At 59.9% G+C, this 81,702-nt stretch carries 70 protein-coding genes, 1 tRNA gene, 1 pseudogene and 1 riboswitch (1 of these 73 cut by a window edge); of the genes and pseudogenes, 39 read left to right on the top strand and 33 right to left on the bottom strand.

The window, feature by feature from the left end; translation table 11 throughout:
- The 10 genes and pseudogenes from HF027_RS08125 to HF027_RS08085 all read left to right on the top strand — a co-directional run.
- On the top strand, positions 1-265 hold a 265-nt coding region (locus HF027_RS08125), incomplete at its 5' end, for a transposase (RefSeq protein WP_168014558.1).
- A 271-nt stretch (positions 266-536) separates the two neighbouring features.
- Positions 537-809 carry an Arm DNA-binding domain-containing protein gene (locus HF027_RS15600; RefSeq protein WP_245184603.1) on the top strand — a complete coding sequence of 91 codons (273 nt, stop codon included), beginning with the start codon at positions 537-539 and terminating at the stop codon, positions 807-809.
- A complete protein-coding gene (locus tag HF027_RS08120; protein WP_245184602.1) occupies positions 773-1,687 on the top strand; it encodes a tyrosine-type recombinase/integrase in 915 nt (304 codons plus the stop codon). Before HF027_RS15600 ends, HF027_RS08120 begins: the two co-directional genes overlap by 37 nt.
- Positions 1,688-2,606: 919 nt before the next feature.
- Positions 2,607-3,755, top strand: a pseudogene (locus tag HF027_RS08115) (IS3 family transposase).
- A 181-nt stretch (positions 3,756-3,936) separates the two neighbouring features.
- Positions 3,937-4,806, top strand: a complete 870-nt coding sequence (locus HF027_RS08110; RefSeq protein ID WP_168014556.1) for a hypothetical protein — start codon at positions 3,937-3,939, stop codon at positions 4,804-4,806.
- Positions 4,790-7,786 (top strand): hypothetical protein, encoded by a 2,997-nt coding sequence (locus HF027_RS08105; protein ID WP_168014554.1) that lies wholly within the window; start codon positions 4,790-4,792, stop codon positions 7,784-7,786. Before HF027_RS08110 ends, HF027_RS08105 begins: the two co-directional genes overlap by 17 nt.
- The gene (locus HF027_RS08100; RefSeq protein WP_168014552.1) at positions 7,783-9,201 is read left to right on the top strand and encodes a coiled-coil domain-containing protein; all 1,419 of its coding nucleotides are present in this window, start codon (positions 7,783-7,785) and stop codon (positions 9,199-9,201) included. The genes HF027_RS08105 and HF027_RS08100 overlap by 4 nt, the downstream gene beginning before the upstream one ends.
- The gene (locus HF027_RS08095; RefSeq protein WP_168014550.1) at positions 9,198-9,812 is read left to right on the top strand and encodes a condensin complex protein MksE; all 615 of its coding nucleotides are present in this window, start codon (positions 9,198-9,200) and stop codon (positions 9,810-9,812) included. Before HF027_RS08100 ends, HF027_RS08095 begins: the two co-directional genes overlap by 4 nt.
- A gap of 678 nt (positions 9,813-10,490) precedes the next feature.
- Positions 10,491-11,783: a site-specific integrase gene (locus tag HF027_RS08090; RefSeq protein ID WP_168014548.1), complete on the top strand. Its 1,293-nt coding sequence runs from the start codon at positions 10,491-10,493 to the stop codon at positions 11,781-11,783.
- Positions 11,784-12,031: 248 nt separating this feature from the next.
- On the top strand, positions 12,032-12,913 hold the full coding sequence (locus tag HF027_RS08085) for a hypothetical protein (RefSeq protein ID WP_168014546.1): 882 nt from the start codon (positions 12,032-12,034) through the stop codon (positions 12,911-12,913).
- A 675-nt stretch (positions 12,914-13,588) separates the two neighbouring features.
- Here the strand turns inward: HF027_RS08085 and HF027_RS08080 are convergent.
- Positions 13,589-13,975: a hypothetical protein gene (locus HF027_RS08080; RefSeq protein WP_168014544.1), complete on the bottom strand. Its 387-nt coding sequence runs from the start codon at positions 13,973-13,975 to the stop codon at positions 13,589-13,591.
- 227 nt (positions 13,976-14,202) lie between these two features.
- On the opposite strand from HF027_RS08080, the gene HF027_RS08075 reads away from it, so the two are divergent.
- The gene (locus tag HF027_RS08075; protein WP_168014542.1) at positions 14,203-14,781 is read left to right on the top strand and encodes a recombinase family protein; all 579 of its coding nucleotides are present in this window, start codon (positions 14,203-14,205) and stop codon (positions 14,779-14,781) included.
- A gap of 145 nt (positions 14,782-14,926) precedes the next feature.
- Here HF027_RS08075 and HF027_RS08070 read toward each other — a convergent pair whose 3' ends face one another.
- The 3 genes from HF027_RS08070 to HF027_RS08060 form a co-directional block, all read right to left on the bottom strand.
- The gene (locus HF027_RS08070; RefSeq protein ID WP_168014540.1) at positions 14,927-15,502 is read right to left on the bottom strand and encodes a hypothetical protein; all 576 of its coding nucleotides are present in this window, start codon (positions 15,500-15,502) and stop codon (positions 14,927-14,929) included.
- 177 nt (positions 15,503-15,679) lie between these two features.
- A tRNA-Ser gene (locus tag HF027_RS08065) sits at positions 15,680-15,769 on the bottom strand.
- 94 nt (positions 15,770-15,863) lie between these two features.
- Complete coding sequence (locus tag HF027_RS08060) at positions 15,864-17,573, bottom strand: potassium/proton antiporter (protein ID WP_168014538.1); 1,710 nt, start codon at positions 17,571-17,573, stop codon at positions 15,864-15,866.
- Positions 17,574-17,864: 291 nt separating this feature from the next.
- On the opposite strand from HF027_RS08060, the gene HF027_RS08055 reads away from it, so the two are divergent.
- Positions 17,865-18,956: an ABC transporter substrate-binding protein gene (locus HF027_RS08055; protein ID WP_168014536.1), complete on the top strand. Its 1,092-nt coding sequence runs from the start codon at positions 17,865-17,867 to the stop codon at positions 18,954-18,956.
- Between the two features lie 97 nt (positions 18,957-19,053).
- Here the strand turns inward: HF027_RS08055 and HF027_RS08050 are convergent, their stop codons facing one another.
- The 3 genes from HF027_RS08050 to HF027_RS08040 all read right to left on the bottom strand — a co-directional run bounded on the left by HF027_RS08050 (position 19,054) and on the right by HF027_RS08040 (position 22,200).
- Positions 19,054-19,845: an alpha/beta fold hydrolase gene (locus HF027_RS08050; protein WP_168014534.1), complete on the bottom strand. Its 792-nt coding sequence runs from the start codon at positions 19,843-19,845 to the stop codon at positions 19,054-19,056.
- A gap of 53 nt (positions 19,846-19,898) precedes the next feature.
- The gene (locus HF027_RS08045) at positions 19,899-20,579 is read right to left on the bottom strand and encodes a 7-cyano-7-deazaguanine/7-aminomethyl-7-deazaguanine transporter (protein ID WP_168014532.1); all 681 of its coding nucleotides are present in this window, start codon (positions 20,577-20,579) and stop codon (positions 19,899-19,901) included.
- A 124-nt stretch (positions 20,580-20,703) separates the two neighbouring features.
- The gene (locus HF027_RS08040) at positions 20,704-22,200 is read right to left on the bottom strand and encodes an alanine/glycine:cation symporter family protein (RefSeq protein WP_168014530.1); all 1,497 of its coding nucleotides are present in this window, start codon (positions 22,198-22,200) and stop codon (positions 20,704-20,706) included.
- A gap of 263 nt (positions 22,201-22,463) precedes the next feature.
- Between HF027_RS08040 and HF027_RS08035 the strand changes: the two genes are divergently transcribed.
- Positions 22,464-24,056 (top strand): Na+/H+ antiporter NhaC family protein, encoded by a 1,593-nt coding sequence (locus tag HF027_RS08035; protein ID WP_168014528.1) that lies wholly within the window; start codon positions 22,464-22,466, stop codon positions 24,054-24,056.
- 204 nt (positions 24,057-24,260) lie between these two features.
- Here HF027_RS08035 and HF027_RS08030 read toward each other — a convergent pair whose 3' ends face one another.
- Complete coding sequence (locus HF027_RS08030; RefSeq protein WP_168014526.1) at positions 24,261-26,174, bottom strand: propionyl-CoA synthetase; 1,914 nt, start codon at positions 26,172-26,174, stop codon at positions 24,261-24,263.
- A 355-nt stretch (positions 26,175-26,529) separates the two neighbouring features.
- On the opposite strand from HF027_RS08030, the gene HF027_RS15760 reads away from it, so the two are divergent.
- Positions 26,530-26,664 (top strand): hypothetical protein, encoded by a 135-nt coding sequence (locus HF027_RS15760; protein WP_280730174.1) that lies wholly within the window; start codon positions 26,530-26,532, stop codon positions 26,662-26,664.
- Positions 26,661-26,987: an ArsR/SmtB family transcription factor gene (locus HF027_RS08025; protein ID WP_168014524.1), complete on the top strand. Its 327-nt coding sequence runs from the start codon at positions 26,661-26,663 to the stop codon at positions 26,985-26,987. The genes HF027_RS15760 and HF027_RS08025 overlap by 4 nt, the downstream gene beginning before the upstream one ends.
- Positions 26,988-27,148: 161 nt before the next feature.
- On the opposite strand, the gene sohB is transcribed toward HF027_RS08025, so the two are convergent.
- Entirely contained in the window at positions 27,149-28,183 is a 1,035-nt protein-coding gene (gene sohB, locus HF027_RS08020; RefSeq protein ID WP_168014522.1) for a protease SohB, read from the bottom strand.
- Between the two features lie 193 nt (positions 28,184-28,376).
- Between sohB and HF027_RS08015 the strand changes: the two genes are divergently transcribed.
- Entirely contained in the window at positions 28,377-28,688 is a 312-nt protein-coding gene (locus HF027_RS08015; RefSeq protein ID WP_168014520.1) for an SCP2 sterol-binding domain-containing protein, read from the top strand.
- 78 nt (positions 28,689-28,766) lie between these two features.
- Here HF027_RS08015 and nudC read toward each other — a convergent pair whose 3' ends face one another.
- The 4 genes from nudC to HF027_RS07995 all read right to left on the bottom strand — a co-directional run bounded on the left by nudC (position 28,767) and on the right by HF027_RS07995 (position 31,588).
- Entirely contained in the window at positions 28,767-29,552 is a 786-nt protein-coding gene (gene nudC / locus HF027_RS08010) for an NAD(+) diphosphatase (RefSeq protein WP_168014518.1), read from the bottom strand.
- Positions 29,552-30,322: a DNA polymerase III subunit epsilon gene (gene dnaQ, locus HF027_RS08005; protein WP_168014516.1), complete on the bottom strand. Its 771-nt coding sequence runs from the start codon at positions 30,320-30,322 to the stop codon at positions 29,552-29,554. Before dnaQ ends, nudC begins: the two co-directional genes overlap by 1 nt.
- A 197-nt stretch (positions 30,323-30,519) precedes the next feature.
- Positions 30,520-30,981 carry a ribonuclease HI gene (rnhA, locus tag HF027_RS08000; RefSeq protein ID WP_168014514.1) on the bottom strand — a complete coding sequence of 154 codons (462 nt, stop codon included), beginning with the start codon at positions 30,979-30,981 and terminating at the stop codon, positions 30,520-30,522.
- Complete coding sequence (locus tag HF027_RS07995; protein WP_245184601.1) at positions 30,974-31,588, bottom strand: class I SAM-dependent methyltransferase; 615 nt, start codon at positions 31,586-31,588, stop codon at positions 30,974-30,976. The genes rnhA and HF027_RS07995 overlap by 8 nt, the downstream gene beginning before the upstream one ends.
- Before the next feature lie 579 nt (positions 31,589-32,167).
- Between HF027_RS07995 and gloB the strand changes: the two genes are divergently transcribed.
- The 9 genes from gloB to HF027_RS07950 all read left to right on the top strand — a co-directional run bounded on the left by gloB (position 32,168) and on the right by HF027_RS07950 (position 42,331).
- Positions 32,168-32,935, top strand: coding sequence for a hydroxyacylglutathione hydrolase (gloB, locus tag HF027_RS07990; RefSeq protein ID WP_168014582.1), 768 nt, complete (start codon positions 32,168-32,170; stop codon positions 32,933-32,935).
- A 139-nt stretch (positions 32,936-33,074) separates the two neighbouring features.
- Positions 33,075-34,214, top strand: a complete 1,140-nt coding sequence (locus HF027_RS07985) for a transglycosylase SLT domain-containing protein (RefSeq protein WP_245184600.1) — start codon at positions 33,075-33,077, stop codon at positions 34,212-34,214.
- Between the two features lie 211 nt (positions 34,215-34,425).
- Complete coding sequence (locus tag HF027_RS07980; protein ID WP_168014580.1) at positions 34,426-36,222, top strand: extracellular solute-binding protein; 1,797 nt, start codon at positions 34,426-34,428, stop codon at positions 36,220-36,222.
- 187 nt (positions 36,223-36,409) lie between these two features.
- Complete coding sequence (locus HF027_RS07975; protein ID WP_168014509.1) at positions 36,410-37,480, top strand: microcin C ABC transporter permease YejB; 1,071 nt, start codon at positions 36,410-36,412, stop codon at positions 37,478-37,480.
- Complete coding sequence (locus tag HF027_RS07970; RefSeq protein ID WP_168014508.1) at positions 37,480-38,580, top strand: ABC transporter permease; 1,101 nt, start codon at positions 37,480-37,482, stop codon at positions 38,578-38,580. Before HF027_RS07975 ends, HF027_RS07970 begins: the two co-directional genes overlap by 1 nt.
- Before the next feature lies 1 nt (position 38,581).
- Entirely contained in the window at positions 38,582-40,186 is a 1,605-nt protein-coding gene (locus HF027_RS07965; protein ID WP_168014507.1) for an ABC transporter ATP-binding protein, read from the top strand.
- 51 nt (positions 40,187-40,237) lie between these two features.
- Positions 40,238-40,333, top strand: a riboswitch (TPP riboswitch).
- A gap of 41 nt (positions 40,334-40,374) precedes the next feature.
- Entirely contained in the window at positions 40,375-41,187 is an 813-nt protein-coding gene (gene thiM, locus HF027_RS07960) for a hydroxyethylthiazole kinase (RefSeq protein WP_245184599.1), read from the top strand.
- Entirely contained in the window at positions 41,180-41,824 is a 645-nt protein-coding gene (thiE, locus tag HF027_RS07955) for a thiamine phosphate synthase (protein WP_168014506.1), read from the top strand. Before thiM ends, thiE begins: the two co-directional genes overlap by 8 nt.
- 93 nt (positions 41,825-41,917) lie before the next feature.
- Entirely contained in the window at positions 41,918-42,331 is a 414-nt protein-coding gene (locus tag HF027_RS07950) for a DUF4399 domain-containing protein (protein ID WP_245184598.1), read from the top strand.
- A gap of 2 nt (positions 42,332-42,333) precedes the next feature.
- On the opposite strand, the gene HF027_RS07945 is transcribed toward HF027_RS07950, so the two are convergent.
- The 5 genes from HF027_RS07945 to HF027_RS07925 all read right to left on the bottom strand — a co-directional run bounded on the left by HF027_RS07945 (position 42,334) and on the right by HF027_RS07925 (position 46,952).
- Positions 42,334-42,636 (bottom strand): hypothetical protein, encoded by a 303-nt coding sequence (locus HF027_RS07945; RefSeq protein ID WP_168014505.1) that lies wholly within the window; start codon positions 42,634-42,636, stop codon positions 42,334-42,336.
- A 267-nt stretch (positions 42,637-42,903) separates the two neighbouring features.
- Positions 42,904-44,049 (bottom strand): glycosyltransferase family 4 protein, encoded by a 1,146-nt coding sequence (locus HF027_RS07940; RefSeq protein ID WP_168014574.1) that lies wholly within the window; start codon positions 44,047-44,049, stop codon positions 42,904-42,906.
- Between the two features lie 2 nt (positions 44,050-44,051).
- Entirely contained in the window at positions 44,052-45,392 is a 1,341-nt protein-coding gene (locus tag HF027_RS07935; protein WP_168014504.1) for a UDP-glucose dehydrogenase family protein, read from the bottom strand.
- 366 nt (positions 45,393-45,758) lie between these two features.
- Positions 45,759-45,962, bottom strand: coding sequence for a cold-shock protein (locus HF027_RS07930; protein WP_092523673.1), 204 nt, complete (start codon positions 45,960-45,962; stop codon positions 45,759-45,761).
- Between the two features lie 198 nt (positions 45,963-46,160).
- Complete coding sequence (locus HF027_RS07925) at positions 46,161-46,952, bottom strand: ZIP family metal transporter (protein ID WP_209316422.1); 792 nt, start codon at positions 46,950-46,952, stop codon at positions 46,161-46,163.
- A 509-nt stretch (positions 46,953-47,461) separates the two neighbouring features.
- Here HF027_RS07925 and HF027_RS07920 point away from each other — a divergent pair.
- Positions 47,462-48,787 (top strand): pyridoxal phosphate-dependent aminotransferase, encoded by a 1,326-nt coding sequence (locus HF027_RS07920; RefSeq protein WP_168014503.1) that lies wholly within the window; start codon positions 47,462-47,464, stop codon positions 48,785-48,787.
- An 8-nt stretch (positions 48,788-48,795) separates the two neighbouring features.
- On the opposite strand, the gene hrpB is transcribed toward HF027_RS07920, so the two are convergent.
- Both hrpB and pyrC read right to left on the bottom strand, forming a co-directional pair.
- Entirely contained in the window at positions 48,796-51,240 is a 2,445-nt protein-coding gene (gene hrpB, locus HF027_RS07915) for an ATP-dependent helicase HrpB (protein ID WP_168014501.1), read from the bottom strand.
- A 32-nt stretch (positions 51,241-51,272) separates the two neighbouring features.
- Positions 51,273-52,313, bottom strand: a complete 1,041-nt coding sequence (gene pyrC, locus HF027_RS07910) for a dihydroorotase (RefSeq protein WP_168014499.1) — start codon at positions 52,311-52,313, stop codon at positions 51,273-51,275.
- 207 nt (positions 52,314-52,520) lie between these two features.
- On the opposite strand from pyrC, the gene HF027_RS07905 reads away from it, so the two are divergent.
- Both HF027_RS07905 and HF027_RS07900 read left to right on the top strand, forming a co-directional pair.
- The gene (locus tag HF027_RS07905; protein ID WP_209316421.1) at positions 52,521-52,997 is read left to right on the top strand and encodes a hypothetical protein; all 477 of its coding nucleotides are present in this window, start codon (positions 52,521-52,523) and stop codon (positions 52,995-52,997) included.
- 92 nt (positions 52,998-53,089) lie between these two features.
- Positions 53,090-53,677, top strand: a complete 588-nt coding sequence (locus HF027_RS07900) for an outer membrane beta-barrel protein (protein ID WP_168014497.1) — start codon at positions 53,090-53,092, stop codon at positions 53,675-53,677.
- Positions 53,678-53,883: 206 nt separating this feature from the next.
- Here HF027_RS07900 and HF027_RS07895 read toward each other — a convergent pair whose 3' ends face one another.
- Positions 53,884-54,585 (bottom strand): pseudouridine synthase, encoded by a 702-nt coding sequence (locus HF027_RS07895; RefSeq protein WP_168014495.1) that lies wholly within the window; start codon positions 54,583-54,585, stop codon positions 53,884-53,886.
- The gene (locus HF027_RS07890) at positions 54,585-55,388 is read right to left on the bottom strand and encodes an amidohydrolase (protein ID WP_168014493.1); all 804 of its coding nucleotides are present in this window, start codon (positions 55,386-55,388) and stop codon (positions 54,585-54,587) included. The genes HF027_RS07895 and HF027_RS07890 overlap by 1 nt, the downstream gene beginning before the upstream one ends.
- Positions 55,389-55,547: 159 nt before the next feature.
- Here HF027_RS07890 and rarD point away from each other — a divergent pair, with 159 nt between their 5' ends.
- Together rarD and HF027_RS07880 are read left to right on the top strand one after the other, a co-directional pair.
- The gene (rarD, locus tag HF027_RS07885; RefSeq protein ID WP_168014491.1) at positions 55,548-56,474 is read left to right on the top strand and encodes an EamA family transporter RarD; all 927 of its coding nucleotides are present in this window, start codon (positions 55,548-55,550) and stop codon (positions 56,472-56,474) included.
- 6 nt (positions 56,475-56,480) lie between these two features.
- Positions 56,481-58,196 (top strand): SulP family inorganic anion transporter, encoded by a 1,716-nt coding sequence (locus HF027_RS07880; RefSeq protein WP_168014489.1) that lies wholly within the window; start codon positions 56,481-56,483, stop codon positions 58,194-58,196.
- A 196-nt stretch (positions 58,197-58,392) separates the two neighbouring features.
- On the opposite strand, the gene lhgO is transcribed toward HF027_RS07880, so the two are convergent.
- Positions 58,393-59,595 carry an L-2-hydroxyglutarate oxidase gene (gene lhgO / locus HF027_RS07875; RefSeq protein ID WP_168014487.1) on the bottom strand — a complete coding sequence of 401 codons (1,203 nt, stop codon included), beginning with the start codon at positions 59,593-59,595 and terminating at the stop codon, positions 58,393-58,395.
- A gap of 207 nt (positions 59,596-59,802) precedes the next feature.
- Between lhgO and csiR the strand changes: the two genes are divergently transcribed.
- Positions 59,803-60,537 carry a DNA-binding transcriptional regulator CsiR gene (csiR, locus tag HF027_RS07870; RefSeq protein ID WP_168014485.1) on the top strand — a complete coding sequence of 245 codons (735 nt, stop codon included), beginning with the start codon at positions 59,803-59,805 and terminating at the stop codon, positions 60,535-60,537.
- A 201-nt stretch (positions 60,538-60,738) separates the two neighbouring features.
- Here csiR and HF027_RS07865 read toward each other — a convergent pair whose 3' ends face one another.
- The 8 genes from HF027_RS07865 to osmF all read right to left on the bottom strand — a co-directional run bounded on the left by HF027_RS07865 (position 60,739) and on the right by osmF (position 71,045).
- The gene (locus HF027_RS07865; RefSeq protein ID WP_168014483.1) at positions 60,739-62,559 is read right to left on the bottom strand and encodes a protein kinase domain-containing protein; all 1,821 of its coding nucleotides are present in this window, start codon (positions 62,557-62,559) and stop codon (positions 60,739-60,741) included.
- 240 nt (positions 62,560-62,799) lie between these two features.
- Entirely contained in the window at positions 62,800-64,506 is a 1,707-nt protein-coding gene (locus tag HF027_RS07860; protein ID WP_168014481.1) for a dihydrolipoyllysine-residue acetyltransferase, read from the bottom strand.
- A 28-nt stretch (positions 64,507-64,534) separates the two neighbouring features.
- Complete coding sequence (locus HF027_RS07855) at positions 64,535-65,512, bottom strand: alpha-ketoacid dehydrogenase subunit beta (protein ID WP_168014480.1); 978 nt, start codon at positions 65,510-65,512, stop codon at positions 64,535-64,537.
- A gap of 1 nt (position 65,513) precedes the next feature.
- A complete protein-coding gene (locus tag HF027_RS07850) occupies positions 65,514-66,752 on the bottom strand; it encodes a thiamine pyrophosphate-dependent dehydrogenase E1 component subunit alpha (protein ID WP_168014479.1) in 1,239 nt (412 codons plus the stop codon).
- Between the two features lie 325 nt (positions 66,753-67,077).
- The gene (locus tag HF027_RS07845) at positions 67,078-67,833 is read right to left on the bottom strand and encodes an ABC transporter permease (protein ID WP_168014478.1); all 756 of its coding nucleotides are present in this window, start codon (positions 67,831-67,833) and stop codon (positions 67,078-67,080) included.
- On the bottom strand, positions 67,823-68,941 hold the full coding sequence (locus tag HF027_RS07840; RefSeq protein ID WP_168014477.1) for an ABC transporter ATP-binding protein: 1,119 nt from the start codon (positions 68,939-68,941) through the stop codon (positions 67,823-67,825). Before HF027_RS07840 ends, HF027_RS07845 begins: the two co-directional genes overlap by 11 nt.
- Positions 68,934-69,866 (bottom strand): ABC transporter permease, encoded by a 933-nt coding sequence (locus HF027_RS07835; protein WP_245184596.1) that lies wholly within the window; start codon positions 69,864-69,866, stop codon positions 68,934-68,936. The genes HF027_RS07840 and HF027_RS07835 overlap by 8 nt, the downstream gene beginning before the upstream one ends.
- A gap of 282 nt (positions 69,867-70,148) precedes the next feature.
- The gene (gene osmF / locus HF027_RS07830) at positions 70,149-71,045 is read right to left on the bottom strand and encodes a glycine betaine ABC transporter substrate-binding protein OsmF (RefSeq protein WP_425338672.1); all 897 of its coding nucleotides are present in this window, start codon (positions 71,043-71,045) and stop codon (positions 70,149-70,151) included.
- A 136-nt stretch (positions 71,046-71,181) separates the two neighbouring features.
- On the opposite strand from osmF, the gene HF027_RS07825 reads away from it, so the two are divergent.
- Positions 71,182-72,243, top strand: coding sequence for a DUF1853 family protein (locus tag HF027_RS07825; protein ID WP_245184594.1), 1,062 nt, complete (start codon positions 71,182-71,184; stop codon positions 72,241-72,243).
- 17 nt (positions 72,244-72,260) lie between these two features.
- Here the strand turns inward: HF027_RS07825 and cysS are convergent, their stop codons facing one another.
- On the bottom strand, positions 72,261-73,646 hold the full coding sequence (cysS, locus tag HF027_RS07820) for a cysteine--tRNA ligase (RefSeq protein ID WP_168014475.1): 1,386 nt from the start codon (positions 73,644-73,646) through the stop codon (positions 72,261-72,263).
- A gap of 1 nt (position 73,647) precedes the next feature.
- On the bottom strand, positions 73,648-75,327 hold the full coding sequence (locus tag HF027_RS07815; protein ID WP_168014474.1) for a glutamine--tRNA ligase/YqeY domain fusion protein: 1,680 nt from the start codon (positions 75,325-75,327) through the stop codon (positions 73,648-73,650).
- Positions 75,328-75,503: 176 nt separating this feature from the next.
- Between HF027_RS07815 and HF027_RS07810 the strand changes: the two genes are divergently transcribed.
- The 7 genes from HF027_RS07810 to HF027_RS07780 form a co-directional block, all read left to right on the top strand.
- The gene (locus tag HF027_RS07810; protein WP_168014473.1) at positions 75,504-76,016 is read left to right on the top strand and encodes a peptidylprolyl isomerase; all 513 of its coding nucleotides are present in this window, start codon (positions 75,504-75,506) and stop codon (positions 76,014-76,016) included.
- A 148-nt stretch (positions 76,017-76,164) separates the two neighbouring features.
- Positions 76,165-76,941 carry a UDP-2,3-diacylglucosamine diphosphatase gene (locus HF027_RS07805; RefSeq protein WP_168014472.1) on the top strand — a complete coding sequence of 259 codons (777 nt, stop codon included), beginning with the start codon at positions 76,165-76,167 and terminating at the stop codon, positions 76,939-76,941.
- A gap of 95 nt (positions 76,942-77,036) precedes the next feature.
- Positions 77,037-77,963: a recombination-associated protein RdgC gene (locus tag HF027_RS07800; protein ID WP_168014471.1), complete on the top strand. Its 927-nt coding sequence runs from the start codon at positions 77,037-77,039 to the stop codon at positions 77,961-77,963.
- A 49-nt stretch (positions 77,964-78,012) separates the two neighbouring features.
- Positions 78,013-79,173, top strand: coding sequence for a 1-acyl-sn-glycerol-3-phosphate acyltransferase (locus tag HF027_RS07795; protein ID WP_245184592.1), 1,161 nt, complete (start codon positions 78,013-78,015; stop codon positions 79,171-79,173).
- 179 nt (positions 79,174-79,352) lie between these two features.
- A complete protein-coding gene (locus HF027_RS07790; RefSeq protein ID WP_245184590.1) occupies positions 79,353-80,537 on the top strand; it encodes a cation diffusion facilitator family transporter in 1,185 nt (394 codons plus the stop codon).
- A 57-nt stretch (positions 80,538-80,594) separates the two neighbouring features.
- Positions 80,595-81,299 (top strand): transglutaminase-like cysteine peptidase, encoded by a 705-nt coding sequence (locus HF027_RS07785; protein WP_168014470.1) that lies wholly within the window; start codon positions 80,595-80,597, stop codon positions 81,297-81,299.
- A gap of 43 nt (positions 81,300-81,342) precedes the next feature.
- Positions 81,343-81,702, top strand: the 5' end (the start) of a protein-coding gene (locus HF027_RS07780; RefSeq protein WP_168014469.1) for a bifunctional diguanylate cyclase/phosphodiesterase. 1,545 nt of this gene lie beyond the right edge of the window; only the first 360 of its 1,905 coding nucleotides appear in the window; the start codon lies at positions 81,343-81,345; its stop codon lies off the right edge, out of view.

Genomic DNA, 81,702 nt, shown 5'->3' with positions numbered 1-81,702 from the left:
CAAGGTGATGCGGGAGGCGGTCACCGATCAGCCACTGCTCAAGCCCATGGCGAAGGCCCTGACGACGCTTGAACGGCATGCCGAGCAGGTAGTGAGGCGCTGGATATCGGGACTGACCAACGCGCGCCTGGAAGGCATGAACGGGCTCTTCCAGGCGGCCAGGTCACGCGCACGCGGCTACCGGAACGAGGCCAACTTCATCGCCATGATCTACCTGATTGGTAGCCCCGTGGGCCGCCTGCTGGATCAGGCCAAATCCACATGAAACGTCGAAGAACCCATTTTGCGCACCTTCTTAGCCGTGTGAGTCTCGAAGGCTAAGGCGTATGGACTAGACGTGCATCTTTTTACGCGCACCGGTACTAATGGCTAACATACTATTATGCTGGAAAAGCCCCGGCGAACCGGGGCGTGGTGGGCTCATACAGCGAAGGAAAGGCGCAGGCGCTGGGCTTCGTAGCGAAGCAGGCAGGAAAAGGCGCCGAGGTGCTCGCGTATATTGGCCGCAGGACTTGATTGAACATGGCGGGCAGCGCATGGGCAAGCTCACCAGCAAGGCGGTTCAGAAGCTCGCAAAGGAAGGCATGACCGGCGATGGCCAGGGGCTATACCTGCAGATCACCACCGGAGGATCTGTAAGCTGGATCTATCGCTTCAAGCTACAGGGCAAGCAGCGCTACATAGGGCTCGGCAGCTATCCGGACGTCACCTGGCTTTGGCACGTGAGCGTGCTGGGGATCACCGCAAACTGGTCAAGAACGGCCAAGACCCCATGGAAGTCAACGTCGAGCCAGAACAAGCAGACGTGACGACTCCCACCTTTACCAGCTGTGCCGCGCGCTACATCAAATCTCACCGCCGTAGCTGGCGGAACGCCAAGCACGCGCGGCAGTGGGTCAGCACGCTCAAGGCGTATGCCCGACCGGTTATTGGTTCCATGCCGGTCGATGAAGTTACCACCCAGGACGTCCTGAAGATCTTGTCGCCGATCTGGACCAGCAAGACCGAGACGGCCAAGCGCGTGCAAGGACGTATTGAGAACGTTCTCGACTACGCCGCAGCGCACAGCTACCGGGACCCCGTAAATCCTGCCCGCTGGCGTGGTCACCTCGACAAGCTGCTGGCCAAGCCGGCAAGGGTCAAGAAGGTGACCCACCACCCCGCCATGCCCTACGACGATGTCGCTGCCTTCATGGCCGAGCTTCAGGGTTATACCAGCATCTCCTCCAAGGCACTGCAGTTCCTGATCTTCACAGCTACGCGCACTTCAGAGGTCCTGCGCGCTGATTGGCTGGAGATCGACCTCGACAATGAAACCTGGACGATCCCAGCTGACCGGATGAAGGCACGCCGCGAACACCGTGTGCCGCTGTCACGGCAAGCGGTAGAGCTCTTGGCCCAGCTGCCGAAGGTACAGGGCAATACACACGTCTTCCCCGGGGCTCGCCAGGGTCGCCCCCTCTCCAACATGGCCATGCTGCAGCTGATGCGGGCATGGGGTACGGCGTCGGAGGCGAACGGGGCGACTACGTCCCCCACGGCTTCCGCTCGAGCTTTCGCGACTGGACGGGCGAAGTCACCAGCTATCCCCGCGACGTCGCGGAGATGGCTCTTGCTCACACCATCGAGAACAAGGTGGAGGCAGCTTACCGCCGTGGCGACCTTTTCGAGAAGCGGAGGGCGATGATGCAGGACTGGGCAGACTATCTTGCGTGAAGCAGCGACCTCAGCATTTCTGCTTTTCCCTCACTGCATAGGCCCATCTGAGTATCAGCAAGGAGCAGAGACTATCTTCTCGGCATACCGGGCCATCGGGAGCTATTCCGTTGGATCGCTCGACTGGATCGAGAAGCTGTTGATCCAGCGTTCCTTCTCGACAATGTGCTCGTGGATGTAAATGTACCGTGCCGCATTGATGCTCAGTACTGACAAGCAGTCGCTGATATAACCTGCGGGAACCTGTATCCTGGCGCTCCAGGCATCGGATCGATGCTCACGTCGCAACCTCGCCACTCCTTTCGGGCACTCAAAGATTGGCACGGGATAGCCACGATAAGTCCGGTATCGTGGCGCCCCATGTGCATCGCGTTGCTGAATGTCGGCCACAGTATGGGAAAAATCAGCTGGACAAGACTCTCCCATTAGCCTGAGCACGAGCTTTTCCCCTTTCCGCTCTCTGGATAAAAGCACTTCCCCCTCACCTCCAGCTCGGTGCGAGCTTCATCACGCGCGTATCGAGATCAATCCATAGAGGATTCATTCTGAGACGATGATGGACTCCTAGCTCTACCTTAATGTCGTGCCCTGTCAGCCACAGATACAAAAAATCGAATGTATCCTGACGCTGACGCCGTACGCTCTTCGGCATGACACCGTCCTCCTCGGCTCCACTGGTGACGCATGTTGATCCGAGCTACCACCTTACCCCAACAGCATAGGCCAGGCGGCCGTGCAAGCATCATGGTCAAGAATGGAGCGGTTAGGAACATAAAGGAGGAAGCATCATGAATACCACCCTCAAGGTGAAGAAGTGAGCTGTGAAGTGGACCCCGAAATTTGGACAGGTGTCTAAGCTCTGATTCATCATCTCCACAAGGAGGAGAATCATGAGCAAGAAACGTAAACAGTACAGCGCATCGTTCAAGTCTAAAGTCGCCTTGGCCGCCCTCAAAGGGGACGAGACCACCTCTGAGATTGCTGCTCGGTTCCAGATTCACCCGACCATGGTCAGCACCTGGAAACGCGAACTGCTGGACAATGCTCCCGACCTCTTCGAGGGCAAGAAGAAGCCTGGCAAGCAGTCCGACGAGCCCAACACTGATGAGCTATACCGCGAGATCGGCCGGCTGACGGTGGAACGCGATTTTTTGTCGCGCAAGCTCGATCAGTAAGCCGTCAACGCCGGTTGGCGATGATCGAGCGTGGTCATCCTCAGGTCAGTCTTTCGCGCCAGTGTGAGCTGCTCAAGTTGAGCCGCTCTTCGGTGTATTACGTCCCTCATGAGCAATGTCAGGAGGATCTGGATCTGATGTATATGATTGATCAGCAGCACCTAGAAACGCCGTACTACGGCTCTCGCAAGATACGGGTCCACTTGCAGCGCCAGGGCTACCGGGTCAACCGGAAGCGGGTACAACGGTTGATGCGCACGATGGGCATCCAGGCCGTGTATCCGCGACCCAGAGCCAGTATTCCGGCCGACGGGCACAAGGTGTATCCGTACCTGCTCAAGGGCCTGGGGATCGATCGCCCCAACCAGGTGTGGTCAACTGACATCAGCTACGTGCCGCTGGCCCGAGGCTTCATGTACCTGGTCGCCATCATCGACTGGTATAGCCGAAAAATGCTGTCTTGGCGGGTCTCCAACACCATGGACACGGACTTCTGCGGACACGGACTTCTGCATTGATGCCCTAGAGGAGGCTCTACAACGCCACGGGACGCCGGAGATATTCAATACCGACCAAGGCGCTCAATTCACTAGCGACGCTTTTACAGCGGTACTGAAAGAGCACAGCATCCGGATCAGCATGGATGGTAAGGGTTGCTACCATGAAAACATCTTTGTGGAACGGCTCTGGCGCAGCGTGAAGCACGAGTGCATCTACCTCACCGCCTTCGAAGACGGACAGCATCTGAAAGAGGGGCTCAACCGGTACTTCCGGCATTACAATCAGACCCGATACCACCAAACCCTTGAGTACCAAACGCCCGATGAGGTGTACTACGGGTACCCCCTATCCTTGGCAGCCTAAGCCAGGGGTACAACCGGATCATAGCTTAAGGACGCCATCAGGTTGTCCAACTGAATGGTTCCACCTCACTGCTCCCCGGTTCTGCACTGCCTGAGCTGCTAGAAGCAACACGTAGAGTCAAACCAGCAGCCGATCACATGCTAATGTGAGGGCACCATCGTTTCGCACCAGGGAAGGCATTTTGGTTTCACATCGCCGAATCAACCGCACGCAGTTCCTCGGGTATCTGACGAAACTGGAACAAGAGCTGCCTGTACCTGAGCCAAAGCTCCGCCAAGCCGCCTATCAATTCGGACTGATGATCGGTGACCTGCTCGACGGCGCCGAGCGCCAGCATGTGAAACGAGACCTCGTCATCTACTCCGGCATAAGCTCCGCTGTCATCGACCAGTGGCGAGCCGCAGTCGGTGTTGAGCACGCTTCACCCCGGATCGATCAAGCCGCGCTGGGCAACAGCCACAACGCGCGGGTCAGCGGCGCAATGCTCACGGTGCGCAACCGGCGCCAGCCTCATCCGCAGGTGGTGCTGGTCGATGCACAGGGCACCATCGACGCCGGCACGGCCGCCCCACCTGCTGAGCGTGCCGTGATCGTGGAGAACCTCGAGAACTTCCTGGATCTCACCGGGACGCTGGCACTGCTCCCCGAGTGTGGGCTCGGCCCAGAATGGCAAGAGGCGGACATCCTCTACGGTAGCGGCAACAGCATCACCAACCACCTGCTGACCCCGGCCTTCCAGCAGTATCGGGAGATCGGCTGCTTGTTCGACCCTGATCCCGGCGGGATACGCATGTGCGATACCCTCTACCAGCGGGGCGACCTCCCGCCGCTACATTTCCTCGCGCCCGCCGACCTTATAGAGCGGCTGGCTGCCTCGACTCGCGTGATCGAGAAGGGCCAGCGCGAGCAGTTGGCCATGCACATGCGCCGCTCACCGCCCTGTGCCCATGTCGGCGGCCTGATCTTCAAGACCGGCAAGCACCTCGAACAGGAAACCTACCTGATCTCGTCACCTTCTACCGCGGAGTCTCCCGATGAATCTGGGCTTTGACACCTTCGACACCTTCCGTTTCAAGCAGCTGATCTTCGTGAACAGCGCTGCCTACGCGTACACCCAGATTCGCATCGACCAGCACACGGCCCTGTTCGGCGAGAACAACCTGGGCAAGACCTCCATGCTCAATGCCCTCAAGCTGTTCCTGCTTCCCGAAGTCAACTTCCGAAACTGCGGCAACAAATTCAACTTCCGAGGCACCAACGGCAAGCTCTATGACGGGATGGCGAGCTTTCGCTACTACTTCCCGGAAGACCGCGCCTTCATCATCCTCGAAGCCGAGAACCCCCACGGTGACTTCTGCATTGTCCTACACCGTGGCGGCGCCACCGACAAGATGGAGTACGCGCGCATGGTGGTGCCCTGCCCTTACGCAGAGCTCGAACCGTTGTTCTGGGATGTAGAGACTGGCGCTGACAGCGGGATCGGGGCCCCGGTCGAGAGCATGACTCTGCAGGGAGTGAAAGCAGCATTGCGGGAGATGGATGGTGAACCGCTGAGTGACTGGAAGACCATTCAGGAGCGCCTGTTCACCAACCAGCCCTACGACAAGAAAGCCGGCCGGTTCAGCCTGCTCCCCCTGCGCAACGGTGCCGGCAAGCGGGAGATGGACGCCTGGCGCAAGCTGGTGCACCTCGCCTTCGACATCTCGGCGTCGGACGACCGCACCCTGCCGGACACCCTAGCCACCATCATCGAAGGCCAGAAAAGCCGCAAGAATGAGGAGCTGAACCTCGACCTCAACGCCATCGTGGAGGAGGCCAACCAGCTCCGCGAGGAAGGCGACCGCATCACGCGCATCCGCAACGCCTCCGGCCACTGGGAGGTGTTCAACGAGCAGTTCCAGTCCGAGCAGCAGCTGCGCGGCCAGGCGGCCAAGGCGTATGCCGAACTCGATGTCAGCGTTGCCGTCGAGGAAGAGCGGCTGACGGAGGCGCTGGAGACTGCCTCCAACACCCTCACTAACGCCGAAAACCGGGCAGACACCCTCGAGCGCATCAAGCGCGACAGCGGCAAAGCGGTCACCACCACGGCGGCGGACGTCAGGGCGAACGGCAAACAGGCAGACGGCCTGCGCAAGGACATCAACGCCGCCAATGCCACCCTGAACGAGTTTCCGTCCGGCACCCACCGCCAGGAAATCATCGAAAGCCTCGAGAAGCATATCGACGAGCAGGTCAAAGATATCGAGGGTTACGACAATAAGGCCGTGGCCCAGCAGGACTACGCCCAGGTGTGCCAGCGCCTGGAGGAGAACACGCGCCAGGCCAAGCATCTGGATGAACGGCTGGCCAATCGCACCCCCACCCTGCTGGACGACCTCACCGTGCGTGACGCCAGCATCCTGTTCTCCTTGAATAACTCACTGGGCACCACCCATGGAGTGCTCACCCCGGAACAGAAGCAAGCATTCATCCAGTTCAGCCAGCAATTCCACTCGGAAGATGGCCACCTGATGCTAGGTCAGCCCCTAGAGCGAATTGTCCTGCGGGACATTCCCCATCAGAGGTATGACGCCGAGCAGACCCGCCAGACCATACAGGACAACCTAGACAAGCTGAAGGAGGCGATCGCCCGCGACAAGAGCCGACGCGACAAGCTCATGGAAGAGGCCTCTCTGGGTCCGGAGGAGATCGCCAGGCGCCGCAAGCAGGCCGAGAAGGCGCTGAGCAAGGCCAAGGAGGACAAGAACGCGCTCAATGCCCTCGATGCCAACAACCATAAGCTGGAGGCCCTGGAGGGCGACCTACGTGAGCTCGAGGCCAAGCTGGAAAAGCAACAGCACGAGCACGAGAAGGCAGAGTCCGACTGGAACGAAGCCGATGGCAAGCGCAAGACTTTGCGGCAGGAGCAGAAGGCCCTCCAGGGCCAGGCACAGCAGATACGCTTGATCCGACAACGGCTCGACCGCATCGGCAGGGATGCAAACAACGTCCTCGAAGGACGCCACAAGGTGCTAGCGCCGACCCCCTGCGAGGTCAGCGAGGCGAACATCGAGACTCTCGAACAGGATGTCGATGAACTGAGCGCCCTGCGCAACAAGGTCCACGAACAACTCCGCAAGCTCCTCGCCATGAGCATCCTGCCCAACGCCGATAGCCAGGCTCACCTGACATCCTTCACCGGCGATCAGGTGGCCGACTTCCACGACCAGCTGAAGGCGGTATTCGACAACCTCGACACCCAGGAGGCCAACTTCCGCCATAAGGTCGATCGCCACAACAAGACGACCCACTCACAGGTTGAAATCCTGCGCACCGCCAAGGAGCAGATCTCTGCCTTCATGAGCCGGATCAATGCGGAGATGGGGCAGTTCTCGATCTCCGACCTCGAGGAAGTGCGGGTGGACTATCGGCTTCACCCGCGCTTCGAGCAGCTGCTGGCTGACCTTGAGAAGGCCGACCTCCTCAGCGACGAACTGCAGGACACCAAGGTCTACGAGCAGCTCAAGGCGTTTCAGGCCGACTTCTTCAACTCCGATGCCCGACGTACCGGCATCCTACTCAGCCTCGACAAGATCCTCGCCGGCGTGCACTACAAGTACCGCAAGTGGGGCGAGGACGGCTGGACTACGAATGCTCAGTCCAACGGCACCACCATGATGATCACCACCAACCTGCTCTCGGTGCTGATGTCGCGACTGATGGACGGCGATGCCCAGGTGACCATGCCGCTGGTCATGGACGAATTCGGCTCCCTGGCCACCCGCAACATGCGCACCGCCCGCCAGATGGCCGAGCAGCACGGCTATTGCCTCTTCGTGGCCAACCCCAACCGGGACTCGAAGATCACTCAGGTACTCAGCAACTACGTCCACCTGGGTCTGTTCCACGCCAGCCGGGCCTATGCCGAGAATCGCACTGTCGTTCACCACGGCCTCTGCGAGTCCCTCACCCGGAAAGGGATGCTCACCGTGCGGACGGCAGATACCGATCGTGAAGGGGAGATCCTCCCTGAAGAGGAGGCCGATCGGTGAACATCAAATCACCCTTTGTGCTCAAGCAGATCATCGAGCACCGACAACTCTTCACCCAGCTGGTGGCCTACATCGAGGAGCACGACGGGGACGTGGAGATCCCCTCCCGGCTCTACCGCTCCATCGTGCGCCAGGCCATCAAGGCGGAAGCCGCCCAGGGCAACGACCGGGAGTGCGAGCGAATTCGCTACACCCTCGCTGAAGAGAACCTGCTGCGTGAACGGCTGATCATCCGCATAGATCCCGCCCGCGGCACGCTGGTGCTCGCGCCCTTCGTCGTGGACATGCTGCGTCACTTCGATGTCGGGCGCATGCGAGGGCTGAGCCAGGCCGAGCTCGAAGATCTGCGCGACGGCCTCAACCAGAGCCTCGCGGCCTTCCAAGAGCTACCAATCGACCTGGAGAACGACAACTTCACCGATGAACTACGCCTACTCCGGCGCCGGATACAAGACACCCTAGGCAAGATGCAGGAGAGCATCGCGGCGCTCGAAGCACAGGGGGATCACTTGGCGGATCTGGTGGAGCAACAGGACGTGGGGAGCCTCGAGGGCGCGGCGGAAACCCGCCGGGCTCTGGAGCATATCAACCACATCTATCAACGCTACATCCTGCCGGCCCTCGAATTTCTCGATCCCAAGACGCGCTTCAAGCAAGGCATCCCGGCGATCACGGCCATACGCCGCATCGCCAAGCTGGCCGCCGAAAGCGACCACCCGGCGCTGAATGAGGAGCTGCAGTTCTCGGCCAATGCCATTCAAAGCTACGTCCAGGATATCGATGCACTACGCCTCTCGCTTGAACGCTACGTCCGCCAGGATCGGCAGCAACGCCGGCAGTACGACGCCATCGAGCGCGCCTTCAATGCCATCCAGCTCGCCACAGAGGAGCGCCACGACGACAGCTTCCGCAACCTCTACATTCCGGTACGGCACCCCGCCATCCAGTCCCCTGGCACCTTCGCGGGAATTAAGCGGGTGCGTTTTGCCCGCCTGGAGTGGCATGACATCGACCACCGGGCAGACATCGAGGAGTTCACCGACAGGCGAATAGAAGAGCTGCGCGCTCAGCTGGACCAGACCGGGACTGTCACCGTGGACCCAGCACGAGCGGGGCTCTCGGAAGCTGAGCTGCGCGAGCAACTCCGCCAGCACGAGATCCAGGAGCTACTCGAAGCGTGGGCGATACCGGACGACTGTCAGGACCTCCACGCCTCCCTACATGATTACCTCAGCAGCCACTTGGAAGGCTACACCCTCAACGATCTTCTCGAAGCCTTGGACTGGGTCATGGCACTCCCAGACTTCCGCTATCACGCCCGCTTCCAACACCACGAGATTCTCCATGGCGAGCTGGCGCTGTCATATCACCCCCTCATCCCACGCGAGGCCCATGCCGAGGAGACCACCCCATGAGCGACATGCCCTTCCCCCACGAGCAGAACACCGGGCAGCCGGTCGTAAATCGGCGCTTGAGCCAAGAGGCCTTTCGTAAGCTGACATCAGGCCAGGTGATTAACCAGTATGAGTATGTGAACGGTGAACTGGCGCCCAACCCCCTGTTCGATGAACTCTACAAGGAGCGCGACCGCTACTACGTCGAGGCTTATGCCAATATGGGCATGGAGCTGGTACAGCGCCCAGGCTTCTTCTACGTCCGCACGCTCACGCAGGCACAGGCCGACGATGAAGGCCGCGACCAGGAAAGCGGCGGGTCTATCCGCCAGATTCAGGGGGTGCTGCTGGTACTGGGTCGTGGCGTACTGGAGAAGGGCTTTATGTTCGATGCGCTGACGCACCCCAACGCCGGCATCTCTCGGGAAATCCTCGAGAGCATCGGCAGCGACCCGACCTTTGGCCAGATCCTCAAGGCGTGCAAGATGGATCAGCCCCTGCCAGAGGCAGTGAAGGTGGCCTTGGTGGATCGCGACATCGCCTACTACAACGCCAAGGGAAACATGGTGCTGGCCGAGGCCGGAAAGGCATTCTTCGATGACCTGTTCAGCCAAAATTCGAACGATCACTGAATAAAGGCGTAGCTATTGCCAGCAGTACGGCAACCACGACGGAATCAGCCCCGTCGTGGGCCAAGGTGCATATCAAAAGACACCCAGGAAACACCTCAAGGACGTGCTGCTGACCAATGGCAACGCCCATTATGCTCGCTTTGCCGAAAAGCAACCTTGAGCATCCACGCGGGTGCTGTTCAGTGCCTCTAGAAGATGGGGGTATATAGCCCAGCGAACTCTGCGGCCTGCGGATTTGCCTGTTGCTGCATGAGCAGCTCTACTCAATCCTGCCATACCAATTCAGCCCCTGTAACAGGTCGGCCGCTAGGTATCGGCCTCCGACTCTACTTCGGTATCGCTGCCACTCTCTGAAGGCGCCTCCGTAACAGCCTTCCTTACCTTTGGCGGCGGAGCCACCCACCCTGTGTATCAACCTGAATCCATACACCGGTCTAAAGGTTCCTGTATAACCTAATATGTTCCCAATCGTTATACAGATCGGCCCATATCGACTTTCTCTAACGCGCAGACACAAAAAAGCCACCCGTAGGTGGCTGATTTGCTAGATGTTGTGGCGGAGGGACAGGGACAATCCGCCATGGGATCATAACTCACTGATAACCAAGTCAGTCAATGCGTTACGTCGATTTCATGTGGTAAATTGGTGTGGTAAAAACACCCTCGGGACGCCACTCTATGAGCCACCTTGAGAGACGTGCCAACCGCTGGTACGCAGTGCTGACCATCCCCAAGGACGCACGCCCCAAGCTGGGCGGCAAGATTCGCTTCGTGAAGAGCACCGGGACCGCTGACAAGCGGGTGGCTCAGTCGCGAGCCTATGCGCTGGTGGCTGAGTGGAAAGACCAGATCGCCAGGGCGCGTGGGAGTGAGCAGGAGGAAGGATCATTCCTCGAAGGAGTGATAGAGCAACGTAATCAGCTCCAACACCTCCTACGTAGCGGCCAACTGCTCCACCATGAGGCTCTGTCGGGTGCCATCCTCGATAAGGCCGAGAAGCTCGATGCCCAAGGTAAGGCTGAAGAGGCCCAGCGGCTTGCCGGTGTAGCGCTCGGCCAGGAGACACCCATCGAGCCCCAGCTTCAGGAATGGCGAGCCGGACTCCACCTCAAGCCCAAGACTGCCGAGCAGATGGAGAAGGACGCCAAGCGGATGGCGGCTCACTTCGAGGTCATCGAGGCCATCGGCCCGGAGAGCGTCAGGGAGTGGGCCAAGGTGCTCATGGCGCCCAAGGATCAGGACGGCTATGGCTATGGCGTGTCCTCGGTCAAACGCTGCTTCTCAGCGGCCCGGAGTGTCTGGCACCACCTCCAAGAGACGGGTAAGGCGCCAGCAGATCGCGAGCCCTTCAAGCTGCCATCCTTCGTCCAGCGTCAGGAGCGGGCAGCCAGCGCCAGCAAGGCCCGCAACGGGGCGAAAGGCTGGATCGCCTTCGAGCCTGTCGATGTGGTCAGGCTACGCCGCGCAGCCATGGATGATGGTGATGATGCCTTGGCGGACTTGATAGACCTCGGGATGTACACCGGGGCGCGGATCGAGGAACTGTGCTCGCTGCGCACGGACGATAGCTCTACGGACAGGCTCAGGATTACCGACAGCAAGACGGACGCGGGGATTCGGGAGATTCCGGTTCACTCCGAGTTGAAGCCCACCGTGGAGCGTCTCTTAGCTGAGTCCAGGGATGGCTATCTGCTCTCCGGGCTCACCTTCAACAAGTACGGGGACAGGTCCAACGCCATCGGGAAACGGTTCGGTCGGCTAAAGGCCCGCCACGGCTTCGGCGCCCCCTACGTCTTCCACTCCATCCGTAAGACGGTGGTGACCCTGCTCGAAGATGCGGGCGTGTCGGAGAACCTGTCGGCGGACATCGTCGGCCACGAGAAGCCACGGGTGACCTACGGGCTGTACTCTGGCGGCCATTCGCTGAAGAGCAAGCGGGAGGCGGTAGAGTTACTCCGATACCCTTGCTGATGCCTGGCCGTTTCCTTCTGAAGTCCCTCATACCTTCCTGTGGGCGCATTCCCAGCCAAGCCCATGGACCATAGTGGGCTGTTGTAGAAGACGCCCACACCTCCGCACACGTTGCTCCTGCTGCATACCAATTACGGCCCTCTACAGGGGAGGGAGCCACTTCCCGCGGTTACCACCCACCTGAAGGGGAATATAGCCCACTAGTGGGGGAAACCCTCCGTCAGAGAACTGGTATAGGAGCACGATCCATGTCTTACAACGACACGATTTCATTCGAGGAAGGCCTCCAGCGGGTCCAGGGCGAGCTAGAGGATGGCACATCCTGCCCCCATGAAGAGCCGAGGGAGCTGCCTCTCGACGACATCAAGATGCGGCACTCGGTATTTCAGCCGCGAGAGTTCGACAACCCCGCACGGTCGGAAGATCACGTTCGCGCATTGAGCGAAGCCATCAAGGCGGAGCCATCGAACCGGCTCGATGCAGTGACGGTCTGGTGGAGCGGTAAGCACTGGACCGTTCTGAACGGCCACCACCGATTGCTGGCCTATGGCCGCGTCAGGAAGACCGGCTTCAAACAGCACCAACCGGACGGCAGCAAGACCAGCCAGTGGATGGTGCCCGTTCGCCGCTTCCGGGGGACTCTGCAAGATGCGCTCATCGAAGCCACGCGGACGAACTCGAAGGACCATCTCTCGATGACCAAGGACGAGAAGATGAATCGGGCGTGGCGGCTTACGGTGCTGTACGACGAACTCTCCAAGCGAGCTGTCGCCGGGGCTTGCAAGATCGGCTCCAGAACAGTCGCCAGGATGCGCTCCCAGCTACGGGAGATTCAGGAAGACGAGCCGGACGGTTGGAAGTCGCTGGCCCTGGGGATGTCCTGGCGTGAGGCGCAGCGATACGGCAAGGGTGAGGGGATGGAGTACGACGATTCATGGCAGGAGCGGCAAGCAGCCGAGTGGAGCCGTCGCCTGGGCAAGGCGTTCGGCACCAAGTTCGCGGAGCAGCCAGAAGTCGCCGCGAGGGCGCTCGAACTGTATTCCGAGCGTCTGGCCAAGGAGCTAGGCCCGATCCTCCACGAACCGGAGGAGTTTGAGGAGTCGGAGGAACTGGAAGCGGTCGACTTCTGAAGTAGCTGAGGGTGAGGTGGATCATGGACGATCTAGACATCCCGGTGGGGCTAGTAGCTGTCCGCCCGATGGACTAGTAGGTGGACGGTCAGGCTATGCCTTCCCTGGCTGGTGTACTTGGCACAATGGAGGGTGTGCCATGGCATAGGCAGCGGGGGCGGCAGGGCTACGCAGAACTTCGGCAGCATGGCCCGCTCTCGAAAAATCTGGCTGACCATCAAGGCATTGGCACTGCCGATTTGCTCACATGACGGCGCTTTCAGGGACGCATCGAGGGACCGCCACGGTGGCGCGGCCAGTAGACGCGCCGGGACGTGATCTACCTGTGTTCGCCTGACTCCGTGTGTCCATCCCTGAGCTGGAGGAACGGGACTCCTACCGGCTCAGCCCCAAGCCATTTTGTGGCGAATATGTGAGCCGCTGATTGAGTGTATAAACGGAACGCGCTTCCCCGTACCCGCCCCGAGCTGGCGCATGGTGGGGCTGGAAGTCGATCTTCGGTGTGCCCGCTGGGGGATGAACAACACCGGCACCCATCCCCCATGGCTGAGCGTCAGGGGTGCTTCCCCTCCTTCTCTTGCAACCAGAACTCTTGCATCGCCTGATAGGCTTCACGCTCTACTTCGATAGCCCTCCCCAAGTCGGCGTCATGCGGCAGCGGCCGGAAGGAGGATGCTACTTGCTCAACCTCTCGGCGGGCAGATAGCCAAGCCTGTAGAAGTGGCTGCCACTGGCGGTCCCAATAGGTGAAGGGGCGAGAATCGGGAGACGACACCTTACGGATGATGGAACCATCGTTTTTGAAGGCAATGGCAGAGTCAGGCCTTTCAGGATCATCCCAACGAACTTGTTTTTGAAGGCAATGGCAGAGTCAGGCCTTTCAGGATCATCCCAACGAACTTGAATGCTCCACTGCTGCTGTTGGGTATCACGCGGTCCTCGCTTATATCTGTAATCCTCGACACTGACTGAGCGAATCGGCTCACCAACAACCGTCCCGAAGCCGAAAAGTCTGTGATCAACTCGATCCCCTTCCTCAATTGGGTATGAATCCTGACTCATAGCAGCTCCCTTGGCTTTTCAGCGATTGGCTATAGATGATCACGGATCAGGGATACAGAGCAACATTCAGTTCTGAGCCCAGCCCAATACCACTTGGATCAAAAGGTGTACCTTGTGGCCCATGCTGTGGGCTGGCGCTCAGAGTGGCTCATAGCTGTTGATTTTCAATGATCCATCTCCTACATTGTGAGCCATACTCAATGAGCCACGGTGAAGGAGCAGCCGACATGTCAGCCACCATCGCTTACGTCCGGGTCAGCACCGAGGACCAGTCCACCGACACGCAGCGAGCCACCATCGAGGAACGCCACAAGGTCGACCGCTGGTTTGTCGATGAGGCGACCTCGGGGGCTATCAAGGCGAAGGACAGGAAGGGGCTCGGTGAGCTACTGAGCTATGTCCGCGAGGGCGACACCGTCATCGTCTATGCCATCGACCGTCTGGGGCGTAACACCATCGACGTGCTGGAGACGGTCGAGGCGCTCAACGCCAAGGGAGTGGCGGTGCTGTCGCTCCGTGAGGGCTTCGACATGAGCACGCCGATGGGCAAGGCAATGCTCACCATGCTGTCGGCGATGGCAGAGCTTGAACGCTCGAACATCAAGGAGCGCCAGTTGGCTGGCATCAAGCGGGCCAAGGCTGAGGGGAAGGCCCTCGGCAGGGAGAAGGTCATCATTGATAAGGAAGTGGCTCAGTGGCGCCAGGAGAACAGCGCCAGCATCAAGGCCACGGCGGAACACTTCGACATCTCACCGGCATCTGTGAAGCGGGCCTGTAGGGCAGCGAAGGTGAGTGCCAGCCTTTAATAATGGTCGGCTATCGAAAACCATGATTCGATGTTCTGAACTTATAGGCTTCACCTTTGCGGTGGGGCTTATTTTTTCCTTATGTCAAGCTGCATCAGGAGTTGAACGAAAAGAGGGCGTTGTAGTTTCTGTTGGCTGCAGGTGCTCAAGGTGTTTTCTTGAGTGCAGACATGAGCTTGTCGAGAAGGCAAGAGTGAGCGTCTCTGAACTTACGAGAAGCATCTTCCATTTTCTTGATCTCGCTTTTTGCGTCTTCCTCGTATTCCGACAACTGGTGTACTACCGATCCAAAATCCATCATGGCATCTCGAATCCTGACTGCGTCGTCGTATCCTTCTTCAAAGTAGATTTCGATTGTTGTCAGAAGGGGGAAATGGAAGCCGAACGAAAGATCTATGCCATTTGCCTTTGCTGCCTCGTATGCAGCGTAAGAGCCTTTCTCGCGAAGAGTAACCACAACCTGCACCATGCGGGGGCTCTCATCTTGACGCATCCGATGAAGTTCGGTGATTGCCTCTTCCAGTTTTTGGCGTTGGACCAGGTCGAACCCTGCCTTTGCTGTCGCCCTATAAGCGCCTCTGGCACCTAGCCAAGCGCCGAGAGCCGCTCCTCCCAACGTGGCACCTGCGGCAATGCCAACTTCCACAAGAGAGGTGCTATTACCGTTCGTAGTAGCGAGAGCAGCCTGGCACTGATGCAGTAGGTAGAAGACTGAATCCATGTGGCCATCCTTGGTGTTGGCATCCTGGCTAGAAAGGGCTGATGCCGAGGCTACAGGATAGCGATGATAAGCGAAGGACTAGAAGGCGGCATGTGGTAAACACATGTGGTAAAAAAGCGAAAGGGCATGTTCTCTAAGCTATTGAAAAGCCTCGAAAACATGCCCTTGAAGTCGGGGTGGCGGAGGGACAGGGATTCGAACCCTGGGTAGGTATTAGCCTACGCCGGTTTTCAAGACCGGTGCATTAAACCGCTCTGCCATCCCTCCGGCTTATGGCTGCGTATATTACCAGCCATGATGGATTCGTCAAGAGGCAGTTTGCGATCAAGACGTTACGCCGCTATCACGAAACGCTTCAACCCTAGTAGTAGAGGCGCAGCCCTACCCGGGTGATCTTGTTGCCGCGCATTTCGTTGACCACCCAGTGAAAACCATGCCAATCCACGTCGTCGCCTACTACCGGGTGCCCACCAACTCTCAGCGAAACGTATTCACCAAGCGTCATCTCCTGTTCTCCCGGGCTCAGGGTCAGGCCGTAGGCCTCGGCTACATCCGACATCAAGGCATCGCCGTCCAGGGTAAAGGTACCGAAGAAGGCACGCACTCGAGCCAGGCGCGCGTCCCCATTGAAGAGACGATTGAGTGCCGGAAGATCGTCGTTGCGCCCGATGACGCAAACCACATCGCCTAGCCGCAATCGGGTGCTGCCCTTGGGATGAAGCATTACGTGCTGTCGAAACATTGCCGAGATAAGGGAACCCGAGGGGAAACGCAACAGCCGAATCGGTATGTCATCCAGAGCCTTATCCTCGACATGATAGACGAACATCTCGTAGTCATTCTCCGGTAACACGCCAAGCGGCCCTCGCCGGTGCGGTGTGGCCGTGGCGGGCACTTCGACCTTCATCAAGCGAGCCATCAACGGCAAGGAGCCACCCTGAATCAGCAGCGACAACAGCACCACTGCGAAGGCGATATTGAAGTACAGAGAGGCGTTCTCGACACCACCGATCACCGGGAAAATGGCCAATACGATCGGAACCGCGCCACGTAACCCCACCCAGGCAATAAAACCGACCTCACGCCAGCGAAATTTGAAGAAGGGTTTGATGGCAATCACTACTGCCAGCGGGCGTGCCACAAAGATCAGTGCCAGCGCAACCAAGAGCGACGGCAAGGCAAAATCGAGCAACTCACTGGGATTAACCAGGAGGCCCAGCACCAGAAAGAGCCCGATCTGACTAAGCCACGCCAGTCCATCGTGAACCGGCAGAATATAATCGAGATGGCGTCCAGGCTGATTGCCTATCATGAGGCCCGTCAGATAGATGGCGAGAAAACCACTGCCCCCCAGCCAACTGGTAGCACCGAAGACACAAAAACCCAGCGCCAGCGCCAGCAATGAGTAGAGTCCCGGTGCCAGATCCAGCCACCGCAGCAAGCGGGCAATGCACCATCCGGCGCCCAACCCGATCGCCAGGCCCAACCCGAACTGAGACAGCAGAAAGATCAGCGTACCTGCTATGCCGCCAAGATCACCGACCAGCAATTCAACCAGGGTCAGCGTCAGAAAGATCGCCATCGGGTCGTTGGTGCCGGACTCAATCTCAAGAGTGGCTCCTACCCTTTCATTCAAGTTGATGCCCTGCCCACCCAGCATCGAGAATACGGCGGCAGCATCGGTGGAACCAACGATAGCGCCGACCAGCAGGCCCTGAACAAGGGTCAGATCGAATACCCACATGGCGAGAAGCCCTACCACACCGCTGGTAATGAAGACGCCCAGGGTGGCAAGTGACAGAGCAGGCTTGAAGCCGACTCGGAAGGTTTTGAGGCGGGTTCGCAGGCCACCATCAAGCAGAATCATGGCCAAGGCCAGGTGGCCGATCAAGAAGGCGAGGGAATAATCATCGAACTCGATACCCAGCACCCCTTCCTCGCCTGCCAGCATGCCCAGGCCAAGAAAGATGACCAGAAGCGGGAGGCCAAACAGGGTGGAAAGTCGGCTTGCGAGGATGCTCAAGGCGATCAGGAAGCCACTAAGCAGAAAGAGAGTATTGATGCTATCCATGGTCATCCGCAGTCGAATCGAGCCAGACCGTAGTATGTCATAGTCGCCGTGTAGCAGCGATGCAGGCCCATGGTGTTGGGTGGCTCATTCATGCTCAAGAGGGATAAACTACTACCGTGTTGGCCGATAAACCCAACGCCCCCTCTTTGCCTTGGGAGTCCCTACAAGATGACAAGATGTTCGATGCCGCCAGCATGGCGCACCGCTCGGCTCACGAGGCTGATAGCCACCAGTTTGCTTCTTTCCCTGTTCGCGGCAGCTCCCGGCTGGGCCGAGTCATCTGAGAACCAGATGCAGGAGCAAGCATCGTCACAGACGGGTGAAGCGCCTGCGGAAGTGCCGGCACCATCCAGTTCCGATGAAACATCCAGTGACACGCCACAGACGGGGCCTGAGGAAAAAGGCTCGGCGGTTGGTAGCGAAGAAGCAGAAGCGTTGATCGTCGAAGTCCCCTCAGTGGCTAAGGGCTCGCCCGAGCCCATCGAGCCTCCCCCCACACGCGAATTGCACCTGGTGCTCGACTGGTATCCGTCTCTCCATCATGCCGCTGTGTTGATTGCGAAAGCACACGGTGAACTCAAGCGGCAAGGGGTGTCGTTGACCATCACCTCTCCCGCCGACCCTCGCGTACCGGCTAAGCTGGTGGCCGCCGAGCGGGCCGATCTGGCGATGGGACGCCAACCACAGTTGCATATGCTGATCGACGAGGGCCTGCCGCTGGTGCGTGTCGCCACACTGATCGACACCCCCTTATCGTCCCTGATCGTACGTGAGGATAGTGATATCACTACCTTCACAGACCTTGCGGGCAAGACACTCGGTTATGCCTTCAAAGACAGCATCACCCCCATTCTGGCGTCGATGCTGAATCATCACGGTATGTCACTGAATGACGTCAAGCTCGAGAAGCTAGACTTTGACATGGTGCGCGCGCTCACCGAAAAACGCGTCGATGCAGTCATTGGTGCGCCCCGCAATGTCATCCCAGCACTGCTCGCCCAGGAAGGGGTGCCCAGCCGCCGCTTCCTGGCTGAAGAGCACGGCCTGCCCCTTCATGATGGCTTGATACTGATCGCCAACCGAGACCGCCTCGATGGCAAACGCGACGACATCAAGCATTTTCTCACCGCCCTAGAAGAGGCGACCAACTGGACACTCAATCACCCGGATAAAGCCTGGGCGCTGCTCGTTCAGGAGGAGCCGAGTCTGGATAGCACTGCCAACCGGCAAGCCTGGGAGGCCACTCTGCGGCGCATGGCACCGAGTCCCGGGACGCTGAATGCCGGCCGCTACGATGACTTCGAGAAGTTCCTGGAAGCACACTCCTTCATCGACAAGTCGGCATCGGTCAAACGCCTTGCCGTGGAACCTGGCGCGACATAAACGCTTAGCCTGGCACCTGGTCGACCACTGGTGCTACCTGGGCAGCGTCAAGGCGTTGGACGCTGCCTCACTGGCAACTCGACACCGACAGTGCCTGTCAGGACGTAGAAGGCTGATCCAGTGACTCGATGAAATCAGTAACCGTTCGCTGGAAAGCGCTAGGCTGCTCGGCGTGCAGCCAATGGCCAGCATCCAGCGTCGCGATCTGTGCAGATGGCAGGATGTCCTTCACGGCCGGCAACATGTCATCGCTCACATAATGCGAGCGACCACCGCGGAGTAACAGGCTTGGTCCCTCATAGGCACCCTCCCCGGCCGGCTCGCCGCGGATGTCTTCATAGCCTGCTTCGATGTGATCGAGACCGATACGCCAGCGCATACCACCTGCCTCGTCACGTTCCAGGTTAGTTGCCAGGAACATGCGAATGGGCTTTTCATCGACATGCTTGGCCATCAGGGCATCAACCTCACGGCGGTTAGCGGGGGCATTGGCCTCCACATGCCGCAATGCCTTGAAGATCTCATCATGACCGTGATCGTAAGTCACCGGGGCTATGTCGGCGATGATCAGAGAGGCCACACGCTCGGGCGCCAGCCGCGCCACCGTCATCGCCACCTTGCCACCCATCGAGTGACCCAGAAGATGACATTGGGCGATTTCAAGCCGGTCCAGCGCGGCTAACACGTCCTCTGCCATGGCCTGGTAGGCCATCCCCTCCAGATGCGGAGAGCGCCCATGATTGCGCAGGTCCAGCACCACGACTCGATGCCGACGCTCCCACTGTTTGGCGAGTGACCGCCAGTTGTCGGCACTGCCCAGCAGGCCATGGATCACCACCAATGGCGTGCCTTCACCACCACTATCGAGGGTATGCAGTTCAGCTGTCATGAGATCTCCTGAAAATGAGTGCCGGTGAACATAGATGAGAACGAGCTAACGACTCAGTAGCCTTCGGCCAGCGCTGGATCACGATCGCTTTGGCCTGTCCATGCCATTAAGCGCCGGCTCAGCCAGGCCAGCAACAGGCCGTAAAGAGGCAAGAAGAAAAGCAGACTGATACCGAGCTTGATGGCGTAATCGACCCAGGCAATCTCCGGCCAGTTGGCGGCCATGAAGGCATCAGGACTGTTGTGAAAGGCGATCGAGAAAAAGGCAAAGGTATCCGCCAGATTGCCAAACAGTGTCGATACGGCTGGTGCTACCCACCAGGCACGCAGTCGACGCAACCGGTCGAAGATCTGAATATCCATTAGCTGGCCCAGCACATAGGCCATGAAACTTGCCAGGGCGATACGCCCCACGAACAGGTTCCATTCAGTCAACGCGCCGAATCCAGCGAAACTGCCCTGCGGAAAGATTACCGAGACGACATAGGACACCAGGAGTGCGGGCAACATCACGCGGGCGATGATCATCCGCGCGGGTCCCTTGCCGAATAGTCGTACGGTCAGATCGGTAGCAAGAAAAATGAACGGAAAGCTGAACGCCCCCCAGGTGGTATGGAAGCCAAACAGCGTAAAGGGGAGCTGAACAAGATAGTTACTGGTGGCGATCACGGTAATGTGAAAAGCCATCAGAATGCCCAGACAGCGACGTGTCTGGGCGGGTGTTAACGTAAACATGGGTCGCCTTTTTTGGTAAGCGGAGGGGTGAGGGAACCCTCGAAACACAGAGCGCCACGGCTTAAGCCGTGGCGCTCCTCGTATACGTCAGTATACCTGCTCCCCTGGGGAGGGTGAAACGCGCTTAGTTCGCCTTGCCGGACTTGGGTGTATCGGCGGCAAGCGATGCGTCACGCTCGGGCCAGGCATTGGGGTCGACCTTGCCCGCAAGCTTGGGAAAGCGGCGCGGATCGAAGACAGGCTCGACGCCAGCGCGCAGTTGACGATCGTAATCCTTGAACAGCGCCACGGCGAGCGGCGAAAGCAGCAGAATAGCCACCAGGTTGATCAACGCCATCATGCCCATCGACAGATCGGCGAAACCCCAGATGGCCTTGAGACTGCTCACCGAGCCGATCATCACCATCGCCAGCACCGCCAGGCGGTAGATGAACACCACGGTACGGGCGCGGCGAGGTCCGGCCAGATACTCGATGTTGCTCTCGCCATAGGAGTAGTTGGCAATCACCGAGGTGAAGGCGAACAACAAGATGGCAATGGCAATGAACATGCCGCCCCAGTCACCGACATGAGACGATAGCGCCGCCTGGGTCAGCTGAATGCCATTGGGCGAATCGCCACTGGCCATCATCGGGCCAGAAATGATGATGATGGCCGCCGTGGCGGTACAGATCACCAGCGTATCGAGGAAGACACCCAGCATCTGGATAAAGCCCTGAGCCGCCGGGTGATTCGGTTTGGTGCTGGCGGTAGCGGCCGCGTTCGGCGCCGAGCCCATGCCGGCTTCGTTGGAGAAGAGGCCACGCTTGATGCCTTGCATCATCGCCTGCGCCACGGCATAACCCACGGCGCCGCCAGCGGCCTGCTCGATGCCGAAGGCGCTGCGCAGGATGGTCATGATCGCACCCGGCAGTTCGGGCGCGTTCATTGCCACAACGACCAGCGCCAGCGCCAGGTAGAGCACTGCCATCAGCGGCACAATCAACTCCGCGACCTTGGCGATCGATTTCAGGCCACCGAAGATGATCGGTGTCACCACCGCTACCAAGGCAATACCCACCATCCAGGGCGGTACTTCGAAGGCCTGCTCCATGGCCAGCGCAATGGAGTTGGCCTGGACACTATTGAAGGCAAGGCCGAAGGCGATAATCAGACACACCGAGAAGGCCGTGGCCAACCAGCGGGAACCGAGCCCTCGCTCGATATAATAGGCCGGGCCACCACGGAAGGTTTGGTCCCCGTGGTTGACCTTGTAAGCCTGCGCCAGGGTCGACTCGACAAAGCTTGTTGACATGCCGACAACGGCCGTCATCCACATCCAGAACACGGCACCCGGACCACCGAAGTAGATAGCCACGGCTACCCCTGCCAGGTTGCCGGTGCCCACGCGTGCGGCAAGACTGGTCGACAGCGCCTGGAAGGAGGAAATGCCTTCCCCACCTTCACGAGAACGCCTGAGCAGCTTGAACATGTGGCCGAAATAGCGGAACTGCACGCCACGGGTCATGACAGTAAATAAGAGCCCTGCCCCGATGAGCAGGTATATCAGCACGCTGCCCCAGATCAGGCCGTTACCGGCGCTGACCAAACTGGTGAAAAGGTCAGAAAATGAAGTATCCATGGTAATGCTGGGCACCCTTTGTGAAGTAATTGTCGCCCGACATTCTTCATACAATAGGCTTTTGCGCAAGTATCCCCATGGAATGGGGGTCTTTCACCGTCTTTTTGCCAGGCTTTTACATGATTGCCCGCTATTTCCCTGCCTTACCCCTTTCGCGCCTTTCTCCGACCTTGGCAGTGGGGCATAATCCGCGCCGCCAATGCCCTGCTAGCAATAGCTCTTCATAACCATCGCGCCCTGCGCCCGACACGATACCAATCACCATGGAACTGACCTCGCACGCCACCTCATACCTGTCACTGCTTGCGCCACTGGTGGCTATCGGTCTTGCGGTCCTCACCCGTCACGTTCTTATCTCGTTGGCCGTGGGCAGCATAGTCGGCGCTCTGTTGCTGAATGACATCCAGCCACTGGCCACCGCCGCCGATCTTGTCCGCCGCTTGATTGGCGTCTTCTGGACACTGCCCGAGAGCAGCGATGCCGGCTGGGGAGAGGCGAATAGCTGGAACCTGTCGATTCTGGCCTTCCTGCTGCTGCTGGGGGCCATGGTTGCGATGGTCACGCTATCCGGCGGCACCAGAGCCTTCGGTGAGTGGGCTCGCGAGCATGTCCGCACGCGCCGTGGCGCTCAGCTAACCACGGTGCTGCTTGGCGCGATCATCTTCATCGATGACTACTTCAATAGCCTGGCCGTTGGCAACATCAGCCGACCGCTGACGGATCGCCAAGGCATATCCCGCGCCAAACTGGCTTACCTGATCGATTCCACCGCCGCCCCCATCTGTGTAATCACCCCAATCTCCAGCTGGGGCGCCTATATCATCAGCTTGGTCGGTGGAGTGCTCGCCGCCCATGCGGTGACCGACATCACTGCCCTGCAGGCCTTCCTGGAGATGTCGGCGTTGAATTTCTATGCCATCAGTGCCTTGGTATTGGTTATCTCAAGCGCCTGGCTGGACCTGAACCTCGGTGCCATGCGCCGTCATGCGGACATGGCCCGTAAAGGGGACGTCTTCGATGGCTCACGAGGCGAACCACCGGGCAATTTGACTATCGAAGAAGCCGAGGGCGGTCGAATCCGCGACCTGCTACTGCCGATTCTTACCCTGGTGGCCGCCACCGTGGCGATGATCCTGTATACCGGCGCTTCAGCCCTGAGTGCCGATGGCCAGGCCTTCAACCTGCTCGGCGCCTTCGAACAAACCGATGTCGCCACGTCACTGCTGGCCGGCGGCGCAGTGGCACTGATCGCCACGCTTGCGCTGCTATGGCCTCGCTCAACGGTTCGCCGTCGCGCCGGACTCGCGCTGCTGCGCGGTATTCATAGCATGCTGCCGGCGGTGTATATCCTGGTGCTTGCCTGGCTATTGACCGGCATCATCTCGGACCTGGGCACCGGCGCCTACCTGGCCAGCCTGGTCGAGGGCGTGCTGGCCGCCCAATGGCTGCCGATGCTGCTGTTCGTGCTGGCCGGCATCATGGCGTTCGCCACCGGCACCAGTTGGGGGACCTTCGGCATCATGCTGCCCATCGCTGGCGACATGGCTGCCGCAACAGACATCGCCATGCTGCTGCCCATGATGGGGGCGGTTCTGGCTGGCGCCGTCTTCGGTGATCATTGCTCGCCAATCTCCGATACGACCATCCTCTCCTCCACCGGTGCTGCCTGCCATCACATCGATCATGTGCTCACCCAGCTGCCCTATGCCGGTCTGGGTGCCCTCTCGACCCTTGCCGGCTATCTGACACTGGGGCTCACTGGCTCGGGGCCTCTCGGCTTGATGGTGACACTGGCAGTTCTGGCGCTCGCCGTCGCCTGGCAACACCGCCTCCAACCTAGCCAACCAGGAGCCTAGACGCCAGGCTGGTCTCGCCAAGTGTTAGTCAAGTACGCACGTGACGGCTAGACGACCCACCCAAATACAAGGCACAGCATTGCGCGAGAGAATATAAAAAGAGGCCACCTTACTCATCAAGGTGGCCTCCTCTTTTTGTGGCTTTAGTGGCAAGCCTTGTAAATCGCGAGTCCTGGCATGATGTCGCCATGCAAGCCGGGAGCGTCAGTCCAACGGCTGAGCTTCATTTGCCAAGCCAAGGTCGCGGTCGCACATCAAGTCGTGGACTTCCTGCAAGCTGGTCGGGTCATCGATGGTTGAGGGAATCGCGAACTCTTTCCCGTCGGCAATCGTGCGCAAAAGCTTGCGCAGAATTTTCCCCGACCGCGTCTTGGGCAGGCGGTTGACCACCAGGACCTGCTTGAGGCTGGCGATGGCGCCAATCCGCTCGCGAACCAGGGAGACCAGCTCACTTTCTAGCTTAGGCTCGTCACCATCAAAGCCATCCTTGGGAATGACCAGGCCGACTGGTACCTGTCCTTTTAGCGCATCGTGTATGCCAATTACCGCGCACTCGGCTACCGCCGGGTGCCCACCGAGAACCTCTTCCATTTCGCCGGTGGAAAGCCGGTGCCCAGCCACGTTGATGACATCATCGGTGCGCCCCATGATGAAAAGATATCCCTCGTCATCGAAGTGGCCACCGTCACCGGTCAGGTAACACCCCGGAAAGGCTGACATATAGGCCTGCTGGAAACGAACCGGGTCGCCCCATATCCCGGCCAAACAACCAGGCGGCATGGGTTCGCGAATCACCACACTGCCCTCTTCACCTGCAGGAACCGGCTCACCATCCCGTCCCAGAACCTGGACATTGAAACCGGGGACCGGAAAAGTCGCCGAACCGGCCTTGCTGGGCATAGGCTCCAAGCCCTGAAGATTGGCGGCAATTGCCCAGCCGGTCTCGGTCTGCCACCAGTGATCAATCACAGGCACATTCAGCAGATCGTTCAGCCAATGATAGGTCGGGGGGTCGAGACGCTCACCGGCAAGAAACAGCGTTTTAAGGCAGGAAATATCGTACTTCTCAAGCCACTTGCCGTCCGGATCCTCCTTCTTTATTGCTCTGAAGGCCGTAGGTGCAGTAAAGAAGGTTTTGACACCGTACTCGGCGATCAAGCGCCAAAAAGCACCGGCATCCGGTGTGCGTACAGGCTTGCCCTCATAGACCAACGTGGTGCAGCCACGTAGTAGCGGGGCATAGACGATGTAGGAATGCCCCACTACCCAGCCGACATCCGATGCCGAGAAGAACACCTCACCGGGTGCCATGTCATAGATGACATCCATGGAATAGTGCAACGCCACGGCATGCCCGCCATTGTCTCTCACCACCCCCTTCGGTTTGCCGGTAGTGCCAGACGTATAGAGTATATACAGCGGGTCAGTGGCCTTGACGGGCACACAAGCGGCCGGTTCAGCCTTGGCGACGAGCTCTGCCCAGTCATGATCCCGCTCCCCCATCTCGCCGCGAGCCTGATCACGTTGAAGAATCACGCAGCCTTCGGGCTGGTGGCGGCTCTGCATCAGTGCTTCATCCAGCATCGGCTTATAGGGAATGATGCGATCGACCTCGATCCCGCAAGAGGCGGCAATCACTACCTTGGGCTCGGCATCGTCGATGCGCATGGCAAGCTCGTGAGGGGCAAAGCCACCAAACACGACGGAATGAACGGCACCGAGTCGTGCACATGCGTACATCGCCACCAACGCTTCAGGCACCATGGGCATGTAGATCACCACACGATCACCCTTGCTAACCCCCATCGTCGCCAGCGCACCGGCAAACACCGCTACCTCATCACGCAGTTCACGATAGCTCAGGCGTCGACGCTGCCCCGTGACGGGGGAGTCCCAAAGCACGGCAGCCTGTTGTCCGCGGCCCTGATCGACGTGATGATCCAGGGCGGCATGGCAGGTATTCATCTCACCATCGACGAACCAGCGCGCATGCCCCTGCTCGTCATAGTCGAGAATGGTCGCCGGCGGCGTGAACCAGGGAATGCGCTGGGCCTGTTCGGCCCAGAAGGATTCAGGCTGATCGATGGCATGGCGATAGGTGTCGTGATAGCGGCTCATGGCAGTACCTTAAGTGGAAATGAGCATCTTGGACCTCGATGCGGGTGCAACCCTTGGCGGCCTCCGCACAAACGATTGTTGACACTCTAGAGGTTTTCTCAGGTTTTTCTCTGCGACAATGGGCTAACCATCAACCTAACCGCCAATATTGTTGACAACGATCAAGCTTCCCGTATATCAGCCAGACCTCACGAGCGACCTATCAGACGTTGATACTGCGTTGGTCTTAAATGATTCATGCTTGCAGTGTTAATAAAACTTTACTAAACCGATATAAAAGATTCGCTTAATGAAGCGAGTAGTATCCGTCCGATTGCCCTGTAGGCAGTATCTCATCAGTCCGACGAGCATCGTGATGACAGACACAACGTGGTGCCGGCAATCAGCCAAGGAGGGTGATGCTCGCGCATTTCCCTACCCGGCGTGTTTTGCCTTCAACACTGACCTTCAGGCAAGCGCACGCCAGAACCGTCAGGAGACCACTTCATGAGCTCGCGCCAATCCGCCATTCAACTGCTCGAAGCCGGAGATCCTGTCCTGAGCACCGCGACATCGTTGCTCAAGGCTATGGCGAATGAAAACCGGCTTCGCATTCTGTGCCTGCTAGATGAGGCTGAACTTTCTGTTTCCGAGCTCAACGCGCGTCTGAGTCTCAGCCAATCTGCCCTGTCACAGCATTTGGCCATTCTTCGCCGGGAAGGCATGGTCACCACCCGGCGCGCGTCTCAAACCATTTATTACTCGCTGAAGGGTGACCAGGCGAGGGGCATCATCGACGCCATCAGCCGTCTATACCTGAACCAGTCGAATTGATCCTCCCTCCCCATCGATACAACGACAAACGCCTCGAGAGTTGCCTCGAGGCGCTTGCTTGCAGGGCATCAGCGTATTGCCCAGCTGTGATCATGGACGTTGCCTGGCACACATGAACCTGTGGGCTCTTCAGCGCAGCGTGCCTGGCCAGGAGCAAAGACCTAGCGCTTGAGCCACCGACTGGCGTCAACGGCTTCCAGCATACGGGTCATGCCCCGCTCGATGCCCGCTGACAGGGAAAGCCCCAGGCGTTCTGGCAGCCCTTTCTGTGCTTCCAGGCGCACGGTCAGCACTCGAGCACTCTGCATACGCTTCAGGAGGTAGGCATCGCTGGTCATGACCTCGTCGGCCAAGCCCTTCTCGATGGCATCTTGCCCATACCATATTTCACCAGTAGCCAACTGTTCGATATCCATCGACGGACGCCGCTCGCTGATATGGCGCTTGAAGAGGTCATGAGTATGCTCGATATCGGCAAGGAACTTATCGCGCCCCTCTTCGGTATTTTCGCCAAGCACCGTAAGTGTTCGCTTGTAGCGCCCGGCAGTCAGGACCTCGACATCGACATCATGGCGCTTGAGCAGGCGGTGAACATTGGGCACCTGCGCCACCACCCCTATCGAGCCCAGCACGGCGAAGGGCGCGACCTGAAGGCGATCCGCACAACAGGCCATCATGTAACCACCGCTAGCGGCCACCTTGTCGACACAAATCCGGGTACTGATGCCAGCTTCACGTAACCGGTCGAGTTGGGCGGCCGCAAGGCCATAGGCATGCACCAGGCCACCTGCAGATTCGAGTCGCACCACCACTTCATCGCCCTCGGTCACGACGTCCAGCAACGCCGAAATCTCCTCCGCAAGGTGCGCCGTACCCGAGGCCTTGAGATCACCATGGAAGTCGATCACCCAGACACTGCTTCGCCCGGACTTATCGCCACCGTGCTTTTGTGCCTGCTTGTCATCGCGGCGAAAGATCTTGAGCAACCGTTTACGGCCTGACGGCTCGGTCGCCGCCAGTTTCAGGCGACGCACCCGCTTGCGCTGGCGAAGGTTGAGCTCCTCAATGCGAAGCTGTGCGGGTGTTTCTCCCTGCCCACGACCTTTCGTGATGAGAACGATGATGACACCCAACACCGCCAACACCGTAAGGGCCTGAGCCAAGAACATCGTATAGTCCAATATCCAATCGTTCACTACTGTCTCCTTGGGTGAGCGCGTTCTCGAACCTGCCGATTCCATCATCCTGCCGACAAACGGAAAAGCTTTTCGGCAGGATGATTCTATAAAGTCTTGATCAAAACATTCGTTTTAAATAGCCTCAGTCGGGATAGAGGCTATCAATGCCCTCGACTTTTTCCTTCGCTGATATCGCCCCCAAGGATTCATCATGACCGACAACGTACTCGAAAAACTCCAGACACGCTTCGACTCTCAGGCGGCGCAAGGCATGGACGATGTATTCCAATTCAATTTCAGCGACAAGGGCAGCTACTACCTGGTGGTCAAGGAGGGCAGCCTGGATATTCAGGAAGGCGAGCACGACGATCCCTCGGTGACGCTGTCAATGTCCAGCGACACACTGAAAGGCGTAATGAACGGAGATATCAGTGGCATGAGCGCCTTCATGAGCGGTCAGCTCAAAGCGACCGGGAATGTCATGCTGGCAACACGATTGAACAGCCTTTTCCCAAGCCGCTAACCACATCGGCTCGCCTTACAACCCTCAACGACATCATGCGAAGGCGGCCCATCATTCTTGTGACCCGCCTTGCCTTGCTTAGTAGCCTCGCGCTGAGACGGCCTTGAGATGGGTATCGATCAACTGTCTGGAGATCGAAAAATCGGGGGGTAGCTCAGGCAGTTCGTGGGGATGGAACCAGGCCGCATCGGCGATTTCTCGGTCATCGATGCGAATATCTCGGCTAGCCGCCTCGGCGAAGTACCCAAGCATCAGCGAATGCGGAAATGGCCAGGCCTGACTGCGGAAATAGCTGGTCCGCCCGACCGAGACACCCACCTCCTCGAACACTTCGCGCCGGACGGCTTCTTCTGCCGACTCGCCCGGCTCAATGAAGCCCGCAAGGGTCGAATAACGCCCCACCGGGAAGCGTGGGCTGCGCCCTAACAGCATGGCATCACCGTGAGTGACCAGGGTGATGATACACGGCGAGATACGGGGATAGTTGCGATGACCACAGGCATCACAGTGCATCGCAAACTCCCAGGCGACATGGCGGGCCCGGCTGCCACAACGACCACAGAAGCGGTGATTCTGCCACCAACTGGCAACCTGCAGCGCGGTCGACATCAGTGGAAAATAATCGTCAGGCAGGTTCGACAGCCAGGCACGTCCATCTGGCCAATCTTCCGCAGCCTGAGGGTCATCATCATCGAATACCAGCGCTATCGGCTGGTTATGCCAGTAGCCAAGGGGAAGCGCTTCGGAAGGCCAGGGGCCAGGACCGTGCAGAGGTGCGCCCTCCTCCCCGGGAGCGAATCGCCCTCGGTGCAGGCGGAGCATCCATCCTGACGACGCCCCCTTGGGAAGAATGCGCTGAAACATCAGCTCACCTCGCCATCAGGCGAACCAGGCGCCTGGGACCAGCCTGGTAAATGATCCCAGGCACACTCACCCGACGCCTCGCGTATACCTGCCAACTTGGCATGATGCGCCGCCAACTCTGCATCGTTCGGCGCAACGACAGTAAGACGAGGGCGCGCCTCATCCAGGCGTCGGATATCACTGCTCTGCTGCGCGCTGTCTTGTTCATTGCCAGATTGGGCATCCAACGTCAGTGCTGTCTGCCCACCGGTCATGTGCAGATACACATCGGCCAGAATCTCGGCATCCAACAACGCGCCGTGCAGCACTCGATGGCCATTCTCTATCTGATAGCGCTTGCATAGCGCATCGAGGCTATTACGCTGCCCTGGGTGCATCTTTCGCGCCATTACCAGCGTGTCGAGTATCCGGCAATGGTCTGCGACGGGCCCCAGAGGCGTGCTGCGCGTGGCGTTGAGCATCGACAGCTCGTTATCGATGAAACCAACATCGAAGGGCGCATTATGGATAACCAGCTCGGCGCCTTCGATAAAGGCCCAGAATTCATCAGCAATCGCCGCAAAGACGGGCTCGTTGGCTACACGGTCATTGGTGATCCCGTGAATGCCGATCGCCTCTTCCTCAATGTCCCTTTCCGGGTTGATGAACTGATGGTAAGTGCGACCGGTCAGGCGTCGATTGATCATCTCCACACCCCCGATCTCGATCAGGCGATGCCCATCACGAGGGTCGATGCCCGTGGTTTCGGTATCAAGAATGATCTGACGCATGATATCTCTCTGTGTTTAAGCGGGCTTTCTGATTAGGAATGACGCTATATCGCCTCGAACGTCAGTAAGCTCAGCGGCATTGAGTCCGTCATGATGCTGCACATATGAATCGTTAGGCGATATTCATGCGCCTCTCAGGGCTGTGTTGCAGAACTGGCGCCAGCTTACGGGCGGCAACGGCAAACCAGGGGGCGCTGCTAGCCAGGCGAGGCCTGGTGCTCGTCAATCGCCTCATTTGCCAAGGCATCTGCCGCATCGTTGCCTGGATGGCCACTATGGCCCTTGACCCAGTGCCATTCGATGGAGTGGCGATGCGTTTCCTTGAGCAGTTCCTGCCAAAGCTCAGCATTCTTGACCGGTTGGCGAGACGCTGTTTTCCAGCCCTTCTTCTGCCAGCCATGGATCCACTCGGTGATGCCTTTACGCAAGTACTGAGAATCTGTCCATAGTGCCACCTGGCACTCTCGCTTGAGCTCACGCAAGGCCATGATGGCTGCCATCAGCTCCATACGATTATTAGTGGTTCTGGCTTCAAACCCCTTGAGCCGCTTCTCGTGATCACCGCTCTTCATGAGGGCGCCCCACCCTCCGGGACCAGGATTGCCTCGACAGGCCCCATCGGTATAAATCGTCACGCTGGTTAATGCGGTGTCAGTCACCCTCGGTCATCCTATCGGGTTGTCGTGCCAAGCCGGTTGCGCGGCCAATGCCGGCAGCTCCCAGCGAAGAGCTCATCCTCAGCCGCGGCCGCTGAACGGTCGCCAGATGTGAACGACGCCGAGCACGTATCATGAACGTATCCCCGAGCGGCAGATTATAACGCCGGCCCAGGGCCTCAAGGCCGGTATTGCGGGGCGCGCCACCCGGCCAGTGAAAACCGCAGTAGTCTACCCGCTCGATCTCAAAATCGACAAATGTCAGCCAGTCCTTGAGCCGACCGGGCGTTCGCCAGTGACCATTCCAAGGCAAGCGTCGACGTTTGTGGGGCATGAGACGATTCCAGCCGGAGACGCCCTGGGGACTCCAGCCAAAGATGAGCAATCGCCCCTCATCCGCCGTGACTCTGGCGGCTTCCTGCAGGACATGATGAGGCTGAGCGACAACCTCCAACAGGTGATGGATCACCACCAGCGTCATGGATTCGTCAGGCAAGGGCAGCTGCTCAGGCAGGCAAACCAGCGTTGAGGGATGCTCGGCAAGCTCATGCGTGGGTGACCACTGAATGGAGTGGTTGATCGGGCACATGTCAGTCAATGTCGATGTCATACCCAGCTCAAGGCTGTGAGCACCGAATAGACGCTCGCACACAGGTCCCAGGCAGGCGCGCTCCGCTGCCCAGTGCGCACGCCCATCCTCAGTGGACCAATAGCGACGGGCTTCTCGCACCACCCTTGCCAGGTATATCGGATCAGGCGAATTTGACACGCTAAGCCGGAGCCTCCAAGGTAACGACTATTTTTGACAACGACCATACAGTCATCATGCGGAATGGCCTGCAATGACATGGTAGTTAGTCGGTATAGCTCACATCACTGTGCATGATAGCGAACTGCCCTCCTACGATACGGCCATCACTTTAGGCTGAAAGCATCGAGACACCTCAGGGATGATAGGTAGCTCGCCACGGCGAGGTAAGGTTGAGGCGGTCCCGGTGATGATGAACGGTGATGGTACAGCGCTGAAGAAGTGCGGTTCAAATAGGCTTGAGCGCAGAGAACACTCATATACTGATACGCCATTTACCGCCACCATGCTCGCCTGCTTATTGATTCGCAACCGCTGACAGCAATATAGCAGCATGAATCGCCCGACATGATGCCGTCTAAAATCGAGGATACACCCCCCATGCTGAGCGTGACACCGATCCCGGCCTTCAAGGACAACTACATCTGGCTATTACGCCAGGACACCAGCCCCAAGGTGGCGGTTGTCGATCCGGGCGATGCCTCGCCGGTTATCGAGCTCCTGGAGCGTGAGGGCTTGACCCTTGGCACCATCCTCATCACGCATCATCACCCCGATCATACGGGAGGCCTTCCTGAGCTTATCGAACGCTACCATCCCCGCGTCATTGGCCCGGATAACCCGAGGATAGACGGCATTGATGAACGCTTGGCAGATGGCGACGAGTGCCTTGTGATGGGGCGGCGTTTCGAGGTCATGGCGGTACCCGGTCACACGCTGGATCATATCGCCTTCTTTGCCGCTGGCGTACCGCCTCTACTGTTCTGTGGTGACACCCTATTCTGTGGAGGCTGTGGCCGACTCTTCGAGGGCACAGCCGAACAGATGCATGCCTCACTCTCACGGCTGACCACCCTGCCCGGCGACACTCTGGTTTTCGCCGCGCATGAATACACGCTTGCCAATCTGGAATTTGCCAAGGCGGCTGATCCGGAGAATACGCTCCTCGACGCCTTTCAACGAGATTGCAAACGAGCACGCGATCTGGAGCGACCCACGCTTCCCAGCAACATGGCACGCGAGATGCAGATCAACCCGTTTCTGCGTAGCGACCAGCCAAGCGTTCAGCGGGCCGCCGCCAACCAAGGCGAAACAGACACGCCGCTTGCCACCTTCGCCACCCTTCGTGCCTGGAAAGATGCCTTTTAAGTCACTCTGGCCCTTTAATCAGCAGGCCAGGCACTTTTCATTTCCCAGAACCATCTGCCCCTGGACGCACTAGCATCGCGCCCGAGAGGACCCTAGATTTATGTCAACTTACATCACTGCGCGCCGCCGGATTATTTGTATGGCCGGTACGCTCATCAGCAGCCTGACCCTTGCTGCCTTCGCGGCCAAGGCCAATACGCTTGATACTGGCGGCGACCAATATAGAAGCGGAGAACACCAGAGCTTCAAATACGACCATCAGTCCCATACACATTTCTGGGACGAGCTAGCGCTCAAGAAACCGGATCTTTGGGAAACGCTGCGCCAGCGCTTTGCCTGGCAGGATCAGGTTGATCAACCTCGTGTACAGGAATGGATTGATCATTATCAGCAACGGCCCCAAAACATCGCCGACATCATCCACCGCTCACGCCCCTGGATGCATTGGATCATCAGCCGCGTCGAAGATCGCGGACTGCCCGGCGAAATCGCCCTGCTGCCCTTCGTTGAGAGCGCCTTTGATACCCAGGCTCGCAGCCACCGCGGCGCCACTGGGCTATGGCAATTCATGCCCCGCACCGGCGACGCGCTGGGACTGACGCGTACTCGTGGCTACGACGGTAGACTGGACGTGGTTGCAGCCACCGAGGCGGCGCTGGACTACCTTGAGGGCCAGGCGGCCCAGTGGTACGAGGGCGACATGGAACTCTCGCTTGCCGCCTACAACGCGGGCGCTGGCACCGTTAACCGTGCCCAGCGTGCCGCGGAGAACCGAGGGCAGCCATCTGACTACTGGCACCTGCGCTTGCCAAGCGAGACCATGGACTATGTGCCCAAACTGCTGGCGATTTCGGCAATCATCAATGATCCAGAGCGCTATCAGCTGTCTCTGCCATCCATCGAGAACTCACCCGCCGTTGCCGCGGTCGAGATCGATGTTCCGCTAAGCATGGATCGTCTATCCCATATGGCCAATGTCAGTGCGGAGCGCCTTGAAACGCTGAACCCGGGGCATCTTGATGGCTTCTTGAATCCTGCCAATACGCCGGAACTCGTTGTGCCCGCCGACGCCAAGGCCACGCTATTAGCCAACCTGAATAGCGTCTCCACTGGCACGGTCCGTTACGTGGTAAGCAGTGGCGACAACCTGTCGGCCATCGCCGATCAGCATAACGTAAGCCTGGCGTCTCTTCGCCAGCGCAACGGCCTCAGTGGTGACATGATCCGCGCCGGCCAGACACTGTATATCCCCAACCAGACAATCCTTGCCTCCAACTGACACCCCGGAGGATGCGCGGCCCCTTGCGTTTTAGGCGGATAGCGCGCGGCAGAGTTTACAAGTCACGCGCCGGCTGACACCTTAACGGCTGGGCTCGCATCACCAGATGTGAGCCGCCCGACAGGATTCAAGGATGTCGCCGATGATCACTGCTGCCTTCCCCCTTCATGCCCGAGCGTCTCGGGGCCGCCTCACTATTTCCTGGGTTGCCATGGCGAGCCTGGCCGTACCGGCCCTGGCGATGGCTTCGACTCCAGCGCCTACCGTTCATGGCCTGGCACTCTATGGTGAGCCTGCCCTGCCAGCAGATTTCAAGCATTTCCCCTACGTCAATCCTGACGCACCCAAAGGCGGGAGCCTGTTGCGGGCAGCCATTGGTGGCAGCTTTGATTCGACCAACCCTTTCATCGTGCGTGGCACCGCGGCCGCCGACCTAGACCAAATCTATGACACCTTGCTCGAGGGCAACCCCGACGAGACCTTCTCGAGTTACGGCCTGCTCGCCGAGGGCATTCGCCTTGACCCACAAAGACGCTGGATCGAGTTCGACCTGAGACCCGAGGCACGCTTTCATGATGGAGAGCCAGTCGAGGCCAGTGATGTGGTCTTCAGTTTCAAGACCCTGACGGAACAGGGACAGCCCTTCTATGCGGCTTACTACGAAGATGTCACCGGCGTCCGTGCACTGGATGATGACACCGTGCGCTTCGAGTTCGCGCCGGATAATTCCCGAGAACTGCCACTGATCATCGGCCAACTGCCGATCCTGCCCGAGCACTTTTGGCGCAGCCGCGACTTCAGCGCCACCACGCTTGATCCACTTCTCGGCTCAGGCCCTTATCGCATCAGCGAGGTACAGCCCGGTCAACGCATTGTCTATGAGCGGGTGGAAGATTATTGGGGCAAGGACCTGCCAGTGAATCAGGGCCGCCACAATATCGACGAGCTGGTGTATGACTACTATCGCGACCAGACAGTGGCACTTGAGGCTTTCAAGGCCGGCAGCCTGGACATGCGCATTGAGTCCAGTGCCCGCCAGTGGGCAACCGCCTATGACTTCCCCGCCGCCGAAAACGGCTTCGTCAAGCAACTGACGATTCAGGATGGCCAGCCGTCCGGCATGCAGGCCTATGTGATGAACCTGCGACGCGATACCTTCAAGGATCCCCGCGTTCGCGAAGCCATCAATCTGGCTTTCGATTTTTCCTGGCTCAACGACAATCTTTTCTATGGCGCCTATAAGCGCACTGAGAGCTTTTTTGAAAACTCTCCCATGGCGGCCGACGGCTTGCCGTCAGAAGAAGAGCTTGCCCTTCTTGAGCCATTTCGCGACCAGCTCCCCGCTGCCGTCTTCGAAACACCGCTGCCACTGGAAGAGCCCGAGAAGCTGCGACCACGCCTGGCCAAAGCCCTGGATCTGCTCAACGAGGCTGGCTATGTCGTCCGTGATGGGACGATGACCCATGTTGAGACCGGAAAGCCGTTAAGCGTGGAAGTGCTGCTCTATGACACTCAGTTCGAGCGGGTCGTCCAGCCATTGCTGCGCAACCTGGCCCGTCTCGGCGTGCAAGGCGATATCCGCATCGTTGATGTAAACCAGTATTTAAATCGACTGCGCAGCTTCGATTACGACATGATCGTCGGCAGCTTCCCGCAGTCCAACAACCCAGGCAATGAGCAGCGTGAGTACTGGACCAGTGAGTACGCACACGAGCCTCAGAGTCGTAACTTGATCGGCCTGGAAAATCCGGCAGTCGATTCACTGGTCGAGACGCTGATTCGCGCCGATAGCCGCGATGAGCTCAACACCGCTGCCCACGCTCTGGATCGCGTGCTGCGCCATGGGTTCTATGTGGTGCCTCAGTGGTTTCTCGACAAAACACGAATCGCCGTGTGGGACATGTTCGACTATCCGCAGCCATTTCCAGAGTACAATCTCGATCTGGCCGCCTGGTGGGTCGATCCGGAACGGGCAGCCGACATCAGGAAGCGTCAACGGAGTCGCTGACATTAGCCCCATCACTCCTGATCCGGCACCAATTCGGGGTGGCGGGGCTTACAACACCCCATCGCTGGCGTCCCTTAGCGAGATCCATGGAAGCCCGTCGTCAGATGACCGGTTACACCCAGCCGTGCATCAACGTCCCGGGCCGTTTTCACTGAAGCTACTGCTGGAATGCTAAAAAGGACTCTTCGTGCCTGCCTACGTCCTTCGCCGCCTATTGCTGATGATTCCTACACTGCTGGGAATCCTGTTGCTCAACTTCATCATCGTTCAAGCCGCGCCTGGCGGTCCCATCGACCAGATGCTCGCACGGACCCAGGGGTTGGACAGCTCGGCCAGCACGCGACTCGAGGGCGGTGGTGGTGATCGTGTCCAGGGGGAGTCCCGCGGCTCGAGAGGCATCGAAGAACGCTTCATCGCTCAGCTCGAGGAACAGTTTGGCTTCGACAAACCGGCCCATGAACGGTTTTTCGACATGCTCGGCAACTATGCCACCTTCGATTTCGGTGAAAGCTTCTTTCGCGACCGACCGGTCGTCGATCTGATGATCGAGCGGCTTCCCGTCTCGATCTCACTGGGACTCTGGACGACCTTGCTGGTCTACCTGATCTCGATTCCCTTGGGGGTGCGCAAGGCCTTGCGCCATGGTTCGCCCTTCGATGTCTGGACCTCAGGCCTGGTAATCGTCGGCTATGCGATTCCCGGTTTTCTGTTCGCGATCCTGCTGATCGTGCTGTTTGCTGGCGGCAGCTACTTCGATGTCTTCCCGTTACGCGGCCTGACCTCGCCGGATTTCGACACGCTTTCCACCTGGGGCAAGGTCAAGGACTACTTCTGGCACATCTCATTGCCCGTATTGGCCTCCGCGATCGGTAGTTTTGCCACGCTGACTATGTTGACCAAGAACAGTTTTCTCGACGAGATTCACAAGCAGTATGTGCTCACCGCCCGCGCCAAGGGCGCCAGTGATCGCCAGGTGCTCTATGGACACGTCTTCCGCAACGCCATGCTGATCATCATTGCCGGACTGCCCTCAGCGCTGATCGGTATCTTCTTCACGGGCTCACTGCTGATCGAGGTTATCTTCTCTCTCAATGGACTCGGCCTTCTCGGCTTCGAAGCCGTCATGCAACGCGACTATCCGGTGATTTTCGGCACTCTCTACCTGTACACCCTGATCGGCCTGATCCTGAAGCTGATATCCGATCTGACCTATGTGTGGGTCGATCCCCGCATTGATTTTGCGACGAGGGAGGCCTGATGATCGGCACTCGATGGTTCCAGTCACTGTCACCTATCACGCGCCGTCGTCTCGCTGTCTTCAATGGCAACGGTCGGGCACGGATCTCCCTATGGTTGTTCCTTGGCATGTTCATCCTGAGCCTGGGCGCCGAGCTGATCGCCAATGACAAACCCCTGATCATGCAGTATCAAGGCGACTGGTACGTTCCGCTGCTGGTCGACTATCCGGAGACGGAGTTCGGTGGTTTCCTGCCGACGGCCACCGACTATCGCGATCCCTATGTGCGCGATGCCATCGCAGCTGAAGGTTGGATGCTATGGCCGCCGATTCCTTACTCCTACCAGACGCTGGACATGGAACTCAGCCGGCCAGCCCCTTCTTCACCGGATGGGCGCCACTGGCTGGGAACTGACGATCAGGGTCGCGATGTGCTCGCCCGAGTGATCTATGGATTTCGGCTTTCGGTGATCTTCGCTCTGGTGCTGACCATCGGCTCACTGGTAATGGGTGTGGCTATCGGCGGCATTCAGGGGTACTTCGGCGGCAAGGTCGACTTGATCGGCCAGCGGGTGATCGAGATCTGGTCAGGGCTTCCAGTGCTTTTCCTGCTGATCATTCTGGCGAGCCTGGTCGAACCCAACCTATGGTGGCTGCTTGGCATCATGCTGCTGTTTTCCTGGCTGGGCCTGGTTGACGTCGTGCGCGCCGAGTTCCTGCGCGCGCGTAACCTAGAATACGTGCGCGCCGCCAAGGCCATGGGCCTGCCCTCGCACCTGATCATGTGGCGCCATGTGTTGCCCAATGCCATGGTCGCCACCTTGACCTTCATTCCCTTTCTGTTCACTGGCGCCATCACGACCCTGACCGCCCTGGATTTTCTGGGTTTCGGTCTGCCGCCTGGCTCGCCTTCACTGGGCGAACTGGTCGCACAGGGCAAGAACAATCTGCAAGCCCCCTGGCTCGGTATCACCGCCTTTGTGAGCCTGTCACTGATGCTATCGCTGCTGGTGTTCATCGGCGAAGGGCTGCGTGATGCCTTCGACCCACGCCATATTCAGACAAGCCCCAAGGCGCAGGTGGCCACCCGCACTGAGGCCAGGAGCACGGAGGATGCCTGAGATGACGACCTCCCACACCGGCCGCCCACTGCTGAGCCTGGATGAGTTGACCATCACTTTCGATGGCGAGACGGTCGTCGATGGCCTATCGCTGCATATCCATGCCGGCGAAGCGCTGGCCCTGGTCGGCGAGTCAGGCTCAGGCAAGTCGGTCAGTGCTCTTGGTGCCATGAACCTGCTGCCAGGCAATGCCCAGGTTAGCGGACGCCGCCAACTCGGTGAGACCAACCTGGCAACGCTTAGACGGCGGGATTGGCAGGGGCTACTAGGCAGCCGAGTGGGCTTCGTCTTTCAGGAGCCAATGACCTCATTGAACCCGCTGCATACCGTCGAAAAGCAGATCGGCGAGACGCTGCGGCTCCATCAGGGGCTTAGCGGCAAAGCCGCCCGCGCCAGGGCCCGCGAGCTTCTGATTCAGGTCCAATTACCGCGGCCGGATGAGCTGCTTGATGCCTGGCCCCACCAACTATCCGGTGGCCAGCGCCAGCGGGTGATGATCGCGATGGCGATCGCCAATGAGCCGGATCTATTGATCGCCGATGAGCCCACCACGGCGCTCGATGTCACCGTGCAGCAGGATATCCTGGCGCTGCTCAGAGAGCTTCGCGAGCGCCATGGAATGGGCATGCTGCTGATCACCCATGACCTGAACCTGGTGCGTCGCCATGCCGATCGGGTCTGCGTGCTCTATCACGGCCGCGAGCAGGAAACCGGGCCGGTGGAGCGAGTGTTCCGCGACCCGCAGAGCCACTATACCCGCACGCTACTGGATGCCGAGCCTCGGGGCCGCCCCCTGCCGCTCGACACCCCGCCGATGCTGCTGGCCGCCCGGTCATTACGCGTCGCCTTCTCACGACCCAAGCGCCTGTTCTCTCGCACTCCGCCCCCCTTCGTTGCCGTGCAGCCCCTCGATCTGACCCTTCGCCGTGGTGAGACGCTGGGCATCGTCGGCGAATCCGGTTCCGGGAAGACGACCCTGGCCATGGCACTCCTGCGCCTGACCGGAAGCGACGGGGAGATCGACTTCGCAGGCGAACGTCTGGATACGCTCAGCGGCAACACCCTGCGCAAACAGCGCCGACGCTTCCAGATCGTCTTCCAGGACCCTTACGGTTCGCTGTCGCCTCGCCTGCCTGTCGCCAAGATCATCAGTGAAGGCCTTCGCTTTCATCATCCCGAGCTCGATGACGCTGAGGTCGACAGGCGCGTACAGGCGACGCTCGAAGAGGTCGGTCTTCCCAGCGACTGTGCCTCACGCTACCCCCACGAATTCTCCGGTGGGCAGCGCCAGCGCATCGCCGTGGCGAGAGCGGTCATCCTCGAGCCTGAACTCATCGTGCTCGACGAGCCCACCTCGGCACTGGATCGCACCGTACAGAAGCAGTTGGTCGAGCTGCTGAGGGATTTGCAGGCAAGGCGTGGGCTGAGCTATCTGTTCATCAGCCATGATCTCGCCGTGGTCCGGACCATGGCGCATCGTGTCATGGTCATGAAGGACGGTGAGGTAGTGGAAGAAGGCACAAGCGAGCAGGTACTGGGCGCACCGCAGACGTCCTACACCAGAGCACTTGTCGAGGCCGCCGGCCTGGCGCCGACGACTGACTGAGGCGAAGAAGAGCGGGCTTTACAGCCAGCCTATCGGCAGAGATAGTGAGCGTACTGACGACAGGGGCGCCGGCAAGTCGCCGGCTGAGAGGCACCCTTCGAACCTGATCCGGATAATGCCGGCGGAGGGAGTCGTGTGGTAGATGCTTCCTGCGCCTGCCACACGATAGCCTCCGCCACGGAGGCCCAATGACCCGCCCAATGAGTAGCATCGACCCCATTCCTCACCTGAGGCGCGTTCACGAGACAGCGCCGCTGATCCACAACATCACCAACTTCGTCGCCATGAATGCCATGGCCAATGTATTGCTGGCCATCGGCGCGTCACCGGCCATGGTGCACGCTCGCGAGGAAGCCGCCGAGTTTGCAGGCTTGGCTCAGGCCCTGACGATCAACATCGGCACCCTGTCACCGCACTGGGTCGACGCCATGCTGGAAGCCGCAAGGGCGGCCAATGCCGTCAGCACGCCCTGGGTAATGGACCCCGTTGCTGTAGGTGCCACCCACTATCGCCGCCAGACGGCCAAGCAGCTGATTGAGCTGTCGCCGAGCGTGATCCGCGGCAATGCCTCTGAAATCATTGCGCTGGCAGGCCAAAGCAGTACCGGACGCGGTGTCGACAGTACCGATGCCTACGACGATGCCATTGACTCAGCCCTTCAACTGGCCCGCCAGACCGGCGCGGTGGTTGCTGTCACCGGTGAACAGGACCTGGTCACCGATGGCCAACGCCTGGTGAGGGTCGCAGGGGGTCATCCGCTCATGCCCAAGGTCACGACCCTGGGGTGCTCGTTAACAGGCGTCGTCGCCGCCTTTATCGCCGCTGCAGAGGATACCCTGGCGGCCACCGTCGCCGCCCTTTGCTGCTATGCCACGGCCGGCGAACTGGCGGGGGGTGAGGCCAAGGGGCCCGGCAGCTTCGCCGTAGCTTTCATCGATGCCCTGCATGCACTTGATGCACAGGCACTGGAAGGCCGTCATCTGGACATCGAACATGTCTGATCGGCGCCCAACCAAGTCATTCGATCTGTCCTTGTATCTCGTCACCGATGCCAGACTATGCGCCGGGACAGGGATCATCGACACGGTGCTTGCCGCTGTTCGCGGCGGCGTCACGATGGTACAGCTGCGTGACAAGGAGGCGAGCGACGCTGAGCTTATCACTCAAGCACACAAGCTGATGAAAGCACTTCAGGGCAGCGGCGTACCCCTGATTATCAACGATCGACTGGAGGTCGCCCTCGCCGCCATGGCGGATGGTCTACATATCGGCCAGGGAGACGGTGATGTTGCCGAGGCACGCAGAAAGCTGGGGCCAGACGCCATTTTGGGGCTCTCGGTCGAAAATGGCAGCCAACTTCGGGCCCTAAACAAGCAAGAGCTAGACTACATTGGCCTTGGTCCAGTATTTGCCACCACCAGCAAGCAAGATCATGCACTTCCCCTGGGAATTGAAGGTCTCACTGAACTAGTGACGGCCAGCCCATTGCCAACGGTCGCCATCGGCGGTTTGAAGGTCGAGCATGCAGAGGCAATTTGGGAAACGGGTGCAAATGGGCTGGCAGTGATCTCGGCGATTTGCGGTCAACCCGATCCCCAGGCGGCCGCACGCGCCTTTGGCATGAAGCGACTACACTGACCCTTGCTAGACCTAGTCATATCCCGCTGCGAGACGTCATGATGAGCTCGTGAACGATAAGATGTTCGGACACAGAATCAAGGAGACATTGATATGAAGATGCTGACGCAAGGAACCGGCCGCTGGTTAAGTGCAGTGGCGCTGACGCTGCTTTCTATACCGGCTTTCGCCATGGACGGAGTCGAATTTTCGACGCCAAAAGACGGTGCTGAAGTATCCAGCCCGATTCAGGTAGAAATGGAGGTCACGGGCATGCAAGTTCAGCCTGCCGGGACCATGGAAGAAGGCACCGGCCACCATCATTTGATCATTGATGCCGGGCCGGTGACCAAGGGTGAGGTCATTCCCGCAGACGATCACCATGTCCACTTCGGTGGCGGCCAGACCAGCCATGAATTGAGCCTGAAACCAGGCGAACACACCCTGACGCTTCAGTTCGCCGATGGCGAGCACAAGTCCTATGGGCAAGACTGGTCACGTACCATCACAGTAGACGTTGTCGAATAATCCTACCTGGGCTCACCGTTACTTTCCCTGTCGGTGAGCCTGATTTCCTGAAGCGAGACACCGTGCTTCAAAGCCAGGTAAGTCACCTCGTCGCGACTTTCCTTTTCTGCCAAGCGATGAATAGCGAGACGTCTTGGCAAGTAGAGCAACTCAACCACGCCCCAGCTGACTAGAATGGCGGGCAGGGCCCACCACCATTGCCAAGTGTCGCGCAGCATCGCCTCCATTCCCCACACCGCTGCAGGAGAAAGTAGTATCCCTAAAAAAATTTGATGGAGGCCAAGGAAACGATTGCTTGAAATCATTTGGTATCGCAACAGCTTAGGCGATCTTGCGACAGGCTTTGAGGGTGAACTCATATCGGGCATGGAAGATAAAGGACTTGTCAAAAAAGTGGAATTCAGCATCATATAATGCTGTGGAAAATACACGAGAAAGAACGAAAGGAAAGCATATTTAGCTTCAATTTCACTCTCTTACATCCTGTTACCCAAATATTTACTTATGCCCTACAGCCGCTGGGTTTAGTGTATTCGTGTCCATCACGCCTACTTGATCTCCTTGATTGCATATCATGCCGACGTCGAGGCAAGACGCTTGAGACTGGTGCGTAGTTTTTCTCGCTGCGCAAGATACGAGTACTGCTGAACATAAGTGGCAAGCTCATCACCCATGGCCGCCTTTTCTCGCTGGAGCAAGAAAGCCATCCGGTCCGCCCATTCAGCACTCGTCGCTTCATGGGACATCACCAAATCAGGGTATATGTCCGAAAGCAACTCAGATGCACCGACACGGTCGGATACCAGTACAGGGGTGGCACAGGCCATGGCTTCCGCCACCACCAGCCCGAACTCCTCGATATGGGCTGGCAGTACGAACAAGTCAAGTGCACCAAAGACGGTCTCGACGTCGGGTATGGTTGAACGCCAGACGATACGGTCCTCTAAACCCAAGTCGCGGGCCTGCTGCTGATATTCCGACGTATTATCTTTGCCTACCACCAGAAAGCGATAACGCTGCGGATCTCGACGCTGTAGCTCGGCAGCCATTTCAATGAAGCCTGCGACGTTTCGCTTGGCAAAATTACCCGACGTGACAAGACCAATCAGCTTTTCATCTGCCGCCACACCCAATGCATCACGCGTATTCGTGCGTTCTGCACGAGCGCGCTGGGAATTGAACTGCTGTGGATCGTAGCCCGGATAGCTGATCTCTATCTTTCCAGGGTCGATCCCGTAACGGCTAGAGACCTCATTGCCCATCAGCTGAGAATTGACGACCACCTGACGAAACTTGCCGCCACCAAGCACATGGTCATGAATCGATGCTACCTCATGCCCCCTGGAGAGCTCTCGGCCACGGATATATTGCTCGGCCAGATGAACGCAGTTATGTAGATAGAGGGTATCCCGCGTTTCACAATCGCCATGGCTCACAAGGACATCCGGGCGATGCCGTCGACACCAGGCCTGCACACGTCGATTGAACCAGAAACGTCGGAATGCCCCCTTGAAGGGCCATCGCCATAGCTTGACGACTGAGGCACCCGTGTCTGCTACGACCTTGGTATTCCCACGCTCGACCAGTAGCGAGACCTCAAATCCAAGCTCAGTGAGTAATTTTGCTTGTGCCAGGGCAACTCGACTGGCGCCGGTGGATTTTTCCACCTGCCGAATAGCGATAGCCGCTGACCGACCCCGCTCCCCCGCGTCAGTCATGCTCACACTGACACCAATGAATCGCCGCGCCCCACCGCAAAGTACATCAACCCTGCGTCCTTGACGGCCTTCGGCGAGAACAGGTTACGACCATCGACCACCACCGGCATGGTGAGCTGTGCCTTGAGCCAATCAAAATCAAGAACACGAAACTCCTTCCACTCCGTGCAGATGACCAGTGCATCGACTCCCTTCACTGCTTGAATCCGGTCGGCCACCAGGACGAGGTCATCGCGATCGCCATAAATACGCCGACATTCCTTCATGGCCTCCGGGTCGTAGGCCTGAACCCTGGCACCAGCGGCCCACAGGGCTTCCATGACGTCGCGGCTCGGCGCGTCGCGCATGTCATCGGTGTTGGGCTTGAATGACAGCCCCCACAGGGCGATGGTCTTGCCGGCCAGGTCACCGTCGAAGGCCTGGCTGAGTTTGGCAAACAGGGTGCTCTTCTGACGACGGTTGACGGTCTCGACGGCATGGAGAAGATCAGCGGGATAGTCGACCTCACGGGCGGTGCGCGCCAGCGCCTGGACGTCCTTGGGGAAGCAGGAGCCGCCGTAACCACATCCCGGGTAGATGAAGTGATAACCAATGCGCGGGTCGCTACCGATGCCCTGGCGCACCTGCTCGACATCGGCGCCCAGCCGCTCGGCCAGATTGGCGATCTCATTCATGAAGCTGATCTTGGTCGCCAGCATGGCGTTGGCGGCGTACTTGGTCAGTTCAGCGGCCCGCACATCCATGAATATCATCTTTTCATGGTTGCGATTATAGGGGGCGTAGCATTCACGCATCCGCGCCTTGACGTGTTCGGCGTCGGTGCCCACCACGATGCGGGCGCCGCCGCTGAAGTCCTCGATGGCCGCGCCTTCCTTGAGAAACTCCGGATTCGAGCAGACATCAAAGTCGATCTCCACGCCTCGCTCAGCCAAGGTATGGGCGACAGCGTCACGGACACGGTCGGCCGTTCCCACCGGTACGGTGGACTTATCGATGATGATCTTTGACTCGTTCATGTGCTCGCCGATGGTCTTGGCCACCGACAGCACATACTTGAGGTCGGCGCTGCCATCTTCGTCCGGCGGCGTGCCAACGGCAATGAACTGCAATTCCCCATGCGTCACAGCCGTCGCCGCGTCCGTGGTGAAACGCAGCCGACCCGATGCCACGTTGGTGGATACCATCGCCTCAAGGCCCGGCTCATAGATCGGAATATCGCCCTGATGGAGGCGCGCGATCTTGTCGGCATCCACATCCATGCACATGACGTCATGGCCCACATCGGCCAGGCAGGTGCCGGTAACCAGGCCTACGTATCCTGTGCCGAAAATGGTAATTTTCATTCAATGACTCCTAACTCAAGATAACAAAAGTCCGCACACCACAGGTAGTGTACCTAAGCGCAGAGGGATATGACGGAATGATACCTTAGGCGTCCCACTGGCTGCATTGCTGAAGGCCAAGGAATAACCATGCGCATTAGCAAGCCACGCATGCAAAATGGCATGTTGAGGCGATGGAGCCACGGATGGGCCATGTAGACATAGCCTCGCTGGCTGGCTGAACGATGTTCGAGGGCGTTACCAAGGGTGGCAAAGAGACGAATAGGCAGATATAAAAGGACCAGACACAACAAGACCCGCATTGAGCGGGCCTTGTTTAGTGAGGCTTTAAGCCTCTAATGCTTGGTTCAACCAAGCCCAGCGGCGTTATGCCGGCTGGATGTTCGAAGCCTGAAGGCCTTTCTGGCCTTGAGTTACTTCGAAAGTCACTTCCTGACCGTCTTGGAGAGACTTGAAGCCTTCCATTTTGATTTCGGAGAAGTGAGCAAAGACATCATCACCGCCGTCAGACGGAGCGATGAAACCAAAACCTTTTGCGTCGTTGAACCACTTAACTGTGCCAGTTGCCATCTTAACGATCCTTACGCTTTTGCGCGTTGATACTATTGCCGGGTGTTACCCGTTAAACAGTGGGTAAACAAGAAAGAAATACACCAGCACGATCAAAGGGGACCGCTTACAACTGACGTTCTACTACTTGCTAACCAACTGTGTGCACTATGGAGCTTTTGCGAAGCTGGGTCAACCCCCGTCTTCCTTGAGCCTGGTTTATCCCAACCAGACATCAAGGAAAAGCATTATCACCAACCCGGTAGACAGCCCGGCGGTCGCCTTGTTCTGGTGACCATTGCGATGCGTCTCGGGAATAATTTCGTGACTGATGACATAGAGCATGGCCCCTGCAGCAAAGGCCAGCCCCCAAGGCAACAGCAGCGACGATAGCGTCGTTATGCCCGCGCCTATTAGCCCGCCCAGACATTCGACCAGGCCCGTCATGGCGGCGATCCCCCAAGCCTGACTACGCCGATACCCCTCGCCCATCAGCGCTACCGCGACGGCCAGTCCTTCCGGCATGTTCTGCAGGCCAATCCCCACGGCAAGCGGCATCCCACCTGCCATCCCATCTGATCCAAAGCCGACGCCTACTGCCAGGCCTTCCGGAAAATTATGGATAGTGATCGCCATGATGAATAACCAGACCCGCCGCAGCGAGACACTCGAAGGCCCCTCTGGCCCAGTCTCGAAGTGTTCATGCGGCAAGAACTCATTGAGAAGCGCCACGGCACCAATGCCCAGAAGAATGGCTGCTGACGCAATGGCAGCCGGTATCATGCCAGCCCCGTATTGGCCCTCAGCCGTATCGAGGGCGGGAATGATCAAGGAGAAAAATGACGCAGAGAGCATGACGCCTGCAGCAAACCCCAGCGACAAATCACGGATACTGGGAGAGGGAGTCTTTCCAAACAGAACAGGCAAAGCGCCAACGGCCGTCATCAAGCCTGCGACCAGACTGCCAAGCGTGCCAAGCATCAGGGGAGACAGGCTGCTGATATCAGGCATGAGTCGGATGTTTCCTTTATCTCTGGAGATGACGTGATGGAGAGAGAGAACTCCTCGGCTAACCTTGACGCTTTAGCCTATCTACCCTTTATTCCAAATGGTACGACAGCCGAGATAGACCGCCTCCTTGGGCCTTATCTTCTCGTTTCTTCACTCTTATCTAACTGTCGCACACCTATTAATCCAGGCGACTGGCCTCACCTGAGGCCCTTCTGGATGCTTAATCGAGAAGAGCTATCTAACTGATGCTCAGTCCAAGCTACGCTAGGGTAAGGCAGAAAAAATGCCACTACCACCGCTGCGATTTCAGACAAATGCTGGCCCCTTCTTCTTCAATTCCAGAGCGCGCTATTCCTTCTGGCCGAGATGCTTCTGTCACGCTTGGCGACACATCTAGGAAACGATGCCATCTAGAGAACCCCTCGCCGTGAAGCGCTGATCTCACGCCTGGGCGTCGAATAACACCGGCCTATACTTCAACCCGCGACACCATTACACAGGAGCTCGCTATGCCTTTGCCCTCCCACCCTTCATCCGCCAGCACATCGACCTTGGCTGAGCGACTGAACGCCGGCGAGGCGCCCCGCGCCTCGGATACCCTGTTGATCAACGAGCAGTCGCGCCTGCGCGAAGCCGGCGGCGAGCGCGTGATCAAGTTCGGTTTCGGCCAGTCGCCCTTCCCGGTCTTCGCGCCGGCCGTCGAGGCCCTGGCCGCCCATGCCGCCGACAAGGCCTATCTGCCGGTACAGGGGCTGGCCACGGCTCGGGAGGCGGTCGCCGCCTTTCATCGTGAGGTCGACGGCGTGGACTGGCAGGCCGGGGAGATGCTGCTGGCGCCCGGCTCGAAACTCCTGCTGTTCGCCCTGATGAAGGCGCTACCCGTCGATGCCGAGGTATTGATACCGGACCCGGCCTGGGTCTCCTACGCCCCTCAGGCACGCATGTGCCATCTCGCTACCCGGCGCCTGCCCTGCAGCTTCGAGAGCCGCTGGCATGTCACCGCGGCCTCCCTCGAGGCGGCACTGGCCGAGAGCACCGAGACGGGCAAGACGGACAACCGGATGCGCCTTTTGATCCTCAACCAGCCCAGCAACCCTACCGGCCTGTCGATGAGCCATGCCGAGCAGGCGGAACTCGCGGCGGTGGCCCGGCGCCACGACCTGCTGGTCCTGTCCGACGAGATCTACGGCGTGCTCGACCATGACGGCAGCCACCGCGCCTTCGCCCGGGACTACCCGGAGGGCACCGTGACGACCACCGGCCTGTCGAAGTGGTGTGGTGCAGGGGGATGGCGTTTCGGGGCCATGCACGTGCCAGCGGTACTGGGCGACGCGCTGTTTACCCGGCTGCTCGGCATCGCCTCCGAGACCTGGTCGAGCGTCGCGAGCCCCGTGCAGGAAGCCGCCTGCGTGGCCTATCAACGCACTCCGGCGCTTGACGGCTATATCAATCGCCAGCGTGAGATTCTCGCCGAGGTCGGTCAATGGGCCGCCGAGGAGCTCACTGCCGCAGGTATCCGCACCCATCCGCCCGATGGGGGCTTCTATCTGTATCCGGATTTCGAGGCCCTTCGCGAGGCCCTGGCCAAGCGCGGCATCACCACCGGCAGTGAACTGACGCAGGTGCTGCTCGAGAAATGCGGTGTGGCGCTGCTGCCCGGCTCCGCCTTCGGCGCCCCCGCCGAGCGGCTGACGGCACGCCTGGCGTATGTGGACTTCGATGGCGCCGCCCTGCTGGCCACCTCGGGCCCAGTGATCGAACATCCAGGCCTTGAGAAGGTACGCGACGGCATCCAGGCGCTTTCCGAATTCGCCAAAAAACTCGAGAGCAACTAAAGCAACGCCTATCGCAGCTTATGCTTGGTGCGGGCGGTGGCCTGTGCAGCCCAGGGGTCTTCGGGCCAGGGATGCTTGGGGTAGCGTCCACGCATGTCCTTGCGCACCTCGAAGTAGCCATTGGCCCAGAAGCTCGCCAGATCCCGGGTGACCTGCAGGGGCCGCCCGGCGGGCGACAGCAGGTGCAGCAACACCGGCACGCGGCCGCCGGCGATGCATGGCGTCTCGGCGAGCCCGAACAGCTCCTGCAGCTTGACCGCCAGCACCGGCTCGGCGCCGGTATAGTCGAGACGAATCCTGGAGCCGCTGGGCACGCTAAGATGCGTCGGCGCCAGATCATCCAGGGCCTGGCGTTGCGGCCAGTCGAGCCGATCCAGCAGGATCTTCGCCAGGGGCAGGCGGTCGAGTTTGTCGAGTCGTCGCACGCCCTCGAGATAGGGCGCCAGCCAGGTCTCCAGATCGGCGAGCAGGGCCGCTTGCGACCAGTCGGGCCAGGGATCACCCAGGGTGCGACGCAGAAGTGCCACGCGCGCCAGCAGCTGCTCGGCCGCCGCGTCGACGGCGAGTGCACCACGGCGACGTACCGCCGCCAGCAGAGCCTCACGGACCGCCTCGGCGGGCAGGGTCTGCAGGGGCCGCCGCTCGAGTATCAGCTCGCCAAGCGCCCTGACCTCCTCGCCGATCAGCCGCCCCTCGTCATCGCTCCACTCGAGCCGAGGGCGAAACGTCCGGACCTGAGGAAAGAGGGCTTCCAAGCGGGACAGGGAAAGCGCCGCGCCACGATAGATCTTCGCGCCCTGCGCCTGCCCATCCAGCTCGGCTGCGACCAGCGCCTCGGCATGCGCCAGCGGATGATCCGTCTCGATCAGCGCCAGGTTGCCGGCGGCCAGCTTGAAGCGCCCCGGGGACTGGTAGAGAGCCACCCGCTCGGGATAGGCCAGCGCCAGCAGTTCACCGAGCGGCGCCAGGGCATCGACCCTGAGTCCACACCGGGCCACGCCGGCCAGGCGCCGGGCATCGCGATACCACTGCCCCTCGCCGCCCCGGGCATCGCGGCCGGGCAAACGCGCCAGCGTCACCGCTAGGTCACGCGCTTCGCCGCCCGCACGGGACTCGAGCAACGCCGCCAGCCAGCAGGCCAGCGCCCTGGCCTCGAACTCGCCCGCTCGCTCGAGCATCACCGCCAGCCGCGGGTGACAGGGCCAGCGAATGCAGGCCCGACCCAATGCGGTCAGTTGGTGCATGTCATCGAGCACGCCAATACGCAGGAGCAAGGCACGCCCTGCAGCGAGGGGGCCCGCGGGGGGCGGTGTAACCCAATCAAGGGCCGCGGCCTCCTTGACGCCCCAGCGCGCCAGCTCGAAGGCCAGCGGCGCCAGGTCGGCCTGAACGATCTCGGGCTCACCGTGAGGCGGCAATGGCTGCTCCTCGGCCCATAGCCGATAGCAGACCCCGGGGCCCTGGCGCGCGGCACGCCCGCGCCGCTGGTCGGCGCTGGCCCGGTTGAGGCGCTGCGTGGCGAGCCGCGTCAGTCCCAGCCGAGACTGAAAGACCGGCACCCGCTCGAAGCCGCCATCGATCACCACCCGCACCCCATCGACGGTCACGCTGGACTCGGCAATGGCGGTGGCCAGCACCACCCGACGCCGGCCCTGCTCATCCCGGCTCAACGCACGTTGCTGCTCCGCCAGCGGCAACCGGCCATGCAGTTCGAGTACCACGATGTTAGCCGAGAGGCCGGACAGCGCTCGTACCAGCCGGCGGATCTCACCGACCCCGGGCAGGAAGACCAGGATGTCGCCCTGATTCGCTGCCAGGGCCTCGCGGACCACCGCGGCCTGCTGACGGGCAGCCTCGTCACGCGAGTTCACCGGCCGATGATGGGTGGTGACGGGGTAGGCACGACCGGGGCAGTCGATCAACGGGGTCGATTCACCCAGCACCGCCTTGAGCGACGCCACATCCAGGGTCGCCGACATCACCAGCAGGCGCAGATCATCGCGCAGCCCCTGTTGCGCATCCAGGGTCAGAGCCAGCCCCAGGTCACCCTCCAGGCTGCGTTCATGGAACTCATCGAAGATGATCCCGGCCACTCCCTCGAGCATCGGGTCGTCCTGCAGGAGGCGCGTCAGCACGCCCTGAGTGATGACCTCGAGGCGGGTGTCCGGCCCCACCCGGCTCTCGCCGCGCATGCGATAGCCCACCGTCTCGCCGAGCGACTCGCCGAGTTGCGAGGCCATATGCCGCGCGGCGAGCCGAGCCGCCACGCGACGGGGCTCGAGCAGCAGCAGCTTGCCCTGGCGGCTCCAGGGCTCGTCGAGCAGCGCGAGGGGCACCCGGGTGGTCTTGCCGGCGCCGGGTTCGGCGACCAGCAGCACGCGGGGATTGTCGGCCAGCGCCTGACGAATGGCCGGCAGGCGAGCCTCGATGGGTAGCGTGGGCGTGCCCGTCATAAGGTTGCCATCATATTGAGGACTCGCGTGGCTCAGGCGCCGGCCAGCTTCCAGGGCAGCGTCTCACCGGCCATCAGCGGCACGATCACCTCATCGCCGACATACTCGAGCTCGGCTGGCAGCTGCCAGTCTTCGCGGTTCAGCGTCACGCTGCCCTGGTTACGCGGCAGTCCATAGAAATCCGGACCGAAGTGGCTAGCAAAGCCCTCGAGCTTGTCCAGTGCACCGGCCTGCTCGAAGGCGGTCGCATAGAGCTCCAGGGCGGCAGGGGCGGTGAAGGCACCGGCACAGCCACAGGCGCTCTCCTTGGCGCCGCGAGCGTGAGGCGCGCTGTCGGTCCCCAGGAAGAACTTGGGCGAACCGGAGGTTGCCGCCTCGATCAGGGCCGCCCGATGGGTCTCGCGCTTCAGCACCGGCAGACAGAAATAGTGCGGGCGAATGCCGCCAACCAGCATATGGTTGCGGTTGAACAGCAGGTGATGCGCGGTGATGGTGGCGGCGACGTTGTCCGGCGCCTGACGCACGAAGTTCACTGCATCGGCGGTGGTGATGTGCTCGAATACCACCTTGAGAGTCGGATGGCGCTCGAGCAGCGGCGTCATGACGCGCTCGATGAACACCGCCTCGCGATCGAAGATGTCGATCTCCGGCGATGTCACCTCGCCATGCACCAGCAGCGGCAGCCCGAGGCGTGCCATGGCCTGGATGGCCGCATCGCAGTGGCGCACGTCGGTCACGCCTGAAGCCGAGTTGGTGGTGGCCCCGGCGGGATACAGCTTGACCGCCTTGACCACCCCGCTATCAACCGCTCGTTCGATCTCCTCCGCCGGCGTGTTGTCGGTGAGATAGAGCACCATCAAGGGCTCGAAGCGGCTACCCTCGGGAAGCGCGGCCAGGATACGCTCCCGGTAGGCAAGTGCCTGCTCGGTGGTCGTCACCGGCGGCGTCAGGTTGGGCATGATGATGGCTCGAGCGAACTGGCGGGCACTGTAGGGCAAGACGGCCTCGAGCGGCTCGCCATCGCGCAGGTGAAGGTGCCAATCGTCGGGGGTGGTGAGGGTCAGCTGGTTCACGGCGGTTCCTGTGTGATGGATGGCGGGCGCATAGTATAACGTCTCAACCTCGCCACGTGACGGTTACGCCATCAATCGACATACGGACTTGGCTTTCGACTACGCTCTTACCTCACCATCGATGCCTCGAGGGGTACGGCAACAAGAGCTTGCGACAAGCCCCGTCGGGATACGTATCATGGTGGCCTTTATTAACGGAGAGACATCATGTCTAGGGTTCGCCGGTCAGCCGATATCATTGCCGCCTTGGAGGGCGCCATGTGGCTGGCCTTGGCCTGGTCTGTCAACTTCTCGATCTGGGAAGACTCCACGATGCCGACCGTGGCCGCCATGACCCTGGTCGCCACCATCCTGCTGGTCAGCTGGGGCCACCGGCCGATGCGCATCACCCTGCGCCGCTTCCGGGTTCGCCGGCGGCGCACCGAGATGCAGATGCATCTCTTCGCCCTCCCCCTGCTAATGGCGTTGTTCTTTGCGGTCGTGGTCGAGGGCCTTCTCATGATGCCGCTGAACGGTAGCCAGAAGATGCTGATGGTGAACATCCTGGCGTCGGCTGGCTGGGTCGTCTTCGTGCTGACGCAGGCCTTCAAGTCACTACTTTTCACCTTTCGAAGCCGCATCAATACCAAGACGAAAAACACGGCCAAGCTCTTGGGCGACAAAAATTTGAGTGACAAAAAATAGCGAAAGCCCATCCAGAGCACTAAGCTTGAAGTCGATAATTGACTCCATCGAGATATCGATACCGACCAGGTAGATGAAAAGGCGGATTACACATGACGCCACGCACGTTGAGCCGTTTGCTGATCACCCTGACCTCGCTCTCATTGCTTGCTACAAGCCCGATGACGCTTGCTGCAAGAACGGACGAGGGGTCGATCTATACCGACACGCAAGATGGCGGTATTGCCCTGGAAAATGGCTTGAGCCTTGGTGGCAGCATGGTCGACTTGGCTAACGGCGTAACGACCGGTTTCCGTGTCATGGCGGGCTATTTCTTCTCTCGTCTACCGCATCTGGAATTCGGTGCAGAGCTTGCATATCTGGAGAGCGACAATGTGTCGGTCTCACGGGAAGGCTCTCCCACCCTCCTGGATACCACCAGCATGAACGGTAGCCTACTTGCAGGAGTGAAGCTGGGCCGCGTCGGAGTGTTCGCTAAATCGGGGCTTGCCGAATGGAAAGGCCACATCGACTCCAGCGAGTCATCAGGCTCGATCGGTGGTACCGCTCCCATCTATGGCATGGGCGCCAACATCCGTCTCTACCGCTCGCTTGTTGGTCAGCTGGAATACGAGGTCATTGATTCCAATGACCTCACTCACCTGAAGGTAGCGACCGCTTCCGTGGTTTTTCGGTTCTGAGTGTCAAGACGAACGCAGCAAACCTGCTTACGCTCAGTTAATGTCGCCAAGCCTTGTGACTTCTTTGAAGCTTAAGATCTCCTACCCGACATCCCTTCTCGATAACTCTTTCAACTGACAAGTTCAGCCGTCTCTCCATGCCGACCATTGCGCAGGGAGGAAGGAGTCTCTAAAAAATGGAAGAAAGAAGATAACGGTATAAGAATCTAGAAAGCGGCGACTTCATCCTCGCTGAGATGACGCCACTCGCCAGGCGCCAAGGCAGCATCCAACGCAATCGGGCCGATTGACGAGCGATGCAGATCCGTCACGTGATTGCCTATGGCCGCGAACATGCGCTTGACCTGATGATACTTGCCTTCGATCAGTACCAGACGAGCCCGCTGGGCATCAATCATCTCAAGCTCGGCAGGCTTGGTGGGGTGCTCTTCACCGTCAAGCAGCACGCCTTCCCGGAAGGCCTCGATCGCCCGGCGCGCCTCTTCGCCTTCGAGCGGTTCGGCAAGCTTCACGTCATAGACCTTCTCGCAGCGTCGCTTGGGCGATGTAATGCGATGCGACCACTGACCGTCGTCGGTCATCAGTACCAAGCCGGTGGTATCGACATCCAGACGCCCCACAGGATTCAGGCGCTCGGTCTTGGGCAGTTCGATAAGCTCATGAGCCAGTGGATAGAGACCGCGGCGAGCACTACATTCGACACCAGCGGGCTTATGTAGCATCAAGTAGCGCGTACCAACCAAAGCAAGCGACTGTCCCAGCCAGCTCACCCGATTATGCGAACCGACCTGTGTGGCCGGGTTCTTGACCACGACACCATCGACCATGACTTCTTCCCGATGCATGGCCTTCTTGGCCAAGCTACGAGTCAGGTCAGTGGTGTTGCTGAGAAACTTGTCCAAACGCATTAAAAAGAAACCTCAAAATCATCAGCGTCCCGCCAGGCAGGAAACTTGTCGCGAAAATCTTCAAGCGCTTGTCGCTCGATAGTCGCGGTGTGAAGGAAAGCTTGATCGCGGGGAGGGTCGACAATGGGCTCGCCCTTGAAGTCCAGCAACATGGAATCACCGGCATAGGCAAGACCCTTGGCATCTTCGCCAACTCGGTTGACGCCGATCACATAGCAGAGATTCTCGATCGCACGGGCAGCCAACAGGGTCCGCCACGGCTGGCGACGCGGGGCAGGCCAATTGGCGACACATAACATTACGTCATACTCGAAGTGCTCGCCTTCGCGGGGTTGCTGACGCATCCATACCGGGAATCGCAGGTCATAGCAGACCGACAGCAATAGCCGAAACCCTTTGAGTTCGACAATCACGCGTTCATCACCGGCACCATAACGTTCGTGCTCACCGGCCATTCGGAAAAGATGGCGCTTGTCATAGTGGGTGATGCTGCCGTCCGGCCGTGCCCAGATCAGGCGATTGTAACAGTTGTCACCGTCTTCGATGGCGACACTGCCGGTCACCACACAACCGCGCGACATGGCCTGATGCCTGAGCCAGGCGACAGTACTGCTCTGCGCCATGGGTTCGGCCATCTCCCGAGAGTTCATGGTGAAGCCTGTCGAGAACATCTCGGGCAGCACGATGAGATCCGTCTCGGCTTCTCCCAGGTCACCGAGCAGCTCCTCGAGCATCTCGCAGTTGGCTTGGGGGTTTTCCCAGCGCAGGTCACACTGCACCAGAGTGGTTCTTAAATCGCTCATGACGCACACTCCTCTGATCAACCCAGTGTCACCCTATCTTAACGGTCTCGACCGCATCGTGTCGTCGATTGGTCTAACTGGCGCTGCCGACATTGGCTAGGGCTCATGAAGGCGGTGTGCTAGCTTTATACTTTTCATCGGCGAGGCAGGGACGCATCAATGGTAAAGTCGGCAAATTCCTCATCCCGAGATTCACAAGCCACCAAGGGTGTCACCTTGGGGCTTGGCGCGTATGTGATGTGGGGTTGTTTCCCGCTGTTCTTTGCCCTCTTCGATGATGTGCCAGCCCCCGAGATCCTGCTCCATCGCATTATCTGGTCATGCCTTTTCCTGGTGATACTGGTAAGCGTACTGGGGCGCTGGTCAGCGGTCATTAGTGCCCTGCGCGAACCCAGTCGGCTCGGACGAGTGCTGGGCTGCGCGATACTGATCGCCGTGAACTGGGGCATTTATATCTATGCTGTGGAAAGTCGGCAGGTATTGCAGGCAAGTCTTGGTTATTTCCTGACTCCCTTGGTCAATGTGGCGCTAGGCATGCTGATACTACGCGAGCGTATGCATCGCTTGCAGGGCGTAGCAGTGGTACTTGCCGGCATCGCAATCGCCATTCAATTGATTGGCCTGGGCGAGCTTCCCTGGATCACGTTAGTGCTGGCCTTTTCCTTCGGCACCTATGGCCTACTGCGCAAACAAGTACCGCTGGACGGCCTTTCTGGACTATTCGTCGAGACGCTACTGCTTTTCCCGATAGCCCTCTTCTTCGCCTCCTGGTTAGGGCTCCAGGGTAGCGGCCACTTCCTGGAAAGCCCGACCACCACGGCACTGCTCATCACCAGCGGGATCATCACTGCCTTGCCCCTTCTGGCCTTCGCCGGCGCTGCCCGTCGGCTTCGCCTGGCGACGCTTGGCTTTCTGATGTACATCAACCCAAGCATCCAGTTTGGCATTGCCCTGCTGGTGTTCCATGAACCCCTGGCGCCACAGCAACTGGCGAGCTTCCTGCTGATCTGGGTAGGCCTTGCGTTATACTCTTGGTCGGCATGGTCATCTCGCGCACGCACCAGTCCCGCTTCAAGCCATAAGTAGAGCCACATGTTCAAGCGCTACCTGCCCATACTGACCTGGCTACCACATTACACGAGTCGTCTGTTTGCAGCCGATCTCATGGCTGGTGTGATCGTCAGCATCATGGTCATTCCCCAATCACTGGCCTATGCGATTATCGCAGGCTTGCCGCCGGTGGTCGGGCTCTATGCCAGTATCCTGCCACTGCTGGCTTATACCCTGTTCGGAACCAGCCGCACCCTCGCGGTAGGTCCCGTCGCTATTCTCGCCCTGATGACCGGCGCCGCCCTGGCGCCCATCGCGGTGGCGGGCAGTCAGGCGTATTTGCAGGCAGCCATGGTACTTGCCCTGCTATCGGGCTTGATGCTTACGTTGATGGGTGTCTTCAAGCTGGGATTCTTCGCCAATTTCCTGAGCCATCCGGTGATCTCCGGCTTCCTTACCGCCTCAGGGCTTTTAATTGCGACCAGCCAGGCCGCCAACCTGCTGGGTATCTCGGCATCCGGCTTTAACGTCACAGAGTTGTTGCCGGGTCTAATTTCGAGCTTGCCCAATACGCATGCCACAACGCTTGCCATCGGCGCGGGTAGCCTAGCCTTTCTGGTGCTGATGCGTCTCTGGGGCCGGCAGAGCCTGCGTGCTATCGGCCTGCCGGCCGGGGTCGCCGATCTGATTGCCAAGGCAGGGCCGGTCTTTGCCGTGATCATCACGACCCTAGTGACCTGGCACTTCGATCTCGATAGCCAGGGCGTCGCTGTCGTCGGTGATATTCCCAAGGGTCTACCCCCCATCATGCTACCGGGCTTCGACCTGTCCCTATGGCATGAACTATTGGTGCCGGCCCTATTGCTTAGCGTGGTGGGATTCGTCGAGTCCGTTTCGATGGGGCAGATGCTGGCCGCCAAGCGCCGCCAGCGAATATCGCCCAATCAGGAACTGATCGGTTTGGGCACGGCCAATATTGCCGCCGCCGTCTCGGCGGGCATGCCGGTCACCGGCGGACTCTCTCGCACCGTGATCAACTTCGATGCCGGTGCCCAGACACCTGCCGCCGGCACTATCGCGGCCATCGGCATCGCCCTGGTGACAGTGGCGCTAACACCGCTTCTTTACCATCTGCCAGTCGCCAGCCTCGCCGCCACCATCACGGTATCAATTCTGACCCTTGTTGATGTGAAGATGATCCGCCAGACGTGGCGCTACTCGCGCAGCGACTTCAGCGCCATGGCAGCGACCATTCTTCTGACCCTGGTCGAGGGCGTAGAAGCAGGCATCATCGCCGGGGTAACACTTTCGATCGGTCTCTTCCTGTATCGCACCAGCCGCCCGCACAGCGCCCTGGTGGGCCGGGTACCGGGAACCGAGCATTTCCGTAACATGACCCGCCATGACGTTGAAAGCGAGAGCCATGTGGCCTTGCTGCGCATCGACGAGAGCCTCTACTTCGCCAATGCACGCTACCTTGAGGACACTGTCTATGCTCTGATCGCCAGCCGGCCGGAAGTCGAGCATGTGGTGCTGATCTGCTCAGCCATCAACCTGATAGACGCCTCTGCCCTCGAGAGTATCGATGCCATCAACGAACGCCTGAAGGATTCCGAGGTCACCCTGCATCTGGCCGAGGTCAAGGGACCAGTGATGGACAAGCTCAAGCAAAGCGACCTGCTGGACAACCTCTCAGGCCGAGTCTTCCTTAGCACCTACGCCGCCTGGTGCGAGCTTCGCAAGCACCCTGATGAATGACCGCCTAAACGGCGTTCATCAAAGCGCCAGCTTTCAGGCAGCGGGATGACCATCAGTCACGTCGAAAGTAAAAGTGGAAGCAGGAGTGCGAATGGGAATGACATCGTCAGGGCGACGGGCAGGCCAAAAGATCATGCTTCTCCCGGTCAATGCAGGCCTTCAAGGCGCTTAGTGCCATCGCCCATATCCTCGTGGCTCAACTCAGATCCGCCAGACGCTCTTTGACTCGCGCGACAATGTGGGTACCAATCGGTATTGCCGATGTGGCAGCCGGCGACGGCGCGTTGCAGACGTTGACCGTCAGCCGGGTATCGACAAACAGAAAGTCATCGATCAGCTTGCCTTCACGAGATACTGCCTGAGCCCGCACACCGGCCGGATAAGGCTCGAGATCATCGATAGAAAGGCTTGGGCAATACTTGCGAACCTCATTGAGGTACCCGCGCTTGTAGAGTGAGTTCTTCATCTCGATCAACCCCGGGCGCAGGTTAGCCTTGAGCACCTTGAGGATTCCCGGGTGAGTCAACATCTGTCCCATGTCAGCCAGTGACACATCGGTCTTGCGATAGCCCTCGCGCTTTAGCGCCAGCACGGCATTCGGCCCCACGGTGACACTGCCGTCGATCATGCGGGTCAAATGCACGCCCAGAAACGGCATGGCGGGATCGGGAATCGGGTAGATCAGGTGACTGACGATCTGGCGGTGCTTCTCCGGCAGTCGATAGTACTCGCCGCGAAACGGGCAGATAATGAAGTCAGGTGCCTGGCCAAGCATCTGCACCACTCTGTCGGCCATCAGCCCGGAACAGGTCACCAGAAACTTGCCGTGGATATCGCCACCGGGGGTTTCGACCACCACCTCACGAAAGCGCTCCTGTATACCGACCACTTCAGTGGAATACCGGATATCGCCTCCCATGCGCTCGATCTCGCTGGCCATGGCCCGCGTCACTTCGGCGTAATCAACGATGCCGCTGGAGGGTACGAAGATGCCTCCCATACCGGTGATATTGGGCTCCCTTTCGTACAATGCATCGGCGCCGAGCCACTCCCGCTCCAGACTGTTGGCTGCGGTGCGCTCCCAGAGTGCCTGCATACGCACCATTTCAAGAGCATTAGTGGCCACCAGCAACTTGCCGCATTCGTCAAAGCGGATACCGTGCGCTTCACAGAAGGCTTTGGTAGCACGATTACCCTCGAGGCAGAAGCGCGCTTTCAGGCTACCTGGTGTGTAGTAGACGCCTGCATGGATCACGCCGCTGTTATGACCGGTCTGATGCCTGGCACAACCCGCTTCCTTCTCGACGACCAGCAGACGGCTGTCGGGATAGGCCTTGGCCAACTGCATGGCAGTGGACATGCCCAGAATGCCTCCGCCCAGAATGATGAAATCGTACATCCGCATCGCCTCGCTGTTGGTAGATATCCTGGTCGCGCCACCCTTCTGCCGCGTTTCAGACGACACCTAACCCTGCCATGGCGAATATAGCGTCTTGGCGTGGGTGATCCACAAGGCATCCTTGAGGCCCATCAGAGACGATATGCCCATTCCCACCGGATTGGGTATCATGTGGCGATTATCATCACCTCGCGATGGAAAGCACTTATGGCCCCCTCCACCGACAAGGACACTACCCCTCGTCCAAGCCCTGCCCAGCAAGGAGAGCCGCGCCAGAATATGGGCGTCAGCGCCTATGCATGGCTCAAGCAGGACATCATTCAAGGCGTCTACCAGCCGGGTGAGAAACTCTTGATGAGTGGCCTCAAGGAGCGTTACGCGCTTGGCGTCAGCCCCTTGCGTGAAGCGTTGTCACAGTTGGTAGCCGAGCACCTGGTGGTGGCTATCAGCCAACGCGGCTATCGCGTGGCGCCCATGTCGGTCGATGAGCTCAACGATATCTATGACGCACGAGCCCAGCTTGAAGCCATGCTGGTACGCCTGGCCATCGAGCGCGGCGATGATGCCTGGGAAGCAGATATACTGGCCAGGGCCCATACGCTGGGCAAAGTGGCCGAAGTGCATAGTCCCGATGAAATGCTCGATGTCTGGGACCGCCGCCACCAGGATTTCCATAGCGCCATGGTCGCCGGCTGTGGCTCTCGCCAATTGCTGATGGCCAGGGAAAGTCTCTTTGATCAGGCCGCACGCTATCGCCATCTCTGGCTCTGCCAGACAGCGTTTTCTGATCAGGCATTGGCTGCCAAGCGACAGGAGCATGCAGCCCTTGTCGATGCGGTACTTGCCCGAGAAGCCGATCAAGCCGCTAACCTGATATGTGACCACATGATGACGCCGGTACCGATCATCACCGACCTGCTGAAGGCGCGCGGACTGGTCTGATCGCCTGCCTCAGGGCCGCCGATGCCGCTTCACGATCAACGATGGTGATCTTCATCCGGCAGAGCCCCCCGCAAGAATCCCTCATTGCGACTTTCTTGACCTATTGGCTACTGCGGCTAGTCGACCGTCGGATGATGACGCAGCGGCTCATGCTAGCGAAAGCGCGTCATCGCATGTCGGTCAGGCGAATTCGCAAACCACTTATGCATAGGGGTTCTTGGGATAGTAGCGCTCCGGCATGCGCTCGATGTGGGCAAAGAACTTGGTGTCCTTGTAGGGCATCTTCATGAAGCCCGACACCCCAATTCCCTCGATCAGCGCCACCGCGGCCAGAATGTCATCCAGTCGCTTGCGAAACTCGTCCTCACGCTCGGGATCCAGCAGCCGGTAGTAGCTATGAATTTTCAGGTGGGTGGGCAGCGCCTCGAAGATGATCATCCCCGTGTGGTGGATGGCATTGAGGGCCTCCAGGGAAGCGATGATCTCATCGGGCAGCACCAGGAATTCCTCGGGGTCCGGGCCATCCTCGAAGTAGGAGTGAACCCGGGTATGGTCCTCGAGCTCGGGAACCGCGCTGACCTCATAGGGCAGGCGCATGTCGGGCGTAAGAATAAACGGTTGATCAGGCCCGTGGCGGTCGACATGCAGGGTCTCCCGCGCATTGAACAGGCAGCTCTTGAAGATCCCCCGTCGATAGATGGCGCGTGCCAGACAGATCATGTTGTTGACCGCACTGACGAAGGCCTCCTTCAGCGCGGGATCATGCAGGTTCAGTGAGGTATCAACGTAGATGCCATCGGCCTCCCAGCGAATCGCCAATCCACCGACCACCGGATAGCGCCCCAATCGGCTGACCGCCGCCAGGAAGGCCTTCTCGGTCTCCCCCATGCCCTGCATGAAGTTCTTGTAATAGCGGTCGAGCTGAACGTCATTGACCTCGCTCATCTGCTCGGGTGCCCCCTCCTCACGCAGGAAGGCCTTGCGCGAGCTGTAGACCACGGTATCGATCTCCCGCTCGGCAGGCCGCACCCATACCGGTAGCAGGGGCGACTCGGGGGCTTCGTCGAGATCGATCATCACCGTGCGTGCCAGTCGCGGCATCTCGGCAAGGAAGTAGTCGCCGGCCTGCAGACGCAGCGCAGGGTCCGGCGAGAGCATGGCGTCGAGCATGCGGGCAAATTCCCTGGGCAGCCCAAGCGACGTCGCCGGAATCGCCCGGTGGCCGAAGCGACAGGACTGCCCCGAGGCCAGCGCATAGAGAGTGCCGGCCGCGCCCTGCTCGTCAAAGCGTGGCGAGGAAAGCGCGCCATTCAGCTGCTCCTCACCGATAAAATAGACATCGCCTAGCCGAGCATTGGTCTGCTGCAGGTTGTCGGACATCAGCTCCATGACGTTGGTGGCCACGTGCTGCAATCGCTCGTCGAGTTGCGCGAACACCGACGAGCCCCAGTCGATCAGAGCAATTCGCTCGTTGGCGGCATCGAAGACCAGGTTGGAGGGCTTGATGTCGCCATGTACCAGCGGCTTGTGTCGCCCCGATTCCTGCCGCAGATGGCGCAGGATATCCGCCAACTGGGCGGCAATGCGCACCACCAGCCGCGGCGCCAGTCGTCCGTGGCGTAATGATACCTCCTCGAGGTTCTCCCCCGGCGCTCGCTCCATGACCAGGATCGACTGGTTACGTACTCGTTGATAGGCGATCAACCTGGGTACCCGCGGGTGCTCGACCTGCTCGAGCATGAAGGCCTCTTCCTCGAGCCGTTCCTGCAGACGCTGGGGCAGGGTCACCCGCGAGAACTTGAAAACATGCTCGACCTCGCCATCCAGATGCCTTGCTCGCCCCGCGAAGACGAAGCCGTAGGCGCCCTTGCCGATCAGCGCGATATCTCGATAGCCGAGTTGCTCGAGCTGGGTCTGGCAGAGCGCGACCCAGTCCTTGAGCTTCTTGGCATCATCATGGCTGAGCAGATAGATCGACTGCTCTTCCGGGATGTAGAACTGCTGGAGCGACGTCGCCGTCATGGGCTCATCCCGTTACGGTGTCTTTCAATCCTGATCAAAGAGTGTACTTCAACACCTCCTCGGGTTGGCGGCAGGTCATCGCGAGGGCGCTGTGAACCCTTCCATGGGCACTACTTTCGCCATCCCTGGCGAAAGACCCTCGCTGCCACCTGCCCCGCCGCCAGGAAATCGGGATAGGGTGTGGAAATGCATTAGGCTGCTTCTGCCAGGCGACGAGCACAGACACTCGGCATACAATGCCTAACCAAGGTGAAGCAGCATGGACTGCGGTGACTCCAGATAGCCCTTCCAGCGATTGACGAAGCGGGCGATGGTCCCGCCATCGATCAGGCGGTGATCACCCGACCAGGTGGCGGTCATGATCGCGCGACTCACCACCTGGCCCTCGGCATCGAAGCGCGGCAGTCGCTGTGTCTTGCCGATGGCAACGATAGCCACCTCCGGAGCATTGATAATCGGCGTGGCATAGGTGCCGCCCAAGGCGCCAATGTTGGAGATGCTGATGGTACCGCCCTTCAGATCCGCCTGCGGTACATGCCCCTCGCGAGCGGCCTGAGTCAGGCGCTCGATCTCGGAGGCGATGGCCAGCAGGCTCTTGCACTCGACACCCTTCACATTGGGCACTATCAAACCGGCCCGGCTATCCACCGCCATGCCGATGTTGCAGGCACGCTGGTAGTGAATCTCGGTGACCTCATCATTGAGCCGGCTGTTGAGAATCGGAAAATCCCGCACGGCAAGCGCCAGCGCCTTCATGAAGAAGGGCATCAGGGTCAGCTTTACCCCCAGCTCCTCGGCCTCAGGCTTGAGACGCTCGCGCAGCGCCAGCAACTCGGTGACATCGATCTCGTCGCCATAAGCAAAATGCGGAATGGTGCTCGCCGACGCCGCCATGCGACGAGCCATTACCGCCTGGATACCCCTTAACGGCTCGACTCGCACCCCGCCTTCGACCTCGGCCATGGCATCCCCAGCTTGCGCCGATGAAGCGGAGGACTCTGCAGGCCGCTCGGGGTAGAGGTGATGATCTTCTGCCTGAGCGACTTTTGCCTGGTCGAGATAGCGCAACACGTCGTCCTTGAGCACCCGACCGTCCTTGCCAGAGCCAGGAATGGCAGACAGGCTCAACTCATGCTCGCGCACCAGCCGCCGAACCGCAGGGCTCGCCGGAATACGCCCGAAGGCGCCACGGCCGCACTTCGAAGCGACATGACCTTCTTTAGAGGCGCCATGGCCTTCATTGGTAATACCTTGCGCTTGATGTGCGGCCGCATTTTTCCCTGCTGCTTGCGCCTGCTCGGTCGGCCTATCCTCTGTGGGTTCAGCGGCAGTGGCCGGTGCCTCGGGCAAGTAAGCGAAGAGTGGCGAATGCACGCGGGCATGCTCACCCTGCTGGTAGTGCAACCGGCTGACGCGGCCCGCCTCGGGGGCGGTGATTTCGACCAGCGCCTTGTCGGTCATCACATCGACCACCGGCTGGTCTTCTAGGATCTCATCGCCCTCCTGAATGCGCCATTCGACCACCTCACACTCGACGATGCCCTCACCGATATCCGGGAGAATGAAATCGATGGTATCGCCCCCCATGGCGGCTGCTGTCGTGGCATTCGAAGCATCCGCAGGTGTCGGCGCCTGGTCAGTTATCGGCTGTGACTCGGCTTCCGAGGAGGCTACTGAGTCCTCACCATTCCCCCGTTCTGGCTGGTCGGACTCGTCTGCCACCAGGTCAAATAGTGGCGCATGCACCTTGGCGATCTCACCTTCCTGGTAATAAAGCCGGGTCACCCGACCATCATAGGGCGCAGGAATTTCCACCAGTGCCTTATCGGTCATCACCTCGGCGACGGCCTGGTCCTCCTTGATCACGTCGCCCTCGCCGACCAGCCACTTGACCACTTCGCACTCCACGATACCTTCGCCGATATCGGGCAGCATAAAATCGCTCATCGTTGCTCTCCTGTCCGGATATCGGGACCTAGTACGCCATGCTCGCCTTGATCGCCTCGAAGACCTTGAGGCGATCGGGCAGGTATTCCTTCTCCAGCGTCAGCGGGAAGGGCGTATCCAGGCCGGTGACCCGGCTGATCGGCGACTCCAGGTACAGGAAACAGCGCTCCTGGATGGTGGCGGCGATCTCGCCGGCGAAGCCGCCGGTCAATGGGGCCTCGTGGCTGATCACCAGTCGGCCAGTCTTGAGTACCGAGGTCGCGACGGTCTCAACGTCCCAGGGCAGGATGCTGCGCAGGTCGATGATCTCGCAGGAGATGCCCTCCTTCTCGGCGAGCTCGGCGGCCTCTTCGATCACCTCCATCTGCGCCCCCCAGGCCAGTAGGGTGATATCCCGGCCCTCCTTGACCACCTCGGCCTCGCCGAGTGGCAGCTGATAGTCACTCTCCGGCACCTCACCGGTCGAGGCCCGGTAGAGCCGTTTGGGCTCGAAGAACAAAACAGGGTTGGGATCTCGGATGGCGGCCAGCAACAAGCCCTTGGCTTGATGCGGGTTGCGGGGCACCACGACCTTGAGGCCCGGCGTATGGGCGAAGTAGGCCTCCGGCGACTGGGAGTGATAGAGGCCACCGGAAATGCCGCCGCCATAGGGGGCGCGAATGGTCAGACCGCCGACGTTGAACAGGCTGCCCGAGCGATAACGGAACTTGGCCGACTCGTTGACGATCTGGTCGAAGGCCGGAAAGATGTAATCGGCGAATTGGATCTCCGCCACCGGCGTCGAGCCCTGGGCGGCCAGGCCGTTGGCGAAGCCGATGATGCCCTGCTCGACAAGCGGGGTATTGAAGCAGCGCGCCTTGCCGTATTTTTCCTGCAGGTGGCTGGTGGCTCGAAAGACGCCACCGAAGCCACCGACGTCTTCACCGAAGCACAGCACTCGCTCGTTGTCGGCCATGGCGATATCCAACGCCTGGTTGATCGCCTGCAGCAGATTCAGGGTCGCCATCTCAGTGCCCTCCCTGGTCGGTCACATCATCCGATGATGTAGACGAGCCTTGGGCCGAACGTTCGGTCGAGTATCGAGAAGCGCTCTTCGGATAGGCCTCTGGATACAGTCGGATATGGGCTTCCAGCTTGGCAAGCTGCTCGTTCAATTGCGTCGTGGGCGTGTCATAGACATCGGTGATCAGGCTCTCCAGCGGCGGCGCCGGGCACTTCTGGGCGACTTTCATGGTCTCCAGCACCTCCCGGCGCAGGCGCTCCTGCAAGTCCTTCTCTTCGTCGTCGCTCCACCACTCTCGCCCTTCCAGCCAGCGACGCAGACGCAGGATAGGGTCTTTCTCGCGCCAGGCTTCTTCTTCCTTCTTGCTGCGATAGCCGGAGGGATCATCGGAAGACGAGTGGGCCGCCAGGCGATAGGTCATGGCCTCGATCAGTACCGGCTGGTTCTGCTCGACGGCCAGCCGGCGCGCCTCCAGAGTCGCCTGATAGACCGCCAGCATATCGTTGCCATCGACCCGGATGACACGCATCTTGTAGCCAAAGGCCCGCGGGGCGACGCCATCGGCGGCAAACTGCTCGACCGCCGGGGTGGAGATCGCATAGCCGTTGTTGCGACAGAAGAAGATCACCGGGACCTTGTGTACGGTGGCCATGTTCAAGGCCGCATGGAAATCGCCCTCCGAGGCGGCGCCCTCGCCAAAGTAGGTGATGGTGCAGTGACCGTCACCGGCCAGCTTCTGCCCATAGGCATAGCCGGTAGCCTGAGGAATCTGGGTGGCCAGCGGCGAAGAGATGGTCATGTAATGCAGCGCCGCCGAGCCATAGTGGATCGGCATCTGGCGGCCCTTGCCGTAGTCACGCTCATTGCCGAACATCTGATTCATGAATTCATCGCAGCTGAAGCCGCGATAGACCAGTGCCCCCTGCTCGCGATACTGAGCCATGATCATGTCGTCGTCATCCAGCGCCGCGGTACTGCCGATCACCGCGGCCTCCTCACCGGTACACTGCATATAGAAGCTCAATCGGCCCTGGCGCTGGGCGGCCAGCATGCGTTCATCGAGCACCCGGGTGAAGACCATGGCGTGGTAGATACGCAATGCCTTATCACGATCGAGATCTGGCGCCGTGGCGCCTTCGTAGAGGCTGCCGTCCTGCTTGAGTAAGGCAAAGGTATCGATCGAAAACTCGTCGCCTTCGAGGAAGTGCGGAGAGTGAACGAGCGAGGAAGTGGTGGTTGTCATGATGCTCTTCCCTGGGGTGGTGGTGAAAAGCCTCACGCCCCTTTTGAGGGCATGGTTAATCAGAAGATAGCCATAAACCCAAGCGATGACATACCGCTTGATCATCATCAACTGCCACATGGTTTACGTTAACGTAAGATAGATCCCGGCATGGGGTGCTGTATAGCCACCGCGCCTGAGACCATGGTCGCAGGCGCCATGAACGGCCAGTGATCCGCTATGGGCGAAAAGGAAAGAACGAGCAGGAAGGGGCAAGGCAGATCGAGACAAGGAGGGGCTAAACAGCGGTAAAGCGGCTCGAGATAAGAACTCGATAGGGGAACCGTCAGCGCTGTGCGGGCAGCAAGCGCGCAAAGACGCTGTCGATGGAAAGCGCCAACACGCCGATCAGAATCGCGCCCTGCAGAATGTAGGCCGTGTTGCCGTTGATGATGCCGGCGATGATCGGATCACCAAGGGTCTTGGCGCCGATGGTCGAGCCAATGGCCGCGGTGGCGATTCCCACGGTCACCGAGGTGCGGATGCCGGCCAGGATGACCGGCGCGGCCAGCGGTAGTTCGAGCTGCCAGAGCACCTGGCTTGGCGACATGCCCATGCCGCGGGCAGCCTCCCGGGTGGCGGGATCGACCTCGCCGATACCGACCAGGGTATTGCGCACGATCGGCAGCAGACCATAGAGCACCAGGGCCACCACCGTCGGCAGCCCGCCGAAGCCCAGCCAGGGCACAGCGAGCGCCAGCACCGCCACCGGCGGGAAAGTCTGCCCGATGGAGGCCAACTGACTGACCAGTGGCAGAAAATCGCGCCCCCAGGGCCGAGTCACCATGATAGCGGCACTCACCCCACAGACGATGGCGATGGTCGAGGCAACGGCGACCAGCAGCAGGTGGTTGACCAGCAGATCAACGAAGGCATCGCGACGATAGATGGGCTCCCGCGCCTCAGGATCGATGGCGGCAAACAGCGGCCCCAGGTGCGGCATGACGATCAGCAGGCCCGCCAGCACCGACAACCATGCCAGAGGTGCCACCCAGCGTCGCCAGGGCAATGCACTCACACCGGGTAGCGATTCACCCCTCATCACGACGCTCCTGAGGCGTGGCAGGCGCCGCTTCATTGCCTGCAACATCAGCATCACCCGCATCGCCTTTCCGGGAGTCTGTGCCGGGAGTATCAACCGCCTCGTCGTTGGTCTCGCGGCTGGCCTGATCCTTGTCCGTCTTGTCAGCGGGCACACTCTTGCGCTGCATGATGTCATCCACACCCAGCGTCCCTACAGTGCGATCGCGATCATCCACCACGGTCAGGCTCGATAGCCGGTGCAGCAGCATTACCGATAGTGCCTGTCGCACGTCATCATCGGCCCTGACCGCCGCTGCAGTAGTCTGGCGCCGCGCGCCGGTTGGATGCATCACATCACGCACCGGTATGAGGCCTGCCTGCTTGAGGCCCCGATCGCGTCCACCAAGCAATGACTCGACGAATTCATCAGCCGGTGCCGACAACAGCTCCTTGGGGCTACCCTGCTGAATGATGTTTCCGCGATGCATGACGACGATACGATCCGCAAGCTTCAGAGCCTCTTCCATATCGTGAGTCACAAAGACGATGGTCTTGCTCAGGCGGGCCTGAAGCCTGAGCAGTTCATCCTGCAAGGCTTCACGGGTGATGGGATCAAGGGCGCCGAAGGGTTCGTCCATCAGCAGGATGTCAGGGTCAGCCGCCAGGGCTCGGGCTACGCCGACGCGTTGTGCCTGACCGCCAGATAGCTGATGAGGGTACTTGTCAGCGAACTCGGATTCCTTGAGCCCCAGTAACGCCATCAGCTCGCGAGTTCGCTTCTCGATACGTTCGGCGGGCCATTTCAATAGCCGCGGCACCAGGCCGATGTTGCGTGCCACCGTCCAGTGCGGGAAGAGCCCGGTGCTCTGGATGGCATAGCCGATACGTCGCCGCAGCGCCTGCTCATTGATCTCGCGAATGGGCTGGCCATCGATATGGATCTCGCCGTCGCTGTGCTCGATCAGGCGATTGATCATACGCAGGGTCGTGGACTTGCCGCAGCCCGAGGTACCTACCAGCACGCACAACTCGCCAGTGGCGATGGCAAGTGAGAGATCATCAACGGCCGTGTCTCCGCCAAAGCGCTTGGAGACGTGTTTAAGCTCGATACGCACCTGCTCAGTCATCACGAGCTCCTTGTCGCAGCGCCCCGGCGAGGGCCGTCAATAAACCGTCAACCACGACCGCCATGACGATGATCGGCAAAGCACCGAGCAACACCAGATCCATGGCGGCCTGTCCCAGCCCCTGGAAGACGAAGGTGCCAAGCCCGCCGGCGCCGATCAGGGCGGCCACCGCCGCCAGACCGATCGCCTGGACGCTGGTAATGCGCACCCCTTCGATCAATACCGGCAATGCCAACGGCAAGCGCACTTGCAGAAAGACCTGACGCGGACTCATGCCCATACCACGAGCGGATTCGATCACACCGGGATCGACATCCGCGAGTGCCACGAAGGTGTTGCGCGTCATCGGCAAGAGGCTGTATCCCACCAGGGCGATCAGGGCCGGCGCAGCGCCAATTCCCTGCACACCGATCGCCGCCAGCCAGTCAAAACGATCGGCAAGCCAGGCCAGTGGAGCCAGCAGCAGGCCAAACAAGGCCAGGCTGGGGATCGTCTGAATCAGGCTCAGGACACCATTGATGCCTCGTTCAAGCCGTGACCAGCGGCGCATGGCCAGGGCCAGGCAAAAGCCCCACACCAGGCTCACCCCCACGGCCGAGGCTACCAAGAGGCTGTGATAGGCAAGCGCATCGATAAACTTATCGCTGCGACCCAGGTATTCCTGCATCAGGGAAAGTTTATCCAGCACCCCACTGGCAAGCGCCAAGGCCCAGGACCCCAGCATCATCGCCCCTACTCCCCACCAACTGCCACGCGGCAGCCGCAGGCGTCCCTTGAGCTCGATCAGTGCCAACATGAACACGAACAGCACGACCCAGAAGCCGGCCGCCAGCCCCGCCCGGGCGTAGGGCGCATCCGGGTCGATGAAGACATGACAGAACCCGGCAAGCGCCCAGGGCAGGCCGAGCATGGCAATAAGGGTCAAACAAAGCGCCAGGAGAAGTCTTCCTGACGTTGCTCGCCAGGCAAGGCAAGCGACGCCCACGGGGAATAGCGCCACGAACAAGCCCGCAGGCCCCAGCATCTTCCACAGATCGACGCCCTGTCCTGGCACAATCCGGTTGGGCTGCACGCTTGCAAGGTCAAGAAGTATGAGGGCCCCGAGGGCTGCCGACATCAGCACCAGCAGCACCCGATTTGGCGGCGGCTGCCGCCGGGCCCCGTGTGGCGATAAGGCCAAGGTGGTCAAGGCAATCCGCCCGCAGGCTTACTGCTCGAGACCATCGAGGAAGCGGGAGGCGACCTTGGCGGGGTCGGCGCCGTTGACGGACACTTCACCATTAAGACGCTGCAGTGTCTCGAGATCCAGGGCGTCGAAGACTGGCGAGAGCAGTTCGGGGATCTGCGGGTAGGCCTCAAGGACGTCTTCGCGCACCAGGGGTGCCGGCTGATAGACAGGCTGTACGCCGAGCGTATCGTCGAGCACGCGCAGGCCCAGAGCATTCAGGCCACCATCGGTGCCGTAGGCCATGGCAGCGTTGACGCCATTGGTCTGCAGGGCAGCCGCGCGCAGGGTCGCGGCAGTGTTGCCACCGGACAGCACCACCAGCTGATCGGAGTCGAGCTCAAAGCCGTAGGCTTCCTGGAATGCCGGTAGCGCTGCCTCGGATTCAACGAACTCAGCGCTGGCGGCAAACTTGAACTCGCCCCCATCGGCCAGATACTGAGACAGGTCGTCGAGCGACTCGAGGCCATGCTCGCTTGCCAGGTCCTCGCGCACACTGATCGCCCAGGTGTTGTTGGCCTCTGCCGGGGTCAGCCACACCAGATCATTGGCCTCACGGTCGAGTTCGCGGACCTTGTCATGTGCCTTGTCAGCATTCTTCCAGACTGGGCTATCAGCCATGTCGAAGAAGAAGGCGCCATTGCCGGTGTACTCAGGGTAGATATCGATTTCGCCAGCGATGATCGCCTCGCGCACGATGCTGGTACCACCCAACTGGAGTCGATTCTCGGTCTCGATCCCGCCAGCCTCTAGCGACTGCATGATCAATTCGCCGAGTACCGAGCCCTCGGTGTCAATTTTAGAGGACACAACCACCGGCTCCGCCGCCTGTGCCTGTCCGATTACGGCAGTGGCTGCCAATGCTGCAATCCATGTCATTGTCTGCTTCATTGCGCTTACCCCAGTCGGTGGTGTGACAAGTGTCAGATCAGTATAAGGAACTGACGTTACAATGTCAGGAAGGCCCCATCGGCAAGATATCAACGCTAAGCCACTGCCCTGGCTTGAGGAATCAATGGACGACGATAAAGAGACAGATCCAGATAGCATGCTGGGCGCCTGGCGTCACCCGCTGGTGCGTGACCTGGGGTGGCTGTGCCTGGCACCCGACCTGTTGGCAATGCCCTGCCTGGGGCGGCCAGGGCTTGGCGAGCTAGGACTCGAGAATGGCGGCTGGCGAGACTACCTGGATCGGCTGGAAGACGACCCTCAGTCACTCGAAGCCTGGGTAGGCAATGCCGTTAGCGCCCGGCTGGGGCACTATCACGAAAAACTCTGGCAATTCCTCCTTGAGAGCGCTCCCAACACCAGGCTTGTGACCCACAACCTGCCGGTCATGCGTGAGCGCCGCACGCTGGGTGAGCTGGATATACTGTACCAGCAAAAACCCAGGTCTCGCCGTGCGGCTGGGCAGGGACAACAGGCAGAATCTGTGCCCGTTCACCTGGAAGTGGCGATCAAGTTCTACCTGGGCGTGCACGAAGGACCACAGGGTGCAGACAGTCAGGCGCGCTGGATAGGCCCCGGCTGTGCCGATAGCCTTGCCGGCAAACGAAGCCACCTCTTCCACCATCAGCTACCGCTGCTCGATACCCCGGAGGCACGGCTCGCCATCGGCGAATTCATGCATCAAGAGACGAAAGCATCGATAGCGCTCGGCCAAGAAGAGCGCCGGCATCATCAGCGGACGGCAATGCCTGGAGTGCTCTTTTATCCATGGGTGCCTGCCCCTGATCGACCGCCGTTACCCTCGCCCACCGAAGCCACTGTCGACCACCTGCGCGGCCAGTGGCTTTTTTGGCACGATTGGCCGGCCTTCCGCGCTCGCTTGAGCGCCGGCACCCGAGGAGCATGGCTGCACAAGCCTCACTGGCTGGCCCCGCCCCTCCCCGAGCAGCTAAGGCCACTCGAGGAGATAGACGCCTACCTGGCAACGCGTTTCAGCAGCACCTGGGGCGCGCCGCTGCCGCTGGTGTTGCAGAGTGCAGACGGCATCTGGCAGCGACTATTTGTGGTCGGGGACGACTGGCCACGCAAGATGCCGCTGCCACCCGCCCCGGTGGCCATCACCCGTTAACAGGGCAAAAGCCTGGCCTAGTCGCGATCAACCACCCAGGTAGTGCCTTCGCGGGAATCCTTGAGGGTGATCCCCTGAGAGGCAAGCTCGTCGCGGATACGATCAGCCTCAGCGAAATCCTTGGCCTTCTTCGCCGCGGCGCGTGCCTCGATACGTGCCTGGATTTCCTCTTCGCCGATGGCAAGCGCCTTGGCACCGGCCTGCAGGAAAGCCGCCGGATCCTGATCGAAGAGACCCAACACCTCGCCGAGACGCTTGAGCTCGAAGGCCAGCGCCGGGACGGTCTCGGGCGCATCCTTCTTGGCCACGTTGAGCTCACGGGCCAGATCGAAGAGAGCAGCCAGAGCCTCTGGGGTATTGAAGTCGTCATCCATGGCCGCACAGAAGCGCTCATCGAAGCGGGGATCAACCTCACCCTCAATGGCCTCGACGTCGTTAAGCGCGTTGTAGAAACGCTCAAGTGAGCGGCGGGCATCGTCCAGGGCATCCGGCGCATAGTTGATCGGGCTGCGGTAGTGGCTGGCTACCAGCAGGTAGCGCACCACTTCCGGGTCGTGCACGTCGAGCACTTCGCGGATGGTGAAGAAGTTGCCCAGCGACTTGGACATCTTCTCACTGTCGACCCGCACTGCCCCGGCATGCATCCAGGTATTCACGTAGCGCGCGCCGGTAGCGGCCTCACTCTGGGCGATCTCGTTCTCATGGTGCGGAAAGGTCAGGTCAGGTCCACCACCATGGATATCGAAGGTGTCACCCAGGCAGCAGGTCGACATGGCCGAGCACTCGATATGCCAGCCCGGACGCCCTTCGCCCCAGGGCGAGGGCCAGCTGGCCTCACCAGGCTTGGCGGCCTTCCACAGCACGAAGTCCAGCGGGTCTTCCTTGTGTTCTCCTACATCGATCCTCGCCCCGGAGCGCATCTCATCCGGGTCGCGGTTATTGAGCTTGCCGTAATCGGCAAACTTGCGAACCCGATAGTAGACGTCACCGTTATCGGCGGCGTAGGCATACTCCTTGGCGATCAAGGTCTCGATCATCGCGACGATGTCGTTGATATGGCGGGTAGCACGCGGCTCATGGTCCGGGCGCAACACCTTGAGACGATCCTCATCCTCGTGCATGGCAGCAATCATGCGCTCGGTGAGTGCATCGATGGCCTCTCCATTCTCCTCGGCCCGCTTGAGGATCTTGTCGTCGATATCAGTGATGTTGCGCACGTAATTGACGTCGTAGCCCCGGGCGCGCAGGTAACGGGTGATGACATCGAAGGCCACCATTACCCGAGCATGTCCGATGTGGCAGAAGTCGTAGACGGTGATACCGCAGACATACATGCGCAGTTTCCCGGGCTCGATCGGCGCCAACGGCTCCTTGCAACGGGTCAGAGTGTTGTAGATCTGCATATCAGCCCTTCTTCTGTGCCTTGGCCCAACCATCTTTCAGTCCCACCGTGCGGTTGAATACCCGCTTGCCCTCGGCGCAGGCATGACGGTCGGCGCAGAAATAGCCGACCCGCTCAAACTGATAGCGCGCTTCGGGGGCGGCGTCACGAATCGACGGCTCGGCAATACCTTCAACGATGACCAGTGACTCGGGATTCAGGTGATCCAGGAAGTCGGCGTCCTTGTCCTTGTCGGGGACCTCGACCTGGAAAAGGTTGTCGTACTGGCGCACCTCGACCGGCACACCGTGCTCAGCGCTGACCCAGTGAATGACGCCCTTGACCTTGCGGCCTTCCGGGTTCTTGCCCAGGGTGTCGAAATCCACCGAGCAGCGCAGCTCGCTGACGTCGCCGTCGGCATCCTTGACCACCTCATCACAGCGGATCACGTAGCCGTTGCGCAGGCGCACTTCCTTCTCGGGCGCCAGGCGGAAGAACTTCTTAGGCGGCTCCTCCATGAAGTCGTCCTGGTCGATCCAGATCTCGCGAGTGAACGGCAGCTTGCGCGTGCCCATGTCATCACGTGCCGGGTGACCGGCAGCCTCGAAGACCTCCTCGTGTCCCTCGGGGACATTGGTCAGCACCACCTTGAGCGGCTTCATCACGCACATGGCGCGCGGCGCATTGTCCTCGAGATCCGAGCGAATGGCATGATAGAGCATGCCGATTTCGACCAGGCCACCGTCGGCGCGGGTCACACCAATCATGTCGCAGAACTTGCGAAGCGAAGCCGGAGTGTAACCACGGCGACGCATCCCGGAAATCGTCGGCAGGCGCGGATCGTCCCAGCCATCAACGATCCCCTGATCGACCAGCAGCTTTAGCTTGCGCTTGGAGGTCAGGGTGTAACTCAGGTTCAAGCGCGCGAATTCGATCTGGCGCGGCTTGGCCGGTACCGGCAGGTTATCGAGGAACCACTCATAGAGCGGGCGATGATCCTCGAACTCCAGGGTGCAGACCGAATGCGTTACCCCTTCAAGGGCATCCGACTGGCCATGCGCAAAATCGTAGGAGGGATAAATCTTCCACTTGTCACCAGTCTGATGGTGATCGGCCTGGCGAATGCGGTAAAGGATCGGGTCACGCAGGTTGATATTCGGCGACGCCATATCGATCTTGGCCCGCAGCACTTTTTCGCTCTCGGCGAACTCGCCCTGCTTCATGCGCTCGAGCAAATCGAGGCTTTCGTCGGCACTGCGCTCGCGATAGGGGCTCGGCCGACCGGCTTCGGTCAAGGTGCCGCGGTACTCACGAATCTCGTCCGGTGACAGGTCATCGACATAGGCCTTGCCCTCACGGATCAGGTGCTGTGCCCAGGCGTAGAGCTGATCGAAGTAATCGGATGCATAACGCACATCGCCAGCCCACTCGAAGCCCATCCAGTGAAGGTCTTCCTTGATGGCATCAATGTAGGCCTGTTCTTCCTTGGCCGGATTGGTGTCATCAAAGCGCAGGTGACAGTCGCCACCAAACTGTTCGGCCAACCCGAAGTTCAAACAGATCGACTTGGCATGGCCGATATGCAGAAAGCCATTGGGCTCCGGCGGAAAACGGGTAACGATCTTGTCGACCTTGCCAGCCTCGATCTCTTCGCTAATCTGATTGCGAATGAAGTTCGGGGCGCTGGTGCTTTCATTGCTCATGGGGCGTCTGAGAACCTCTTGATGGAGTACGCTGGCGACGGGCCGGCCTCTTGCTCACCTTAATCAACCCGAGTGGATGGCAGATACCGACTTCGCGCGTCGATGCAAAACAGCTATTATAGCGCGACGCAGATGCGCAACGCCAAGACGCCCCACACGACTTCCGGGAAACTGACATGATTGTTCTCCAGACCAATTACGGCGATATCACCATCGAGCTCGATTTCGACAAGGCTCCCAAGACCGCCGAGAATTTCCAGCAGTACGTGACTGACGGCCACTATGACGACACGCTGTTCCACCGCGTCATCGATGGCTTCATGGTGCAGGGCGGCGGCTTCGACCTTGACTTCAACCAGAAGCCGACGCGTGAAGCGATCGAGAACGAAGCGGATAACGGCCTGAAGAACCTCAAGGGCACGCTTGCCATGGCACGCACCCAGGACCCGCACTCGGCCACCGCTCAGTTCTTCATCAACATTGCCGACAATGACTTCCTCAATCACAGCGGCAAGAACCTGCAGGGCTGGGGTTACTGCGTATTCGGCAAGGTGGTTGATGGCATGGACGTGGTCGACAAGATCCGTGCGGTGCCCACTACCCGTCGCGGCATGCACGCCGACGTACCGGCTGATGACGTGGTGATCCAACGGGCCTACATCAAGGATGAGGCCGAAGGCGACGCCTGACATCGAGCGTTCTCCACCGACACGCCCGCCCTTGTGCGGGCGTGTGTCGTTGTACTGCCCTTCCATTGGACCCCCTTTATTGGTCAATACGACGACACGCTGAGACGATCAGCACTAAACGAATTGCACCCACAAGAACAGGCTCGCCATGACGACTCTGCTGATTTCCGATCTGCACCTGCACCCGGGAGCCCCCGAGGTCACCGATGGCTTTGTCACCTATCTGGAGCACACCGCCAGCCAGGCCGATGCCCTCTATATCCTCGGCGATTTCTTCGAAGCATGGGTCGGTGACGACATCCTCGACCTGCCAGAGGCTGAACCCAGCGGCAACGCCGCACTCGTTAAGCGTGTCGTCGAGGCCCTGCGTACGCTGAGTCATGCAGGCACCGCCATATATCTGATGCATGGCAACCGAGACTTCCTGATGGGCAAGCGCTTTGCAGACACCTGTGGTGCCACCCTTCTCGATGACCCGACGCGACTCGACAACGGCGATGAACCTCTCTTGCTGATGCATGGCGACAGCCTTTGCACCCGAGACGACGCCTATATGGCGTTTCGTGCCAAGGCCCGCGACCCGCAGTGGCAAGCACAGATTCTCGCCATGTCGATCCCTGAGCGGCTGGCACTGGCCAAGCAGATTCGGGAGCAGTCCGGCGATGCCAACTCCAACAAGGCCGAAGACATCATGGATGTGACACCTGATGAGGTGATCAAGGAGATGACGGCCCACGGCGTGACCACACTGATTCACGGCCATACTCACCGCCCTGCCGTGCACCAGGTAACGCTTGACGATCAGCCGGCCGCGCGCATCGTGCTGGGCGACTGGCAGCCGGACCAAGGCTGGGATATTCGTCTCGTCAGCGGCCAGGCCCCCGAGCTGCGCGATTTCCCGCTAGACGCACCGCCAAGCGCCTGACCCTGTATCTGCCGTTACGTGTGCCGCCGGCCGAGCGCTGGCACCGAAGGCCCCCTTTGGCCATAATACTGCTCCTTTTTTGTCAGAGACTTGCCATGTGGTTTAAGCACCTGCATCTCTATCGCCTGCATGATGCCCCGCAGCTCAGCCATGACGATCTGGAAGACCAGCTCGCCGAACAGGCCTTCCGTCCACTAGGGGGGAGTGAAGCCACCCGGTTGGGCTGGCGGACGCCGGGCGGTCGCAGTAGTGAACGTCATCTCCATGAAATCCAGGGGCACCGTCTTCTATCGGCGCTACGCCAGGAGCGGGTGCTGCCAGCGAGCGTGGTACGAGAGGAAGTCGAGGAGCGCTGCGCCGACCGCGAAGTCGCGGAAGGTCGACCACTGCCGCGCAAGGAAAAGCAGGTGATCAAGGAGCAGGTCTATGAGGAGCTGCTGCCACGCGCCTTCATCAAGAGTCAGAAAATAGACCTCTGGTGGGACACGCGTCGCGACCTGATCGCCGTCAACGCCAGTAGCCGTGCCCGCGCCGAGGAAATGCTCGACCTGTTGCGACAGACGCTGGGCAGCCTCAAGGTCACCCCACTTGCCACCCAGACCTTGCCGATCAAGGCCATGACCGCCTGGCTCAAAGAGGCCGACAGCCGACCGACGGGGCTGATACTGGGCGATCAGGTTGAACTCAAGGCACAGGGAGACGATGGCGTGTTGCGTGCTCGTGCCGTGGACCTGGATAGCGACGAGATCCAGACCCTGCTCGAAGGCGGACGTCAGGCGCACAAACTGGCCCTTGAAGTCGAAGGGCAGCTATCACTGGTGCTGCACGATGACCTGGCCCTCAAGTCATTACGCTTTTCCGATGCATTGCTTGATGAAGCCAGCCAGACTAACGACGGCGATGATGCCATCCTGCGCATGGAGGCCGATTTCGTGCTGATGGCGCAGACACTTGCCGAGGTCGTGGAACGCATGATCGGCTGGCTGGACGGTGAAGCCTCTACCGCGCCGCCTAGCCCATGATGGTTAACGTCTGCACCTTTCAAGCCTTCAACCTGGTGATTTCTTCATCGTGACTCAAGAATCCGCCACAACAAACGACCCTTTTGCCAGTATTCGCCCCTACCAGGACGACGAGGTGGCCGACGTCATCGTGCGGCTGGCCAACAATGCCGAGCTGCTCGATGCACTGACCCAGTTCAAATTGCCAAGGCTTGCGCGGATCGCGCCTCGCCTGGCGCGCACCATTGCCAGTTTCGGCATTCGGCGTGAGATGCGCGGAGTCAATTGCGTCTATGACTTCCAGATGCGCATCGCGAGCTACATGGATCGCATGATTCGCACCACCACCGAGACCTTCGAAGTAGAAGGCCTCGACCGGCTGAAGCACGATCAGGCTTACCTGTTCATCGGCAATCATCGCGATATCGCGCTCGACCCGGCCTTCGTCAACTATGCGCTCTATCAGGCTGGTCGCAGCACGGTGCGTATCGCCATCGGCGACAACTTGCTGCAGAAGCCCTATGTGTCGGACCTGATGCGACTCAACAAGAGTTTCATCGTCCCCCGCTCGGCCAAGGGCAAGCGTGCCATGCTGGCGGCTTATCAGCTGCTGTCGAGCTACATTCGCCACTCGATCGGCGAAGACAATCATTCCATCTGGATGGCCCAGCGCGAAGGTCGCGCCAAGGACGGCATCGACCGTGCCGACCCGGCCATCATCAAGATGCTGACCATGGCAGGCCGCCAGGCTGACAAGCAGGCCAAGCTCGGTGATGTCATCGGCGAGTTGCAAATGGTCCCGGTGTCGATCAGCTATGAGTACGATCCCTGTGATCTTCAGAAGGCTCGCGAACTCTATGCGATGCATACCGAGGGCGCCTATCAGAAGATCGAATTCGAGGATATTCGCTCCATCGTGGCCGGCATTACCGGCGCCAAGGGCCGGATCAAGCTGACCTTCGGTACGCCGCTGTCCGGGGACTTCGACAGTCCTGAATCCGTCGCGCAAGAGATCGATAAGCAAGTACTGAATGGCTATCATCTTTTCCCGAGCCACCAACTGGCACTCGAAGCCAGTGGTCTGGCTCCCGATCTCGTCGATCTCAGCGAGGTCACCGAGATGGATCGTCAGCGCTTTCGTGCGCGCCTGGCCGAGGTTCCCACTCACTTGCGTGACTGGTGGCTTGCCCAGTACGCCAACCCGGTCCTGAACCGCGCCGGACGGCTCTAGGGCAAAGCGGGATACGTTGCTCAGCTTGCCACTGACGCCCAGGAAGCGTCGTCAGTACTCAATCAAGTGCTCAATCAAGTACTCAATCAGCCAAGAAGCTCGCCGGCCCCCGAAAGCGGCAGCTCCTTGGCTTGACATGGGCCAGCCCAAAGCGGCCCTTCGCGTGAGGAGACCGTCCCATGGGCCATATGAACGCTCAAAGCCCCTCTACCGACCAGCATGCCGCCGACACCCGAGCGGCACACCGAGTCACGCTGATCGGGGCGGCGATTGACTTTGTGGCAGGCGTGTTCAAGCTGGTCGCTGGTTTATTGGTCGGCTCGGCGGCGCTGGTCGCCGATGGCATTCATTCCTTCTCGGATATCCTCACCGACCTCTTCGTGATCGGTGCGACTCACTTTGGCCGCCAGGCACCCGATAGAGGCCACCCCTATGGTCACGGCCGCATCGAGACCCTGGCAACACTGTGGCTGGGCAGCATCCTGATCTTCGTCGCCGGTGCGATTGCCTGGGGCAGCCTGGAGCGGTTGTTCTCCGGTACGCCGGTCCTGGCACCGGGCCCCTGGGCGATCGGTATCGCGGTACTGGCACTATTCGCCAAAGAATGGATCTTTCGCTATACCCTCAAGGTCGCCAAGAAGGTCGGCTCCAAGCTCCTGGAGGCCAATGCCTGGCACTCCCGCTCGGATGCCCTTTCCACCGTGGTGGTGCTGATCGGCCTGCTCGGCGCCCAATTCGGGGCCGGCTGGCTGGATGGTGTAGCCGCGGTAGTGGTCGCCGCCCTGGTTGGCAAGATCGGGGGCGAGCTGTTGTGGGAAGCAAGCCAGGAGCTCATTGACACCGCCCTCCCCGAGGCCGAACAACAACGCATGCATGAAACGGCTTGTCTGGTTCCTGGCGTGCGGGGCGTCCACGATCTGCGCACGCGCACCGTCGGGGGGAAAGTGTTACTCGACTTGCATGTGGTGGTGCGCCCCCGGGTAACCGTCTCGGAGGCTCATGAGGTCGGCAACGAGGTCTGTCGTCAGCTGTACCAGGCGTTTCCAAGCCTTAACGATATCACCTTCCATATCGATCCTGAGGACGATCAGGATGCCCCCCCGCAGGATCCACTGCATTTGCTGCCCCTTCGTGAGGAAGTCGAAGCCGAGCTTGCCACGGCCTGGTCTGGCCTCCCTGCCTGGGAGTCTCGTCTTACCCTGGACCTGCACTACCTGGACCAACACATCGACGTCTCCCTCTACGTTCAGCAATTGACGTCCGAGACCAGCCTAGATGAGGCTGCCGAGACCCTGCGCCTGCATGCCGCTCGCCTGCCCTGGATCGGCCGCCTGCGAATCTGGCAGGGGCCGGGCAAGGCCTGATATGTTCATTGGGCCTTAACCTCCCCCTCTTCAGGCCCTTCGGGCAGAGAATCGTCGATGAATCGACCCGTTGCCAGTCCCGCCTTCCAACCTCAGCGCCGCCGTCTGCTGATGGGGTTGGGAGCCGTGCTGGCAGGCGCCTGCCTGGGACTGGCCTTTCCTGTCAGTGCCACTCTTGACCAGCCTCGGCTGCGCCGGATCATGCAATCCCGCTATGGCGACGATGGCGTCGCGTCGTTAAATGCCTGGTTGGCATTGATCGATCGCCTGCAGCCACTGGGGGTCGCTGAGCAACTATCGGGCGTCAACGATTTCTTCAATCAGCGCATCCGCTGGCTGGATGATCGGGCCATCTGGCAGCAGGAAGATTACTGGGCCACACCGCTGGAGACGCTGGGAAAAGGCGCCGGCGATTGCGAGGACTTCACGATCGCCAAATATATAAGCCTCATGCAGTTGGGCATTCCCATTGAACGGTTAAGACTGATCTATGTACGTGCAAGCATGGGGCGTGGCGGGCTTTCCCAGGCTCACATGGTGTTGGGGTACTACCGCCTGCCAGGCGCCGAGCCCCTGGTACTCGACAACTTGGTAGAAAGTATTCGGCCTGCCAGCAAACGACTGGACTTGACCCCCGTATTTAGTTTCAACAGCGACGGCCTTTGGGCAGGGGGCTCCAACCGCTCCCGCGCCGACCCCGTCCAGCGCCTATCGCGCTGGCGCAACGTGCTGGCCAGAATGCAGGAGCAAGGATTCCTATGATGATCGCAAGCATAGCCGATGGGCGGCACAGGGAGAGTTCAATATGTCTCTGATCAAACAGCTATGGTTGGCCATCGCGGCCGTACTGCTCCTCGCCTTCGGTGGCAGCCTGTTAGTCGGTCTATCGACCACTCAGGACTACATCGAGCAGGAAATACGCATCAAGAATGAGGACAATGCCAATGCCTTGGCGCTGTCCATGAGCCAGCTCGACAAGGACCCCGTCAGCATCGAACTGCTGATGGCTGCCCAATTCGATACAGGGCACTACCAGCTGATCGAGTTGCGTGCCCCGAATGGCGATCTCATCATGCGCCGTGAAGCCCCTCCCTTCATTGAGGATATACCGGCCTGGTTTGTGGATTTGGCCAGCATGGATGTTCCAGCCGGCCAAGCCGTCGTG

The sequence above is a fragment of the Halomonas salinarum genome (genome assembly GCF_012062845.1).
GTDB classification, from domain to species: Bacteria; Pseudomonadota; Gammaproteobacteria; order Pseudomonadales; family Halomonadaceae; genus Onishia; species Onishia salinarum.
Note: the sequence above shows the minus strand (reverse complement) of the source record. Positions and strands in the feature narration are given on the sequence as shown.

Excerpts from the sequence above, each read along its gene's own strand:
- HF027_RS15600 (WP_245184603.1), top strand. The coding sequence starts at position 537 with ATGGGCAAGCTCACCAGCAAGGCGGTTCAGAAGCTCGCAAAGGAAGGC.
- HF027_RS08120 (WP_245184602.1), top strand. The coding sequence starts at position 773 with ATGGAAGTCAACGTCGAGCCAGAACAAGCAGACGTGACGACTCCCACC.
- HF027_RS08105 (WP_168014554.1), top strand. The coding sequence starts at position 4,790 with ATGAATCTGGGCTTTGACACCTTCGACACCTTCCGTTTCAAGCAGCTG.
- HF027_RS08095 (WP_168014550.1), top strand. The coding sequence starts at position 9,198 with ATGAGCGACATGCCCTTCCCCCACGAGCAGAACACCGGGCAGCCGGTC.
- HF027_RS08090 (WP_168014548.1), top strand. The coding sequence starts at position 10,491 with ATGAGCCACCTTGAGAGACGTGCCAACCGCTGGTACGCAGTGCTGACC.
- HF027_RS08085 (WP_168014546.1), top strand. The coding sequence starts at position 12,032 with ATGTCTTACAACGACACGATTTCATTCGAGGAAGGCCTCCAGCGGGTC.
- HF027_RS08080 (WP_168014544.1), bottom strand. The coding sequence starts at position 13,975 with ATGAGTCAGGATTCATACCCAATTGAGGAAGGGGATCGAGTTGATCAC.
- HF027_RS08075 (WP_168014542.1), top strand. The coding sequence starts at position 14,203 with ATGTCAGCCACCATCGCTTACGTCCGGGTCAGCACCGAGGACCAGTCC.
- HF027_RS08070 (WP_168014540.1), bottom strand. The coding sequence starts at position 15,502 with ATGGATTCAGTCTTCTACCTACTGCATCAGTGCCAGGCTGCTCTCGCT.
- HF027_RS08060 (WP_168014538.1), bottom strand. The coding sequence starts at position 17,573 with ATGGATAGCATCAATACTCTCTTTCTGCTTAGTGGCTTCCTGATCGCC.
- HF027_RS08055 (WP_168014536.1), top strand. The coding sequence starts at position 17,865 with ATGCAGGAGCAAGCATCGTCACAGACGGGTGAAGCGCCTGCGGAAGTG.
- HF027_RS08050 (WP_168014534.1), bottom strand. The coding sequence starts at position 19,845 with ATGACAGCTGAACTGCATACCCTCGATAGTGGTGGTGAAGGCACGCCA.
- HF027_RS08045 (WP_168014532.1), bottom strand. The coding sequence starts at position 20,579 with ATGTTTACGTTAACACCCGCCCAGACACGTCGCTGTCTGGGCATTCTG.
- HF027_RS08040 (WP_168014530.1), bottom strand. The coding sequence starts at position 22,200 with ATGGATACTTCATTTTCTGACCTTTTCACCAGTTTGGTCAGCGCCGGT.
- HF027_RS08035 (WP_168014528.1), top strand. The coding sequence starts at position 22,464 with ATGGAACTGACCTCGCACGCCACCTCATACCTGTCACTGCTTGCGCCA.
- HF027_RS08030 (WP_168014526.1), bottom strand. The coding sequence starts at position 26,174 with ATGAGCCGCTATCACGACACCTATCGCCATGCCATCGATCAGCCTGAA.
- HF027_RS15760 (WP_280730174.1), top strand. The coding sequence starts at position 26,530 with ATGACAGACACAACGTGGTGCCGGCAATCAGCCAAGGAGGGTGATGCT.
- HF027_RS08025 (WP_168014524.1), top strand. The coding sequence starts at position 26,661 with ATGAGCTCGCGCCAATCCGCCATTCAACTGCTCGAAGCCGGAGATCCT.
- HF027_RS08015 (WP_168014520.1), top strand. The coding sequence starts at position 28,377 with ATGACCGACAACGTACTCGAAAAACTCCAGACACGCTTCGACTCTCAG.
- nudC (WP_168014518.1), bottom strand. The coding sequence starts at position 29,552 with ATGTTTCAGCGCATTCTTCCCAAGGGGGCGTCGTCAGGATGGATGCTC.
- dnaQ (WP_168014516.1), bottom strand. The coding sequence starts at position 30,322 with ATGCGTCAGATCATTCTTGATACCGAAACCACGGGCATCGACCCTCGT.
- HF027_RS07995 (WP_245184601.1), bottom strand. The coding sequence starts at position 31,588 with ATGACATCGACATTGACTGACATGTGCCCGATCAACCACTCCATTCAG.
- gloB (WP_168014582.1), top strand. The coding sequence starts at position 32,168 with ATGCTGAGCGTGACACCGATCCCGGCCTTCAAGGACAACTACATCTGG.
- HF027_RS07985 (WP_245184600.1), top strand. The coding sequence starts at position 33,075 with ATGGCCGGTACGCTCATCAGCAGCCTGACCCTTGCTGCCTTCGCGGCC.
- HF027_RS07980 (WP_168014580.1), top strand. The coding sequence starts at position 34,426 with ATGGCGAGCCTGGCCGTACCGGCCCTGGCGATGGCTTCGACTCCAGCG.
- HF027_RS07970 (WP_168014508.1), top strand. The coding sequence starts at position 37,480 with ATGATCGGCACTCGATGGTTCCAGTCACTGTCACCTATCACGCGCCGT.
- HF027_RS07965 (WP_168014507.1), top strand. The coding sequence starts at position 38,582 with ATGACGACCTCCCACACCGGCCGCCCACTGCTGAGCCTGGATGAGTTG.
- thiM (WP_245184599.1), top strand. The coding sequence starts at position 40,375 with ATGACCCGCCCAATGAGTAGCATCGACCCCATTCCTCACCTGAGGCGC.
- thiE (WP_168014506.1), top strand. The coding sequence starts at position 41,180 with ATGTCTGATCGGCGCCCAACCAAGTCATTCGATCTGTCCTTGTATCTC.
- HF027_RS07950 (WP_245184598.1), top strand. The coding sequence starts at position 41,918 with ATGAAGATGCTGACGCAAGGAACCGGCCGCTGGTTAAGTGCAGTGGCG.
- HF027_RS07945 (WP_168014505.1), bottom strand. The coding sequence starts at position 42,636 with ATGATTTCAAGCAATCGTTTCCTTGGCCTCCATCAAATTTTTTTAGGG.
- HF027_RS07940 (WP_168014574.1), bottom strand. The coding sequence starts at position 44,049 with ATGACTGACGCGGGGGAGCGGGGTCGGTCAGCGGCTATCGCTATTCGG.
- HF027_RS07935 (WP_168014504.1), bottom strand. The coding sequence starts at position 45,392 with ATGAAAATTACCATTTTCGGCACAGGATACGTAGGCCTGGTTACCGGC.
- HF027_RS07930 (WP_092523673.1), bottom strand. The coding sequence starts at position 45,962 with ATGGCAACTGGCACAGTTAAGTGGTTCAACGACGCAAAAGGTTTTGGT.
- HF027_RS07925 (WP_209316422.1), bottom strand. The coding sequence starts at position 46,952 with ATGCCTGATATCAGCAGCCTGTCTCCCCTGATGCTTGGCACGCTTGGC.
- HF027_RS07920 (WP_168014503.1), top strand. The coding sequence starts at position 47,462 with ATGCCTTTGCCCTCCCACCCTTCATCCGCCAGCACATCGACCTTGGCT.
- hrpB (WP_168014501.1), bottom strand. The coding sequence starts at position 51,240 with ATGACGGGCACGCCCACGCTACCCATCGAGGCTCGCCTGCCGGCCATT.
- HF027_RS07905 (WP_209316421.1), top strand. The coding sequence starts at position 52,521 with ATGTCTAGGGTTCGCCGGTCAGCCGATATCATTGCCGCCTTGGAGGGC.
- HF027_RS07900 (WP_168014497.1), top strand. The coding sequence starts at position 53,090 with ATGACGCCACGCACGTTGAGCCGTTTGCTGATCACCCTGACCTCGCTC.
- HF027_RS07895 (WP_168014495.1), bottom strand. The coding sequence starts at position 54,585 with ATGCGTTTGGACAAGTTTCTCAGCAACACCACTGACCTGACTCGTAGC.
- HF027_RS07890 (WP_168014493.1), bottom strand. The coding sequence starts at position 55,388 with ATGAGCGATTTAAGAACCACTCTGGTGCAGTGTGACCTGCGCTGGGAA.
- rarD (WP_168014491.1), top strand. The coding sequence starts at position 55,548 with ATGGTAAAGTCGGCAAATTCCTCATCCCGAGATTCACAAGCCACCAAG.
- HF027_RS07880 (WP_168014489.1), top strand. The coding sequence starts at position 56,481 with ATGTTCAAGCGCTACCTGCCCATACTGACCTGGCTACCACATTACACG.
- lhgO (WP_168014487.1), bottom strand. The coding sequence starts at position 59,595 with ATGTACGATTTCATCATTCTGGGCGGAGGCATTCTGGGCATGTCCACT.
- csiR (WP_168014485.1), top strand. The coding sequence starts at position 59,803 with ATGGCCCCCTCCACCGACAAGGACACTACCCCTCGTCCAAGCCCTGCC.
- HF027_RS07865 (WP_168014483.1), bottom strand. The coding sequence starts at position 62,559 with ATGACGGCGACGTCGCTCCAGCAGTTCTACATCCCGGAAGAGCAGTCG.
- HF027_RS07860 (WP_168014481.1), bottom strand. The coding sequence starts at position 64,506 with ATGAGCGATTTTATGCTGCCCGATATCGGCGAAGGTATCGTGGAGTGC.
- HF027_RS07855 (WP_168014480.1), bottom strand. The coding sequence starts at position 65,512 with ATGGCGACCCTGAATCTGCTGCAGGCGATCAACCAGGCGTTGGATATC.
- HF027_RS07850 (WP_168014479.1), bottom strand. The coding sequence starts at position 66,752 with ATGACAACCACCACTTCCTCGCTCGTTCACTCTCCGCACTTCCTCGAA.
- HF027_RS07845 (WP_168014478.1), bottom strand. The coding sequence starts at position 67,833 with ATGAGGGGTGAATCGCTACCCGGTGTGAGTGCATTGCCCTGGCGACGC.
- HF027_RS07840 (WP_168014477.1), bottom strand. The coding sequence starts at position 68,941 with ATGACTGAGCAGGTGCGTATCGAGCTTAAACACGTCTCCAAGCGCTTT.
- osmF (WP_425338672.1), bottom strand. The coding sequence starts at position 71,045 with ATGACATGGATTGCAGCATTGGCAGCCACTGCCGTAATCGGACAGGCA.
- HF027_RS07825 (WP_245184594.1), top strand. The coding sequence starts at position 71,182 with ATGGACGACGATAAAGAGACAGATCCAGATAGCATGCTGGGCGCCTGG.
- cysS (WP_168014475.1), bottom strand. The coding sequence starts at position 73,646 with ATGCAGATCTACAACACTCTGACCCGTTGCAAGGAGCCGTTGGCGCCG.
- HF027_RS07815 (WP_168014474.1), bottom strand. The coding sequence starts at position 75,327 with ATGAGCAATGAAAGCACCAGCGCCCCGAACTTCATTCGCAATCAGATT.
- HF027_RS07810 (WP_168014473.1), top strand. The coding sequence starts at position 75,504 with ATGATTGTTCTCCAGACCAATTACGGCGATATCACCATCGAGCTCGAT.
- HF027_RS07805 (WP_168014472.1), top strand. The coding sequence starts at position 76,165 with ATGACGACTCTGCTGATTTCCGATCTGCACCTGCACCCGGGAGCCCCC.
- HF027_RS07800 (WP_168014471.1), top strand. The coding sequence starts at position 77,037 with ATGTGGTTTAAGCACCTGCATCTCTATCGCCTGCATGATGCCCCGCAG.
- HF027_RS07790 (WP_245184590.1), top strand. The coding sequence starts at position 79,353 with ATGGGCCATATGAACGCTCAAAGCCCCTCTACCGACCAGCATGCCGCC.
- HF027_RS07785 (WP_168014470.1), top strand. The coding sequence starts at position 80,595 with ATGAATCGACCCGTTGCCAGTCCCGCCTTCCAACCTCAGCGCCGCCGT.